Annotated in this window: 105 protein-coding genes, 4 tRNA genes and 3 pseudogenes (2 of these 112 running past the window's edge); 72 read left to right on the top strand and 40 right to left on the bottom strand. The window is 67.7% G+C overall.

The annotated features are described in order from the left end of the window. The 11 genes from LK996_RS10810 to LK996_RS10760 all read right to left on the bottom strand — a co-directional run. Positions 1-761, bottom strand: the 5' portion of a protein-coding gene (locus LK996_RS10810) for a quinone-dependent dihydroorotate dehydrogenase (protein ID WP_230527183.1). It extends 295 nt beyond the left edge of the window; only the first 761 of its 1,056 coding nucleotides appear in the window; its start codon is at positions 759-761; its stop codon lies beyond the left edge, outside the window. Between the two features lie 19 nt (positions 762-780). After that, complete coding sequence (amaB, locus tag LK996_RS10805; RefSeq protein ID WP_230527182.1) at positions 781-2,313, bottom strand: L-piperidine-6-carboxylate dehydrogenase; 1,533 nt, start codon at positions 2,311-2,313, stop codon at positions 781-783. 27 nt (positions 2,314-2,340) lie between these two features. Further along, a tRNA-Arg gene (locus LK996_RS10800) sits at positions 2,341-2,414 on the bottom strand. 21 nt (positions 2,415-2,435) lie between these two features. Further along, positions 2,436-3,212: an anti-sigma factor gene (locus LK996_RS10795; protein ID WP_230527181.1), complete on the bottom strand. Its 777-nt coding sequence runs from the start codon at positions 3,210-3,212 to the stop codon at positions 2,436-2,438. Next, positions 3,209-3,754 (bottom strand): sigma-70 family RNA polymerase sigma factor, encoded by a 546-nt coding sequence (locus tag LK996_RS10790; protein ID WP_230527555.1) that lies wholly within the window; start codon positions 3,752-3,754, stop codon positions 3,209-3,211. Before LK996_RS10790 ends, LK996_RS10795 begins: the two co-directional genes overlap by 4 nt. Before the next feature lie 156 nt (positions 3,755-3,910). Next, entirely contained in the window at positions 3,911-4,768 is an 858-nt protein-coding gene (locus LK996_RS10785; RefSeq protein ID WP_230527180.1) for an alpha/beta hydrolase family protein, read from the bottom strand. Then, positions 4,765-5,556, bottom strand: a complete 792-nt coding sequence (gene thiD, locus LK996_RS10780; protein WP_230527179.1) for a bifunctional hydroxymethylpyrimidine kinase/phosphomethylpyrimidine kinase — start codon at positions 5,554-5,556, stop codon at positions 4,765-4,767. Before thiD ends, LK996_RS10785 begins: the two co-directional genes overlap by 4 nt. After that, a complete protein-coding gene (locus tag LK996_RS10775) occupies positions 5,553-6,224 on the bottom strand; it encodes a YoaK family protein (protein ID WP_230527178.1) in 672 nt (223 codons plus the stop codon). The genes thiD and LK996_RS10775 overlap by 4 nt, the downstream gene beginning before the upstream one ends. A gap of 12 nt (positions 6,225-6,236) precedes the next feature. Next, positions 6,237-7,634: a PhoH family protein gene (locus LK996_RS10770; protein ID WP_230527176.1), complete on the bottom strand. Its 1,398-nt coding sequence runs from the start codon at positions 7,632-7,634 to the stop codon at positions 6,237-6,239. Continuing rightward, a complete protein-coding gene (locus LK996_RS10765; RefSeq protein WP_425493765.1) occupies positions 7,631-8,128 on the bottom strand; it encodes a peroxiredoxin in 498 nt (165 codons plus the stop codon). Before LK996_RS10765 ends, LK996_RS10770 begins: the two co-directional genes overlap by 4 nt. Further along, on the bottom strand, positions 8,125-8,688 hold the full coding sequence (locus LK996_RS10760) for a glycine cleavage system transcriptional repressor (RefSeq protein ID WP_230527174.1): 564 nt from the start codon (positions 8,686-8,688) through the stop codon (positions 8,125-8,127). The genes LK996_RS10765 and LK996_RS10760 overlap by 4 nt, the downstream gene beginning before the upstream one ends. A 171-nt stretch (positions 8,689-8,859) precedes the next feature. Between LK996_RS10760 and dapA the strand changes: the two genes are divergently transcribed. Beyond that, positions 8,860-9,765: a 4-hydroxy-tetrahydrodipicolinate synthase gene (gene dapA, locus LK996_RS10755; protein ID WP_230527173.1), complete on the top strand. Its 906-nt coding sequence runs from the start codon at positions 8,860-8,862 to the stop codon at positions 9,763-9,765. An 11-nt stretch (positions 9,766-9,776) separates the two neighbouring features. Further along, the gene (locus tag LK996_RS10750; RefSeq protein WP_230527172.1) at positions 9,777-10,295 is read left to right on the top strand and encodes a hypothetical protein; all 519 of its coding nucleotides are present in this window, start codon (positions 9,777-9,779) and stop codon (positions 10,293-10,295) included. Positions 10,296-10,481: 186 nt separating this feature from the next. On the opposite strand, the gene fdxA is transcribed toward LK996_RS10750, so the two are convergent. After that, a complete protein-coding gene (gene fdxA, locus LK996_RS10745; RefSeq protein ID WP_230527171.1) occupies positions 10,482-10,805 on the bottom strand; it encodes a ferredoxin FdxA in 324 nt (107 codons plus the stop codon). 151 nt (positions 10,806-10,956) lie between these two features. Here fdxA and LK996_RS10740 point away from each other — a divergent pair, with 151 nt between their 5' ends. The 3 genes from LK996_RS10740 to LK996_RS10730 all read left to right on the top strand — a co-directional run bounded on the left by LK996_RS10740 (position 10,957) and on the right by LK996_RS10730 (position 11,881). Then, a complete protein-coding gene (locus LK996_RS10740; protein WP_230527170.1) occupies positions 10,957-11,124 on the top strand; it encodes a hypothetical protein in 168 nt (55 codons plus the stop codon). A gap of 165 nt (positions 11,125-11,289) precedes the next feature. Beyond that, entirely contained in the window at positions 11,290-11,571 is a 282-nt protein-coding gene (locus LK996_RS10735) for a type II toxin-antitoxin system RelE/ParE family toxin (protein WP_230527169.1), read from the top strand. Between the two features lie 10 nt (positions 11,572-11,581). Beyond that, entirely contained in the window at positions 11,582-11,881 is a 300-nt protein-coding gene (locus tag LK996_RS10730) for a HigA family addiction module antitoxin (RefSeq protein WP_230527168.1), read from the top strand. Positions 11,882-11,925: 44 nt separating this feature from the next. Here the strand turns inward: LK996_RS10730 and LK996_RS10725 are convergent. Then, positions 11,926-12,001 (bottom strand) — tRNA-Glu (locus LK996_RS10725). Between the two features lie 189 nt (positions 12,002-12,190). Here LK996_RS10725 and pcnB point away from each other — a divergent pair. From pcnB to pgi, 6 genes and pseudogenes are all read left to right on the top strand, one after another. Next, positions 12,191-13,492 (top strand): annotated as a pseudogene (pcnB, locus tag LK996_RS10720) (polynucleotide adenylyltransferase PcnB); the annotation flags it as partial. Next, a complete protein-coding gene (gene folK / locus LK996_RS10715; RefSeq protein ID WP_230527166.1) occupies positions 13,489-13,983 on the top strand; it encodes a 2-amino-4-hydroxy-6-hydroxymethyldihydropteridine diphosphokinase in 495 nt (164 codons plus the stop codon). The pseudogene pcnB and the gene folK, both read left to right, overlap by 4 nt. A gap of 34 nt (positions 13,984-14,017) precedes the next feature. Further along, positions 14,018-14,833 (top strand): 3-methyl-2-oxobutanoate hydroxymethyltransferase, encoded by an 816-nt coding sequence (gene panB, locus LK996_RS10710; protein ID WP_230527165.1) that lies wholly within the window; start codon positions 14,018-14,020, stop codon positions 14,831-14,833. A gap of 10 nt (positions 14,834-14,843) precedes the next feature. After that, entirely contained in the window at positions 14,844-15,710 is an 867-nt protein-coding gene (gene panC, locus LK996_RS10705; RefSeq protein ID WP_230527164.1) for a pantoate--beta-alanine ligase, read from the top strand. 114 nt (positions 15,711-15,824) lie between these two features. Then, positions 15,825-16,205, top strand: coding sequence for an aspartate 1-decarboxylase (gene panD, locus LK996_RS10700; protein WP_230527163.1), 381 nt, complete (start codon positions 15,825-15,827; stop codon positions 16,203-16,205). An 11-nt stretch (positions 16,206-16,216) separates the two neighbouring features. Continuing rightward, positions 16,217-17,740: a glucose-6-phosphate isomerase gene (gene pgi, locus LK996_RS10695; protein WP_230527162.1), complete on the top strand. Its 1,524-nt coding sequence runs from the start codon at positions 16,217-16,219 to the stop codon at positions 17,738-17,740. A gap of 129 nt (positions 17,741-17,869) precedes the next feature. Here the strand turns inward: pgi and queG are convergent, their stop codons facing one another. Further along, positions 17,870-18,907: a tRNA epoxyqueuosine(34) reductase QueG gene (gene queG, locus LK996_RS10690; RefSeq protein WP_230527554.1), complete on the bottom strand. Its 1,038-nt coding sequence runs from the start codon at positions 18,905-18,907 to the stop codon at positions 17,870-17,872. 112 nt (positions 18,908-19,019) lie between these two features. On the opposite strand from queG, the gene LK996_RS10685 reads away from it, so the two are divergent. From LK996_RS10685 to LK996_RS10650, 9 genes and pseudogenes are all read left to right on the top strand, one after another. Beyond that, positions 19,020-20,513: an NAD(P)H-hydrate dehydratase gene (locus LK996_RS10685; RefSeq protein ID WP_230527161.1), complete on the top strand. Its 1,494-nt coding sequence runs from the start codon at positions 19,020-19,022 to the stop codon at positions 20,511-20,513. Further along, positions 20,513-20,995: a tRNA (adenosine(37)-N6)-threonylcarbamoyltransferase complex ATPase subunit type 1 TsaE gene (gene tsaE, locus LK996_RS10680; RefSeq protein ID WP_230527160.1), complete on the top strand. Its 483-nt coding sequence runs from the start codon at positions 20,513-20,515 to the stop codon at positions 20,993-20,995. The genes LK996_RS10685 and tsaE overlap by 1 nt, the downstream gene beginning before the upstream one ends. Before the next feature lie 78 nt (positions 20,996-21,073). Then, the gene (locus LK996_RS10675) at positions 21,074-22,666 is read left to right on the top strand and encodes an N-acetylmuramoyl-L-alanine amidase (RefSeq protein WP_230527159.1); all 1,593 of its coding nucleotides are present in this window, start codon (positions 21,074-21,076) and stop codon (positions 22,664-22,666) included. Between the two features lie 204 nt (positions 22,667-22,870). Next, a pseudogene (gene mutL, locus LK996_RS16775) lies at positions 22,871-23,891 on the top strand (DNA mismatch repair endonuclease MutL); the annotation flags it as partial. Positions 23,892-24,109: 218 nt separating this feature from the next. Next, positions 24,110-24,703 (top strand): annotated as a pseudogene (locus tag LK996_RS16770) (DNA mismatch repair MutL family protein); the annotation flags it as partial. Between the two features lie 2 nt (positions 24,704-24,705). Continuing rightward, positions 24,706-25,653 carry a DUF1684 domain-containing protein gene (locus LK996_RS10665; protein ID WP_230527157.1) on the top strand — a complete coding sequence of 316 codons (948 nt, stop codon included), beginning with the start codon at positions 24,706-24,708 and terminating at the stop codon, positions 25,651-25,653. 14 nt (positions 25,654-25,667) lie between these two features. Then, positions 25,668-26,642, top strand: coding sequence for a TraB/GumN family protein (locus LK996_RS10660; protein ID WP_230527156.1), 975 nt, complete (start codon positions 25,668-25,670; stop codon positions 26,640-26,642). A 38-nt stretch (positions 26,643-26,680) separates the two neighbouring features. Beyond that, positions 26,681-27,064, top strand: a complete 384-nt coding sequence (locus tag LK996_RS10655; RefSeq protein WP_230527155.1) for a VOC family protein — start codon at positions 26,681-26,683, stop codon at positions 27,062-27,064. Continuing rightward, the gene (locus tag LK996_RS10650) at positions 27,065-27,922 is read left to right on the top strand and encodes a DUF2071 domain-containing protein (protein ID WP_230527154.1); all 858 of its coding nucleotides are present in this window, start codon (positions 27,065-27,067) and stop codon (positions 27,920-27,922) included. On the opposite strand, the gene rnfB is transcribed toward LK996_RS10650, so the two are convergent. The 3 genes from rnfB to LK996_RS10635 form a co-directional block, all read right to left on the bottom strand. Continuing rightward, on the bottom strand, positions 27,919-28,344 hold the full coding sequence (gene rnfB / locus LK996_RS10645; protein ID WP_230527153.1) for an Rnf electron transport complex subunit RnfB: 426 nt from the start codon (positions 28,342-28,344) through the stop codon (positions 27,919-27,921). The genes LK996_RS10650 and rnfB overlap by 4 nt on opposite strands. Positions 28,345-28,353: 9 nt before the next feature. After that, the gene (metG, locus tag LK996_RS10640; RefSeq protein WP_230527152.1) at positions 28,354-30,390 is read right to left on the bottom strand and encodes a methionine--tRNA ligase; all 2,037 of its coding nucleotides are present in this window, start codon (positions 30,388-30,390) and stop codon (positions 28,354-28,356) included. Positions 30,391-30,532: 142 nt separating this feature from the next. After that, positions 30,533-30,976, bottom strand: coding sequence for a DUF2147 domain-containing protein (locus LK996_RS10635; protein ID WP_230527151.1), 444 nt, complete (start codon positions 30,974-30,976; stop codon positions 30,533-30,535). A 138-nt stretch (positions 30,977-31,114) separates the two neighbouring features. Between LK996_RS10635 and apbC the strand changes: the two genes are divergently transcribed. After that, a complete protein-coding gene (apbC, locus tag LK996_RS10630) occupies positions 31,115-32,185 on the top strand; it encodes an iron-sulfur cluster carrier protein ApbC (protein WP_230527150.1) in 1,071 nt (356 codons plus the stop codon). 166 nt (positions 32,186-32,351) lie between these two features. Continuing rightward, complete coding sequence (gene dcd / locus LK996_RS10625; protein ID WP_230527149.1) at positions 32,352-32,921, top strand: dCTP deaminase; 570 nt, start codon at positions 32,352-32,354, stop codon at positions 32,919-32,921. Positions 32,922-33,088: 167 nt separating this feature from the next. On the opposite strand, the gene LK996_RS10620 is transcribed toward dcd, so the two are convergent. The 3 genes from LK996_RS10620 to LK996_RS10610 are packed head-to-tail and all read right to left on the bottom strand — an operon-like array spanning position 33,089 to position 34,508. Next, the gene (locus LK996_RS10620) at positions 33,089-33,388 is read right to left on the bottom strand and encodes a hypothetical protein (RefSeq protein WP_230527148.1); all 300 of its coding nucleotides are present in this window, start codon (positions 33,386-33,388) and stop codon (positions 33,089-33,091) included. Positions 33,389-33,411: 23 nt separating this feature from the next. Further along, complete coding sequence (locus tag LK996_RS10615; protein ID WP_230527147.1) at positions 33,412-33,843, bottom strand: HIT domain-containing protein; 432 nt, start codon at positions 33,841-33,843, stop codon at positions 33,412-33,414. Beyond that, positions 33,840-34,508, bottom strand: a complete 669-nt coding sequence (locus LK996_RS10610) for a dienelactone hydrolase family protein (protein ID WP_230527146.1) — start codon at positions 34,506-34,508, stop codon at positions 33,840-33,842. Before LK996_RS10610 ends, LK996_RS10615 begins: the two co-directional genes overlap by 4 nt. A 137-nt stretch (positions 34,509-34,645) precedes the next feature. On the opposite strand from LK996_RS10610, the gene rimO reads away from it, so the two are divergent. Then, the gene (gene rimO / locus LK996_RS10605; protein ID WP_230527145.1) at positions 34,646-35,995 is read left to right on the top strand and encodes a 30S ribosomal protein S12 methylthiotransferase RimO; all 1,350 of its coding nucleotides are present in this window, start codon (positions 34,646-34,648) and stop codon (positions 35,993-35,995) included. A gap of 128 nt (positions 35,996-36,123) precedes the next feature. On the opposite strand, the gene greB is transcribed toward rimO, so the two are convergent. After that, the gene (gene greB, locus LK996_RS10600) at positions 36,124-36,621 is read right to left on the bottom strand and encodes a transcription elongation factor GreB (protein WP_230527144.1); all 498 of its coding nucleotides are present in this window, start codon (positions 36,619-36,621) and stop codon (positions 36,124-36,126) included. A gap of 75 nt (positions 36,622-36,696) precedes the next feature. On the opposite strand from greB, the gene LK996_RS10595 reads away from it, so the two are divergent. Next, positions 36,697-38,172 (top strand): rhomboid family intramembrane serine protease, encoded by a 1,476-nt coding sequence (locus LK996_RS10595; RefSeq protein WP_230527143.1) that lies wholly within the window; start codon positions 36,697-36,699, stop codon positions 38,170-38,172. A gap of 172 nt (positions 38,173-38,344) precedes the next feature. Here the strand turns inward: LK996_RS10595 and LK996_RS10590 are convergent, their stop codons facing one another. From LK996_RS10590 to LK996_RS10580, 3 genes are all read right to left on the bottom strand, one after another. Then, positions 38,345-39,601 carry a hypothetical protein gene (locus LK996_RS10590; protein WP_230527142.1) on the bottom strand — a complete coding sequence of 419 codons (1,257 nt, stop codon included), beginning with the start codon at positions 39,599-39,601 and terminating at the stop codon, positions 38,345-38,347. Further along, on the bottom strand, positions 39,598-40,068 hold the full coding sequence (locus tag LK996_RS10585; protein ID WP_230527141.1) for a hypothetical protein: 471 nt from the start codon (positions 40,066-40,068) through the stop codon (positions 39,598-39,600). The genes LK996_RS10590 and LK996_RS10585 overlap by 4 nt, the downstream gene beginning before the upstream one ends. 92 nt (positions 40,069-40,160) lie before the next feature. After that, on the bottom strand, positions 40,161-41,687 hold the full coding sequence (locus LK996_RS10580; protein WP_230527140.1) for a helicase HerA-like domain-containing protein: 1,527 nt from the start codon (positions 41,685-41,687) through the stop codon (positions 40,161-40,163). A gap of 152 nt (positions 41,688-41,839) precedes the next feature. Here LK996_RS10580 and LK996_RS10575 point away from each other — a divergent pair, with 152 nt between their 5' ends. Both LK996_RS10575 and LK996_RS10570 read left to right on the top strand, forming a co-directional pair. Beyond that, entirely contained in the window at positions 41,840-43,384 is a 1,545-nt protein-coding gene (locus LK996_RS10575) for a transglycosylase SLT domain-containing protein (RefSeq protein WP_230527139.1), read from the top strand. A 107-nt stretch (positions 43,385-43,491) separates the two neighbouring features. Further along, positions 43,492-44,205: a transposase gene (locus LK996_RS10570; protein WP_230527138.1), complete on the top strand. Its 714-nt coding sequence runs from the start codon at positions 43,492-43,494 to the stop codon at positions 44,203-44,205. Between the two features lie 36 nt (positions 44,206-44,241). Here the strand turns inward: LK996_RS10570 and asd are convergent, their stop codons facing one another. Together asd and LK996_RS10560 are read right to left on the bottom strand one after the other, a co-directional pair. Continuing rightward, the gene (asd, locus tag LK996_RS10565; RefSeq protein WP_230527137.1) at positions 44,242-45,111 is read right to left on the bottom strand and encodes an archaetidylserine decarboxylase; all 870 of its coding nucleotides are present in this window, start codon (positions 45,109-45,111) and stop codon (positions 44,242-44,244) included. 4 nt (positions 45,112-45,115) lie between these two features. Then, positions 45,116-45,760, bottom strand: a complete 645-nt coding sequence (locus LK996_RS10560; RefSeq protein WP_230527136.1) for an SCO family protein — start codon at positions 45,758-45,760, stop codon at positions 45,116-45,118. 61 nt (positions 45,761-45,821) lie between these two features. Between LK996_RS10560 and prmB the strand changes: the two genes are divergently transcribed. The 12 genes from prmB to LK996_RS10500 all read left to right on the top strand — a co-directional run bounded on the left by prmB (position 45,822) and on the right by LK996_RS10500 (position 58,100). Beyond that, the gene (gene prmB / locus LK996_RS10555) at positions 45,822-46,820 is read left to right on the top strand and encodes a 50S ribosomal protein L3 N(5)-glutamine methyltransferase (protein ID WP_425493764.1); all 999 of its coding nucleotides are present in this window, start codon (positions 45,822-45,824) and stop codon (positions 46,818-46,820) included. Then, entirely contained in the window at positions 46,817-47,917 is a 1,101-nt protein-coding gene (gene aroC, locus LK996_RS10550) for a chorismate synthase (protein WP_230527134.1), read from the top strand. The genes prmB and aroC overlap by 4 nt, the downstream gene beginning before the upstream one ends. A gap of 66 nt (positions 47,918-47,983) precedes the next feature. Next, positions 47,984-49,003, top strand: a complete 1,020-nt coding sequence (locus LK996_RS10545) for an aspartate-semialdehyde dehydrogenase (RefSeq protein ID WP_230527133.1) — start codon at positions 47,984-47,986, stop codon at positions 49,001-49,003. Positions 49,004-49,095: 92 nt separating this feature from the next. Continuing rightward, complete coding sequence (locus LK996_RS10540; RefSeq protein WP_230527132.1) at positions 49,096-50,910, top strand: type IV pilus assembly protein FimV; 1,815 nt, start codon at positions 49,096-49,098, stop codon at positions 50,908-50,910. Between the two features lie 43 nt (positions 50,911-50,953). Continuing rightward, positions 50,954-51,736 carry a tRNA pseudouridine(38-40) synthase TruA gene (gene truA / locus LK996_RS10535; protein WP_230527553.1) on the top strand — a complete coding sequence of 261 codons (783 nt, stop codon included), beginning with the start codon at positions 50,954-50,956 and terminating at the stop codon, positions 51,734-51,736. Then, positions 51,733-52,398, top strand: coding sequence for a phosphoribosylanthranilate isomerase (locus LK996_RS10530; protein ID WP_230527131.1), 666 nt, complete (start codon positions 51,733-51,735; stop codon positions 52,396-52,398). Before truA ends, LK996_RS10530 begins: the two co-directional genes overlap by 4 nt. 7 nt (positions 52,399-52,405) lie before the next feature. Then, the gene (gene trpB, locus LK996_RS10525) at positions 52,406-53,623 is read left to right on the top strand and encodes a tryptophan synthase subunit beta (RefSeq protein WP_230527552.1); all 1,218 of its coding nucleotides are present in this window, start codon (positions 52,406-52,408) and stop codon (positions 53,621-53,623) included. A 22-nt stretch (positions 53,624-53,645) separates the two neighbouring features. Further along, on the top strand, positions 53,646-54,020 hold the full coding sequence (locus LK996_RS10520; RefSeq protein WP_230527130.1) for a DUF3144 domain-containing protein: 375 nt from the start codon (positions 53,646-53,648) through the stop codon (positions 54,018-54,020). Then, complete coding sequence (gene trpA, locus LK996_RS10515) at positions 54,017-54,814, top strand: tryptophan synthase subunit alpha (RefSeq protein WP_230527129.1); 798 nt, start codon at positions 54,017-54,019, stop codon at positions 54,812-54,814. The genes LK996_RS10520 and trpA overlap by 4 nt, the downstream gene beginning before the upstream one ends. 56 nt (positions 54,815-54,870) lie before the next feature. Then, a complete protein-coding gene (gene accD, locus LK996_RS10510; protein ID WP_230527128.1) occupies positions 54,871-55,773 on the top strand; it encodes an acetyl-CoA carboxylase, carboxyltransferase subunit beta in 903 nt (300 codons plus the stop codon). Further along, positions 55,770-57,131, top strand: coding sequence for a phosphoglucosamine mutase (gene glmM, locus LK996_RS10505; RefSeq protein WP_230527127.1), 1,362 nt, complete (start codon positions 55,770-55,772; stop codon positions 57,129-57,131). Before accD ends, glmM begins: the two co-directional genes overlap by 4 nt. A 15-nt stretch (positions 57,132-57,146) precedes the next feature. Next, complete coding sequence (locus LK996_RS10500; protein ID WP_230527126.1) at positions 57,147-58,100, top strand: isopenicillin N synthase family dioxygenase; 954 nt, start codon at positions 57,147-57,149, stop codon at positions 58,098-58,100. A gap of 3 nt (positions 58,101-58,103) precedes the next feature. Here the strand turns inward: LK996_RS10500 and LK996_RS10495 are convergent, their stop codons facing one another. Beyond that, positions 58,104-58,967 (bottom strand): class I SAM-dependent methyltransferase, encoded by an 864-nt coding sequence (locus LK996_RS10495; RefSeq protein ID WP_230527125.1) that lies wholly within the window; start codon positions 58,965-58,967, stop codon positions 58,104-58,106. A 110-nt stretch (positions 58,968-59,077) separates the two neighbouring features. Between LK996_RS10495 and tpiA the strand changes: the two genes are divergently transcribed. The 20 genes from tpiA (at position 59,078) to LK996_RS10395 (ending at position 76,432) form a co-directional block, all read left to right on the top strand. After that, on the top strand, positions 59,078-59,830 hold the full coding sequence (tpiA, locus tag LK996_RS10490; protein ID WP_230527124.1) for a triose-phosphate isomerase: 753 nt from the start codon (positions 59,078-59,080) through the stop codon (positions 59,828-59,830). A gap of 23 nt (positions 59,831-59,853) precedes the next feature. After that, positions 59,854-60,327, top strand: coding sequence for a preprotein translocase subunit SecG (gene secG, locus LK996_RS10485; protein ID WP_230527123.1), 474 nt, complete (start codon positions 59,854-59,856; stop codon positions 60,325-60,327). A 55-nt stretch (positions 60,328-60,382) separates the two neighbouring features. Next, a tRNA-Leu gene (locus LK996_RS10480) sits at positions 60,383-60,467 on the top strand. A 61-nt stretch (positions 60,468-60,528) separates the two neighbouring features. After that, the gene (locus tag LK996_RS10475; RefSeq protein WP_230527122.1) at positions 60,529-60,885 is read left to right on the top strand and encodes an NADH-quinone oxidoreductase subunit A; all 357 of its coding nucleotides are present in this window, start codon (positions 60,529-60,531) and stop codon (positions 60,883-60,885) included. Then, positions 60,876-61,481 (top strand): NuoB/complex I 20 kDa subunit family protein, encoded by a 606-nt coding sequence (locus LK996_RS10470; protein ID WP_230527121.1) that lies wholly within the window; start codon positions 60,876-60,878, stop codon positions 61,479-61,481. Before LK996_RS10475 ends, LK996_RS10470 begins: the two co-directional genes overlap by 10 nt. Continuing rightward, complete coding sequence (locus LK996_RS10465; protein WP_230527120.1) at positions 61,478-62,203, top strand: NADH-quinone oxidoreductase subunit C; 726 nt, start codon at positions 61,478-61,480, stop codon at positions 62,201-62,203. Before LK996_RS10470 ends, LK996_RS10465 begins: the two co-directional genes overlap by 4 nt. Beyond that, positions 62,200-63,501 carry an NADH-quinone oxidoreductase subunit D gene (locus LK996_RS10460; protein ID WP_230527119.1) on the top strand — a complete coding sequence of 434 codons (1,302 nt, stop codon included), beginning with the start codon at positions 62,200-62,202 and terminating at the stop codon, positions 63,499-63,501. Before LK996_RS10465 ends, LK996_RS10460 begins: the two co-directional genes overlap by 4 nt. Positions 63,502-63,544: 43 nt before the next feature. Continuing rightward, complete coding sequence (gene nuoE, locus LK996_RS10455) at positions 63,545-64,072, top strand: NADH-quinone oxidoreductase subunit NuoE (RefSeq protein ID WP_230527118.1); 528 nt, start codon at positions 63,545-63,547, stop codon at positions 64,070-64,072. A 3-nt stretch (positions 64,073-64,075) separates the two neighbouring features. Continuing rightward, on the top strand, positions 64,076-65,443 hold the full coding sequence (nuoF, locus tag LK996_RS10450; RefSeq protein ID WP_230527117.1) for an NADH-quinone oxidoreductase subunit NuoF: 1,368 nt from the start codon (positions 64,076-64,078) through the stop codon (positions 65,441-65,443). Further along, positions 65,440-67,677, top strand: a complete 2,238-nt coding sequence (gene nuoG, locus LK996_RS10445) for an NADH-quinone oxidoreductase subunit NuoG (RefSeq protein WP_230527116.1) — start codon at positions 65,440-65,442, stop codon at positions 67,675-67,677. The genes nuoF and nuoG overlap by 4 nt, the downstream gene beginning before the upstream one ends. Next, the gene (nuoH, locus tag LK996_RS10440) at positions 67,674-68,729 is read left to right on the top strand and encodes an NADH-quinone oxidoreductase subunit NuoH (protein ID WP_425493749.1); all 1,056 of its coding nucleotides are present in this window, start codon (positions 67,674-67,676) and stop codon (positions 68,727-68,729) included. Before nuoG ends, nuoH begins: the two co-directional genes overlap by 4 nt. Positions 68,730-68,734: 5 nt before the next feature. Further along, on the top strand, positions 68,735-69,223 hold the full coding sequence (gene nuoI, locus LK996_RS10435; RefSeq protein WP_230527115.1) for an NADH-quinone oxidoreductase subunit NuoI: 489 nt from the start codon (positions 68,735-68,737) through the stop codon (positions 69,221-69,223). Positions 69,224-69,244: 21 nt separating this feature from the next. Then, positions 69,245-69,880: an NADH-quinone oxidoreductase subunit J gene (locus LK996_RS10430; protein ID WP_230527114.1), complete on the top strand. Its 636-nt coding sequence runs from the start codon at positions 69,245-69,247 to the stop codon at positions 69,878-69,880. Continuing rightward, a complete protein-coding gene (gene nuoK, locus LK996_RS10425) occupies positions 69,880-70,191 on the top strand; it encodes an NADH-quinone oxidoreductase subunit NuoK (RefSeq protein ID WP_230527550.1) in 312 nt (103 codons plus the stop codon). The genes LK996_RS10430 and nuoK overlap by 1 nt, the downstream gene beginning before the upstream one ends. Positions 70,192-70,195: 4 nt before the next feature. Continuing rightward, the gene (nuoL, locus tag LK996_RS10420; RefSeq protein ID WP_230527113.1) at positions 70,196-72,355 is read left to right on the top strand and encodes an NADH-quinone oxidoreductase subunit L; all 2,160 of its coding nucleotides are present in this window, start codon (positions 70,196-70,198) and stop codon (positions 72,353-72,355) included. A gap of 34 nt (positions 72,356-72,389) precedes the next feature. Then, complete coding sequence (locus LK996_RS10415) at positions 72,390-73,901, top strand: NADH-quinone oxidoreductase subunit M (protein WP_230527112.1); 1,512 nt, start codon at positions 72,390-72,392, stop codon at positions 73,899-73,901. Between the two features lie 14 nt (positions 73,902-73,915). Continuing rightward, entirely contained in the window at positions 73,916-75,355 is a 1,440-nt protein-coding gene (nuoN, locus tag LK996_RS10410; RefSeq protein WP_230527111.1) for an NADH-quinone oxidoreductase subunit NuoN, read from the top strand. A gap of 68 nt (positions 75,356-75,423) precedes the next feature. Then, positions 75,424-75,500 (top strand) — tRNA-Met (locus LK996_RS10405). 174 nt (positions 75,501-75,674) lie between these two features. Continuing rightward, a complete protein-coding gene (locus LK996_RS10400; protein WP_230527110.1) occupies positions 75,675-76,124 on the top strand; it encodes a hypothetical protein in 450 nt (149 codons plus the stop codon). Further along, a complete protein-coding gene (locus LK996_RS10395; protein WP_230527109.1) occupies positions 76,124-76,432 on the top strand; it encodes a hypothetical protein in 309 nt (102 codons plus the stop codon). The genes LK996_RS10400 and LK996_RS10395 overlap by 1 nt, the downstream gene beginning before the upstream one ends. Positions 76,433-76,722: 290 nt before the next feature. On the opposite strand, the gene LK996_RS10390 is transcribed toward LK996_RS10395, so the two are convergent. Beyond that, the gene (locus LK996_RS10390; protein ID WP_230527108.1) at positions 76,723-77,367 is read right to left on the bottom strand and encodes a hypothetical protein; all 645 of its coding nucleotides are present in this window, start codon (positions 77,365-77,367) and stop codon (positions 76,723-76,725) included. A gap of 319 nt (positions 77,368-77,686) precedes the next feature. On the opposite strand from LK996_RS10390, the gene LK996_RS10385 reads away from it, so the two are divergent. From LK996_RS10385 to pnp, 9 genes are all read left to right on the top strand, one after another. After that, positions 77,687-79,159 (top strand): PQQ-dependent sugar dehydrogenase, encoded by a 1,473-nt coding sequence (locus LK996_RS10385; RefSeq protein WP_230527107.1) that lies wholly within the window; start codon positions 77,687-77,689, stop codon positions 79,157-79,159. Between the two features lie 108 nt (positions 79,160-79,267). After that, a complete protein-coding gene (locus tag LK996_RS10380; RefSeq protein WP_230527106.1) occupies positions 79,268-79,672 on the top strand; it encodes a hypothetical protein in 405 nt (134 codons plus the stop codon). A gap of 259 nt (positions 79,673-79,931) precedes the next feature. Continuing rightward, positions 79,932-80,444: a ribosome maturation factor RimP gene (gene rimP / locus LK996_RS10375; protein ID WP_230527105.1), complete on the top strand. Its 513-nt coding sequence runs from the start codon at positions 79,932-79,934 to the stop codon at positions 80,442-80,444. Between the two features lie 52 nt (positions 80,445-80,496). Continuing rightward, positions 80,497-81,984, top strand: coding sequence for a transcription termination factor NusA (gene nusA, locus LK996_RS10370; RefSeq protein ID WP_230527104.1), 1,488 nt, complete (start codon positions 80,497-80,499; stop codon positions 81,982-81,984). A gap of 86 nt (positions 81,985-82,070) precedes the next feature. Beyond that, positions 82,071-84,701 (top strand): translation initiation factor IF-2, encoded by a 2,631-nt coding sequence (gene infB, locus LK996_RS10365; RefSeq protein ID WP_230527103.1) that lies wholly within the window; start codon positions 82,071-82,073, stop codon positions 84,699-84,701. A gap of 6 nt (positions 84,702-84,707) precedes the next feature. After that, positions 84,708-85,073 carry a 30S ribosome-binding factor RbfA gene (gene rbfA, locus LK996_RS10360; RefSeq protein WP_230527102.1) on the top strand — a complete coding sequence of 122 codons (366 nt, stop codon included), beginning with the start codon at positions 84,708-84,710 and terminating at the stop codon, positions 85,071-85,073. Between the two features lie 5 nt (positions 85,074-85,078). Then, entirely contained in the window at positions 85,079-86,050 is a 972-nt protein-coding gene (gene truB / locus LK996_RS10355) for a tRNA pseudouridine(55) synthase TruB (RefSeq protein WP_230527101.1), read from the top strand. A gap of 141 nt (positions 86,051-86,191) precedes the next feature. Further along, positions 86,192-86,452 (top strand): 30S ribosomal protein S15, encoded by a 261-nt coding sequence (gene rpsO / locus LK996_RS10350; protein ID WP_230527100.1) that lies wholly within the window; start codon positions 86,192-86,194, stop codon positions 86,450-86,452. Between the two features lie 145 nt (positions 86,453-86,597). Then, entirely contained in the window at positions 86,598-88,706 is a 2,109-nt protein-coding gene (gene pnp / locus LK996_RS10345; RefSeq protein ID WP_230527099.1) for a polyribonucleotide nucleotidyltransferase, read from the top strand. Positions 88,707-88,940: 234 nt separating this feature from the next. On the opposite strand, the gene LK996_RS10340 is transcribed toward pnp, so the two are convergent. From LK996_RS10340 to LK996_RS10300, 9 genes are all read right to left on the bottom strand, one after another. Next, the gene (locus LK996_RS10340) at positions 88,941-92,921 is read right to left on the bottom strand and encodes a PAS domain S-box protein (protein WP_230527098.1); all 3,981 of its coding nucleotides are present in this window, start codon (positions 92,919-92,921) and stop codon (positions 88,941-88,943) included. Between the two features lie 39 nt (positions 92,922-92,960). After that, the gene (locus LK996_RS10335; RefSeq protein ID WP_230527097.1) at positions 92,961-93,935 is read right to left on the bottom strand and encodes a lysylphosphatidylglycerol synthase transmembrane domain-containing protein; all 975 of its coding nucleotides are present in this window, start codon (positions 93,933-93,935) and stop codon (positions 92,961-92,963) included. Further along, entirely contained in the window at positions 93,932-95,158 is a 1,227-nt protein-coding gene (gene clsB / locus LK996_RS10330) for a cardiolipin synthase ClsB (RefSeq protein WP_230527096.1), read from the bottom strand. The genes LK996_RS10335 and clsB overlap by 4 nt, the downstream gene beginning before the upstream one ends. Beyond that, positions 95,155-95,898, bottom strand: coding sequence for an endonuclease/exonuclease/phosphatase family protein (locus tag LK996_RS10325; RefSeq protein ID WP_343225876.1), 744 nt, complete (start codon positions 95,896-95,898; stop codon positions 95,155-95,157). The genes clsB and LK996_RS10325 overlap by 4 nt, the downstream gene beginning before the upstream one ends. A gap of 35 nt (positions 95,899-95,933) precedes the next feature. Next, on the bottom strand, positions 95,934-97,022 hold the full coding sequence (gene dinB / locus LK996_RS10320) for a DNA polymerase IV (protein WP_343225875.1): 1,089 nt from the start codon (positions 97,020-97,022) through the stop codon (positions 95,934-95,936). Beyond that, positions 97,019-98,296 (bottom strand): hypothetical protein, encoded by a 1,278-nt coding sequence (locus LK996_RS10315; RefSeq protein WP_230527095.1) that lies wholly within the window; start codon positions 98,294-98,296, stop codon positions 97,019-97,021. The genes dinB and LK996_RS10315 overlap by 4 nt, the downstream gene beginning before the upstream one ends. A 91-nt stretch (positions 98,297-98,387) precedes the next feature. Continuing rightward, positions 98,388-99,749, bottom strand: a complete 1,362-nt coding sequence (locus tag LK996_RS10310) for a hypothetical protein (RefSeq protein WP_230527094.1) — start codon at positions 99,747-99,749, stop codon at positions 98,388-98,390. Between the two features lie 202 nt (positions 99,750-99,951). After that, positions 99,952-100,821, bottom strand: a complete 870-nt coding sequence (locus tag LK996_RS10305) for a ribonuclease H-like domain-containing protein (RefSeq protein WP_230527093.1) — start codon at positions 100,819-100,821, stop codon at positions 99,952-99,954. After that, a complete protein-coding gene (locus tag LK996_RS10300) occupies positions 100,818-103,226 on the bottom strand; it encodes a DEAD/DEAH box helicase (RefSeq protein ID WP_230527092.1) in 2,409 nt (802 codons plus the stop codon). Before LK996_RS10300 ends, LK996_RS10305 begins: the two co-directional genes overlap by 4 nt. A gap of 302 nt (positions 103,227-103,528) precedes the next feature. Between LK996_RS10300 and LK996_RS10295 the strand changes: the two genes are divergently transcribed. Then, entirely contained in the window at positions 103,529-105,763 is a 2,235-nt protein-coding gene (locus LK996_RS10295) for a S8 family serine peptidase (protein WP_230527091.1), read from the top strand. 68 nt (positions 105,764-105,831) lie between these two features. On the opposite strand, the gene LK996_RS10290 is transcribed toward LK996_RS10295, so the two are convergent. Then, positions 105,832-107,235, bottom strand: coding sequence for a GntP family permease (locus LK996_RS10290; protein ID WP_230527090.1), 1,404 nt, complete (start codon positions 107,233-107,235; stop codon positions 105,832-105,834). A gap of 169 nt (positions 107,236-107,404) precedes the next feature. On the opposite strand from LK996_RS10290, the gene LK996_RS10285 reads away from it, so the two are divergent. The 4 genes from LK996_RS10285 to LK996_RS10270 all read left to right on the top strand — a co-directional run bounded on the left by LK996_RS10285 (position 107,405) and on the right by LK996_RS10270 (position 114,001). After that, positions 107,405-109,684: a TonB-dependent receptor gene (locus tag LK996_RS10285; protein ID WP_230527089.1), complete on the top strand. Its 2,280-nt coding sequence runs from the start codon at positions 107,405-107,407 to the stop codon at positions 109,682-109,684. A 196-nt stretch (positions 109,685-109,880) separates the two neighbouring features. Continuing rightward, positions 109,881-113,213: a hybrid sensor histidine kinase/response regulator gene (locus tag LK996_RS10280; protein WP_230527088.1), complete on the top strand. Its 3,333-nt coding sequence runs from the start codon at positions 109,881-109,883 to the stop codon at positions 113,211-113,213. 12 nt (positions 113,214-113,225) lie between these two features. Continuing rightward, positions 113,226-113,606, top strand: coding sequence for an SseB family protein (locus tag LK996_RS10275; protein WP_230527087.1), 381 nt, complete (start codon positions 113,226-113,228; stop codon positions 113,604-113,606). Positions 113,607-113,614: 8 nt separating this feature from the next. After that, on the top strand, positions 113,615-114,001 hold the full coding sequence (locus tag LK996_RS10270) for an SseB family protein (RefSeq protein WP_230527086.1): 387 nt from the start codon (positions 113,615-113,617) through the stop codon (positions 113,999-114,001). A gap of 6 nt (positions 114,002-114,007) precedes the next feature. On the opposite strand, the gene LK996_RS10265 is transcribed toward LK996_RS10270, so the two are convergent. Further along, positions 114,008-114,673 (bottom strand): response regulator transcription factor, encoded by a 666-nt coding sequence (locus LK996_RS10265; RefSeq protein ID WP_230527085.1) that lies wholly within the window; start codon positions 114,671-114,673, stop codon positions 114,008-114,010. Positions 114,674-114,683: 10 nt separating this feature from the next. After that, positions 114,684-115,343, bottom strand: partial view of a 3-hydroxybutyrate dehydrogenase gene (locus LK996_RS10260; RefSeq protein ID WP_230527084.1) — the 3' portion only. The gene runs 105 nt beyond the window's last position; 660 of the gene's 765 nt are visible here — the last part of the coding sequence; its start codon lies off the right edge, out of view; its stop codon occupies positions 114,684-114,686.

Raw genomic sequence — 115,343 nt, 5'->3', positions numbered from 1 at the left:
TCCAGGCCGAAGCGGCCGATCGTCGTGTTGGTCGCGATCACGCCGTCGACTTCGAGGTCGCTGAGCACGCGGCCCGCGGCGTCGATGTCGTCGTCGGTGAGGTCCGGCGCGATCTTCACCAGCATCGGCACGCGCCGGCCGTGCTGCGCGGCCAGGCGTTCCTGCGCTTCGCGCAACGCAGCGACGAGGCGGCGCAGTTGCTGCTCTTCCTGCAACTCGCGCAGGCCCGCGGTGTTGGGCGAAGAGATGTTGACGGTGATGTAGTCGGCGAGCGCGTACACGCGCTCCATGCAATACAGGTAATCGGACTCGGCCGATTCGTTCGGCGTGTCCTTGTTCTTGCCGATGTTGATGCCGAGCACGCCGCGCCGCTTGGCCTTCTCGACGTTGCGCACCAGCGCATCGACGCCGAGGTTGTTGAACCCCAGGCGATTGATCACCGCGCGCTGGTCCGGCAGGCGGAACATGCGCGGCTTCGGGTTGCCTTCCTGCGGCCGCGGCGTGGTCGTGCCGATCTCGATGAAGCCGAACCCGAGCGCGAGCAGCGCATCGATGTGCTCGCCGTTCTTGTCCAGCCCCGCGGCGAGGCCGACGGGGTTGGGGAACTGCAGGCCGAAGGCCCGGGTCGCGAGCGGCTTCGGCGTGCCGGCGATCAGCGGATTGATGCCGCTGCGATACGCCGCTTCGAGCGCGCTCAACGTGACGTCGTGCGCGCGCTCTGCGTCGAGCCCGAAGAGGAAGGGGCGGGCGAGTCCGTACATCCTTGTCAGTGGCCCGTCGTCACAGGTCGAACTTGATGCCCTGCGCCAGCGGCAGCGCGTCGGAGTAGTTGATCGTGTTCGTCTGGCGGCGCATGTACGCGCGCCACGCATCGGAACCCGACTCGCGTCCGCCGCCCGTTTCCTTCTCGCCGCCGAACGCACCGCCGATCTCGGCGCCGGAGGTGCCGATGTTGACGTTGGCGATGCCGCAGTCAGAACCGGACGCGGCGAGGAAGGCTTCGGCGGCCTTGAGGTCCTGGGTGAAGATCGAGGACGACAGGCCCTGCGGCACCGCGTTCTGCATCTCGATGGCTTCCTCCAGCGTGCGGAACTTCATGACGTAGAGGATCGGCGCGAAGGTCTCGTGCTGGACGATGGCCGCGTCGTTGGTCAGACCGGTCACGATGGTCGGCAGCACGAAGTTCCCCTTGCCCTCGATCGCCGCGCCGCCCGTCTCCACCTTGCCGCCCGCGGCCTTCGCCTGCGACACCGCGTCGAGGTAGGCCTCGACCGCATCGCGGCTGTTGAGCGGGCCCATCAGGTTGGACGGATCGGTCGGGTCGCCGATCTTCTTCTCCACTTGCTTGTACGCAGCGACGAGCTTCGACAGGACATCGTCGTAAATCGATTCCTGCACGATCAACCGGCGCGTCGTCGTGCAGCGCTGGCCCGCGGTGCCGACCGCGCCGAACGCGATGGCGGGGATGGCGAGCTTCAGGTCCGCCGACTTGTCGACGATGATCGCGTTGTTGCCGCCCAGCTCGAGCAGCGAACGGCCCATGCGGCGCGAGACGCGCTCGCCGACGATGCGGCCCACCTTGGTCGAACCGGTGAACGAGATCAGCGGCACGCGCTTGTCGTCGACGAACTGCTGCGCGAGTTCGTTCCCACCGTCGTTGAACAGGAAGAAGATGTCGGGGAAGCCGCCCTTCTTGAGCGCTTCGTTGCAGATCTTCATCGCCGCGATCGCCGACAGCGGCGTCTTCGGCGAGGGCTTCCAGATCGCGACGTCGCCGCACACCGCGGCGATGAACGAGTTCCACGCCCACACCGCGACGGGGAAGTTGAACGCGCTGATGATGCCGACCAGGCCGATCGGGTGCCACTGCTCGTACATGCGGTGGCCCGGGCGCTCGGAATGCATCGTCAGGCCGTACAGCTGGCGCGACAGACCGACGGCGAACTCGCCGATGTCGATCATCTCCTGCACTTCGCCGTCGCCTTCCGGCTTCGACTTGCCCATCTCCAGCGCTACCAGCGAACCGAGCGCGTCCTTGTGCGTGCGCAGCGCTTCGGCGCACAGGCGGATCGCTTCGCCGCGACGCGGCGCCGGCGTGGCGCGCCACACCTTGAACGTGGCCTGCGCGCGCTCGACGATCGTGTCGTAGTCCGACTGCGACGACGCATGCACCTTGGCGAGCACGACGCCGTCGGTGGGATTGACCGGCTCGATCACGCCGGCGTCGGTGGTCTTCGACCACTCGCCGTTGCCGAGATACGTACCGGATTCGATGTCGCCGAGGCCGAGGGCCTTCAGAACGGGATGAGTCACAGCGAACTCCAGATGGGGGGATTCATGCGGCCCCGACACGATTCGAACGTGCGACCTGTCCCTTAGGAGGGGACCGCTCTATCCAACTGAGCTACGGGGCCAAAGGCCGGCCGATTATCGCATCACAGATGCGTGAGGTCGCCCCGGCCGATGACGAAGCCGGTGGGCCTCCCGGTCGGCGAGCCGCCCGGCGGCTCCATCGAGACGGCCAGCGATCCTTCGGCCAACAGCTGCGGGCGCATTGCGGCAGGCACGGACATCGCCTGCATCGGCGTGTCGCTGCCGAGGCCGAGCGAATGCGGCGTGCCGTCGTCGGCGACCACCCACAGTTGCGGGACCTGGCCCGGTGCGGGGTCGCGCACCAACGGCATGAGGACGAGCGTGCAGGCATCGTCGTCGACCGCGGCCATGTAGGTGTTGCGGCCCTTGCCGTCGTGCATCGTCGCGACCAGGCGCAGCGGATGCGGGAGCGCAGAGCGCGCGACCGGCGGGACCGAGGGCGCTTGCGTGCGGGGCAGGGCGATGAGGGCGATGACGCAGGCGGCCGTGGCGGCGAGGCCGGCCATCGTCAGGCCGCGCCACACGGCGATGCGATCCCACCACGGCGGCGATTCGCGCGAGGCGACGCCGTCATCGAGCATGCCGTCGTCGAGCGGGATGCCGGCGCGCGCGCGAACGCGATGCCACAGGTACATCGGCGGCACGACCGGCGGGATCTCGTCGGTCATCGGCCCCAGGCGTTCGCGCCATGCGTCGATCGCGCGCGCCAGCATCGGGTCGCGTTCGATGCGCGCGGCGAAGGCTTCGCGCGCGTCAGCATCCATCGTGCCGAGCACGTATTCGGCGGCGCCGATGTCGTCGCCGTCCGGAGGGATCGTCTTGTCGTCGAGCTCGCTCATGATTCCAGGCACGTGCGCAGTTGCATCAGGCCGCGGCGGATCCAGCTTTTCACCGTGCCGATGGGGGTGTCGGTGCGGCGCGCGAGTTCCTCGTACGTCGCGCCCTCATAGAAGGCGGTGCGAATCAGCGCGCGACGGCGCGCTTCGAGTTGCTGCAGGCAGCGATCGAGCTGGCGCGTTTCGCCGGCGTGTTCGGCGAGCGCGGGCGCGGTGGGGGCGTGGTCGCTGACGTCGAACGCGAATTCGATCGGCAACGTGTTGTGCGCCGGTCCGTCGCGACGCAAGCGGTCGATCGACTTGTTGTGCGCGATCATCGCCAGCCACGAGATCGGGCTCGCGATCGTCGGATCGTATTGCGCGGCCTTGCGCCAGATCGCGGCGTAGGCCTCCTGCACTGCGTCTTCCGCGTCGGTGCGGTCGGACAGCAGGCGCAGGCAGACACCGAACAACTTCGCCGACGTCGCGTGGTACAGCCGCTCGAAGGCCTGCGCATCGCCGCGCGCGACGGCGGCGAGCAGGCGCTCGAGCCCGTGCCGGTCCATCGGCGTTTCGGGCAGGGTGTCGACGCGATCTTCGAACGGGGCCGATTCCGGCATGCGTCGCTCCGGGCGCAAGGCAGGGTGGGTCGAGGACGGACTCAACGGGTTCGATCCTACGCCCATCCCGGAGCTACGTCGGATCGGGCCGCGCGGATGCGGTTACTCCAGCAACGCGTCGACGGTCGCGACCGGATGCTTCATCCAGTGGTAGTGGTCGGCGCGCACGTGCGGCGCCGCCGCGTCGAGCGCCGCGATCTCCGCGCGCGCCTCGGGCATCTTCGCGAGCAGCGCCTGCAGCGAGGACAACGGCGCGAGCCAGTCGTGGGTCATGCGCACCGCGCGGATCGGAATCGCGACGCGCTGCAGCGCGAGTTCGAGATCGACCGCGAGGTCGGCGGCCGCGTAACGCCCGGTCAGGCCGCTGCGCGACCAATCGCGGATCACGCCGCGCGATTCCTCGCCGCCGAAACCGATGCGCCGCCCCGGCAGCTTCCCGGACGTTCGCGCGATCGCGTCGAGCAGGTGATACGCACCCGGCAGCCACCAGCGATTGCGCCAGGGAAACGCGCGAAACGACGGTGTGCCGCTCGCGACGAGCCACATCCCATGCGCGCTTCCGGGCGCGAGCCCCGCGCGCACGCTCGCCAATTGGCCGCCGAGGCTGTGGCCGCCGACGATGCGCGGCAGTTCGGGCAACGCGTGTGCGACCACGGCTTCGCTCGCCGGCATGTCGGCCATCAGCAGTTCGCGATAGCCCCAGTCGCTCGCGCGCGAGGCGCGTGCGCTGCTGCTGCCGACCCCGCGCCAATCGGGCACGAACACGGCGATGCCGCGCGCGGCGAGCGCGTCGGCGAAGGGCAGGTAATGGCGCGCGGCGATGCCCATGCCCCCGTGCCACAACAGCGTCGCGCGCGGGTTCGACGGCACGCGCGCCTGCAGGGTGAAGCGATGCCCGTCGGAGGCGATCGCCGGCAACTCGTGCGCATGCACGGGCAAGCCCTGGATCGAAGCGTTCATCGCGCCGCGCCGAAATGATCGAGGACGACGACCTCGCTGCGACCCGGTCGATATGCGCCGACGAGTGCGCGATGCACGTAATCCGACGCCGCGACGCACGCGTCGAGCAGTCCGTCGCCGAGCGCGATGCGCGCAGCGATCGCCGACGCGAGCGTGCAGCCGGTGCCGTGCGCTTCGAGCGCGAGGCGCGGGTGCACGATCTCGTGCAGGCCCTGCGCATCGGCGAACACGTCGACGACGTCGCCTCCGCCGAGGAGGTGTCCGCCCTTCAGCAGCACCGCATTCGCACCGCGCTCGCGCAGCGCCTGCGCCGCCGCCTGCATGGCCTCGACGCTGTCGATGCGCGTGCCGAGCAGCAATTCGGCTTCGGGCAGGTTGGGCGTCGCGATCGCGGCGCGCGTCAGCAGGCGCGTGCGCATCGCGTCGAGCGCGTCGTCGGCGAGCAGCTTCGCGCCGCTGGTGGCGACCATTACCGGATCGAGCACGACCGGTGCGCCCGGATTCGCATCGAACAACTGCGCGACGGTGTCGATCACTTCCGCCGTCGCCAGCATCCCGAGCTTCACCGCGCGGATGTCGAAATCGTCGAAGCACGCCTCGACCTGCGCGCGCAGGAACGCGACATCGGGCACATGCACCGCGGTGACGCCGCGCGTGTGTTGCGCGGTCAGCGCGGCGAGCGCGGACAACCCGTGCACGCGATGCGCGGCGAACGTCTTCAGGTCGGCCTGGATGCCGGCCCCGCCGCCCGAATCCGAGCCCGCGATCGTGAGCGCGCTGGTTTTCAAATCGTCGCTCCGAGCGTGCGTTGCCGATAGATCGCGTAGCCGACGCCGACAACGCCGGTGAGCGTGGCCGGCAGCAACAGCGCATCGGTGCCCACGCGCGCAAACAGCAGCGCGCCGAACACGCCCCCGACCAGGAACGCGCTGATGATCAACGCACACAACGACAAGCGCCGGCGCTGCAAGGGCAGTCCGCGCAACGCATGGCCGAGCCCGATGCCGAGATCGGTGAACATCCCGCTCAGGTGCGTCGTCCGCACGATCGCGCCGCTGTAGGTCGTGGCCATCGCGTTCTGCAGGCCGCAGGCCATCGCGGCGAGCCACGCGCCGGAAACCGAATTGCGATAGAACAGGTACGCCGACGCGAACAGCAACGCGGACTCCAGCGCGAGCGCGACGCCGTAGCGCCGGCCCAGGCGCAAGGTCGCGTCCTGCACGATCATCCCGCTCAACGCGCAGCCGACCATGAACGCCACCGCCACGCCGGCGAGGCTCGTCGCTGCGCGCATGTCGTCGCCCGCGAGCGCAGCGCCGAGCAACGTCGTCGTGCCGGTGAGATGCGTGACCGCCTGGTGTTCGAATCCCAGGTAGCCCACCGCGTTGACCATGCCGGCGACGCAGGCGAGGGCGCCCGCGCCGATCCAGACCCATCGCGGCAGTTGCACGCCCACGGTGCGCTCGCGTTACAACACTTCGGACGCGTAGTCGGCCAGGCGCGAACGCTCGCCGCGACGCAACGTCACGTGCGCGCTGTGCGTCCAGGCCTTGAAGCGATCCACCGCGTAGGTCAGGCCCGACGTCGTCTCGGTCAGGTACGGCGTATCGATCTGCTCGACGTTGCCGAGGCAAATGATCTTCGTGCCGGGGCCCGCGCGCGTGATCAGCGTCTTCATCTGCTTCGGCGTGAGGTTCTGCGCCTCGTCGAGGATGAGGTAACGCGAGAGGAACGTGCGCCCGCGCATGAAGTTCAGCGAGCGGATCTTGATGCGCGAAGCGAGCAGGTCGTTGGTCGCCGCGCGGCCCCAGCTGCCGCCTTCCTGGTTGTGCGTGAGCACTTCCAGGTTGTCGGTCAGCGCGCCCATCCACGGCGTCATCTTTTCTTCTTCCGTGCCGGGCAGGAAGCCGATGTCCTCGCCGACGCTCACCGTCGCGCGCGTCATGATGATTTCGCGATAACGCTGCGCATCCATCGTCTGCGCCAGGCCCGCGGCGAGCGCGAGCAGCGTCTTGCCGGTGCCCGCGGTGCCGAGCAGCGACACGAAGTCGATGTCCGGATCCATCAGCGCGTTGAGCGCGAAGTTCTGTTCGCGGTTGCGCGCGGTGATGCCCCACACCGCATGCTGGTTGTGGCGGTAGTCGTCGACGATCTGCAGCACGACCTTCGTTTCGGACACGCGCGCGACCTTCATCTCCGCTTCCTCGTCGCCGGGGAGATAGAGGAACTGGTTCGGATACCAGTCGTCTTCCTCGCGTCGCGCGATTTCATAGAAGGTGCGGCCCTTCTCGGTCCACGACTTGAGTTCCTTGCCGTGGATCGTCCAGAAGGCTTCCGGCAGTTCGGTGGCGCCGGTGTAGAGCAGCGCGAAATCGTCGAGCGCGCGATCGTTCTCGTAGTCCTCCGACACGATGCCCGCGATCGCGGCCTTGATGCGCAGGTTGATGTCCTTGGAGACGAACACCACCGGCGTTTCCGGTTCGTCCTCGCGCAGCGCGAGGATCGAGCCGAGGATGTGGTTGTCGGGGATCACCGCGCCGAAGCGCTTGCCCGCGTCGAAGTTGCCGGTCTGGAAACGCAGGCGACCGGCGCTCTCGACCCCGCGCAACTGCAGGCCCTGCGGTCGCACGAGCGGGATGCCGTTGTGGACGTCGGCCACGCCTTGCGCTTCGATCAGCTCGTTGAGAAAGCGGCTGACCTGGCGCGCGTTGCGACTGGGTTCGGACGTGCCCTTCTTCGCGTTGTCCAGTTCTTCCATCACCTGCATCGGCAGGTAGACGTCGTGTTCTTCGAACTTGAACAGCGCCGTCGGGTCGTGCATCAACACGTTGGTATCGAGGACGTAGATCCGCTTGCTGCGCGTCATGCGGTTTCCTTGGCATCGGACTGCAAAGTTTCGAGCACGGCCTGTGCGTGGCCGGGCACTTTCACGCCACGCCATTCGTGGGCGATGCGGGATTCCGGGTCGATCAGGAAGGTGCTCCTGTCCACGCCGATGTATTTACGGCCATACAACTGTTTCTCGCGGATGACATCGAACGCCTGGCACAGCGTTTCGTCGGCGTCGCTGACGAGCTCGAAGCCGAAATCCTGCTTGGTGCAGAAGTTCTGGTGCGAGCGCGCCGAGTCGCGCGACACGCCGAGCACGTCGGCGCCGGCGCGGCGGAACTTCGGCAGCAGCGCTGCGAAGTCGCGGCCTTCGGTCGTGCAACCGGGCGTGTTGTCTTTCGGATAGAAGTAGAGGACGAGCCAGCGGCCGGCGAAATCCGACAACCTGGCCTCTCGCGTGCCGTCCTTGCCCGCGACTGCCAGCGGGGCGTCGAGGATCTTGCGGGGCAGCGGCTTTTTCGCGGGCATCAGAACTTCATCGGGTCCATGATGGCGTCGAGGTTCAGATGGTCGCAGAACTCGAGGAAGTCGTCGCGCAAGGCGGCGATATGCATGTCGGAGGGGATCCCGATGGTGACCTGCGCGGAGAACATGTCGGCGCCGGTCTGCATCGCGCGGTAGCGCGAGCAGTGCAGGCTTTCGATGGTGATGCCCTGGCGGTCGAAGAAATCCGCCAGCTGGAAGAGGATGCCGGGCTTGTCGGCGGCGACGACTTCGACGATGTACGGCAGCAGGTTCGACTGCACCTGCTTCGGGCCGGTGCGATAGAAGACGAGCTTCAGGCCTTCCTCGCGTTCGAGGCGGCCGAGCATCGTTTCGAGTTTCGCCACCGCATCCCACGATCCGGTCGCGAGCGCAGTCACCGAGACGTCGCGCCCCACGGTGCTCAGGCGTGCGTCGACGAGGTTGCAGCCGCTGTCGGAAATGCGGCGGGTCACCGCGAGCAGGGGGGACTGCGGGTGCGTCGTGTACGCGTTGATGAGCAGGTGGTTCTCGTTCGGCGCAGGAGGACGGGCGGGGGTATCGGTCAAGGCAGCCTTCCGAGGTCTGAACGAGGACCCCGGAATCCGCCCGGGGCCGCGGCCAGCATACTTGCCGCTGGTTTCACGCCGCAAGTAAGATCGCGACAGGCGGCGATGCCGCTCATCCGTGGATGCGCTTTCTCGCGCACAATATTCTTTTCCCGCACGAGAGCCACCGTCTTGCGACTGACCGGCAGCATCACCGCGCTCGCCACGCCGTTCACGGCGAGCGGCGAACTCGACCTCGACGCCTGGCTGCGCCTGCTCGACGATCAACTCGCGTGCGGCACGCAGGCCGTGGTCGTCGCCGGTTCGACCGGCGAAGCGGCGGCCTTGTTCGACATCGAATACAGCGCGTTGCTGCGCTCGGCGGTGGAACACGTCGCCGGCCGCATCCCGGTGCTCGCAGGCACCGGCCAATCGAATACCGCGAAGACCATCGAAGCCACGCGCATCGCGAAAGCGCTCGGCGCCGACGCCGCGCTCGTCGTCACGCCGCCGTACGTGCGACCGACGCAGGAAGGCCTGCTCGCGCATTACACCGCCGTCGCCGACGACGGCGCGCTGCCGATCGTGCTGTACAACGTGCCCGGCCGCACCGGTTGCGACATGCTGCCGGAAACCGTCGCGCGCCTGTCTTCGCACCGGCGCATCGTCGCGCTGAAGGAAGCGCGCAGCGAAGCCGAACGCATGGACGCGCTGCTGCCGCTGCGCAACGCGGGCTTCACGGTGCTCAGCGGCGACGATCCCACCGCGTGCCGTTCGATGCTCGCCGGCGCCGACGGCGTCGTCTCCGTCGCTTCCAACGTCCTGCCGTGCGCGTTCCGCCAGTTGTGCGACCTCGCGCGCGGCGGCGATCGCGCCGGCGCCGAAGCGCTCGACGCGCGCATGCACGCGATCAAGGATTTCCTCGGCGTGGAGCCGAACCCGATCCCGGTGAAGGCGCTGCTCGCGCACGCCGGCATCGGCCATGGCCTGCGCCTTCCGTTGTTGCCCCTTTCCGCGAAGCACGCTGCGCGCGTGCCCTCCATCGCCGCGGACATCCTCGCCATCGAAACCCAGCTCCGCGATTCCGTCGCGGCCTGACAGGAGCCCCTATGCGCCACCACGTTTCCCTGAAGTTCGTTCGCACCGCCGTCGGCGCGGCGCTCGTTGTCGGCCTGCTTGCGGGCTGCAGCTGGTTCGGCAAGGAAGACAAGCTGTACAAGGACGACATCGCTTCGCGTCCGCTCGAAGTGCCGCCGGACCTCGACCGCCCGGCCACCGACGCGGCAATGAAGATGCCGCCGGTCGCGCCGACCGCGTCCTCCGTCTCGGGCACGCCGGCCGGTGCCGGCAGCACGCCGCTCGGCTTCACCGTGCCGGGCGAGCGCGACGCGATCTTCGCCAAGGTCGGCGATGCGCTCGGCACCGTGCAGGGCGTCAACGTCGCCAGCCGCGCGCAGTTGCTCGGCACCTACGACGTCGACTACGAAGGCGCGAAGTTCCTGGTCCGCGTGACCAAGACCGACGCCGGCGTGTACGTCAGCGCAGTCGATCCGCGCGGCCTGCCGGCCAGCGGCGAGGCGCCGGTGAAGTTGATGACGCAGTTGAAGGCGGCGCTCGGCGGCGGTTGAAGCACGAGCGGGAAACGGGAAACCAAAGGCGGGAAACGGGAGGGGCAGGTTGTCCCTTCCCGAAAACACAGCGAGCCGAAGATTGGCTTTCGATACGTCGAAAGCGGGTCTTCGGCTCGCGTCGTTTCAGGCGCGGTGAACGTCGAACTCCCGTTTCCCGCCTTCGGTTTCCCGTTTCCCGCTTCCTCAGCGCTCCAGCAACTTCAACTTGTCCGGCTTGCCTTCCCACTCCTTCGCATCCGCCGGCGCGTCCTTCCGCACGGTGATCGCCGGCCATCCCTTCGACAGCTCCGCGTTGAGTTGCACGAAATGCTCCTGGCCCGCGGGCACGTCGTCTTCCGGGTAGATCGCGTTGACCGGGCATTCGGGCTCGCACAGCGTGCAGTCGATGCACTCGTCCGGATCGATCACCAGGAAGTTGGGGCCTTCGCGGAAGCAATCGACCGGGCACACCTCGACGCAGTCGGTGTATTTGCACTTGATGCAGTTTTCGGTGACGACGAAGGGCATGGGGGTCGGGCCGCGTGAAGGCGAATGCGCGCAGTGTAAACGTTCCCCGTGAGCGTCGAGCCGACCAACGGTCGTAAAACACCTAGAGACGGCACGGTATGCGCGATAGGCTGAGGTCGGCCTGGGGAGGCCGCTTTCAAGGGGAAGTGCCATGCAATACGAACAAGGTTCGCCGGATGCGTTCGCGCAGGCGATGCTGGAACGTGCGCAGGATCCGACCATCGCCGCGAAGCCGCCGAAGGGCATGCCCGTCGAGATGATGGCGGGCGCACTGGTCGCCGTCGTGCTCGCCGCGATCGCCTACGCGATCGTCGCCTGACGCCCGACATCGAAGCGCGAGGCAAAGGACCGCCTCGCGCGACGAAAAACGACAACGCGTGCGATGCATGACGCGCGTAGCCGAAGGCATCTTCATTGTCCTGACTTCAGGCGCGTCATAGGTGCCGGTTGACGGTAGTATCGTGCGGCGGTAGTATCGCGCCGCATGGCGATCCAATCCTTCCGCTGCCGTGCGACCCAATCGCTCTACGAAGGCGAGTCGGCGGCGGGCTTTGGAGCGATCGCGAGTGTTGCGATGCGAAAGCTGGCAATGCTCAACGCCGCGGCCGTGCTGGACGATCTTCGGGTTCCTCCCGGCAATCGCCTTGAAGCGTTGCGCGGTAATCGCGCGGGCCAGCACAGCATTCGGATCAACGATCAATTCCGGATCTGTTTCGCCTGGACCGACGCGGGCCCGACCAGCGTCGAAATCGTCGACTACCACTGAGGAAGCCGCCATGCGCCGCATTCCGTATCCCCATCCCGGCGAGATCCTCGACCAGGAGTTCCTGGCACCCCTGAATATCACGCGCTACAGGCTCTCGAAGGCCATCGGCGTGCCGCAGACCGCCATCGGCGAGATCATCAACGGCACGCGCTCGATCACGACGGAAACAGGGCTGCTGCTGTCTCGCTACTTCGGTACGAGTGACGAGTTCTGGATCAAGCTGCAGGTCGATTACGACGCGGCGAACGCGCGCGATCGCATCGCTCCGCGGCTCGCGAAGATCGTGCCGTTCACCGAGATGCACGTCTGACCGAAAAACAAAGGGCCCCGCCGAAGCGGGGCCCTCTGACTTGTTGGTACACCCTACGGGATTCGAACCCGTGTTGATGCCTTGAGAGGGCACCGTCCTAGGCCTCTAGACGAAGGGTGCGTAGGCTCGATCGGCGCGGCCGAGGCGTTCCTGGCCCGTTTCGCCCCGAGAATCGTTCGATAATCAGAGCGTTGCGCGAAGCTTGCTACTATACGGGGCGCCGTGGCCCCAGGCAACGGAACGTCCTTTCCCCGGCCCTCGATGTCCACCATCACCGCTTCCCATCCCAACGCCATCCAGGTGCACCCGCGTTCGATTCCGCGCGACGCGCACCCGATCTCGCGCAAGGACATCAGCCCGAACGCATTGCGCGTGCTCTATCGCCTGCGCGAAGGCGGCTTCGGCGCGTACCTCGTCGGTGGCGCGGTGCGCGACCTGCTCGTGGGCGGTCACCCGAAGGATTTCGACGTCGCGACCGACGCCACGCCCGAACAGGTGAAGGCGCTGTTCCGCAATTGCCGATTGATCGGCCGCCGCTTCCGCCTCGCGCACGTCGTCTACGGCCGCGAGATCATCGAAGTCGCGACCTTCCGCGCCAACGTCGACGACGGCAGCGGCGATCGCGAGACGCACGAAGGCGGCCGCCTGCTGCGCGACAACGTTTACGGCACGATCGAGGAAGACGCGATCCGCCGCGACTTCACCGCCAACGCCCTGTATTACGCGATCGAAGACTTCTCGGTGCGCGATTACGTCGGCGGCTTCGAGGACGTGCAGGCGCGCGTGCTGCGCCTGATCGGCGATCCCGAGACGCGCTATCGCGAAGACCCGGTGCGCATGCTGCGCGCGGTGCGCCTGGCCGCGAAACTGAACTTCACCATCGAGCCGGCGACCGCCGCGCCGATGGCCTCGCTCGCCCCGCTGCTGCGCGAATCCGCGCCGGCGCGCCTGTTCGAGGAATCGCTGAAGCTGTTCCTCTCCGGCCACGCGGTCGCGAGTTTCGAGGGTCTCGAACACCACGGCCTGCTGCCGGTGTTCCTGCCTGAAACCGAGAAGGCGCTCGCCTCCAACCGCAGCGGCGCGTTGCGTCGCATGCTGCTCGAAGGCCTGCGCAACACCGACCTGCGCGTCGCCAACGACGAGCCGGTGTCGCCCGCGTTCCTGTTCGCCGTGCTGCTGTGGCCAGCGTATTGCCGCGACCTGATGCAGTTGCAGGCGCAGGGCGTGCACGCGGCCGAAGCGCAGCGTCGCGCGGCCGACCGCGTCACCGTGCACCAGCTCAACACGATCGCGCTGCCGCGCCGCTTCTCGCTGCCGATGCAGGAGATCTGGCTGCTGCAGTCGCGTCTCTCGCAGCGCCAGCGCAAGCGCGTGTTCCGCCTGCTGTCGCATCCGCGCTTCCGTGCCGCGTTCGATTTCCTGCAACTGCGCCAGTTCGCTTCGCCGGAACACGCCGACGACGTGACCTTCTGGAAGGACGTGCAGTCGCAGCCGGGCGAAGTGGTCGCCGCGCAACTCGAAGCGCAGGCCATCGAAGCGGGCGAGGGCGATGCGCCGCGCAAGCGCCGTCGTCGCCGTCGTCGCAGCAACGGCGGCGGCGCGTCCGAGTGAGGCGCGCCGTGCGCGCGTGCATCGGCCTCGGCGCCAACCTCGGCGATGCGATCGCCGCGGTGCAGGGCGCGTTGCAGGCGCTCGACACGATTCCCGGCACGCGGTTGTTGCAGACCTCGCGCCTGTACCGCACACCGGCCTGGGGCAAGACCGACCAGCCCGCGTTCGTGAACGCCGCGGCGTTGGTCGACACCACGCTCGACGCGCGCGAATTGCTCGACCACATGCTGTCGATCGAACGCGACTTCGGCCGCGACCGCGCCGGCGGCGAGCGCTGGAGCGCACGCACGCTCGACCTCGACCTGTTGCTCTACGGTAACGAGGTCATCGACGAACCCGGCCTGCACGTCCCGCACCCGCATCTTCACGAGCGCGCGTTCGCGCTGGTACCGATGGTCGAAGTGGCGCCCGATGCGATCATCCCGGGGCGCGGCCGCGCGTCGGACCTCGTCGCCGCGATGGTCACCGGCGACATCCATCCCCTCGGCTAGCGCGCCGGCTGGGCCGACGCGCTACGCTACGCACATGTACGCGAACACCGACGGCAAGCCCTGGACCGTGCCCATGCTGGCCGACGCGAAACGCGAAGGCCGCAAGCTCGTCATGCTCACCGCCTACGATTCGGGTTTCGCGCGCGTCATGGACGACAACGGCGTCGATCTCGTGCTCGTCGGCGATTCGCTCGGCATGGTGGTGCAGGGACACGACAGCACGCTGCCCGTGACGGTCGACGATGTCGCCTACCACGTGCAGTGCGTGAAGCGCGGCCTGCGACGCGCGCTGCTGATCGCCGACCTGCCGTTCGGCGCCGACGCCACGCCCGAACGCGCGCTCGATGCCTCGCTGAAGCTGCTGCAGGCGGGCGCTGCGATGGTCAAGCTCGAGGGCGCCGACCACAAGCTCGACGTCATCCGTTTCCTCGTGTCGCGCGAGATCCCCGTGTGCGCGCACCTCGGCCTCACGCCGCAGTCGGTGCTGCGCCTGGGCGGCTACAAGGTGCAGGGTCGCGAAGACGCGGCCGCGAAGAAGATCCGCGAAGACGCGTTCGAAGTCGCGGAAGCCGGCGCGACGCTGCTCGTGCTCGAGTGCGTCCCGTCGGTGCTCGCCGCGGCGATCACCGTCGCCGGCACGATCCCGACCATCGGCATCGGCGCAGGCGCGGCCTGCGACGGCCAGGTGCTCGTGCTGCACGACCTGCTCGGCGCGAACACCGGCCATCGCCGTCCGAAGTTCGTGAAGGATTTCCTCGCCGAAGGCGGTTCGATCGCCGGCGCGGTCAAGGCCTACGCCGATGCGGTGCGCAGCGGGGCTTTCCCCGACGCCGCGCACGCTTACGAATAACGCACGCCCCATGTCCATCGCCGTCGCCACCACGCTCGACGAACTGCGCGCGCACGTCTCCGATTGGCGGCGCGCGGGATTGCGCATCGGCTTCGTGCCGACGATGGGCAACCTGCATGCCGGCCATCATTCGCTGGTCGAACTGCTGCGCAAGCATTGCGATCGCGTGATCGCGAGCGTGTTCGTCAACCCGACGCAGTTCGGGCCGAACGAAGATTTCGCGCGCTATCCGCGCACGCCCGACGCCGACGCCGCGGGGCTGTCCGCCGCGGGTTGCCACCTGGTGTGGATGCCCGACGTGGCGACGATGTATCCCTTCGGCCCCGACGGCGCGGTGCGCATCCGCGTGCCGGGCGTGACCGACGTGCTGGAAGGCGCGCATCGCCCCGGCCACTTCGACGGCGTGGCGACCGTGGTCGCGCGCCTGTTCCTGCAGGTGCAGCCCGACGCCGCCGCGTTCGGGCGCAAGGATTACCAGCAGCTCGCGGTGATCCGTTACCTCGTGCGCGACCTCGCGTTCCCGATCGAGCTGCTCGCCGGCGAAACGCTGCGCGAAGCCGACGGCCTGGCGATGAGCTCGCGCAACCAGTACCTGTCGGCGGAAGAGCGGCCGGTCGCGGCGACCATTCACCGGACGTTGCGGCGCATGGCGGAGGCGACGCAGTCGGGCGGGGCGCTCACGGACGTTGAAGCGGAAGCTCGCAAGTCGTTGACGGACGCCGGTTTCGACGTCGATTACGCGGTCGTTCGAACGCCTGAACTCGCGGAACCCGGCGGGATCGCGCAGGCCCCCGGCCCGCGCGTGGCCTTGATCGCCGCCCGCCTGGGCCGCACCCGGCTGATCGACAACCTCGAGTTCACGACCGCTGCCGGCTGAATGCACGGAAAGGGCAACACCGTGTTGCCGCCCCCTTTGTTGCAGCGCGCAAAACCCCCACCTAGACTGCGCACCTTCACCGGACCCCACGCCGGCCTTCCGCGGAGCCGTTCCATGCAGCTCAACCTGCTCAAAGCCAAGATCCACCGCGCCACGGTCACGCACGCCGAGCTGCATTACGAAGGCTCGTGCGCGATCGACGGCCGCCTGCTCGATATCGCCGGCATCCGCGAGTACGAACAGATCCATATCTACAACGTCAACAACGGCGCGCGCTTCGTGACCTATGCCATCCGTGGCGAAGAGGGTTCGGGCGTGATCTCGGTGAACGGTGCGGCCGCGCACTGCGCCTCGCCGGGCGACCTCGTCATCATCTGCGCCTACGCGGCGATGGATGAAGCGGAGGCTGCGAAGTACAAGCCGACGTGCGTGTACGTGGATCGGCAGAACGCGCTGACCCACACCAATCACTCGATGCCGAAGCAGGCCGCGTGATACTGGGGCGCATGGACGCCAGCCCTTTCACCGTACATTTCGAGGCCCTGCGCGCGCACGCCGCGCGCCTGGCCGACACGCCGCTGCGCAAGCTCGCGGCGACGCCCGACCGCGCGACGAAGCTCGCGCTCCGCGTCGGTCCCCTCTATGCGAACTTCGCCCGCCAGCGTTACGACGACGCGGCGATCGACACGCTGTTCGCGCTCGCCGACACCGCGCAATTCCCCGAACGGGTCATCGATCTGTTCGAAGGCAAGCGCGTGAACCCGACCGAAGACCGCGCCGCGTTGCACGTCGCGCTGCGCTCCGCGTTGTCCGACACGCCCGTCGCCGTCGAAGCGCGCAAGGAAGCTGAAGCCGCGCTCGTGCGCATGCGCCGCCTCGTCGGCGCGCTGCAGGACACGCCGATCACCGACATCGTCAGCATCGGCATCGGCGGTTCCGACCTCGGTCCGCGGCTGGTCGTCGATGCGCTGTCGCCGCCGACGCCGGGCCGCTTCCGCGTGCACTTCCTGTCGAACGTCGACGGCGCCGCCGCGCAGCGCGTGCTCGCCGGGCTCGACCCGAAGCGCACCGCCGCGATCATGGTGTCGAAGACGTTCACCACGCAGGAAACGCTGCTCAACGGCGAGATCGTGCGCGAGTGGCTCGGCAACGACACGCACCTGCTCGCGGTGACCGCGAACGTCGCGCGTGCCGCCGAATTCGGCATTCCCGCCGACCGCATCCTGCCGATGTGGGACTGGGTCGGCGGACGTTATTCGTTGTGGTCGGCGGTCGGTTTCCCGATCGCACTCGCACTCGGCATGCAGGCGTTCGAACAATTGCTCGCGGGCGCGGGCGAAATGGACGAACACGTGTTGCGCACCGCGCCGCGCGAGAACCTCGCGTACTGGCATGCGCTGACCGCGGTGTGGAATCACAACGCACTGGGTTATGCATCGCAGGGCGTGTTCCCGTACGACGATCGCCTCAAGCTGCTGCCGAATCATTTGCAGCAGCTGGTGATGGAGAGCCTCGGCAAATCCGTGCGCCTCGACGGCACGCCGGTCGGCGAACGCACCGTGCCGGTGTGGTGGGGCGGGGCGGGCACCGACGTGCAGCACAGCTTCTTCCAGGCCCTGCACCAGGGCACGGACATCGTGCCCGGCGATTTCGTCGGCGTGGTCGAAGCCGACCACCCGCATCGCGAAAACCACCGCGCGCTGTTCGCCAACCTGCTCGCGCAGACCGAAGCCTTCGCCAACGGCGCGGGCAACGACGACCCGCACCGCCGCTACGCCGGCAATCGCCCGAGCACGGTGTTCCTGCTCGACGCGCTCACGCCGCGCTCGCTCGGCGCGTTGATCGCGCTGTACGAACACAGCGTGTACCTGCAGTCGGTCGCGTGGGGCATCAATGCGTTCGACCAGTTCGGCGTCGAACTCGGCAAGCAGGTCGCGAACAAGTTGCTGCCGGCGATGCGCGGGCAGGCGGCGGAGATCGCGGATCCGGTGACGCAGGCGTTGCTGCGGGAGATTCTGCGGGAGCGGTGAGGCGTTGAAGCGCTGAAGCGGGAAACGGGAAACTCGGGAAACGGGAAACGCGCCCCCACTTCGGCCGACACGCCGTCGGCCGAAGCGTAGGCCGACTTTCCCGTTTCCCGGGTTTCCCGTTTCCCCTTCTTAACGCCCGTGCCGGGCCAACGCCCATTCGACGTGTTCGCGCACGACCGGATCTTCGATGTCGCGCCTCGATTCGAGCGCTTCGATCACTTCCGCCGTCCCCGGCGCATTCCCGAGCGCGATCGCGATATTCCGCAACCACCGCGCATGTCCGCTGCGGCGGATCGCCGAGCCCTCGGTGCGGCGCAGGAATTCCTCTTCGCTCCACGCGAACAACTCAGGCAGCGTCGCTTCGTCGAGACGATTGCGCGCGCGGAAGTCGGGCTCGTCGGTGCGTTTGGCGAACTTGTTCCAGGGGCAGACGAGCTGGCAGTCGTCGCACCCGAAGATGCGGTTGCCCATCAGCGGGCGCAGTTCGGGATCGATGCTGCCTTCGTGTTCGATGGTGAGATAGGAAATGCAGCGGCGCGCGTCGAGCCGGTTGGGCGCGACGATCGCCTGCGTCGGGCAGATGTCGATGCAGCGGCGGCACGTGCCGCAATGTGCGCCCGCGGGTTCGTCGATCGGCAACGGCACGTCGACGAACACTTCGCCGAGGAAGAACCACGAGCCGCCGTCCTTGTCGATCAGGCAGGTGTTCTTGCCGATCCAGCCCAGGCCCGCGTTGCGCGCGATCGCGCGTTCGAGCACGGGCGCGGAGTCGACGAACACGCGATGGCCGAACGGTCCGATCGTCTCACCGATGCGATCGGCCAGCACCTGCAGGCGGTTGCGCATCAGCTTGTGGTAGTCGCGGCCCAATGCGTAGCGCGCGACGTACGCGCGTTCGCCGTCGACCAGCGTGTCCCACGCGGCTTTGTCGTCCTGCGCGTAATCCAGGCCCACCGAGATCACGCGAATGGTGCCGGGCACGAGATCGCCGGGGCGCGAGCGCTTGTCGCCGTGGCGCGCCATCCATTCCATCGATCCGTACAGGCCGTTGGCGAGCCAGTCGCGCAGGTGGCCTTCGTCGTCCGCCAGGTCCACGCCCGCGATGCCCACGCGCTGGAAGCCCAGCTCGCGGGCGAGGGTGCGGATGCGCGCGGCGAGGGCGAGCAAATCCGGCCCGTTGGCACCAGGCCCGGTGGAACCGGGACCGCTGGCACCTTCGGGCGCGGGTTGCGACGGAATCGGCGAAAGCGTGGCCACGGGCCAAGTATAGAATCCGCCGATGACTGCAACCCTCGCGCTGTACGACACGAAGGCCGCGCGCGCCCTGGACGTGCGCGCCACCGAGGAACTCGGCGGCGACGCCTTCGAGCTGATGCGGCGCGCGGGTCGCGCCGCCTGGCACTGCGTGCTGCGGCATTGGCCGAACGCGCAGCAGATCGTGGTCGTGTGCGGACCGGGCAACAACGGGGGCGACGGATACGTGTTCGCGCGCCTGGCGCTCGAAGCCGGCCGTGCGGTGCGCGTCGTGCGCCTGCCCGAGCATTCGCCGACCAGCGAAGCCGCGCTGCGCGCCCGCGACGAATTCCGCCAGCGCAACGGCCGCATCGAAGCCTTCGTCGATCATCTGCCGCCGTCCGACCTGATCGTCGACGCGCTGTTCGGCATCGGCCTGACGCGCGCACCCGACGCGAACGCGAAGGTGTTGATCGACGCGATCAACGCGATGCCCGTGCCGCGCCTGTCGCTCGACGTGCCGAGCGGCATCGACGCCGATCGCGGCGCGGTGCCCGGCGTTGCGGTCGCGGCGTCGCGCACGCTCGAATTCATCGTGCCGAAACCGGGGCTGCGCACGGGTCCTGCGCTCGCGCTCGCGGGGCGACTGGAACTCGCGGAATTGCAGGTGTCCGCGCGCGCGTTCGAGGGCATCGAAGCGCATTCGGCGTTGCTGGCGCCGGAAGCGCTGCGCAACGTGCTGCGTCCGCGCCATCGCGATGCGCACAAGGGCGACGCGGGTCGCGTGCTGTGCATGGGCGGCGACCACGGCAGCGGCGGTGCGATCGTGTTGTGCGCCGAAGCCGCGTTGCGCGCAGGCGCAGGACTGGTCGACGTCGCGACGCGCGAGGAACATGTCGCGGCCTTGTTGTCGCGCCGTCCCGAAGCGATGGCGCGCGCGGTCGAACGCAGCGAAGACCTCGCGGTGCAGATCGAACGCGCGGACGTGATCGCGGTGGGACCCGGTCTCGGGCAGGGCGTGTGGGGGCGCGTGTTGTTCGGCGCCGCGCTCGGCGCGAACAAGTCGCTCGTGCTCGACGCCGATGCGCTGAACCTGCTCGCGGTGCGCGAACCGCACGCATTGCCGGCGGAGACCGTGCTCACGCCGCATCCGGGCGAAGCCGCGCGCCTGCTCGGTTCCACCTCGCAGGACGTGCAGCGCGATCGCTTCGGCGCCGCGCAGGCGATCGCCGAACGCTACAACGCCGTCGTGGTGTTGAAGGGCGCGGGCACGATCGTCGTGCAGCCCGGTCGGCGTCCGGGAATCATCGGCGCGGGCAATCCCGGCATGGCGGTCGGCGGCATGGGCGATCTGCTGACCGGCGTCATCGCATCGCTGCGCGCGCAAGCATTGCCTGCGTTCGATGCGGCGTGCATCGGTGCGTTGCTGCATGCGGCCGCGGGCGACGATGCCGCGCGCGACGGTGGCGAACGCGGCTTGTTGCCGTCGGATCTGCTGCCGCGTTTGCGACGTCATGCGAATCCGGAAGCGATGCGCTGATGCGCCTGCACCTGCCCACTGCCGAACACACCGATCGCATCGCCGCGTTGTTCGCGAGCGTGCGGCCGGCGCGCGCGATCGTGCACCTGCGCGGCGATCTCGGCGCGGGCAAGTCGACGTTCGCGCGTGCGATGTTGCGCGCGCTCGGCGTGCAGGGCGCGATCCGCAGCCCGACGTACACGCTCGTCGAACGCTATCCGCTGCACGACGGCAGCGATGCGTTGCACCTGGACCTGTATCGCATCGGCGATCCGGGCGAACTCGAATTCCTGGGCATCGATGCCGGCGAAGGCGCCCTGTGGCTGGTCGAATGGCCGGAGCGGGGCGGGGCCCACCTGCCGCCGGCCGATCTCGACGTCGCGATGGCGATCGACGGCGCCGGCCGGTCGCTGGACGCGGTCGCCGGGAGCCCGGTCGGCGACGAGTGGCTGGCCCTGGTGGCCGGTTCCACGGACTTGGCTGCGTTTGTTCCACCGCGCTGAGAGCAACCTGCGGCAGGTCCCGGATTCAAAAGGAAAAAGTGGTTGCAAAACCGTGCGCTCGGTGCTTAACTCCGGCCCATGCGTATCAAGGGGGCTACCGTCCAGCAGTGGGCACTCGGCGCAGCGCTGATCTTCGCGCTGTGCTGGAACATTGCGCGCGGCAGTGAAATCAAGGACTTGGCCCTCACGGAAGGCGCCACGGGCACCCGCGCCGAACTTCTCCTCGACGGTCCCGTCGACTTCAACACCCTGACCCTCGCCGGCCCCGATCGCCTGGTGGTCGACCTGCCGGCGTCGAAGCTCGGGCGCTTCGCGCTGCCCAACGGTGCCGGCGTGGTCAAGGCCGTGCGCACCGGGCAGCCGGTGCCGGGCACGGTCCGCGTCGTGTTCGACCTCGCCGCGCCCGTCGTCGCGCTCAAGCCGCGCATGGAATCCACGCCCGGCGGCACGCGCCTGGTGCTCGAATGGCCGGGCGATGGTGCGAAGACGCCGATGGCTGCCGCGTCGAATGGTGCGAAGCCCGCGACTGCGGCGTCGAACAACGTCGCGTCGAACAACGCCTCGTCGAACAACGTGCCCGCGTCCGATCCGATCGCCGCGTTCGCGAACAAGCCCGACACGACGAGCGCGCAGGAAATGGCCGCGCGTTCCGCCGACGCGACTTCGCGCCTCGTCGCGTCGCTGCCTTCCACGCAGAACGCCGCGAAGCCTGCGCAAACGACGCCGGTCGCGCCGCCTGCAGCCTCGACCGCCGCATCGTCGACGGCAGCATCGTCGACGGCAGCATCGTCGCCTGCCGCCGCGCAGGCCACGACGCAAATCCCGACGATGACCGCGATCGCCGAGCCCGCGCCCGCGGTCGCAGCGCCGCCCGGCGCGACCAAGTCGATGCAGCAACTGCGGCGCGGCGGCATGCGTCCGCTCGTCATCGCGATCGACGCCGGCCACGGCGGCCAGGATCCCGGTGCGCGCGGCGGCAAGGGCACGCGCGAAAAGGACATCACGCTCGCGATCGCGCGCGAACTCGCGCGCCAGGTCAACGCGACGCCGGGCCTGAAGGCCTACCTCACGCGCGACACCGACATGTTCATCCCGCTCGCGCAGCGCTACCAGAAGGCGCGCGGCGCGAAGGCGGACCTGTTCGTGTCGATCCACGCCGACGCGTTCACCAACCCCGACGCCAACGGGTCGTCGGTGTTCGTGCTCTCGCAGCGCGGCGCGTCGTCGCAGGCCGCGCGCTGGCTCGCGAACCAGGAAAACGCGGCCGACCTCGTCGGCGGCGTGCGCCTGCAGGACAAGGACAACACGCTCGCCTCGGTGCTGCTCGACCTGTCGCAGAGCGCGACGATGAAGGCCTCCGAGGACATCGCGGGCCACGTGCTTTCCGGCCTGAAGAAACTCGGCAAGACCCACAAGCCGCACGTCGAGCGCGCGAACTTCGTCGTGCTGCGTTCGCCCGACGTGCCGTCGATGCTGGTCGAGACCGCGTTCATCACGAACCCCGACGAAGAGCGCCGCCTCAACGACCCGCGCCATCGCACCGACCTGGCGCGCGCGATCCTCGATGGGGTCAACACGTACTTCACCCGCCAGCCGCCGCCGGGGACGCTGTATGCGGCGCGCGCCGAGGCGGTGGAGACGGCGACGGCTTCGGCGGCGGGCAGTCGCTGAAAGAAGAGCGGGAAACGGGAAACCCGGGAAACGGGAGTCAAGCGTCACTTCGGCTGGCAGGACTGCGAGCCGAAGCGGAGCCCACCTTCCCGTTTCCCGGGTTTCCCGTTTCCCGCTTCTTGCTTCTTGCTTCTTGCTTCTTGCTTCAGCTTCCCCTGTCCGCTTCTCGTATCATCGCGACAGCCTGATCGCCGCGACTTCGAAGTGCCCATCCGCCAACTCCCCGACACCCTGATCAACCAGATTGCTGCAGGCGAGGTCGTCGAGCGGCCGGCGTCGGTGGTGAAGGAACTGGTCGAGAACGCGCTCGACGCGGGCGCGCGCCGGATCGAGATCGATCTCGAGGAAGGCGGCATCCGCCTGGTGCGCGTGCGCGACGACGGCGGGGGCATTCCGCCGGAGGAGTTGCCGCTCGCGGTGTCGCGCCACGCGACGTCGAAGATCGCGTCGCTCGACGATCTCGAAGCGGTGGCGACGCTCGGTTTCCGCGGTGAAGCCCTGCCTTCGATCGCGTCCGTGAGCCGCTTCGTGCTCGCATCGCGCCGCTTCGACGGCGACCACGGCGCGGCGTTGCACGTCGACGGCGGGCGCATCGGCGAGGTCGCGCCGAAGGCGCATCCGCAGGGCACCACCGTCGAAGTGCGCGACCTGTTCTACAACGTGCCCGCGCGCCGCAAGTTCCTGCGCGCCGAGCGCACCGAGCTCGGCCACATCGAGGAATGGCTGCGTTCGCTCGCGCTCGCGCGGCCGGATGTCGAATTGCGCGTCTCGCACAACGGTCGCCCCGCGCGCCGTTACCGCGGCGATCTCGTGTCGGAAGGCGGCGGGCCCGCTTCGACCGATCGCCTGCTCGAAACGCTCGGCGAGGAATTCGCGAAGCACGCGATGCGCGTCGAACATGCCGGCGCGGGCCTGCGCCTGCACGGCTGGATCGCGCAACCGGTCTACAACCGCGCGAGCGCCGATCAACAGTATCTCTACGTCAACGGTCGCGCGGTGCGCGATCGCAACGTCGCGCACGCGGTGAAGCAGGCCTTCGCCGACGTGCTGTTCCATGGGCGGCAGCCGGCGTACGTGCTCTTCCTCGAACTCGATCCGCGCACGGTCGACGTCAACGTGCATCCGGCCAAGCACGAGGTGCGCTTCCGCGAACAACGCCTGGTGCACGACTTCGTGTATCGCACGCTGCACGCGGCGCTCGCGGAAACGCGCGCGGGTGCGGCGGTCGAAGCGCAGCCCGTTGCCGAAACAACGTCGCGCACGTGGGTCGGCCCGTCCTGGGGCGGGCCTGCGTTCACCGGCGCCGACCAATCCGGCCTCTCGCTGCGCATGGCCGACGCACCGGCCGCCTACGCCGCGCTGTACGCGAACAACGACAGCGACGTCGCACTCGCAGACGCGCCGATGCGTTTCGCGCAACCGATGCCCATGCCGGAAGCGCGCGACGACGCCGCGCCGCCGCTCGGCTTCGCGATCGCGCAGTTGCACGGCATCTACATCCTCGCCGAGAACGCGGAGGGCCTGGTCGTCGTCGACATGCACGCCGCGCACGAACGCATCGGCTACGAGAAACTCAAGCACGCGCACGACGGCGCAGGCCTGCGCACGCAGCCACTGCTGGTGCCGATGACGGTCGCGGTGTCCGAGCGCGAAGCCGACGTCGCCGAGCGCGAAACGACGACGCTCGCGGCGCTCGGTTTCGAACTCACGCGTGGCGGCCCCGGTGCGCTGATCCTGCGCAGCGTGCCCGCGCTGCTCGCCGACGGCGACGTCGAAGCGCTGCTGCGCGACGTGCTCGCCGACCTGCGCGAACACGGCGAAACGCGCCGCATCGGCGCCGCGCGCGACGAACTGCTCGCGACGATGGCCTGCCACGGCGCGGTGCGCGCCAACCGGCGGCTCACCCTCGCCGAAATGAACGCGTTGCTGCGCGAGATGGAAGCGACCGAACGCTCCGGCCAATGCAACCACGGTCGGCCGACGTGGACGCGCTTCGCGCTGGGCGACATCGACAAATGGTTCCTGCGAGGACGTTGAGCATGGGGAAGCTGGGCGCCGTTGCACTGTTGGCGATCGCGGGTACGCTCGCGTTGGGTGCATGCAATCGCGAAGACGAGGAAGCCGCCGCGCGTCGCGCCGCCGAAGCGCGCGCACGCGCGTTCGCCGCGCAGGAAAAACCTTGGCGCGATGCGCGCGCCGCCAAACTCACCGCGCCGGAAGGCTGGACGAGCGTGATCGGCCTGCATTGGATCGACCGCGGCGCGCATTACGCGGGCAGCGCGCCGGGGAACGGGTTCGTGATCGGGAAGGGCCCCGCGCAACTGGGCATGTTCGATCTCGACAAGGCGGGCAAGGTGCGCTTCGTGCCCGCATCGGGCGTCGCGCTCACCCTCGACGGTGCACCGCTCACCGGTGCAACCGTGCTGAAGACCGATGCCGACGACGGCGGCCCGGACAAGCTCGGCTTCGACGACGGCAAGGGCGTGGCGACGATCATCAAGCGCGGCGATCGCGTCGCGTTGCGCGTCAAGCACGCCGACGCCGATGCGCGCGCCCGGTTCAAGGGCATCGACTACTGGGCCGGCGGCCCGGAATGGAAGGTCGACGCGCGTTACGTGCCGCATCCGGCGGGCACGACGTTGCCGATCGTCAACATCGTCAACATGGTCGAACAGGTATCGAACCCCGGCGCCGTGGAGTTCACGCGCGACGGCAAGACGCATCGCCTGGAAGTGCTCGACCAGGGCGAACCGACGCTGTTCCTCGTCTACGCCGATCGCACCAGCGGCCACGGCAGTTATCCCGCCGGCCGTTACCTCGACATCGCGCGCCCCGGCGCCGACGGCAAGGTCGTCATCGATTTCAATCGCGGCGAAAACCCGCCGTGCGCGTTCACCGCGTTCGCCACCTGTCCGTTGCCGCCGACCGCGAACCGACTCGACCTCGCGGTCGAAGCGGGCGAGCGCGTCTACGTCGCCAAACACTGATCGAGGATCGCTTCATGCGCCGCACCTGGCTCGCTGCCGCCACGTTCGCTGTCCTGCTGCCGCTGATCGGCGCGAGTTCGTTCGCTGCCGACTCCGCGAAATCCGCGAAATCCGCGCAGCCCGCCGCGAAGACCACGCCCGTGCCGCTGTTGTGGAAGGTGTCCGACAAGGACAACAGCGTGTACCTGCTCGGCTCCTTCCACATGCTGCGCGCCGACGACTATCCGCTGTCGAAGGATGTCGACGCCGCGTACGCGGATGCGGAAGAAGTGGTGTTCGAAATGCCGCCCGAAGAGATCATGTCGAAGGAGCTCAGCGCGCAGATGGCGATGGCCGCGTTGCGCACCGACGGCACGACGCTCAGCGACGACCTCACGCCGGACCTCGCGCGGCAGTTGTCCGCATGGACCGACAAGAATGCGTCGGCGCTCGCCACCAACGGCATGTCGCCCAAGATGCTGCAGATGCTCGACCCGTGGTTCGTGGGCCTCGCGATCACGATCGTCGAAGCGCAGGGGGCGGGCTTCGAATCGGAACTCGGCCTCGACAACCACTTCGGCAAGCGCGCGAAGGACGACGGCAAGCGCACGGCCGGCATGGAAACCGGCGCGCAGCAACTGGAGATGCTCGACGGCATGAGCCGCGAGGAACAACTGCAGATGCTCGCCGAATCGCTGGACCCCGACGACGGCGGCCGCGCGGGCCTGCGCAAGCTGCACGACATGTGGCGTCGCGGCGACGCGAAGCTGCTCTGGTCGAACATGGGCGCCGACTTCCTGGCCGAATACCCCGCGCTCTACAAGCGCATCAACGTCGAACGCAACGACGCGTGGGTGCCGAAGATCGCCTCGCGCCTCGACGCGCCCGGCACCGACGACACGCTGGTCGTCGTCGGCACGCTGCACCTGCTCGGCAAGGACGGCGTGACCGAAAAGCTGAAGGCGAAGGGCTACAAGGTCGAGCGCATCTGCTCGGCCTGCAAGCCGTAGAGCAAAACAGGGGTCAGAGCACCATTTCCGGAGCGACCGTGGCCACGCTGATGCCGATGCTCAATGTCCCCGATATCCGCGCCAGTGTCGCGTGGTACACGGGCATCGCCTTTACCGTGGTCGACACCGCGGACGACGACGGCGAGATGACGTGGGCGATGCTCGCGTACGGCGACGACGCGCGGGTGATGTTCAACTGCGGCGGCCGCGCGAGCGATGCGCCGCGGCGCGACGCGGACCTGTACCTCGAAGTCGAAGGCGTCGACGCGCTGTTCGCGAAGTTGCCGCCGGGCGTGGTCCTGTTCGAAGGCCCGCACGACACCTTCTACGGCATGCGCGAGTTCATCATTCGCGACAACAACGGCTTCTGGCTGACGTTCGGCGAGCAGATCGCCCGGGCCATCGACCGCAAAAGGGGCTGAATGCGATTCCGTCATCCCGGGTGGGGCCCGGTCGCGCGGTTGTTCGATTGGCTCGCGAACCAGCGCGCGCTCGCGAGGTTGCGACGCGCGGTCTTCGCCCGCCTTCCGTTCCTACGCCAGGAAAGCGACGTGCACGACGTGGTGTATCTCAATTGGGTCGTGCTTCTCGAACGCGTGCGGCCGCTCGTGCCCGACGGCGTGCGCATCGCCGAACGCGGTGGCCACGCGATCCTGACGGTGCTGACCTACGCGCACAAGCATTTCGGTCCCGCCTTCCTCGGGCAGTGGCGCGGTATCTGCCCGTCGCCGCTGCAGAGCAATTGGCGGCTGTATGTCGAAACGATCGACGGGGTCGCGCCCGCGCAGCCGACCGTGCTGTTCCTCGCCAACGTGTTCGACAGCACGGCGTATGCGGTCGGGACGCGGTGTTTCAGTGATGCGTTGCCCTCGCATGTCGCCGAGCGTTTCAGGCACGACGTCGAACGCGATCGCATCGTGACGCGCATCGAGGGCGGCGCGGGAAGTGCGCCGTCGTTGTCGAGCGTCGTCGCACGCAGCGACGAACGTGGCTTGCCGGCGGCGTACCAGGCGTGGTTCGACACGTGGGAGCAGGCCATCGCCGCGCTGAGCCTGCAGGACGCCGCGATTGCTGCGGTGCCCGGCCTGCAACGCAATGCGATCGCGGGCATCGATCTGCCGATCGACCTGGCCCAGGTGCAACCCTTGCGCGTCGTCGAGTTCGCGCCAGGCGAGTGGCTCCAGTCGCTCGGCGCGACGTCGGCGCCGTTCGCATTCGGCGTGCCGTGGGTGCACTTTCGCGTGCTGTGGGAGCGCGTGCTCCAGCCAGGCGGGACTTAGGCGCCGACCATCACGATGCAATCCACCGGGCACGCGGGCACGCACAGCTCGCAGCCGGTGCACAGCGGTTCGATGACGGTGTGCATGCGCTTGCTGCCGCCGACGATCGCATCGACGGGGCAGGCCTGGATGCACTTGGTGCAGCCGATGCAGTCTTCCTCGATGACGAGCGCGACGATCGGCGGCTTGTGTTCGCCGCGGGTGCGGTCGAAGGGTTGCGGCGCGACGTCGAGGATCTTCGCCAGCGCGCGTGCGCCGGCATCGCCGCCGGGCGGACAACGATCGATGCCGGCCTCGCCGCGCGCCATCGCTTCGGCGTAGGGACGGCAACCCGCGAATCCGCATTGGCCGCACTGCGTCTGCGGCAGCACGCGGTCGAGGCGTTCGACGAGGTCGATGCCGATGTCGGCCGCGCGACTCACGTGCGTCGCTTACTTGACGGGCGCACCCGCGGGTGCGTCCTGCGCGTCGAGCAGGTGCAGCGCACCGCCGTCGACGCCGGCCGAGAGGATCATCCCTTCGCTCGTGCCGAAGCGCATCTTGCGCGGCGCGAGGTTGGCGATGAACACGACATTGCGACCGACCAGCGACGCAGGGTCGCCGTAGGACGCACGGATGCCCGAGAAGATCTGGCGCTTGCCGAGTTCGCCCGCGTCGAGTTCGAAGCGCAGCAGCTTGTCGGAGCCTTCGACGAATTCGCACGCGAGCACTTTCGCGACGCGCAGGTCGAGCTTCGCGAAGTCGTCGATGCCGATCGTCGCGGCGGCGACGGGCTGTGCGGCGACGGGCTGCGCGGCGACGGGCTGCGCGGCGGGGGCGAGGGTGTCCTTGCTGGCTTCGGTCATCTGGTCGATTTGTTTCGGATCGATGCGGGTGAACAACGGCACGTAGGCGTCGATGCGGTGCGCGAGCAGCGGCTGCGCGACGTCTTCCCAGCGCGACACGGGCGCGCGCAGGAAACCTTCGGCGCGCTGCGCGAGCAGCGGCAGCACCGGCTTGAGCATCGTGACGAGCACGCGGAAGAGATTGATGCCCTGCGTGCACGCGGCCTGCAGCTGCGCATCGCTGCCTTCCTGCTTGGCGAGCACCCACGGCTTGGTTTCGTCGATGTAACGATTGGCCTCGTCGGCGAGCGCCATCACCTGGCGCAGCACGCTGGCGGGCTGGTTCGCTTCGTAGGCATCGCGTATGTGCGGGATCGCGTCGACGAAGCGCGCGTACATCGCCGGCTCCGGCAACGCATCGGCGAGCTGGCCGCCGAAGCGCTTGTCGATGAAGCCCGCGCAGCGGCTCGCGAGGTTCACGAACTTGCCGACGAGATCGCTGTTCACGCGCGCGACGAAGTCGTGCAGGTTGAGGTCGAGGTCGTCGACGCCGCCGCCGGATTTCGCGGCGAAGTAGTAGCGCAGCGCTTCGGGATCCAGGCCCGAGTCGAGGTACGTGCGCGCCATGACGAACGTGCCGCGCGACTTCGACATCTTCGCGCCGTCGACGGTGAGGTACCCGTTGACGTGCAGCTTCGTCGGCGCGCGGAAACCCGCGCCGTGCAGCACCGCCGGCCAGAACAGGCCGTGGAAGTTCACGATGTCCTTGCCGATGAAGTGGTGCAGCTCGGCTTCGCTGTCGTGCGCGAGGTAGCGCATGAAGTTGTCGCCGTCGCGTTCGCACAACACCTGCAACGCGGAGAGGTAACCGATCGGCGCGTCGAGCCAGACGTAGAAATACTTGCCCGGGTGGCCCGGGATCTCGAAGCCGAAGTAGGGCGAGTCGCGCGAGATGTCCCACGCGCGCAGGCCGCCTTCGGCGTCGAGCCATTCGAGCAGCTTGGCCTTCACGCCCGGGATCGCGACGTCGCCGGCGAGCCACTGGCGCAGGAAGTCGCTGAAGGTGCCGACTTCGAAGAAGAAATGCTCGGAGTCGCGCACCTCGGGCGTGGCGCCGCTGAGTACCGAGCGCGGTTCCTTGAGGTCGGTCGGCGCGTAGGTCGCGCCGCAGTTCTCGCAGTTGTCGCCGTACTGGTCGGGCGTTCCGCAATTCGGGCAGATGCCCTTGATGTAGCGGTCGGGAAGGAACATGCCCTTCGCCGGATCGTAGAACTGCGCGACCGAGCGGCGCGCGATGTGGCCCGTCGCGTCAAGGCGCGCGTAGATCGCTTCGGTGAGCGCGCGGTTGGCCTGCGAGTTCGTCGAGTCGTAGTGGTCGAAGGCGACGTGGAAGTCGGCGAAGTCGCGTTCGTGCTGCGCCTGAATGCCCGCGATGTAGGTCTCCGGCGTCATGCCCGCCTTTTCGGCGGCGAGCATGATCGGCGTGCCGTGGGTGTCGTCGGCGCAGACGAAGCGCACGGCGTCGCCGGCCATGCGCCGCGCGCGCACCCAGATGTCACCCTGGACGTAGCCCACCAGGTGGCCGAGGTGCAGGGGACCGTTGGCGTAGGGCAGGGCGCAGGAAACGGCGACGTGACGTGGCATGGCGCGTGCGTTCGAAGGGGCCGGCGATTATGGCACGGCCACGAAAAAGCCCGGCTTTCGCCGGGCTTTCGCGTGGGGTCGGAGCATGTTTCCCGGCGTTGCCGGAAAATGTGCTCTGACCCCTGTTCTTGCTCTTCGCGCTTTACTCGACGCGTTCCCACTTGCCCGTGCGGCAGAACATCAGCTTGCAGCCGGTGATCTCGAGGTGCTTGCCGTCGGCGCTGGCCTTGACGCTCTTGACCTTGAAGCTGTCGCCGGTCGAGGGCTTGAAGCCCTTGCCGCCGCCCCACGTGCCTTCGTCCTGCTTCACGTCCCAGAACACGAGCATGCCCTGGATCGGCTTGCCCTTGTCCTTGCCGTCGCACTTGTCGCAGGTGGCGTTCGGGGTGTTCAGCGTCTCGACGACCTTGGCGGCGATCCCGCCGTTCTTGGTGCGGTAGACCTCGGTGATCGACATCGCCTTGCCGGTCTCGTCGTCGAAGGTCTTCCACTTGCCGATGACCGGATCCGGCGACTGGGCCGAGGCCGCGAACACGGCGGCGAGCAGCGGCAACGCCAGCAGGGTGGCGAAGAAATTGGTGCGCATGGTCCCCTCCCAGGGATCTGTGGTCGTCCTCGTTCGCGGGACGAACGCCGCTCTTATACCGCATCCGGCGGCGTACGGAATGCGCAGCGCGACTACAATATCGCGCTTCCTTTACCTGTCCGACATGTAGTTGACGACATGACGCCGCTCGAATCCCGCATCGCCGCCCTCCGCGACCCCGCGGCGGGCCTCTCGCTCGCCGAAACCGGCGCACGAATCCGCGCCGCAGCGGCCGACGGCCATGCCGCGGTCGCGATCACGCTGGGGTATCCGGCGGCGAGTTGGCGCGACGCGCTGCAGGCGCAGGTCGTGCAGGCGGTCGCCGACGAAGGCCTGCAACTGGCGAGCCTGGAGCTGCAGCACCGCATCGACGCGCATGCGCCGCAGGGCGAACTCGTGCCGCTGCCGCGCATCCGCAACGTCATCGCGGTGGGCTCGGGCAAGGGCGGCGTCGGCAAGTCGACCACCGCGGTGAACCTCGCGCTCGCATTGGCGGGCGAGGGCGCGCGCGTGGGCGTGCTCGACGCCGACGTCTACGGCCCGAGCATCCCGACCATGCTCGGCCTCGCGGGCCGGCCCGACAGCCCCGACGGCAAGGCGATCGAACCGATGCGCGCGCACGGCATCGACGCGATGTCGATCGGCCTGATGGTCGAGCAGGACACGCCGATGATCTGGCGCGGCCCGATGGCGACCTCCGCGCTCACGCAGTTGCTCGAACAGACGCTGTGGGGCAGCGACGGACAACTCGATTACCTGATCGTCGACCTGCCGCCGGGCACCGGCGACATCCAGCTCACGCTCGCACAGAAGATCCCCGTCGCCGGCGCCGTGGTGGTGACGACGCCGCAGGACGTGGCCACGCTCGATGCGCGCAAGGCGCTGCGCATGTTCGAAAAGGTCAACGTGCCCGTGCTGGGCCTGGTCGAGAACATGGCCGTGCACGTGTGCAGCAACTGCGGGCACGTCGAACACCTGTTCGGCCACGGCGGCGGCGAACGCATCGCCGCGCAATACCACGTGCCGCTGCTCGGCTCGCTGCCGCTGGACATCGGCATCCGCGAACAGGGCGATGCCGGCACGCCGTTCGTGGTCTCGGCCCCGGAGTCGGCGGTCGCCGTTGCCTACCGCGCGACCGCGCGCCGCATGGCCGCGGAACTGGCCCGCCGGCCGAAGGCGCGGGTGAGTTTGGGGGCGCAGCTGCTCTAGCGCGACAGGGAAACGGGAAACTCGGGAAACGGGAGTTCGACCGGCGCTTCGGCTCGCAAGCCCGTCGGCCGAAGGGGCCATAACCTCCCGTTTCCCGTGTTTCCCGTTTCCCGCTTCTTCCCCCACAATCCCGACTCTTCAATCCCCGCAGGCGACGCCCCATCCGATGAGCATCAAGAGCGACCGCTGGATCCGCCGCATGGCCGAACAGCACGGCATGATCGAGCCGTTCGAACCGGGCCAGGTGAAGCACGCGGCCGACGGCCACCGCATCGTCAGCTACGGCACGTCGTCGTACGGCTACGACGTGCGCTGCTCGCGCGAGTTCAAGGTGTTCACCAACATCAACTCGACGATCGTCGACCCGAAGCACTTCGACTCCGGCAGCTTCGTCGACATCGAATCCGACGTCTGCATCATCCCGCCGAATTCCTTCGCGCTCGCGCGCACCGTCGAATTCTTCCGCATCCCGCGCGACACGCTCGTCGTGTGCCTGGGCAAGAGCACGTACGCGCGCTGCGGCATCATCGTCAACGTCACGCCGCTCGAGCCGGAATGGGAAGGCCACGTGACGCTCGAGTTCAGCAACACCACGCCGCTGCCGGCGCGCATCTACGCGAACGAAGGCGTCGCGCAGATGCTGTTCTTCCAGTCCGACGAAGTGTGCGAGACCTCGTACAAGGATCGCGGCGGCAAGTACCAGGGCCAGACGGGCGTGACGCTGCCGCGCACGTAGTGCGGGGAAACGGGAAACGAAGAGCGGGAAACGAAGAGCGGGAAACGGGAGGGAGGCGTTCGCCGTCAATTCGCTGTCGATGCGTCGAAGATCGACCTTCGACTCGTCGAAAACGATGTCCCGTCGACCTGTCCCTCCCGTTTCCCGCTTCTCGTTTCCCGTTTCCCTCAGGGCTTCTGGTACGTCACGAAGAAGCCCTGCAAATCGCCGTTTTCGATATACGGCTCGACGCTGACCACTTTGTAGCCGCGCACGGCGAATGCCTGGTGCGCCTTGCTCAGCGAGTTCGCCGCGCCCTGGTTGCGGAAGCCCCAGCTCGCGTCGACCCAGATCGTGGTCGCGAGCAGGTTGTTCTTCACCGCTTCCTGCGCGGCGGATTCGGGATTCTTGTCGAACAGGCCGGCCTGCGCGGGCAGGGCGGACACGGCGGCGACTGCCAGGGCAGCGGCCAGGAACAGCTTGCGCATCGATGGACTCCGGGAACGTTGGGCTAGGAACGTTCGCCAATTGTGTCGCGCAACAGCTGAATCCGCTCGATCAGCGCTTCGGGCGCATAGGGTTGCGCCGCGGCCATCCCCCACACCGGGCGCGGCCACGCGATGTCCTCCTGGTAGCGCGCGATCACGTGCACGTGCAGTTGCGGCACCAGGTTGCCGAGCGCGGCGACGTTGAGCTTGTGCGGGCGGAACACCTGCAACGCGCGGCCCGCGCGATCGATTTCCTGCATCAGCGCACGTTGCTGCCCCTCATCGAGGTCGGTGACTTCCACCGCTTCGGCCACGCGCGGCACGAGGATCAGCCACGGATGGTTGGCATCGTCCATCAGGCGCACATCGCACAACGGCCACGACGCAACCGGATGCGTGTCGTCGGCGAGTTGCGGATGCAGGTGCCAGGGTTGCTGCTGCGCTTGCGCGTTCATCGCAATTGGTCTTCGAGGAATTCGGTCGTGCGCTGCCAGGCGAGGGTCGCTGCGGCTTCGTTGTAGACCTTCGGATCGACGTCGCGGTTGAACGCGTGGCCCGCGCCTTCGTACACGAACACGCGCGCCTGCGGCTGCTTCTCGCGATGCGTTTCGATGTCGGCCTGCGGAATGCTCGGATCGTCGGCGCCGAAGTGGAACATGAGCCCCGCGTTCGCCGATTCGTCGATGAAGGGCATCGAGCGCGCGCCGTAATAACCGACCGCAGGCAACGAGAGCCGCGTCGCGCACAGGAAGGCGAGGCTGCCGCCCCAGCAGAAGCCGACCGCGCCCACGCGCAGGCCTTCCATCTGCAGCTTCTCGGCGGCGGCGTTGAGGATATCCATCGCACGGTCGGTGCCCAATGCGCTCACCAGCGCTCGCGCGCGCTGGATGCCCGCATCGTCATAGCCGAGTTCGACGCCGTGCTCGACCGGATCGAACAGCGAGGGCGCGAGCGCGACGAACCCCGCGTCGGCCAGGCGTTCGGCGACGCTGCGGATGTGCGCGTTCACGCCGAAGATCTCCTGGATCACCAGCACCGCGCCCTTCGACGGCCCCGGCGGTTCCGCGCGCCACGCGCGCACCGGCCCGTGCGGGGTCTCGATCTCGGTCCATCCCTGCATGGCGGGGGCCTCCTGGCGCGGCGGGTTCCTGAATCCTACTCCTCGGCGGCCGGTGCGGCGGTCGTGCGAAGCGGCCGTAGCGCACGCTTCAGCACCTATAATCCGCGGCCTTCCGCACGTCCTCGGTCCGCAGCTCCATGTCCACCGCCACCAAGCCCAAGTCCGCCAGCCAGGGAGGCAAGGTCGGGTTCGTCAGCCTCGGGTGCCCGAAGGCGCTCGTCGACTCCGAACGCATCCTCACCCAGCTCAAGGTCGAGGGTTACGACATCGTGCAGTCGTACGACGACGCCGACGTCGTCGTGGTGAACACGTGCGGCTTCATCGACTCGGCGGTGACCGAATCGCTCGACGCGATCGGCGAAGCGATGGCGGAGAACGGCAAGGTGATCGTCACCGGGTGTCTCGGCAAGAAGCCCGAGCAGATCCGCGAAGCGCACCCGGACGTGCTGTCGATCAGCGGTCCGCAGGACTACCAGTCGGTGATGGAAGCGGTGCACGCGGTGCGCCCGCCGTCGCACGATCCGTTCCTCGACCTCGTGCCGGATTACGGCCTCAAACTGACGCCGAAGCATTACGCGTACCTCAAGATCTCAGAAGGCTGCAATCACCGTTGCAGCTTCTGCATCATCCCGTCGATGCGCGGCGACCTCGTGTCGCGCCCGGTCGACGACGTGCTGCGCGAAGCCGAAAAGCTCGCGATGGGCGGCGTGCGCGAGTTGCTCGTCATCTCGCAGGACACGTCGGCCTACGGCGTCGACGTGAAGTACGCCGAGCGCACCTGGCGCAACAAGCAGTACCAGACGCGCATGAAGGCGCTGTGCGAAGGCCTGTCGGAACTCGGCCTATGGACGCGCCTGCATTACGTGTACCCGTATCCGCACGTCGACGACATCATTCCGCTGATGGCCGACGGCAAGTTGCTGCCGTACCTCGACATCCCGTTCCAGCACGCGAGCCCGCGCATCCTCAAGCTCATGAAGCGTCCGGGTGCGGTGGAGAAGACCCTCGAGCGCGTGCAGCGCTGGCGCGAAATCGCGCCGGAACTGGCGATCCGTTCGACCTTCATCGTCGGCTTCCCCGGCGAGACGGAAGAAGAATTCGAAACGCTGCTCGACTTCCTCGACGAAGCGCAGCTCGACCGCGTCGGCGCGTTCGCGTACTCGCCCGTCGACGGCGCGACGGCGAATGCGTTGCCCGATCCGGTGCCGGAAGCAGTGAAGCAGGAGCGCCTGGCGCGCTTCATGGAACGGCAGGCGACGATTTCCGCCGCGCGCCTGGAAGCGAAGGTCGGCACCGTGCAGAAGTGCCTGGTCGATGCGATCGATGGCGAGCTCGCGATCGCGCGTTCGCGTTTCGACGCGCCGGAGATCGATGGCCTGGTGCAGATCCAGGATGGGCGCGAGGCGGGGCTGAAGCCCGGCGAGTTCGTGGATGTCGAGATTCTTGGCAGCGACGAGCACGATCTGTATGGGGAAGTGGTCTACTGACGAAGCAGGGGAAACGGGAAACGAAAAGCGGGAAACGGGAAATCGGCACCCACTTCGGCTGACGGTCCCGTCGCCCGAAGCAGAGGTCGATTTCCCGTTTCCCGCTTTTTGTTTCCCGTTTCCCGCTCTCAGTACTGCACATCCACGATGAAGTAACGCGCAGCCCCGCCCGGCAGCATCGCCTCGAACTCATCATCGATGCGCTTCTTCAGCATCGCGCGCGCCAGCGGGGAGTCGACGCTGATCCAGCCGAGTTTCGCGTCGGTCTCGTCGGGGCCGACGATGCGGTAGCGCTGCGTCTCGCCGCTGACCGAGTGTTCGATCTCGACGGTCGCGCCGAAGAACACGGCCTCGCGATCCGATGGCGGCGCTTCGACGACGCGCAACGCTTCCAGGCGCTTCGACAGATAGCGCACGCGCCGATCGATCTCGCCGAGCTGCTTCTTGCGATAGGTGTACTCGGCGTTCTCCGAGCGATCGCCCTCGGCGGCCGCGGCCGCGAGCGCGCGCACGACCTCGGGTCGGCGCCCGCGCCAGAGGTCGTCGAGCTCGGCCTTCAGGCGCGCGTGGCCCTCGCGCGTGATCAGCGCGGTCGCTTTCTCGGCAGGGGGGCGCCAGCGGCCCATGTGCGTCCTCGTCCCAATCGTCCGACGCTTATGCCAAGCTCGCGCCCATCGATCAAGGCCGACGGACCGACCTGCATGCTCCTGCTGCCGCTGCACCGCCCGCTGATGCGCGCCACCTTTCCCGTCGTCACCGCGCTGCTCGTGGTGGTCAACGTGTTCGTCTACTTCGGCTGGCAGTCGGGGGACAACGCGCGGATCGCGGAGGTGGTCGAGGATTACGCGCACTCGCGCCTGGGCGAGATCGAAGCGCCCGCGTACGAGCGCTGGCTCATCGATCGCGGCGGTCGCGGCGATGCGGTCGAGGAATACCGCGACGCGGAAGACGACGAGGCGCGCCGCGCCCTCGTGGCGACCAACGCCTTGTTCGACCCCGAGTTCGTGCCCGCGATGGAAACCGGCCGCTGGTTCCCCGATGGCGCGACGTTCGCCGAATGGCGCACGCTGCGGCCGGCGTACGACGAGACGCTCGGCGACATCTTCACCCTGCGCCACCTGCTGCGCGCGTCGGAGGTCTCGCCCGCGCGCATGGTGACGTCCGCGTTCCTGCACGGCGACGCGATGCACCTGTTCGGCAACATGGTGTTCCTCGTCGTGATCGGCCTGCTGGTCGAAGGCGCGCTCGGGCCGTGGCGTTTCGGCGTCGTGTACCTGCTCGGTGCGATCGGCGCGAGCGCGGCGTCGCTCGTGTTCCATTGGGGCGATGCGGCCGGCGGGCTCGGCGCTTCGGGTGCGATCGCGGCGCTGATGGGCTGCTTCTGCCTGGTGTGGGGCCTGCAGCCGGTGCGGTTCTTCTACTGGATCGGCGTGTGGTTCGACTACGTGCGCGCGCCGGCGGTGTGGTTGTTCCCGGCGTGGCTGGGGTGGGAAGTGTTCAACCTCGTGTCGCGCGACGCGTCGTCGAACGTGGCGTTCGAAGCGCACGCCGGTGGCCTGGTGTGCGGCGCCGCCATGGGCTGGATGCTGTCCGCGATGGGGCAGGTGCGCCACGAGTTCATCCGCGAGGACGCGAGCAACGATGCTGCGCCCGCGGGCGACGATCGCTGGGAACGCGCGCAGCGCCACATGGGCCGCATGCAATTGTCGGAAGCGGACCAGTTGCTCGATCAGCTCGCGACTCAAGCGCCGTGGCGCGTCGACGTGCAGGTCGCGCGCTACCGCGTCGCGTACAACGGCGCGCGCGCGGAGCAGGCGAACACACGCGCGGTGCAGGCGCTGTCGATCGACGCGCACGATGCGCAGGCCGTGCGCCTGCAGGCGGACCTGTTCGTGGAACTCGCGCGTCGCAACGCGACGGTGCCACCGACGGTGCGCCTGGCGCTCGCGCGCCGCTGCATCAACTTCGACCTGCTCGACGACGCCGAACGCGCGTTGCAGGACATCCCCGCCGACGTCGCGCCCGACGTCCAGTCGCAACTGTGGTTCGAACTCGCGCTGCGCCATCGCGACGCGGGCGCGCAGGCGGCGCACGTGCGCTGTTTACGGCATTTGTCGGAGCGACATCCGATGCAGCCGCAGGCGGTGAAGGCGCGGTTCTTGTTGGAGAATGCGTGAGGCGAAGGACGGGGAAACGGGAAACAAAGAGCGGGAAACGGGAAGGATAAGGCGTACCGATTTGCTTTCGACGAGCCGAAGGTCGGTCTTCGGGTAGTCGAAAAACTCACCTCTTCGAACTCTCTTTCCCGTTTCCCGCTGTTCGTTTCCCGTTTCCCGATTTAATCCACCATCACACGAGCGCCATCGCCGCATCGATCTTCTGCAACATCGCTTCATCCTCCGTCCGCGCCCGCGTGCGCTCGAGCAACACCTTCGCCTCGCTGCCGCGGTCGAAGCGTTCGAGCAGCAACATCGCGGCCTGCAGGCCCCAGCGCGCGGAGTCCGGGTGGCGCGGGTGCGCGTTGAACAACGCGTGCAGCGTGTCGACCGCCAGCTGCGCCTGGCCGCCGAAGCGCGCCTGTTCGGCGAGGCGTTCGCCGTGCGCGATCTCGAGCGGAACGAAGGTGGCGTCGGCGTCGAGACACTCGCGTAGCAACCCGAGCGCGCGGCGTTCCTGCTTGTCGAGCATCAGGCGATGCAGGTACTGGCGCGCGTGTTCGTTCACCGCCTCCGCGTTGCCGGCCTGCTGCAGCAGGCGGCGATACAGGTCGTGCACTTCCGGCCCCACCGCGCGCGTGTTGATTTCGCCGCGCAGCAGCGAACGCGCTTCGTCGATGCGTCCATCGCGCACGCGCGCTTCGGCTTCTGCCACCACGTCGTCCACGGACGCCGGCGTGTATTGCGATCGCAGTGCGGCCAACTGCGCGACGCCCGGGTCGAACCCGAGGGCTTCGTGCGATTGGTAAAGCAGGTAGCCCATCAGGTGGAAGGCCGAGAACAGCCCCCAGAACCCGAGCACCGTCGCCAGCCATCCCGCGACCGGCCCCGGCATGAACGCCGCGAGCCACGCGCCGGCGGTCATCGCGCTGGCCTGGATCACGAACAGCAAGCCGACCACCGCGAGGTACGGCCAGCCGATGCGCGCGACGATCGAGAACGCATTCGACGGACTCAGCGCATCGCCCAGGCTTTCGGTCATCGCGAGCGTCATCGTCAGCGCCGGCTGAAGGAACACCAGCAACGCGAGTCCGCCGAAGAAAACCACCTCGCTGCCGGTGAGCAGGCACACGCCGAGCAGGAGTCCGAGGATCAGTTGCAGGCCGAGGAAGCGCCACACGACGCCGTTGTCGACCGAGATCGCGACTTCCGGCGAATCCATGTGGCCGTCCGCGGTGCGGCGCAGCACTTCGAACGCGAACTTGTACGCGCCGACCCACATCGCGATCGACACGACCAGGCCGAGCAGCGGAATGCCGCGGAAGATCGCCGCGACCGCGAGCATCACCAGCATCACCAGCGCCGCACCGCGCACCGGGTACAGGATGATCGACGGGATGCGCTGCCAGAACGGTTCGGGCGTCGCCAGCGTGGAAGCGGGCGCGCTCATCGCGGACCGCCCGCGCGACGCAGCACCTGCGTGCCGTTGGCGGCCTGCAGCGCGTCGTTGTCGACCAGCGTGTAGACGCGGTCGGCTTCGTCCTTCGCGTCCGGATCCAGGCGCAGGCTGTGGCCGTCGGGTTCCAGCGTCCACGTGCCGGTGCTGTTGTTCGCGGCGTGCGAGCTGAGCGAGTAGGTGCCGTCGGCGGCGAACGCGACGGTCATGTTGTCGTCGGAGAACGTGCCGGCGAACGCCTTCGCATCGAACGTCGTGTGTTCGCCCGGCGCGGCGGCGTCGGACACGCCGACCGGATCGGCTGCGGTCGCGGCGACTGCAGGCGCGGCGATCGTCGCGGCCGGCGCGAGCGTGGCGGCCGCCGGTGCGACGGGCGCGGCCTCTTCGCGCTTGCACGCGGACAAGGCGAGGAGCGTGGTGATCGAAGCGGCGAGCGATAGCGTGGACAACGTGGTGCGCATGGCTTTCCCCCGAATGAAAAGTGGTGGTGCTTCAACAACTGGGGTCAGAGCACCTTTTCGCGCGCGAAAAGGTGCTCTGACCCCTGTTTTGCTCAGCGGCCCTTGCCGCCGAAGATGCTGCCGAGCACGCCGCGCAGGATCTGCCGTCCGATCTGGCTGCCCACGGTGCGTGCGGTCTGCTTGGCCATCGTTTCCACGACGCCTTGCCGGCGCTTGGTGCCGAATACGACGTCGCGGACCTTCTGGCCCATGCCGGGCTCGTCGCGTTCGTCGTCCTCGCGCGTGCGGGCCTTCGGTGCGTCGGCGCGTTCGCTTGCGACTTCGGCTTTTTTCGCGAGCATTTCCGCGGCCGAGTCGCGGTCGATCGCGTTGTCGTACTTCGCGCCGACCGGGCTGCTTGCGCGTACCTGCGCGCGTTCGGCGTCGGTGATCGCGCCCATGCGGCAACGCGGCGGCGCGATCAGCGTGCGCTCGACCGGCATCGGCACCGCGCGCGCGCCCTGCGCGTCGTGCAGCGTGGACACCAGCGCTTCGCCGACGCCGAGCGCGGAGATCGCCTTGGCGACATCCAGGTGCGGGTTTTCGACGAAGGTTTCCGCCGCCGTGCGCACCGCCTTCTGGTCGCGCGGGGTGAATGCGCGCAGCGCGTGCTGCACGCGGTTGCCGAGCTGGCCGAGGATGTCGTCCGGCACGTCGTCGGGGAATTGCGAGCAGAAGTACACGCCGACGCCCTTCGAGCGGATCAGGCGCACGACCTGTTCGACGCGCTGCTGCAATGCGGGCGGCGCGTCGTCGAACAGCAGGTGCGCTTCGTCGAAGACGAACACGAGCTTCGGTTTGTCGAGGTCGCCCACCTCAGGCAGCGTCTCGAACAATTCCGACATCAGCCACAACAGGAAACTCGAATACAGTCGCGGCTTGAGCACGAGTTGCGACGCGGCGAGCACGCCGATGACGCCGCGGCCGTCGGGCGTGGTGCGCATGAGGTCGGCGAGTTCGAGTGCGGGTTCGCCGAAGAATTGTTCGGCGCCATCCTGCTCAAGGCGCAGCAGCGCGCGCTGGATCGCACCGATCGATTGCGCGCTGACCAGGCCGTACGACGTGGAGATGTCCTTGCGCTCGTCGGCGACGATGCCGAGCAGCGCGCGCAGGTCTTCGAGGTCGAGCAGCAGCAGGCCGCGGTCGTCGGCGAGCTTGAACACGATGTCGAGCACGCCCGACTGCGTGTCGTTGAGTTCGAGGATGCGCGCGAGCAGGGTGGGGCCCATCTCGCTGACGGTCGTGCGCACCGGATGGCCGAGTTTTCCGTACAGGTCCCAGAAGATCACCGGGTTCGCGGCCGGTGCGTAATCGGCGACGCCGATCCGCGCGGCGCGATCGAGCACCTTCGCATCCGGCGTGCCCGCGACCGCGAGACCGGCGACGTCGCCCTTCACGTCGGCGAGGAAGACCGGGACGCCGAGCCGCGAGAAGCCTTCGGCCAGCGTCATCAGCGTCACCGTCTTGCCGGTGCCCGTGGCGCCGGCGACGAGGCCGTGGCGATTTCCGTACTTCGGTTCGAGCGTGACCGGGCCCCCTTCGGGGGTGGTGACCGACTTTCCGACGAGGATGGGGTCCATGCGCGCGCCTGTTCAGTGTCGGGCGATTCTAGCCGTGCGTCGGCGCGCTTCGGGCAAACCTCGAACGGGTCCGCAATTTCGCGCGCACGAAAGGTTGTCAGCCCGCGTACGCATCGGTACCTTCGACCGGCCTTTCGTCACGTCGTATTCGCATGTCCGATCAAGTTTTCCCGCGTATCGCCTCGCTGTGCGTCGCCATGTCCATGGCGCTCGCCGCTTTCGTTCCCGCCGCCCACGCCGCTTCCAAGCGCGACCAGGCGGCCGTCGAGGCGCTCGATGCGCGCATGGCCACGGCCGAGCAGCGTTACCGCGCGGCACTCGTGAAGATCGGTAACGCCGATCCGTCGGGCGGCGCGGAAAGCGACGCCGCGCTCGAGGACATGGAAGACGTCATGGCCGACTGCATGAAGCAGAAGGGTTGCTCCATGCCGACGATGCTCGCCACCTACAAGCGGCTGCTGAAGTCGCAGGCCGACGCCGAGGCGCAGGTCGCCGACGACGACGCGATGGAAGAGGAGGGAGACGACGACCACGCGACCGCGGCCATCGCCGCCGACGTGCCGGAAGCCGCGCGCGCCGCGCAGTTGCTCGCCGACGACCATCGCTTCGACAAGATGGTGCAGTACAACCCGGCCGTGCAGGCCGGCATCCGCCGCTGGCTCACCGACATGCGTCCGGCGTTGATGAGCAGCTACGAAAACTATTCGTACATGCGTTCCATGATGTGGCCGCAGTTCGAACGCGCGGGCCTGCCCGAGGCGCTGCTGTTCGGCATCATGGCGAAGGAATCCAACGGCAAGGTGCACGTGAGCTCGCGCGCCGGCGCCGCCGGCCCGATGCAGTTCATGTACGGCACCGGCAAGCGCTTCGGCCTGGGGCCCGACGGCACCGGCTTCGACACGCGCTTCGATCCGCGCGCTTCCGCCGAGGCGAGCGCGGCGTATCTCAACGAGCGCATGGGCGAACTCAATCGCAGCATCGAACTCGCGCTGGCCGCCTACAACGGCGGCGAAGGCCGCGCGTTGCGCGTGTACAACGGCGCGAACGGGCAGGGCTTCTGGGACGCGCCGGTCTACAACCAGTTCCCCGCGGAAACGCGCGACTACGTGCCGATGGTGATCGCCGCGGCGTGGCTGTTCCTGCACCCGAAGCAATACGGCCTGAGCTTCCCGAAAGTCGACGCCAAGCCCGCCACGCTGCGCCTGGCGCGCCCGGCCTCGATCTACGAACTGACGATCTGCCTCGGCAACGGCGGCACGCGCGACGGCTTCATGCGCGCGCTGCGCAATCTCAACCCGCGTTACGAAGCCGACAGCTGGCTGCCCGCCGGCGCGACGCTCAACGCGACGACGAAGATCGTCGGCCTCTACGGCCGCCATTGCGCGCAGGGTGCGCGCGCGGAACTCGCGCGCCAGCTGGTGATGAGCGATCCGACGTCGGCCGTCGTGCGCGGTACCGCCGTGGCGAGTTCCGAAGCGACAGTGCCGACCCCGGTCGCTTCCGCGGCGACGCCGAAGCCGGCCAAGCCCGCGAAAGTCACGAAGCACAAGGTCGCCCGTGGCGAAACCCTGACCGCCATCTCGAAGAAGTTCCAGTGCGACATGCGCGAACTCGCGGAAGCCAACCGCATCAAGGCGCCGCGCTACAGCATCAAGCCGGGCCAGACGTTGAAGCTGGAAGGCTGCACCGCGAACTGAAGGAGCGAAACAGGGGTCAGAGCACTTTTTCTGACCCCGCGCGAAGCCGATCCCGGACATCGCGCATCGCAGTCCTCTGATCGTTAGCTCGTCGTCACCGAACCAACATGACGCCTCCGCAACCGGAGGCCGCCATGCCACGCGCAAAACGACTCGACCTGCACGGCGTCGCGCAGCACGTCATCCAGCGGGGCAACGATCGCCAGCCCTGCTTCCACCGCGATATCGACTACATTCGGTATTTGCAGGATCTTCGCGATGCAACGTTGAAGCACGACTGTCACGTGCACGCGTATGTATTGATGACGAACCACGTGCATTTGCTGGTCACGCCCAGCGCATCAGGTGCGGTCAGTCGCTTGATGCAAGACGTCGGGCGTTCCTACGTCGGCTTTTTCAATCGCGCGACCGGGCGTACGGGCACTTTGTGGGAAGGACGGTACAAGGCAAGCCTCGTCGACAATGAGCGATACCTCATGGCCTGCTACCGCTACATCGAGCTGAACCCGGTGCGCGCAGGCCTGGTGACGAGCGCCGCGGATTATCGATGGTCGAGTTCCCGTGCCAACGCACACGGGCTGCCTGATCTGCTGGTGACGCCACATGAGGTGTTCAACCGGCTTGCATCCGACACGGATGAGCGCCGAAAGGCTTATCGCGCATTCGTGGCCGAAGCCATCCCGGACGAGGAGATGGCTGCGATTCGGTTGTACGCCCAACGCCAGCGCGCGCTTGGGTCTTCAAAATTCCAGGCGCTGGTCGAAGAACGCCTTCGGCAGCGTGCAGGGCTGGGCCGCCTCGGTCGGCCGAGAAAAAAATAGTGCTCTGACCCCTGTTTTTGCTTTTTCGCGCGGGCGTCAAACGAGCGAAGCGAGCCGCTCGCCAAGCCGCACCGGCGCCTGCGCACGCAACTTCGGTGCGAGTTCCGCCACGCCCTTCGGCAGCAGCACGATCACCGTCGACCCGTAATTGAAGCGCGCCATTTCGGCGAAGCGTTCCAGGCGGACGCCGCGTCCACGGTAGTCCTTCACCGTGATCGGGCCGCCGTACGGCGGGATCTCGATGCCGCCCCACACGGTTTCGACGCCGGAGACGAGCAGCGCGCCGACCATCACGCAGGCCATCGGTCCGAACTCGGTGTCGAAGTGGCAGACGACGCGCTCGTTGCGCGCGAACAGGCGCGACACGGTGCCGACCGCATCCACGCCGACGCTGAAGAGTCGGCCGGGGATGTGCACCGTTTCGCGCAACGTGCCGGCGAACGGCATGTGCACGCGGTGGTAATCGCGCGGCGAAAGATACACGGTGGCGAACGTGCCGCCGACGAAGGCTTGCGCCGCTTCTTCGTCGCCCAGTAGCTGCGCCGTCGAGAACCCGTGTCCTTTCGCCTGGAAGATGTGGCCCGGATCTTCGTGTTCGGCATCGCCCGCGAAGCCGATGCGGCCGCACTCGCTGATGCGCCCGTCGGCGGGCATCGCGATCGCGCGCGGATCGGGGTCGACCGTGCGTGCGCCCGGGCGCAGCGCGCGGGTGAAGAACGCATTGAAGGTGGGGTAGCGCGTCGTGTCCGGTTCGGCCGCTTCGGTCATGTCGACGTCGAACTTGTCGACGACGGTGTCGATCAGCCACTGCTTCACGCGCGGATCCGCGGAATATGCGAGCCGCCGCGCGAGCGACGACAGGAAGCGATGGGGCAGGACGTAGGTGAGGGCGGTGACGAGTTGCATCGGCTCAGCGTGCCATGGTCGAGGTGAGGGCCGTCAGGTCGGCGGCGATCGCCTGCGGATCGAGCGGCGGCGAGATGATGCCGGTCATGCGGCCCTTCGGATCGAGCACCGCGAGCGTGGCCGTGTGGTCGACGTTGTAGCGGTCGGCCGGCGCGCCGTCGGCGGGCGGCACTTTCATGAAGACCATCGACAGGTTGCGCGCGAAGGCTTCGAGCGCGGGCACATCGCCGGTGGCGGCGAGGGTGTCGCGGTGGAAGGCGTGCGCGTATTCGCCGGCGAGGATCGCGGTGTCGCGATCGGGATCGACCGACACGAACAACACGCGCGGCCGCGTCGAATCGGGCAGGCCCTCCCACTGCTTCTGCGCCTGCGCGAGTTCGGCGAGCGTCGTCGGGCAGACGTCGGGGCAATGGGTGAAGCCGAGGAAGACGATCGTCCAGTGCCCCTGCAGTTCGCCGGGCACCAGGCGCGTGCCGTCGGACTGCTGCAGCGAGAAGGCGGGCAGTTCGCGCGGCGCCGGGAACAGGCGCACGGCCTGGGTCTGCGGCAGCGACGGCGCCTTCGGCGTGAACCAGCGATGCCCGGCCAACAGGCCGATGCCCGCGGCGAGCGCGATCACGAGGATCCAGAGCGTGGTGCGATTGAACATGCGGAACCGGTCCTTGGAGGGGGCGCCTTGGGGGGCGGGGAATGATACCGGTCGCGCTATGATGCACGGCCCCCACGAAAGCGGCCGCCGCCGCGCCGCCGCGCCCATGACCGACGAGCTGGCCACGATCATCGACCTGATCCGCTACGGCGCGAGCCGTTTCAACGCGGCCGGCCTGACCTTCGGGCATTCCTACGACAACGCGCTGGACGAAGCGACGCAGCTCACCCTGCACGCGCTGCACCTGCCGCACGACCTCAGCCCCGTGTACGGCAACGCGCGCGTGACAGAGGCCGAGAAGGAAGAAGTGCTCGGCCTGTTCCTGCGCCGCATCGAGGAGCGCATCCCCGCCGCGTACCTGACCGGCGAGGCGTGGTTCGCGGGCCTGAGCTTCAAGACCGACGGTCGCGCACTCGTGCCGCGCTCGCCGATCGCCGAATTGATCGAACACGGTTTCCAGCCCTGGCTCGGCGACCGTGAAGTCCTGCGCGCGCTCGACCTGTGCACCGGTTCGGGCTGCATCGCCATCGCGATGGCGCACTACAACCCCGACTGGCACGTCGACGGCGTCGACATCTCCGACGACGCGCTCGCGCTCGCCGAAGAGAACAAGCAGCGCCTGCACGCCAGCAACGTCCACTTCCACAAGTCGGACCTGTTCGCGGGCCTCACGGGCGAGCACTACCAGCTCATCGTCACCAATCCGCCGTACGTCACCAACGACGAGACCGATGCGTTGCCGAAGGAATACGCGTACGAGCCCGAGCTCGGGTTGCGCGCCGGCGACGACGGCCTGGATCTTGCGCTGCAGATCCTGCGCGACGCGCCGTTGCACCTGGCGCGCGACGGCCTGCTGATCTGCGAAGTGGGCGAAGCGGAGAAGGCGCTGTCCGATCTGCTGCCCGAACTTCCGCTCGCGTGGGTCGAGTTCAAGGTCGGGCAGATGGGCATCTTCGTCGCCGAGTGCGCGGACCTCGTCCAACACAACGCGCGCATCCGCGAACTCGCCGACGCACGCGAGCAAGCCGCACGCAATCGCGGCGCACGCGTCGCGGGATGAACACCTTCGGCCAGCTCTTCCGCGTCACGACCTTCGGGGAGTCGCACGGGCCGGCCATCGGCTGCGTGATCGACGGCTGCCCGCCGGGCGTGTCCGTCGCGCCGGAAGATTTCGTCGACGACCTCGCGCGCCGCGCCACCGGGCGCAGCCGCCATGCCTCGCAGCGCCACGAAGCCGACCTCGTCGAAATCCTCAGCGGCGTCTACGAAGGCCGCACGACCGGCACGCCGATCGCGCTGCTGGTCCGCAACACCGATGCGAAGTCGAAGGACTACGACAACATCGCGCAGACCTTCCGCCCCGGCCACGCCGATTACACGTATTGGCAGAAGTACGGCCATCGCGATCCGCGCGGCGGCGGGCGTTCGTCGGCGCGCGAGACCACGATGCGCGTCGCCGCCGCGGTGATCGCCAAGCGCTGGTTGCTGGAGAAGTTCGGCGTGCGCGTGCGCGGGTATCTCGCGCAGATCGGCGACGTCGTGCCGCGCGGATTCGCGTGGGGCGACGTGGAAGGCAATCCGTTCTTCTGGCCCGACGCGGCGCAGGCCGCCGAGCTCGAGGGCTACATGGATGCGCTGCGCAAGTCCGGCGATTCGGTCGGCGCGCGCATCAACGTCGTCGCCGACGGCGTGCCGCCCGGCTGGGGCGAGCCGATCTACGGCAAGCTCGACGGCGAACTCGCCGCGGCGCTGATGTCGATCAACGCGGTGAAGGGCGTGGAAGTCGGCGACGGCTTCGCGTCGGTCGCGCAGCACGGCAGCCAGCATCGCGACGAGATCACCCAGGACGGATTCCTGTCGAACCATGCCGGCGGCATCCTCGGCGGCATTTCCACCGGGCAACAGGTGATCGTGTCGGCCGCGTTCAAGCCGACCTCCAGCCTGCGACTGCCCGCGCGCAGCCTCGACCTCGAAGGCCAGCCCGTCGAAGTCGTCACCCACGGTCGCCACGATCCCTGCGTCGGCGTGCGCGCAACGCCGATCTGCGAAGCGATGGTCGCGCTCGTGCTCATGGACCAGGCGCTGCGTCATCGCGCCCAGTGCGGCGACGTCGGCGACGTCGCGCCGCGCATCAAACCCGGCAAATCGAAACGCTGACACGCGCGTCGCGGGTTGCCGCTCACTGCTGTTCCGAACCACCCTTCACTCGACACCAAGACTCAAATGACGAACAAGACTTTCAAGGTCGCGGTCGTCGGCGCCACCGGCGCCGTCGGCGAAACCATGCTCTCGATCCTGTCCGAGCGGAACTTCCCGGTCGGCGAACTCGTCGCGCTCGCCAGCGCGAAATCGGCGGGCACGAAAGTCAAATACGGCCACAAGGACATCGTGGTGCAGGACCTGGCGACGTTCGATCCGAGCGGCGTCGACATCGCGCTGTTCTCCGCCGGCGGTTCGACGTCGAAGGAATACGCGCCGAAGTTCGCCGCCGCGGGCGCGGTGGTGATCGACAACTCCTCGGCGTTCCGTTACGACGACGACGTCCCGCTGGTCGTGTCGGAAGTGAACCCCGACCAGGTCCGCAACCGCCCGCGCGGCATCATCGCGAACCCGAACTGCTCGACGATGCAGATGCTCGTCGCGCTCGCGCCGATCCATCGCAAGGCCGGCATCGAACGCATCAACGTCGCGACCTACCAGTCGGTGTCCGGCGGCGGGCGTTCGGCGCTGGAGGAACTCGGCCGCCAGACCGCGGGCATCCTCAACTTCCAGTCGCCCGATCCGCAGCGCTTCCCGGTGCAGATCGCGTTCAACCTGATCCCCCACATCGACGACTTCCAGGACAACGGCTACACCAAGGAAGAGATGAAGCTGGTGTGGGAGACGCAGAAGATCCTCGGCGACGCCGCCATCAAGGTGAACCCGACCGCCGTGCGCGTGCCGGTGTTCTATGGCCACTCCGAGGCCGTGAACGTGGAGACCCGCGAGAAGATCACCGCCGACGAAGTGCGCGCGATGCTGCAGCAGGCGCCGGGCGTGGAGGTGGTCGACGACCGCAAGCCCGGCGGCTACCCGACGCCGGTGACCCATGCTTCCGGCAACGACGCGGTGTACGTGGGCCGCATCCGCGACGACGCCTCGCATCCGCGCGCGGTGAACCTGTGGATCGTGTCCGACAACATCCGCAAGGGCGCGGCGCTGAACGCGGTGCAGATCGCAGAATTGATCGCGGCCGAAAGCTGATCCGCAAAACGTTGGAGAGGGCAGGGGATATTCGATTGCCAGCCGCGCGCATGCGCGGCTAGAGTTTCGACGGGGCCTGAGGGGAGAAGGCAATGACACTTCGACGCATCGCGTTGGCGATCGCTCTGGCCGTTGCGGCCGGGCCGGTCGCTGCGCTAGGCCTTGGCCAGATCCAGGTGAAATCGCGGGTCGACCAGCCGTTGCTGGCCGAAATCCCGATCGTTTCCAGCGATCCGGCCGAACTGGAGCAGCTGCAGGCGCGGCTCGCTTCGCCGGAAACCTTCGCCCGCATCGGGCTGGAGCCGCCGACCGGGGCCGCGGCCGACCTGCAGTTCATGGTCGCGCTCGACGATCGCGGGCGCCCGGTGATTCGCGTCACCAGCAGCGCGCCGGTGAGCCAGCCGCTCGTGACCTTCCTGGTCGAAGTCGACTGGGGCAGCGGCCGACTGGTGCGCGAGTACTCGGCGCTGCTCGACACGCCGCGCACCGTCGCCGCGCCGGCGCAGCCGCCGATCGATGCGCCGACCGTCGCGCCGTCGAACGTGATCGAACGTCCGGTCGCCGCCGCGCCCGTCGAGGCCGAACCGATCGGACAGCCCGCACCGCCGGCCGACGATGCAACGCCGGAAGCCGCGCCCGATTCCGACAAGATCTCCCCCGACGCGATTGCGGCCGACGCACCGCCCGCACCGGAACCCGAACCCGCGCCGGTCACCGCCGCGCCCGCGGCGCCGACGCCCGCCGATCGCATGATCGTGCGCGACGGCCAGACGCTGTCGGAAATCGCGGCGGGCGTGGGCCAGCGCGGCTACACGCTCGACCAGACCATGCTCGCGCTGCTGCGCGCGAATCCCGATGCCTTCATCAAGGGCAACGTGAACCTGCTGAAGTCGGGCGCGGTGTTGCGCGTGCCGCCGGCGCAGGACGCGGCCGACCTCGCGCCTCGCGAAGCGGCCGCGGTCGTGCGAGATCATCTCGAACAATGGCGTGCGCTCACCGCGCCCGCGCCGCAGCCGGCGAGCGTCGCCAGCGATGCGGCCGCCGCGCCCGCGAACAGCGCGAAGCCCGCGTCGTCGACCGCGACCGCAAGCGACGCAACCCCGCGCACCGCCGGTGCGCGCCTCGAAATCGTGCCGCCGTCCGATCGCGCGGCGAACACCCCAGGGTCAAGATCCGGCGCGAGCGCCGGTGGCGAGGGCGACATGCTCCGACAGCAGGAATTGCAACAGACGAAGGAAGACCTGGCCGCGCGCAACGCGGAGGTCGAGGATCTCAAGTCGCGCGTCGCCGAACTCGAGAAGCTGCAGCAAGACCAGGCCGCGCTGATCGCGATGAAGGACAGCAAGCTCGCCGCGGCGGAGCAGCGCCTCGCGCAGTCGAACGACGCGCAGGCCGCGACGACGCAGGCGACGCCGCCGCAGCAACAGGCTTCGACGCCCGCGTGGGTATGGGGCGGGGCGGGGCTGCTCGTGCTCGGCGTGGTCGCGTGGTTCTTCACGCGTCGTCGCAAGCCCGCGCCCGCGCCGCGTCGCGCGTACGACACCGAAGCGCTCGCCGCGGGGATCCCGATCGATGCGGGCCTGCGCGAAGCGCCGGCGCCGAAGTTCGTCGAAGACGAGAAGCCCGCCACGCAGGACCGCGCCGTGCAGGACCGCGCCGTGCAGGATTGGACCTCCGCGCCCGCGAAGTTCGGCGCCGCGCCGACGTGGCATGCAGGCGGCGGCGCTCCCGGCGCCGACACCGCGGTCGCCGAACCGCAGACTTCGACGCAGCAGATCGACCTCGCGCGCGCCTACCTCGACATGGGCGACGACGACGCGGCGCGCGTGATCCTGCGCGAAGTGCTCGCGACGAGCCGCGACCCGATGGCGCGCGACACCGCCGCGCGCATGCTGCGCGAGCTCTGATCGATGCGCGCATCGCTCCGGACGTGATGGTCGCCTGGTGACGATGCGCATCGCCCTCGGCGTCGAATACGACGGCGGCGGGTTCCTCGGCTGGCAGCGACTGAGCAAGCCCGGGGAACCCGGCGAAGAGACCGTGCAGCAGGCGCTGGAAACGGCGCTGTCGTTCGTCGCGAACACGCAGGTCGACACGATCTGCGCCGGTCGCACCGATGCCGGCGTGCACGCGGTCTGCCAGGTCGTGCATTTCGACACCGACGTGCATCGCGATCCGCGCGGCTGGGTGCTCGGCACGACGTCGCGCCTGCCTCCGGCGATCAGCATCCGCTGGTGCGTGCCGGTGGCCGACGACTTCCACGCGCGCTTCTCCGCGGTGGCGCGGCGTTATCGCTATCGCATCCTCAACCGCGCCGTGCGGCCCGCGTTGGCTCGGCAGTACCTCACCTGGGAACGCCTGCCGCTGGATGCCGACGCGATGCACGCCGCCGCGCAGGCGCTGGTCGGCGAGCACGATTTCAGCGCCTTTCGCACGGTCCACTGCCAGGCCCCGCACGCGCGGCGCGACCTGCAGGAGATCACGGTGGTGCGAAGGGAAGATGAGGTCATCGTCGAGGTGCAGGCGAATGCATTCCTGCATCACATGGTCCGCAATATCGTCGGATCGCTGCTCCTGGTCGGCCGCGGCGAACGCCCCGGGGCCTGGATCGCGGAGCTGCTGGCCGGACTCGACCGCACCGTCGCAGGGCCGACCGCGCCGCCCACCGGACTGGGCTTCCTCGGTCCGCGTTATCCCGCCAGGTTCGGCTTGCCGTCGGAGGTGACCGCATGAGCAAGACCCTGTTCCGCACCCGCATCAAGTTCTGCGGGATGACCCGCGCCGGCGACGTCCGGCTCGCGAGCGAGCTCGGCGTCGACGCGGTGGGCTTCGTGTTCGCCGACGGCAGCCCGCGCCGACTTCAGCCGGAAGAAGCGCGCGTGCTGCGCAACGCGATGGAACCGCTGGTCGATGCGGTGGCGTTGTTCAAGGACAACCAGGTCGAGGAAGTGCGCGCGGTGGTCAAGCAGGTGCGCCCGAGCCTGCTGCAGTTCCACGGCAGCGAGGACGACGCGTTCTGCCGCGGGTTCGGCATCCCGTACATCAAGGGCATCCCGATGCGCGGCCTCGACCCCGAACAACGGGCCGGGCAGGCCATGCAGCTCCAGATGCGCTACCCGGGTGCGGCCGCCTTCCTGTTCGATGGCCATGCGCAGGGCCAGCAGGGCGGGACCGGGCAGATCTTCGACTGGTCCACCATCCCCACGGGGCTGGGCAAGCCCTTCGTGCTGGCAGGCGGGCTGCGGCCGGACAACGTCTTCGACGCGGTGATGGCGACCCTCCCGTGGGGGGTCGACGTGGCCTCGGGCATCGAAACCGCCCCCGGGATCAAGGACGGCGATAAGATGCACCGTTTCGTCGAAGAAGTGCGTCGTGCCGATTGCCACCCAGACTGAGCCTGTCATCCCCGGCTCCGAGCTGATCGATTTCAGCCACACCCCCGATTCGGACGGCCACTTCGGCCGGTTCGGCGGCCGGTTCGTGGCCGAAACCCTGATCGGCCCGCTGGAAGAGCTCGCCGCGGCGTACGACGCCGCGCGCGTCGATCCGGACTTCGTCGCAGCGTTCGAGCACGACCTCGCGCATTACGTCGGCCGCCCGAGCCCGATCTACGAGGCCACTCGCCTGTCGGAGGAAGTCGGCGGCGCGCGCATCCTGCTCAAGCGCGAAGACCTGAACCACACCGGCGCGCACAAGATCAACAACACGATCGGCCAGGCGCTGCTCGCCCAGCGCATGGGCAAGCGCCGCATCATCGCCGAGACCGGCGCGGGGCAGCATGGCGTCGCGTCGGCGACGGTGGCCGCGCGACTCGGGCTCGAATGCGTCGTGTACATGGGCGCGACCGACATCGAGCGCCAGAAGATCAACGTGTATCGCATGCGCCTGCTCGGTGCGACCGTCGTGCCCGTGACGAGCGGTTCGCAGACGCTGAAGGACGCGCTCAACGAAGCGATGCGCGACTGGGTGACGAATGTCGCCGACACGTTCTACATCATCGGCACGGTTGCGGGTCCCGATCCGTATCCGCGCATGGTGCGCGACTTCAACGCCGTCGTCGGGCGCGAAGCGCGTGCGCAGATGCTCGCCGAACATGGACTCCTGCCCGACGTCGTCACCGCGTGCGTCGGCGGCGGAAGCAACGCGATCGGCATCTTCCACGCCTTCCTCAACGACCGCGACGTGCGCCTGGTCGGCGCCGAAGCGGCGGGCGAGGGCATCCAGACCGGCCACCATGCCGCGTCGCTCGCCGCCGGACGCCCCGGCGTGCTGCACGGCAACCGCACCTACGTGCTGTGCGACGACGACGGCCAGATCGTCGAAACGCATTCGGTGTCCGCGGGCCTCGACTATCCAGGCGTCGGCCCCGAACACGCTTTCCTGAAGGACACCGGACGCGCGTCGTATGTCGGCATCACCGACGACGAAGCGCTCGCCGCCTTCCACCAGCTCGCGCGCACCGAGGGCATCCTCGCCGCGCTCGAATCCAGCCACGCCGTCGCGCAGGCCATGAAGCTCGCGCGGGAGATGCCGCGCGACGCGATCGTGTTGTGCAACCTTTCCGGCCGCGGCGACAAGGACGTGCACACCATCGCCGCGCGCGACGGACTTTCTTTCTGACTGACGCAACAGGAGCACCACCATGACCGACAACACCGACAAGCAGGCCGTCGCCGATCCCCGCCTCGACCCGAAGTTCTTCGCCGTGGTCAACGAGTATCTCGAACTGACCAACAAGCACGCCAAGGAACACGGCCTGAAGCGCATCAGCATGGCCTCGATGTACGCGGCCTCGCGCTTCAACGCGCATGCCTTCATGGCGCAGACCAATGACATCGCGGGTGAGCGCACCCAGTTCCTCGACTACATGACCAACCTCTACCGCCAGATGCTCAACGAGCACATCGATGGCCTGGGCCACGAGCGCGGCGTCGACGTCGGCGAGTCGGAACTGAAGAACTACATCGAGAAGATGAACGCCGAACGCGAAGCGCAGGGCCTGCCGCGCGTCGGATGAGTCGCCTCGAAGCAACGTTCGAGAGCCTGCGCGCGCGCGGGCGCAAGGCACTGGTGCCGTTCGTCACCGCGGGCGATCCCGCGCTCGACGCGACGGCGCCTGTGCTGCATGCGCTCGTCGCCGCGGGCGCCGACGTGCTCGAACTCGGCGTGCCGTTCTCCGACCCGATGGCGGACGGCCCCGTGATCCAGCGCAGCTCGGAACGCGCGCTCGCGCGCGGCGCCGGGCTGGCGTACGTGCTCGACACGGTGCGGACCTTCCGCACGGTGGACGCGCACACGCCCGTGGTCCTGATGGGATACCTGAATCCGATCGAGATCCGCGGCGCGCAACGCTTCGCGGCGGATGCGGCGGAGGCGGGCGTCGATGGCGTGCTGCTCGTCGACCTCCCGCCGGAAGAAGCGGGCGAACTGCGCGCGGCGCTCGCCGCGCACGGCCTCGCCCTGATCCTGCTCGCCTCGCCGACGACGAAGGAGGCGCGCCTGCGCCGCCTGTGCGAGGACGCGCAGGGCTACCTGTATTTCGTGAGCTTCGCCGGCGTCACCGGCGCGGACCGGCTCGACGCCGGCGCTGCATCGTCGCGCCTGCGGGCCCTGCGGCAAGCCGCGACCGTCCCCGTGCTCGCGGGGTTCGGCATCAAGGACGCCGCATCGGCCGAGGCGATGGCCGAACACGCCGACGGCGTGGTGGTCGGCAGCGCCCTGGTCGCCGCGCTCGCACAAGCCGACGATCCGGTGGCCGAAGCCGCGCGCTTCCTCGCCCCGTTGCGGGCCGCGCTCGACCCGCTGCGCTAGACTTCCGCGTCTCGGGATCGCATCCCGACCCTTATCCAGAACGGAAGACCTGCCACGTGTCCTGGCTGAAGAAATTGATGCCCTCGCGCATCCGCACCGAAGGCGGCAACAAGCGCAGCGTGCCGGAAGGCCTGTGGGAGAAGTGCGACAAGTGCGGCTCGGTGCTCTATCGCCCGGAGCTCGAGGAAAACCTCGAGGTCTGCCCGAAGTGCGGCCACCACATGCCGATCCGCGCGCGCGCCCGCCTGGCCGCGCTGTTCGACCCCGGCCTGCCGACGCGCGAGATCGCGTCCGAACTCGGCCCGACCGACGTCCTGAAGTTCAAGGACCAGAAGAAGTATTCCGATCGCATCAAGGCCGCGCAGAAGTCGACGGGCGAGCGCGACGCGATGATCACGATGGTCGGCAAGCTCAAGGGTCGCGACCTGGTCGCGTCCTCGTTCGACTTCGCCTACATGGGCGGCTCGATGGGCTCGGTCGTCGGTGAACGCTTCACCCGCGGCGCGGAAACCGCGCTGGAGATGCGCTGCCCGTTCGTGTGCTTCTCCGCCAGCGGCGGCGCGCGCATGCAGGAAAGCCTGTTCTCGCTGATGCAGATGGCGAAGACCTCGGCCGCGCTCGCGCGCCTGCGCGAAGCGGGCCTGCCGTACATCTCGGTGCTCACGCATCCGACCACCGGCGGCGTGTCGGCCTCGTTCGCGATGCTGGGCGACATCAACATCGCCGAGCCCGCCGCGCTGATCGGCTTCGCCGGCCCGCGCGTGATCGAACAGACCGTGCGCGAAAAGTTGCCGGAAGGGTTCCAGCGTTCCGAATTCCTGCTCGACCACGGCGCGATCGACCAGATCTGCGACCGCCGCGAGCTGCGTGACCGACTCGCTCACCTGCTCGCGATGATGATGCAACAGTCGGCACCGGCCGACGACGAACCGAACGAAGGCAGGGAGAGCGCCGCTTGAGTCGCAAGTATTTCGGAACCGACGGCATCCGCGGCCGCGTGGGCGAGGGTGCGATCTCCGCCGACTTCGTGCTGCGCCTGGGCAATGCCTACGGCCATGCGCTGCGCGACGCGCAGCTGCATGCGCAGCGCGAATGGCGCAAGCCGGTCGTCATCATCGGCAAGGACACGCGCATCTCGAACTACATGTTCGAAGCCGCGCTGGAAGCGGGCCTCGTCGCCGCGGGCGTCGACGTACAGCTGATGGGCCCGATGCCCACGCCGGCCGTCGCGCACCTCACGCGTTCGCTGCGCGCCGATGGCGGCATCGTGATTTCCGCTTCGCACAATCCGCACCACGACAACGGCATCAAGTTCTTCTCGGCCGAAGGCGAGAAGCTCGACGACGCGACCGAACTCGCGATCGAAGCCGCGCTCGACAAGCCCTTCCGCACCGTCGCCTCCGACAGCCTCGGCAAGGCGCTGCGCACGCGCGGCGCGGTCGAGCGTTACGTCGAAGCGTGCAAGAACTCCGTGCCGCGCGGCTTCGACCTCACCGGCATGAGCATCGCGATGGACTGCGCGAACGGCGCGACCTACCAGGTCGGCCCGCTCGTGCTGCGCGAACTCGGCGCGCGCGTGGACGCGATCGGCATCGAGCCGAACGGCCTGAACATCAACGACGGCGTGGGTTCGACGCATCCGGAAACGCTCGCCGCGCACGTGCGCGCGACCAAGGCCGACATCGGCATCGCGTTCGACGGCGACGGCGATCGCGTGCTGTTCGTCGCCGACGACGGCACCGTGTGCGACGGCGACGACCTGCTGTACGTGCTCGCCTCCGACTGGCAGCAGACCGGCCGCCTGCGCGGCCCGATGGTCGGCACGCTGATGACCAACTTCGGCCTCGAGCGCGCGCTCGGCGAGAAGGGCATCGACTTCGCACGCGCGAAGGTCGGCGATCGCTACGTGCACCAGATGCTGGTCGAACGCGAAGGCGTGCTCGGCGGCGAAGCCTCCGGCCATCTCCTGTGCCTGGACCGCACCAGCACGGGCGACGGCATCGTCAGCGCGCTGCAGGTGCTGGAAGTGTTGCGTCGCCGCGGCCTGTCGTTGCGCGAAGCGATCGCGGGCATGCGCAAGGTGCCGCAGAAGACCATCAACGTGAAGCTCGCGCCCGGCGCGAAGCCCGCCGACCATCCGTCCGTGCAGGCCGCGCTCGCCGATGCGCAGTCGGCCGTGAAGGGGCGCGGGCGCGCGTTCCTGCGTCCGTCGGGCACCGAGCCGGTCGTGCGCGTCACGGTCGAGGCCGACGACGATGCATTGATGGCATCCACGCTCGAGAAACTCGCCGACGCCGTGCGCGCGGCTGCGCAGTAACGCTCCGGATTTGAAATGACCGCTCGTATCCCGACGCTCGACATCGCGCGTTTCACCCATCCCGTGAGCGCGGAAGACCGCGCCGCGTTCGTCGCCGAACTCGGGCAGGCCTATCGCGAGTGGGGTTTCGCGGGCATCCGCAACCACGGCATCGCGCAGGAACAGATCGACCGCGCGTACGACGTGTTCCAGCGTTACTTCGCATTGCCGGAAGACACCAAGCGCCAGTACCACGTCGCCGGTGGCGGCGGTGCGCGCGGCTACACGCCGTTCGGCGTGGAAACCGCGAAGGGCGCGCAGTACTCCGACCTCAAGGAGTTCTGGCACATCGGCCGCGAGATCCCGCGCGACCACAAGTGCGCCGACGTGATGGCTGCGAACCTGTGGCCGGACGAAGTGCCGGAATTCCGCGACGTCGGCTACGGCCTGTACGACGCGCTCGACAAGCTCGGATCGCAGGTGCTCGCGGCGCTCGCGCTGCACATCGGCCTGCCGGAAGACTGGTTCGTCGACAAGACGAACTACGGCAATTCGATCCTGCGCCCGATCCACTATCCGCCGATCACCACGCCCGACATTCCCAACGTGCGCGCCGGCGCGCACGAGGACATCAACCTGATCACGCTGCTGGTCGGCGCGAGCGCGGCGGGCCTGGAAGTGTTGTCGCGCAAGGGCGAGTGGGTGCCGTTCACCGCCGACGCCGACACCATCGTCGTCAACATCGGCGACATGCTGCAGCGCCTGACCAACCACGTGTATCCCTCGACCACGCATCGCGTGGTCAATCCGCCGGGCGAACTCGCGCGCCAGCCGCGTTATTCCACGCCGTTCTTCCTGCACCCGAACCCGGATTTCCTGATCGACGTGCTGGACTCGTGCGTGACGCCCGGCAATCCCTCGCGCTATCCCGAGGCGATCACGGCGCAGGGCTATCTCGAAGAACGCCTGCGCGAAATCAAGCTGAAGTAAGCGTCATTGCCCGCGATGTCGGCGTTCGCTGATCGAACGCAGCAGCGCGTGGAAGAGTTTCACCTGCAGCCGCTGCTTCCACGATCGCACGCCGTGCGGATGCGGGATCGGCGCCGTGCGTTCGACTTCCACCCGCAGGTTGGCGTCGAGCAGCGCCGACGGCGGAAGCGTGGAGGGCGCGGCGCGCAGCACGTACTGGAAGGCGTGGCGCGATTCGTCGGCGTCGAGCAATTCGATCGCGGTGACGTATTCGCGGCGCAGTCGCATGTGGTATTCGCGGTCGACGTCGCCGATCGGCACGCCGACGGCGTAGAGGCGCTCGATCGCCAGGCCCGTGTCGGCGCACAGTTTCGCGATCCCTTCGCGCGTGAAGAACCGCAGGTGCGTGCGATCGAGGATGCCGCGTTCCTCGTAATCGAAGCGGCCTTCCAGCAGCATCGCGCGCACGCTGCCGTGCGCGACGTTCGGCAGGCTCACGACGATGCGGCCGCCGTCGCGCAGGTGCGGCAGGGCATGGCGCAACGCGTCCGTCGGATCGACCATGTGTTCGAGCACGTCGCCGAACAGCAGCACGTCGAAGCGCGCCTGCGGATGCGTGGCGAGGTAATCGTGCAGGCCGCCGTTCCACACGTCGGTGAGCACGCGCGCCGCGGCGTGCGCCGACGCAGGGTCGGGTTCGACGCCGGTGACGCGATGGCCGCGTGCGACCAGCGACGCACCGAGGTAGCCCGACGCGCACCCGACTTCCAGGATCGACAGCGGCGCCTGCCGCTCGCCGACCGCGAGTTCGTGCAGCAGCGTGTGCGAATTGTTGCGCTGGCCCAGGTCGACGGTGGCCTGGTACTTGAGTGCGCCGGGCTCGGCCATTGCGTGCGTGCCTCACCTGTCCGGATGACGGAATCATAGCGGGGCGGGCCGGCGTGCGGCCGCTGCGCTAGACTGCCGCGCTTCGGAAGCGTTCTACGGAAGGTGTGTCGATGCGTCGCAGGATCGTGGCGGGCAACTGGAAACTGCATGGCGACCGTGCGTTCGCCTGTGCGCTCGTGGAAGAGATCGCCGCCGTCGCGCCGCCGCCGGGCGTGGAGCGCGTCGTGCTGCCGCCGCTGCCGTACCTGGGCGAGCTGGTCGAACATTTCGCCGAGCGCGGCGTGGGCTTCGGCGCGCAGGACGTGAGCGTGAACGAACAGGGCGCCTACACGGGCGAGGTCTCGGCCGCGATGCTGCTGGATGTCGGCGCGCGCTTCGGCCTGGTCGGCCATTCAGAGCGCCGGCAGTACCACGGCGAGTCCAGCGAGCTGGTCGCGAAGAAGTTCTTCGCGACGAAGCGGGCGGGCCTCACCCCGATCCTGTGCGTCGGCGAATCCCTGCGCGAGCGCGAGTCCGGCCAGACCGAATGGCGCATCGAGCAGCAGCTGGAGCCGATCTTCGACCTCGGCGGCCCCGAGGCCCTGGACGGCGCGATCATCGCCTACGAGCCGGTCTGGGCCATCGGCACCGGCCGGACCGCCTCCCCGGAGCAGGCCCAGGCCGTGCACGCGTTCATCCGTGGCGAGGTCGCGTCGCGCTCTGCTAAGATCGCCGGCTTGCTGCCGATCCTCTATGGCGGCAGCGTGAAGCCCGACAATGCGAAGGCGCTGTTCTCCCAGCCCGACGTCGACGGCGGGCTGGTGGGCGGCGCGTCCCTCGTCGCCCGGGATTTCCTGGCCATCGCCGATGCGGCGACGGCCTGAGCCAAAGGCAGAGTTCTCCCCCGATGTTGATGACGATCCTCAACGTGCTGTACGTGCTCATCGCGATCGCGATGATCGTGCTCATCCTGATGCAGCGCGGCGCTGGTGCGCAGGCGGGTTCGGGCTTCGGCGCCGGTGCTTCGGCGACGGTGTTCGGCTCGCGCGGCGCGGGCAACTTCCTGTCGAAGTCGACCAAGTGGCTCGCGATCAGCTTCTTCGCGATCAGCTTGTTCATGGGTTGGAACGCGACGCATAACCTGCGTCCGAAGGCCCAGCAGGCGCAGCAGGACCTCGGCCTGATGTCCGATATCCCCGCGGCCCCGGCCGCGCAGGCGCCGGCCGCCACGGCTCCGACGGGTGCGGCCGCTCCTGCAGGTTCGGTTCCGGCCGCGCCGGCAGCGAACAACGCCGTCCCGGCTGCGCCGGCCGCGAACACCGCGGTGCCGACGGCGCCTGCAGCGTCGACGACGTCGGCTGCGCCTTCGCAGAACGATTGATTCGACATACAATGTCGAACTCCGCAGCGCGCAATGCGCGATGCGGGACCTGATTGCCCAGGTGGCGGAATTGGTAGACGCACTACCTTGAGGTGGTAGCGACGCAAGTCGTGGGGGTTCGAGTCCCCCCTTGGGCACCATACGCAGCAAACCAGACGACGCCGGCAACGCCGGCTGTCGGACTGAACGAGAGGTCCGAGCGTGCTGGCCGAATATCTGCCGACCCTGCTGTTCCTGATCGTCGCCCTGGGCATCGGTATCGCCCTCATCATCGTGGGCAACGTGCTCGGGCCCAAGCGCCCCAGTTCCGAAAAGCTTTCGCCCTACGAATGCGGCTTCAACGCATTCGAGGACGCGCGCATGCAGTTCGACGTGCGCTATTACCTGATCGCGATCCTGTTCATCGTCTTCGACCTGGAAATCGCGTTCGTCTTCCCCTGGGCACTCGTGTTCCGCGATCTCGGCGTGTTCGGCCTGGTGGAGATGGGCGTGTTCCTCGCGCTGCTGGTGATCGGCTTCGTTTACGTCTGGAAGAAGGGTGCACTGGAATGGGAGTGATCCAGACCGTTTCGGGTTTGATGCACAACCCGCTGCCGGATGATCGCGTGGGCGACATCCTGCGGCCGGAAGGCGAGAACCCGCTGGTCGAGCAGGGCTTCGTCACGACGAGCTTCGACGCGCTGTGGAACTGGGCGCGCACGGGTTCGATGTGGCCGATGACCTTCGGTCTCGCGTGCTGCGCGGTCGAGATGATGCATGCCGGCGCCGCGCGCCTGGACCTCGACCGTTACGGCGTGGTGTTCCGTCCGTCGCCGCGCCAGAGCGACGTGATGATCGTGGCCGGCACGCTGGTCAACAAGATGGCCCCGGCGTTGCGCAAGGTCTACGACCAGATGCCCGACCCGAAGTGGGTCATCTCGATGGGCAGCTGCGCCAACGGCGGCGGTTACTACCACTATTCGTACGCAGTCGTGCGCGGTTGCGACCGCATCGTGCCGGTCGACGTGTACGTGCCGGGTTGCCCGCCGACGGCCGAAGCGCTCGTCTACGGCATCCTGCAGTTGCAGAAGAAGATCCGCCGCAACGAAACGCATCCGTTTCGAAGCAAGGAACCTCGGAGCAAGGAACCGGCTGCGCGAGGCGCGACCGCATGAGCACCGATTTCGTCGAGCGCCTGCGCGCGCATTTCGCCGGGATCGACGGCGCGACGGTCGACGTCGCGATGCCGCGCGGTGAAGTCACGCTCGAAGTTCCGCCGTCCAGCTGGCACGACGCGTGCCGCGACCTGCGCAACGACTTCGGTTTCGAGTTGTGCATGGACGTCAGCGGCGTCGATTACCTCGGTTACGGCAGCGACGAATGGGATACCTCCGACGTGTCGTCGGAAGGTTTCAGCCGTGGCGTCGAAGGCCGTGGCCCGGGTCGCTTCAAGTGGGGCGAGGAACCGAGCGGTGAGGGCGCGACTTCTGGTCGCCGCTTTGCCGTCGTCGCGCACCTGTTGTCGATGCAGCACAACCAGCGCCTGCGCGTGCGTTGCTTCGCCGCCGATGACACGCTGCCCGTCGTCGCGTCCGTCGTCGACCTGTGGCCGGGCGTGAACTGGTTCGAGCGCGAAGCGTTCGACATGTACGGGATCCTGTTCCAGGGCCACCCGGACCTGCGCCGCATCCTCACCGACTACGGTTTCGTCGGTCATCCGTTCCGCAAGGACTTCCCGCTGATCGGCAACGTCGAAGTGCGTTACGACAACGAGAAGCAGCGCGTGGTGTACGAGCCGGTCACGTCGGTCGAGCCGCGCGTCGGCGTGCCGCGCGTGATCCGCGATGACGCGCGCTACAAGACCGCCGCCGGCGAAGAGAAGGAGGCGGGCAAGTGAGCGCACAGATCGATCGCTTTCCCTCGAATACTTCCGGTTTGAACAACCCGGAGATTCGCAACTACACGTTGAACTTCGGCCCGCAGCATCCGGCCGCGCACGGCGTGCTGCGCCTGATCCTCGAGATGGACGGCGAAATCGTCCAGCGCGCCGATCCGCACATCGGCCTGCTACATCGCGGCACCGAGAAGCTCGCCGAATCCAAGCCCTTCAACCAGTCGATCGGCTACATGGATCGCCTGGATTACGTTTCGATGATGTGCAACGAGCACGCCTACGTGCGCGCCATCGAACAGTTGATGGGCATCGAGGCACCGGAACGCGCGCAGTGGATCCGGACGATGTTCGACGAGATCACGCGCATCCTGAACCACCTGATGTGGGTCGGATCCAACGCGCTCGATCTCGGCGCGATGGCGGTGTTCCTCTACGCGTTCCGCGAACGCGAAGAGCTGATGGACGTCTACGAAGCGGTGTCGGGCGCGCGCATGCACGCCACGTACTACCGTCCGGGCGGCGTGTATCGCGACCTGCCGGAGCAGATGTCGAAGTACCGCGAGTCGCCGTGGCGCAAGGGCGCCAAGCTCAAGCGCTTCAACGAATGGCGCGAGGGTTCGCTGCTCGATTACCTCGAGCGCTTCACGCAGGACTTCCCGAAGCGCGTCGACGAATACGAAACGCTGCTCACCGAGAACCGCATCTGGAAGCAGCGCACCGTCGGCATCGGCGTCGTGTCGCCCGAAGATGCGCTCGCGTGGGGCATGAGCGGCCCGATGGTGCGTGGCTCCGGCCTCGCGTGGGACCTGCGCAAGAAGCAGCCCTACGCGAAGTACGCCGAAGTCGACTTCGACATTCCGCTCGGCACCAACGGCGACTGCTACGACCGTTACCTCGTGCGCGTCGCGGAAATGCGCCAGTCCAATCGCATCATCGCCCAGTGCATCCAGTGGCTGAAGGCCAACCCGGGCCCGGTGATGCTGGACAACTACAAGGTCGCGCCTCCCTCCCGCGAGGAGATGAAGGACGACATGGAAGCCCTGATCCACCACTTCAAGCTGTTCACCGAAGGCTACTGCGTCCCGGCAGGGGAAACGTACGCCGCGGTGGAAGCCCCGAAGGGCGAGTTCGGCGTGTACCTGGTCAGCGACGGCGCGAACAAGCCGTTCCGCTGCAAGTTGCGCGCGCCGGGCTTCGCGCACCTGTCGTCGATGGACGCGATCGTCACCGGCCACATGCTGGCCGACGTCGTCGCGATGATCGGCACGTACGACGTGGTGTTCGGCGAAATCGACCGCTGACCGCGTCGCGGTCAGACGCACAAGATTCGAGCAAGGCATAACGATGAGAGCGACCGGCAACTTCGAGAACGCGCGCAACGTCGATCCGCAGCAGGTGCTGTCGGATGCGACGCGTGCGCACATCGACCACTGGCTGACGAAGTTCCCGGCCGACCGCAAGCGTTCGGCCGTGCTGCAGGGCCTGCACGCCGCGCAGGAACAGAACAGCGGCTGGCTCACCGACGAGCTCATCGCCGCGGTTGCGAAGTACCTCGACATCCCGCCGGTGTGGGCGTACGAAGTCGCGACGTTCTACTCGATGTTCGAGACCGAGAAGGTCGGCCGCCACAACGTCGCGTTCTGCACCAACATCAGCTGCTGGCTCAACGGCGCCGAGGATCTCGTCGCGCACGCGGAGAAGAAGCTCGGCTGCAAGCTCGGCGAATCGACCGCCGACGGCCGCATCTTCCTCAAGCGCGAAGAAGAGTGCCTCGCCGCATGCTGCGGCGCGCCGATGATGGTCATCGACGGTCATTACCACGAGAAGCTCACGGTCGCGAAGGTCGACGAGCTGCTGGACGGGTTGGAGTAACGCATGGCCGGTCATAGCCACTACAGCGAGCCCACCGGTCCGGTCGGTCCTGCGCCGCAGGAGCACAACGTCGTCTACACGACGCTGCATTTCGACAAGCCCTGGTCGTACGAAAATTATTTGAAGACCGGCGGTTACGCCGCGCTGCGCAAGATCCTCGAAGAGAAGATCGAGCCGGCCGCGGTGATCGAGATGGTCAAGCAGTCGAGCCTGCGCGGCCGCGGCGGCGCGGGCTTCCCGACCGGCCTGAAGTGGTCCTTCATGCCGAAGGGCCCCGGCATCAAGTACATCCTGTGCAACTCGGACGAATCCGAACCGGGCACGGCGAAGGATCGCGACATCCTGCGCTACAACCCGCACTCGGTGATCGAGGGCATGGCGATCGCGTGCTACGCCACCGGTTCGACGGCCGCGTACAACTACCTGCGCGGCGAGTTCCACCACGAGCCCTTCGAACATCTCGAGGAAGCCACGCGCGAGGCCTACGCGAACGGCTGGCTCGGCAAGAACGTGCTCGGCAGCGGCGTCGACATCGATCTGTACAACGTGCTCGGCGCGGGCGCCTACATCTGCGGCGAAGAAACCGCGCTGATGGAATCGCTCGAAGGCAAGAAGGGCCAGCCGCGTTACAAGCCGCCGTTCCCGGCCAACTTCGGCCTGTACGGCAAGCCGACCACGATCAACAACACCGAGACGTACGCGTCGGTGCCGGCGATCGTGCGCAACGGCGCGGAGTGGTTCCTCAACCTCGGCAAGCCGAACAACGGCGGCCCGAAGGTGTTCTCGGTGTCGGGCCACGTCGCCAACCCGGGCAATTTCGAGATCCGCCTCGGCACGCCCTTCAGCGAACTCCTGCGACTGGCCGGCGGCATGCGCAACGGCCACAAACTCAAGGCCGTGATCCCCGGCGGTACGTCGATGAAGGTGCTGCCGGCCGACACGATGATGGCCTGCACGATGGACTACGACTCGATCCAGAAGGCCGGTTCGGGCCTCGGTTCTGGCGCGGTCATCGTGATGGACGAGACGACCTGCATGGTGCGCGCGTGCCAGCGCATCGCGCGCTTCTACTTCAAGGAAAGCTGCGGCCAGTGCACGCCGTGCCGCGAAGGCACCGGCTGGATGTACCGCATGCTGACGCGCATCGTCGAGAAGAAGGCGACGATGGACGACCTGCAGATGCTGCGCGCCGCCGCGGGCCAGATCGAAGGCCACACCATCTGCGCGTTCGGCGAAGCCGCCGCGTGGCCGGTGCAGGGCTTCCTGCATCACTACTGGCGCGAATTCGAATACGCGATCGTCAACGGGCGTTTCCTGGTCGACGACCAGCGCGCCGGCACGGTGATCGAAAAGCAGGTGGTTGCCGCATGAGCGCCGTTGAGTCCGACGTCACCAAGCCCGTCGTGCCGGAAGGCCACGTCGCCATCGAGATCGATGGCGTCGCGATGACCGCGCCCAAGGGTTCGATGATCATCCAGGCCGCCGACAAGGCCGGCATCCCGATCCCGCGTTTCTGCTACCACGACAAGCTGAGCATCGCGGCCAACTGCCGCATGTGCCTGGTCGACGTCGAAAAGATGCCGAAGCCCGCGCCCGCGTGCGCGACGCCGGTGATGGACGGCATGAAGATCGTCACGCGCAGCGACAAGGCGTTGAAGTCGCAGCGCAACGTGATGGAGTTCCTGCTGATCAACCATCCGCTCGACTGCCCGATCTGCGACCAGGGCGGCGAGTGCGAACTGCAGGATCTCTCGCTCGGCTACGGCCGTTCGGTTTCGCGCTTCTCCGAGCGCAAGCGCGTGGTCGCCGACGAGGACTTCGGTCCGCTCGTCGCCAGCGACATGACGCGTTGCATCCAGTGCACGCGCTGCGTGCGCTTCACCGCGGAAGTCGCCGGCACGTACGAGCTCGGCGGCATGATGCGCGGCGAGAACCTGCAGATCGGCACGTACGACGGCAAGCCGCTGACGACCGAACTCTCCGGCAACGTCATCGACGTGTGCCCGGTCGGCGCGCTGACCAACAAGGTGTTCCGTTTCCGCGCGCGTCCGTGGGAACTCGTCGCGCGCGAATCGCTCGGCTGGCACGACGCGCTGGGCAGCAACCTGTTCCTGCACGTGCGTCGCGGCGAAGTGCTGCGCACCGTGCCGCGCGACAACGAAGCGGTCAACGAATGCTGGCTGTCGGACCGCGACCGCTATTCGCACCAGGGCCTGTACGCCGACGATCGCGCGACGCAGCCGATGGTCCGGGACGGCGACGACTGGCGCACCACGACGTGGGAAGAAGCGCTGGCCAAGGCCGCGAAGATCCTCCGCGACAACGGCGGCGACCAGCTCGGCATGCTCGTGCATCCGGCGACGTCGAACGAAGAGGGCGCGTTGCTCGCGCGCCTCGCCGAAGGCCTGGGCACCGGCAACCTCGATCACCGCATCGCGCAGCGCGACCTGTCCGACGCCGCCGTCGCCGAGCAGTTCGGCATGCCGGTCGCCGAGATCGACAACGCCGATGTCATCGTCGTCGTCGGCGCGCACCTGCGCCACGAAGTGCCGCTGCTGCACCAGCGCATCCGCAAGGCGCAGCGCAAGGGCGCGCGCGTGCACATGGTCAACCCGGTCGACTTCGACGTCGCGTTCGAGGTGGCGTCGTCCGCCGTCGTCGCCCCGTCCGAAATCGCCGAGGCGCTCGCCGGCGTCGACATCAAGGGCGCGCAGCGCGCCGTGGTGATCGTCGGCGCCGTCGCCGAACTCTCCGAGCACGCCAGCGCGATCCGCGCCGCCGCGCGTGGGTTCGCTGCCGCGAACAACGCGAAGCTGTGCCGCATCCCGCAGGGCGCCAACGCGCTGGGCCTCGCGCAGCACGGCGTGTTGCCGGCTTCGCGCGACGCGCAGGCGATGCTTGCCGATGCGCGCAGCGCGTACGTCCTCTACGGCATCGAACCGGGCCTGGACTTCGCCGATCAATCGCTCGCGATGAACACGCTGGCGCGCGCGCAGGTCGTGGCCTTCAGCCACTACGCGTGCGAATCCACGCGCGCCGTCGCCGACGTGATCCTGCCGATCGGCGCGCTGCCGGAAATCGAAGGCTCGCTGACCAACCTCGACGGCTTCGTGCAGCACGCGACCGCGGGCGGCAAGTCGCCGGGCGAAGTGCGCGCCGGCTGGCGCGTGCTGCGTGCGCTGGGCGCCGACCTCGGCGTCGCGGGCTTCGACTTCACCGACTACGCGGGCATGCGCAAAGGCTTGTCGCTGCGCAATGTCACCGTTGCGAAGGGCGCGGCGCCGAAGCACGCGCTGCCGCACGGCGCCGGCCTGTCGATCGTCGCCTCGCAGGCGATCTACCGCTCCGACGCCACCGTGCGCCGCGCGGCCGCGCTGCAGGCGCATCCGCTCACGCTCGGCGCGCGCATCGTGCTGCATCCGATGGATGCGGGCGCGGCCGGCGTGCATGCCGACGGCGTGGCGAAGGTGAAGAACGCCACGGGCACGGCGACGCTGCCGGTCGCGGTGAGCGACAAGGTCGCGCGCGGTTGCGCGTGGGTGGAATCGGGTTACGGCGCGACCGCTGCGCTGCTCTCGGGCAACGTGGAGATCGGTCGCGCATGATGTACGTCGATGCTTTCCGCGATTGGATGATCGCGTTCGGGCCCGTGGGCCTGGTCGCCTGGATCGTGCTCAAGGTGCTGCTGATCGCCGTGCCGGTGATCCTCGCCGTCGCGTTCTACGTGGTGTGGGAACGCAAGCTGATCGGCTGGATGCACGTGCGCCACGGGCCGATGTACGTGGGCAAGGGCATCCTCCAGGCCTTCGCCGACGTGTTCAAGCTGCTGTTCAAGGAAGTGGTGCAGCCCACCGTGGCGCAGCCGTTCCTGTATCGCATCGCGCCGCTGATCGCGCTGGTGCCGGCGTTCGCCGCGTGGGCCGTGGTGCCGTTCGATGCGCAGGTCGTGCTGTCGAACGCGAACGCAGGCCTGCTGTACCTGCTCGCGATGACGTCGCTGGGCGTGTACGGCATCGTGCTCGCCGGCTGGGCGTCGAACTCGAAGTACGCCTTCCTCGGCGCGATGCGCGCCGCGGCGCAGGTCGTGTCGTACGAGATCGCGATGGGCTTCGCGCTGGTCGGTGTGCTGATCGCCGCCGGCAGCCTCAACCTCACCGAGATCGTGCTGGCGCAGTCCGGCAACGCCGGCTTCCTCGAATGGTTCATGTGGCCGCTGCTGCCGCTGTTCGTGGTGTTCTTCGTGTCCGGCGTGGCCGAGACCAACCGCGCGCCGTTCGACGTCGTCGAAGGCGAATCCGAGATCGTCGCCGGCCACATGGTCGAGTACTCCGGTTCGCAGTTCGCGCTGTTCTTCCTCGCCGAGTACGCGAACATGCTGCTCGTCAGCTTCCTGACGTCGATCTTCTTCGTCGGCGGCTGGCTGAGCCCGTTCCATGGCTGGGGCATTCCGCTGCTGTCGGTCGACGGCTGGTGGTGGCTGCTGGCGAAGGTGTTCTTCTTCGCGAGCTGCTTCATCTGGTTCCGCGCTTCGTTCCCGCGCTACCGCTACGACCAGATCATGCGCCTGGGCTGGAAGGTGTTCATTCCGATCACCATCGCGTGGATCTGCGTGACGGCGCTGATGGCTTACTACAACGTGTTCACGCCGGGGCAGTGACGGGCATGACTCGCATCGTTTCCTACTTCAAGAGCCTGCTGCTCATCGAGCTTGCCCAGGGGCTGATGCTCACCGGCAGGTACCTGTTCCGTCCGAAGTACACGCTGATGTACCCGATGGAAAAGACGCCGCAGTCGCCGCGCTTCCGCGGCCTGCACGCGCTGCGCCGCTACGCCAACGGCGAAGAGCGTTGCATCGCGTGCAAGCTGTGCGAGGCCGTGTGCCCCGCGTTGGCGATCACGATCGATTCCGAGCAACGCAGCGATGGCACGCGCCGCACGACGCGTTACGACATCGATCTGTTCAAGTGCATCTTCTGCGGCTTCTGCGAGGAGTCGTGCCCGGTGGACTCGATCGTCGAGACGCACCTGCACGAATACCACTTCGACAAGCGCGGCCAGAACATCGTGACCAAGCCGCAGCTGCTGGCCATCGGCGACCGCCTCGAGGCGGAAATCGCCGCGCGCCGCGCCGCCGACGCACCTTATCGATGAGCACGGGACGCTGAGGCCTCAATGGATTTCACCACTCTAGCTTTCTACGCCTTCGCCACCATGGCCCTCGCCGCGGCCGTGGGCGTCATCAGCGTGCGGAACCCGGTGCAGGCAGCGCTGCTGCTCGTGCTGACGTTCTTCTCCGTCGCCTGCACGTGGATCCTGGCCGGCGCCGAATTCCTCGGCATCGCGCTGATCCTCGTCTACGTCGGCGCGGTGATGGTGCTGTTCCTGTTCGTCGTGATGATGCTCGACATCGACGTCGCGCCGTTGCGCGAAGGCTTCGTGCGCTACCTGCCGATCGGCCTCGCGGTCGCGATCGCGATGCTCATCGAGATCTGCCTGTTGATCGGCGTGCACGTGCTGATGCAGGCGCCGCTCGCGGCGGACCCTGCGGCCGCGGCGAACATCCCGAACACCAAGTGGCTCGCGCAGGCGCTGTTCACCGATTTCCTGCTGCCGTTCGAAGTGGCGGCGGTGATCCTGACCATCGCGGTCGTCGCCGCGACCATGCTGACCCTGCGTCGCCGCGGCGGCGTGAAGCACCAGGATCCTGCGGCCCAGGCGCGCGTGCGTTCGGCCGACCGCCTGCGCATGGTGAAGATGGAAGCGACCAAGCCCGCGGCCCCGGCCGTGCAAGAGGAGAAAACCCCGTGATCGGTCATCTCTCCCTCGGGCACTTCCTCGTGCTCGGCGCGGCGCTGTTCTGCATCAGCCTCGCCGGCATCGTGATCAACCGGAAGAACATCATCATCCTGCTGATGTCGATCGAGCTGATGCTGCTCTCGGTCAACATCAACTTCGTCGCGTTCTCGCGCGAGCTGGGCGACGCCGCCGGCCAGGTATTCGTGTTCTTCATCCTGACCGTGGCCGCGGCCGAGGCCGCGATCGGCCTGGCCATCCTCGTCACGCTGTTCCGCAACCGGCGCTCGATCAACGTCGCCGAGATCGACTCCTTGAAGGGCTGACCCGATGCCTGGCGTTGAATTCACGCTGTCCAAGTCCGTCCTGCTGGCGGTGGTGCTTGCGCCGCTGCTCGGCGCGATCCTCGCAGGCCTGTTCGGTCGCAGGATCGGCCGCGCCGGCGCGCACACGGTCACCATCGCGGGCGTCGCGCTGAGCTGCGCGCTGTCGATGTACGTGCTGTGGCAGCTGCTGGGGCAGGGCGCCGCTCCGTTCAACCAGAACATCTACACCTGGTTCGAAGTGGGCGCCTACCAGGCGCACGTCGGCTTCATGGTCGACAAGCTCACCGCGATGATGATGGTCGTGGTCACCTTCGTGTCGCTGCTCGTGCACGTCTACACGATCGGCTACATGGAAGAAGACCCGGGTTACCAGCGCTTCTTCAGCTACATCTCGCTGTTCACCTTCTCGATGCTCATGCTGGTCATGAGCAACAACTTCCTGCAGCTGTTCTTCGGCTGGGAAGCGGTGGGCCTGGTGTCGTACCTGCTGATCGGCTTCTGGTTCAAGCGCCCGACGGCGATCTTCGCCAACCTCAAGGCGTTCCTGGTCAACCGTGTCGGCGACTTCGGCTTCCTGCTCGGCATCGCGGGCGTGCTGTTCTGGTTCGGCACGCTCGACTACGCGACCGTGTTCGCCAACGCGCCGTCGACGATCGGCGGCGGGCAGGCGTTCGAGTTCTGGCCGGGCCACGCGTGGTCGGTCGCGACCGTGATCTGCGTGCTGCTGTTCATCGGCGCGATGGGCAAGTCGGCGCAGGTGCCGCTGCACGTCTGGCTGCCGGATTCGATGGAAGGCCCGACCCCGATCTCCGCGCTGATCCACGCCGCGACGATGGTGACCGCGGGCATCTTCATGGTCGCGCGCATGTCGCCGCTGTTCGAGTTGTCGCAGGCGGCGCTGATGTTCGTGCTCTTCATCGGCGCGACCACCGCGTTCTGGACCGGCCTGATCGGCATCGTGCAGAACGACATCAAGCGCGTCGTCGCGTATTCGACGCTCTCGCAGCTGGGCTACATGACCGTCGCGCTCGGCGTGTCGGCGTACTCGGCCGGCGTGTACCACCTGATGACGCACGCGTTCTTCAAGGCGCTGCTGTTCCTCGGTGCGGGCTCGGTGATCATCGGCATGCACCACGAGCAGGACATGCGCCGCATGGGCGGCCTGAAGAAGTACATGCCCATCACCTACTGGACGATGGTCATCGGCACGCTGGCGCTGGTCGGCACGCCGTTCTTCAGCGGCTTCTACTCGAAGGACACCATCATCGAGGCCGCGGCCGAACACGCACACGAAGCGCACAACTGGGTCGCCACGTACGCCTACTGGGCCGTGCTGCTCGGCGCATTCGTGACCTCGTTCTACAGCTTCCGCCTGCTGTACCTGACCTTCCACGGGAAGGAACGCTTCCACGATCCGGTGCCCGACCACTACATCGCGCCGGAAGCAGACTCGACCGAGCACGAAGAAGCGCTCGCGCACGAACACGGCGAACACGTCGAAGACAACGGGCACGGCAACGGCCACGCGCACGACGACCATGGCCACGGCCATGCGCACAAGCCGCACGAATCGCCGTGGGTGGTGACGCTGCCGCTGATCCTGCTCGCGATCCCGTCGGTGATCATCGGCTTCTTCACCGCCGGCCCGATGCTGTTCGGCACCGACGTGATGGGCCACCACGAGCGCCTGCCGTTCTTCCTCGGCGCGATCCACGTCGAGCAGGCGCACGACGTCATCGGCAAGCTCGCCGAAGAGTGGCACGGTCCGATCGCGTTCGCGCTGCACGGCTTCAAGGCGCCGGCATTCTGGCTCGCCTTCGGCGGCTTCGCGCTCGCGACGTTCCTCTACCTGTTCCGCCCCGACCTGCCGGGCAAGATCGCGCACGCGCTGCGCTGGCCGGTCCGCGTGCTGGAACGCAAGTACTTCATGGACGACCTGTGGATCGATGGCTTCGCCGGTGGCGGCGTCGCGCTCGGCCAGGTTTCGCGCGCGATCGATTCGAAGCTGATCGACGGCGTCGCGGTGAACGGCAGCGCGCGCCTGGTCGGCCTCGTGTCGGGCATCGTGCGCCGCGTGCAGTCCGGTTACCTGTACCACTACGCCTTCGCGATGATCGTTGGTCTCATCGCATTGCTGATCGTGATCCACAAGCTCTGGGCTTGATCCCAGGGCCCACCCTTTGCATGGAATCGAAGACGTGGCGAACGCGCCCCTGCTGAGTCTGTTGATCTGGCTGCCGATCGTCGGTGGCGTGCTCGCGCTGATGCTCGGGCAGCACCGCGCGCAGGCCGCGCGCTGGCTTGCGCTCGGCGTCGCCGTCGTGGCGCTGTTGCTGTCGATCCCGCTGTTCAGCGGCTTCGAGATGGCCAACCCCGCGATGCAGTTCCTCGAATCGCACACGTGGATCGCGGCGTACGACATCCGCTACGCGCTCGGCGCCGACGGCATCTCGGTCGCGCTGATCGGCCTGACGACGCTGACGACCGTGCTGGTGCTGATCGGCGCGTGGACGGCGATCGACGAACGCGTGAACCAGTACGTCGCATCGTTCCTGATCCTCGAAGGCCTGATGATCGGCGTGTTCTGCGCGCTCGATGCGATGCTGTTCTACGTGTTCTTCGAAGCCATGCTCATCCCGATGTTCATCATCATCGGTGTGTGGGGCGGCCCGCGCCGCGTGTACGCGGCGATCAAGTTCTTCCTGTACACCTTCCTCGGGTCGGTGTTCATGCTGGTGGGCATCATCTACCTGTACCTGAAGGGTGGTAGCTGGCAGCTCGCGGACATGGCGGCGCTCCCGCTGACGATGCAGGAACAGACGTGGTTGTTCTTCGCCTTCCTCGCCGCGTTCTCGGTGAAGGTGCCGATGTTCCCGGTGCACACGTGGTTGCCGGACGCGCACGTGGAAGCGCCGACCGGCGGTTCGGTGATCCTGGCCGCGATCATGCTGAAGATCGGCGGATACGGCTTCCTGCGTTTCAGCCTGCCGATCGTGCCGGACGCCGGCCACGAGTTCGCGTGGGTCGTGATCGCGCTGTCGCTGATCGCCATCATCTACATCGGCCTGGTCGCCCTCGTGCAGGACGACATGAAGAAGCTGATCGCGTATTCGTCGATCTCGCACATGGGCTTCGTCACCCTCGGCACGTTCATCGCCTTCGCGCTGGTGCGCGAGCAGGGCAACGTCGACGCCGCGCGCCTGGGCCTGCAGGGCGGCATGGTGCAGATGATCTCGCACGGCTTCATCTCCGGCGCGATGTTCTCGTGCGTCGGCGTGCTGTACGACCGCATGCACACGCGCATGATCCGCGACTACGGCGGCGTGGCGAACACGATGCCGTGGTTCGCGATGTTCATGGTGCTGTTCGCCATGGCGAACTCGGGCCTGCCGGGCACGTCGGGTTTCATCGGCGAGTTCATGGTCATCCTCGCCAGCTTCCAGCAGCATCCGCTGCTCGCCTTCGGCGCGGCGACCACGCTGATCACCGGCGCGGCCTACACGCTTTGGCTGGTCAAGCGCGTGATCTTCGGTGAGGTCGCGAACGCCCACGTCGCCGAACTGGAAGACATCAACATGCGCGAGTGGATCGTGCTCGGCACCTTCGCGCTCGGCGTGCTCGTGCTCGGCGTGTACCCGAAGCCGCTCACCGACCTGATGGAGCCCTCCATCGCGCAGCTCGCCAGCCAGTTGGCGGCGACGAAGCTCTGATTTCGAGATAACGCATGAACCCGACGATGCCCACCGCCGCCGACCTGCTGCCCCTGCTGCCCGAGATGGTGCTCGTGGGCGCGGCCTTCGCGCTGCTCATGCTCGACCTGTTCCTCGACGAACGCCGCCGCTGGATCACGCACGTGGCGAGCATCATCACGCTGATCGCCGTCGCCGGCATGGTCGCCGCCGGCACGGGCGGGCAGGGCACGGTGCTCAACGGCATGTTCATCCGCGACGTCGCGGCCGACGTGCTGAAGATGTTCACCTGCGTGGTGTCCGCGCTGGCGCTCGTCTACGCGTGGCCGTTCCTGCGCGAGCGCGGCCTCTACAAGGGCGAAGTGCCGGTCCTGGTGATGTTCGCCACCGCCGGCATGATGCTGATGGTGTCCGCGGGCAGCCTGGTGATGGTGTACCTCGGCCTCGAAATGCTGGCGCTGTGCCAGTACGCGCTGGTCGCGATCGATCGCGACAGCCCGCTCGCCTCCGAAGCGGCGATGAAGTACTTCGTCCTCGGTTCGCTCGCCTCGGGCATGTTGCTCTACGGCCTGTCGCTGACCTACGGCGCGACCGGCACGCTCGACCTGCGCGAGATCCACCAGGCGATGGGGTCGGCGTCGCCGGGCCTGCTGCTGACGGGCCTGGTGTTCATCGTCGCGGGCATCGCCTTCAAGTTCGGCGCCGCGCCATTCCACATGTGGTTGCCCGACGTGTACCACGGTGCGCCCACGCCGATCACGCTGTTCATCGGCTCGGCGCCGAAGATCGCCGCGTTCGGCATGACCTACCGCCTGCTCGAAGTCGGCGCCGGTCCGCTCGACGAACAGTGGCGCCTGCTGCTCGCGGGCCTGGCCGTGGCGTCGCTGGTGATCGGCAACCTGATCGCGCTCGCGCAGCACAACCTCAAGCGCATGCTCGCTTATTCGACGATCTCGCACGTCGGCTTCCTGTTCCTCGGCCTCGCCGGCGGCGGCCCGCAGGGTTACGCGGCGGCGATGTTCTACGCGATCACGTACGCGATCATGTCGGCCGCGGCCTTCGGTTCGATCGTCGTGCTCTCGCGCAAGGGCTTCGAAGCCGACGAGATCGACGACTTCAAGGGCCTCAACGCACGCAATCCGTGGATGGCGCTGCTGGTGCTGTGCGTCATGGCCTCGCTCGCGGGCATCCCGCCGTTCCTCGGCTTCTGGTCGAAGGTCGTCGTGCTCCGCGCCGCGCTGCAGGGCGACATGCTGTGGCTGGCGATCGTCGGCATCGTGTTCGCCGTGATCGGCGCGTTCTACTACCTGCGCGTGATCAAGGTGATGTACTTCGACGAACCGGTGGGGGAGGGCGTGCGCGAGCGCAACGACCGTCCGCTGCGCGTGGCGTTCGGTGCGAATGCGTTGTTGCTGCTCGCGCTGGGCATCGCATGGAACCCGCTGATGGCGTGGTGCCTGGCGGCTTTCCGCTGAACCAATTGAAGAAATTGAATCGCACGGGTTGCATTCCGCGGGCGTATTCAACATAATGATCGGCCTGCTGCGGGGTGGAGCAGTCTGGCAGCTCGTCGGGCTCATAACCCGAAGGTCGCAGGTTCAAATCCTGCCCCCGCTACCAAAAAATGAAGGGCCGGCGCAAGCCGGCCCTTTGTTTTTCAGGCACTTAATGCGCAATCGGCCCGTCTATAAATCAAAGTGGGTCGAGATTGGTTGCAAGCTGCTACCAACCTCAGTCGCAGGGAAATGCTGCATCCTTCGTGTATTCGGACAGAAGCGGCGATGCGAATAGCAGATGATCGAGATTGAGTTCGAGCCCCCGGTAGTCGACCGCTGCGAATGTTGCGGTAAAGACACTGTCCGGTTGACGCGCTTTGTCTATAAGGACGGAGACGCGCATGCCGTTTATTACGCTCAGTTTTCTCGCAGCCACGACTCAGGTCGGATCAACGGATTGGTTGGCCTCGGCGAATGGGGCGAGTCGGACACTGCAACTCCCGAAAATCGTGTCGCCTTTCCATTTGAACTCTGGGCGTCAGACGCGAGCTACAACGTCGCTCTGGTCGACGCGGCCGAATCTCCTTGGAGTCATGTGACCTTCCTTGGCCGAATCCTTGATCGAGCCGAGGCACTTGCGCATCCGTTATGCAGGGAAGTCTTTCACCTGACGGACCACATGGTCACTGACGATGCAGAGGTCAAAGCATTCCTCGATGGTGCGTCTCCAACCGGCGACCTGCATTGATGGCCGCCTATATCCCTGTAGCAGTCGTTGCCTTCGCGCTTGCCTTCTATTGGCAGGGCGCGTGCTGGGCGCTGCTCAAGGACGTCGAACGACGATATCCGGACCTCCATGCGGAGATGGGGCGCCCCAAGTACGGCGTGCCAGGCACCCCGTTCCTCTCGGCGCTGACCCTCCTGCTTTTTACGGATCGCGCAAAGAGTCTTGGCGACGACTTCTATGCCCGGATCGTGCGTCTAAGGGCTGTTGCTGTCGTGATGGTCGGCGCATTCCTGATGCTGACGTACCTAACGACCCCGGCCGCGACCTAGCTGGCGGCCGCGGGTGGCCGCCCGCGCACCCGGCAACGGCTCACGAGGGGTGACAGAAAGTCACCTCGAATACTTCGTCGGCCACCCAAACCTTTGCGAAAGCCACGGCTTCCGCGGGACGCGGGAATCGGGCGCCGCGGTTTGACGTCCGTAGGGTCATCGAAAAGCGACGCACCGCTATGCGGGTTTCCGATCTATAAATCCGGTTGCCTGCCCCCGCTACCAAACAACGACGGCGATCCGGAAACGGGTCGCCGTTTTTGTTTTCGCGTTGCGGCGCAGTGCTTCGCTCAACCCCCGTACTGGCTCCGCGCCGCTTCCCTGTATCGACGATTGCGGCGTCGGTCTTGCCTGGCTTCCTCGTCGATCTCCTCCATCAGTTTCTGGCGCAATTCCGCTTCTTCGGCGGAGAGTCGCTGCTTCCAGGCATCGCAGGCTTCCTTTGCGGCTTCGCACAGGACGCTGCGCTGGAGCGTGATTCCGCCGGCTTCCTTGCGCAGGCGACGGCGGACGACGGCGGGGTATGCGGGATCGGTCGCCGGAACGAAATCCCAGAGTTCCAGCACCTCGCTGTCCAGGGCCGTCAGGACGGTCAGGAAACCGTCGGCGCGTTCCACCACGCGCGCGTTCGACAGGCCCGTGACCTGCGCGCGCGCGGTCGCGACGTCGGGGTAAGGGATGTCGAAGGGCGAGGGCGCGGCCTCGTCGTTCGGCGCAGCTTCCTGCGCAAGCGCAAGCGGCGCGCACAGCGCAACGGCGCAAGCGATCGCGAATCGGATCATGTGGCCTCCCAGGGCCGCGTGTGCGAGTCGATGGTCGAGGGAGCGCAGCGCAGGGTCAAGTCGCGGCGCATTCGCATTCACTGAGAACGACGCTCCCCATCCTCCCGCGCATTCGAACGGGGAGGGCATGGCGATGTCGAAGGACTGCTTCACTGCATGTGTTCACTGCGCGACGCGACGCGAACGCATCAGGTCGATCGCGCATCTCGGCCATTCGCTGGTCACGCTCTGGCTGCGCTAATGGCCGTTCGCACCGCGTGCACGCGGCATGCACGCTGCGCGCACAAACCCTGCTCGTTCCTACGCATGGGATGAACTCTCTGCATGACGCAACCCATTGACGGGCGCGTCGGGCACAGACGCGTCCATTGAAAGGAGCACTCCCATGCCAAGTCATTCGATCAAAGCGCTTGCCTGGTCCGTTTGCGCCGGACTCTGCGGGCTGGCGACATCCGCGAATGCGCAAACCGGCATGCCGCAGGTGATGGATCCCGAACTCGCGGTGCGGGTCGCCGCGAGTGGTCTCGAGTTGCCCATCGGTATCGCGTTCCTCGGTGCGAACGACTGGCTGGTGATCGAGAAGAACACCGGTCGCGTGCAGCATGTCGTGAATGGCGCGGTGACCGCGACAGCGCTCGACCTCGCGGTGAACAACGCGTCCGAACGCGGTCTGCTCGGCATTGCCAAGCATCCGAACTTCGCACGGAACGGCTACGTGTATCTCTTCTGGAGTTGCCGCGCCGCCGCGCCGCCGGCGGGCATGCCGTTCGTGCCGACGAGCGTGAATTGCCCGACGCAACCTGCGATCGGCGCCGACAGTGAAGAGATCCTCGAATCGCCATTGCTCGGCAATCGCGTCGATCGCTTCAAGTGGGACGGCGCGCGCCTGGTGTTCGACAAACACATCATTTCGCTGCGTTCGTTCCAGCACGACGCCGCGCCGATCCCGCCGAACCAGGGCGACGAGGAACAACCCGAACGCGCCAACCACAACGGCGGCGTGATCCGGTTCGGCCCCGACGGCAAGCTCTACATCCTGTTCGGCGACCAGGGACGTCGCGGGCGCATGCAGAACCTACCTTCCGGTCCGACGCTCACCGGGCTCGGCCCCGTCGTCGCCGACGATCAGTTCGGTGGACCGCGCGCGGACAACGCGCACTTCAGCGGCGTGATCCTCCGCCTCAACGACGACGGCACGACGCCGACCACCAACCCGTTCTACCAGTACGGTCGCTACACCGTCGGCGGCGACGTCGGCCACAACATCGCGCGCACCTGGGCCTACGGCATCCGCAATTCCTTCGGCATGGCGTTCGATCCTTACACCGGCTACCTGTGGGACCAGGAGAACGGCGAGGATGCGTACGACGAGATCAACCGCATCGAGCGCGGCATGAATTCGGGCTGGATCCAGTTGATGGGTCCGGCGAGCCGCATCGATGGCTACAAGCGCATCGAGACGACGTCGCTGTTCGGCGAAGACTTCCCGAACCTGCAGCAGTTCCGCTGGGGTCCGGAGCGCATCGCCAACGGGCCGATCTCCGCGTTCAATCGCATGTACAAGCTGCCGGGTTCGATCTACCGGGATCCCAAGTTCTCGTTCCGCTACGTGCTCGCGCCCGCGGGCATCGGCTTCCTGCAATCGAGCAATCTCGGCGCGCGTTATCGCGGCGATCTGTTCGTCGGCTTCTCGACGCTCGATCCGCTCGGCGGCCCGATCTTCCGCTTCAACCCGTCGCAGGACCGCAGGTCGTTGTCGTTCCTCGATCCGCGATTGCAGGACAGGGTGATGGACAACCTGACGTTCCATTCGACGGAAGAAAGCGACGAACTGGTGTTCGGTTCGAACTTCGGCATCGTCACCGACATCCGCACCGGGCCGAACGGCAACCTGTACGTGATCTCGCTTTCGGGCGGCACCATCTACGAGGTTTACCACCGCTGATCGAGCCGCCGCCGATAGCACCAACGGGCATTTGCCCCTCGGAACAATGTTCGCGCGTCGCCGCGCCCGCTACACCTGCCGCAACAGCAGCAATGACGGGCCGGCGACATGCGCATCGATGCGGTCGAACCCATCCGGGTGGAAGCGTTCGGCGGAGAAAGGCCGTTTGGGTTTTACGCGCCCGGGTGGGCGCAATTCATCGCCGCCGACCACGACGGCAGCGTGTGGGCGTTCCAGCAATGCCCGATCCCCGATCGCATCCGGCTGAAGTGGATCCGCGCCACGCCCGGCGCGCGCTACGGCATGCTCGGCGCGTGCCAGCAGGAGATCGTGAACTGGGAAGACGCGATCTTCCGCCGACGCGGTGGCCTGTGGGTGTCGTATCGCGAAGAGGAGGACGACGAAACGCTGGAGCGACTGCGCGGCGCCACGGCCGGTACGTTGTGGGCGATCTTCGTGATGTCGCTGCTCGTCGGGGTCGTCATCGCGGTGGAGATCGGCCTGATCGAATAGCAGCTGACCGGGCCAGCTTGCCGTTCCAGCCGGGCGGGCCTACACTACGCGCCGTTCCAGGCGGTGGGCCTTGCCCCCGCACCAGCATCTCCGCTGGCGATCAAGGGCTCCACTGGAGCCTTTTTTCATTCAGGGAGACCGCCGGGCTCGCTGGCCGCTTCCGTCTGCGGGAAGCGCCGCGCCGACATCCAGTGGGGGCTCGCTCCTCCGCTGCTGACAAGGGGCCCGACGGGCCCCTTGTTGCTTTCCGAGGATCCGAATGGACAAGGCACAAGAGATCTCGGCGCTGCTCGCCCCGACGGTTGCGTCGATGGGCCTGGAGTTGCTGGGCGCCGAATACCTGCCGTCGCCCGGCGGCGCGGTGCTGCGCCTGTATATCGACGTGCCGCAGGCCGAGGCCGCCGAACGCAACGTCGGCATCGAGGATTGCGAAGCCGTGAGCCGCGAGGTTTCCGGCCAGCTCGACGTCGAAGACCCGATCAGCGGCAACTACACCCTCGAAGTGTCGTCGCCCGGCATCGACCGCCCGTTGTTCGCGCCCGCGCAGTTCGCGCGCTTCGTCGGCGAGTCGGCGAAGGTCGGGCTGAAGCTCCCGCAGGACGGCCGTCGCCGCCTGCAGGGCCGCATCGACAAGGTCGATGGCGAAGCGATCACGTTCGACGTCGACGGCCAGCCGTTCGAGGTCGCGTTCGACAACATCGACAAGGCCAGGCTCGTTCCCGACTGGGAAGCGCTCGGCATGGCGCCCAAGAAACCAGGGAAGAAGAAGTAACGCTTCTCTTCGCACACACATTCAACGCATCAACGCATAGAGAAACACCACCATGTCGAAAGAACTCCTGCTTGTCGTCGACGCTGTCGCCAACGAAAAGGGCGTGCCGGAAACGGTGATCTTCGAGGCCATCGAGGCCGCGCTCGCGTCCGCCGCGAAGAAGCGCTACCCCGACCAGGACGTGCTCGTGCGCGTGCAGATAGACCAGAAGGACGGCAACTACGAAACCTACCGTCGCTGGGAAGTCGTCGCCGACGACGTCGTCATGGAATCGCCCGATCGCCAGATCCGCCTGATGGACGCGGTCGACGAGAGCGAAGGCGCCGAGATCGGCGACTACATCGAAGAGCAGATCGAAAACCCCGACTTCGGCCGCATCGCCGCCCAGGCCGCGAAGCAGGTGATCGTGCAGCGCGTGCGCGAAGCCGAGCGCGCGCAGGTCGTCGACGCGTGGAAGGATCGCGTGGGCGAACTCGTCACCGGCATCGTGAAGCGCGCCGAGCGCGGCAACATCTACGTCGACCTCGGCGGCAACGCCGAAGCCTTCATCCCGAAGGACAAGGGCATCCCGCGCGACGTGCTGCGCGCCGGCGACCGCGTGCGCGGTTACCTGTACGACGTGCGCACCGAACCGCGCGGCCCGCAGCTGTTCATCAGTCGCGCGGCGCCGGAATTCATGATCGAGCTGTTCAAGCTCGAAGTGCCGGAAGTGGGCCAGGGCCTGGTCGAGATCAAGGCCTGCGCACGCGACCCCGGCGACCGCGCCAAGATCGCCGTGCTCGCGCACGACCACCGCACCGATCCGATCGGCGCGTGCATCGGCATGCGCGGTTCGCGCGTGCAGGCGGTGTCGAACGAACTCAACGGCGAGCGCGTCGACATCATCCTGTGGAGCGACAACCACGCGCAGTTCGTGATCAACGCGATGGCGCCGGCCGAAGTGCAGTCGATCATCGTCGACGAAGAAAAGCATTCGATGGACCTCGCGGTGGCCGAAGACCGCCTCGCGCAGGCGATCGGCAAGGGCGGCCAGAACGTGCGCCTCGCCAGCCGCCTCACCGGCTGGCAGCTCAACGTGATGACCGCCGACCAGGTGCAGGCGAAGAGCGAAGCCGAACAGGCCGGTGCGCGCCAGCTGTTCATGGAGAAGCTCGAGGTCGACGAAGAAATCGCCGGCATCCTCGTCTCCGAAGGCTTCACCACGGTCGAGGAAATCGCGTACGTGCCGGTCGGCGAACTGCTGGCGGTGGAAGGCTTCGACGAGGACATCGTCGAGGAACTCCGCGCCCGTGCCCGCGATGCGCTGCTCAACGAAGCGCTCGCCGTCGAGGAAGAGCTCGACGAGCACCAGCCGGCGCAGGACCTGCTCACGCTCGCGGGCATGGACGAAGCGACCGCGTACGTGCTCGCTTCGCGCGGCATCCGCACGCGCGACGACCTCGCCGACCTGGCCACCGACGAGATCACCGACATCGAGGACATGGACGCCGAGCGCGCCGCCGCCCTGATCATGGAAGCGCGCAAGCACTGGTTCGAGTGACGGCTGCGGGGCCTTGCCGGGCCTCGCGCTAGAATCGCCCCCTTTCCAGCCCGGGGCTCAACCCCCGGGCCACCAACGGACACCGAATGTCGCAGCAAACCACCATCCGCAAGCTGGCCGAACTGGTGAACACGCCGGTCGAGAAACTGCTGGAACAACTGTCCGAAGCGGGCATGGCGTTCAGCGGTCCCGACCAGGTCGTGACCAGCACCGAGAAGATGAAGCTCCTCGGTTTCCTCCGGCGCACGCACGGCAAGGCGGACCAGCCTGCCGACGCGGCCGAGGAGGCGCCGAAGAAGATCACGCTCAACCGCCGCAAGGTGCAGGAAGTGACGGTCGCACAGGGCCGCACCAAGAGCACGGTGGCCGTCGAGGTTCGCCAGAAGCGCACCTACACCAAGCCGACCGACACGCAGGTCGTCGACAGCTCGCCGGCCGCGCAGGCCGCGATCGCCGACGCCGATCCCGAGCGCGCGGAAATCCTGCGCAAGCTCGAGGAATCGCGCCAGCGCAACCTGAGCGAGCAGCAGCGCCTGGCCGAGGGCGACGCCAAGCGCAAGGCCGAGATCGAAGAGCGTCGCCGCGCCGAGGAAGAAGCCGCCGAGCGCGAACGCGAAACCGCGGCCGCCGCTGCGGCCGCCGCCGCCGAAGCCGCCGTCGCCGAGGAAACCGCGAAGCCGAAGGTCGGCCACCACGGCCACCCGAAGCCCGCCGCGCCGCGCGTCGACGACAAGTCCGCCGCGCACAAGGGCAAGGCCGGCGCCGCGCCGAACCGCGGTTCGCACGCGATGGTCACGTCGATCGAAGACGACGACAACGCCGCGCGCTTCGCCGGCCAGCTGCACCTCAGCGCGCAGGAACGTGCGCGCCGTGGCGCCGCGCGTGGCCGTCCGAAGCAGCGTCGTTCGCTCGACCAGTCGCGCACCGGCACCGGCTTCACCCGTCCGACCGCGCCGATGGTGCGCGAGATCGCGATCGGTGACGCGATCACCGTCGGCGACCTGGCGCAGAAGCTCGCGCTCAAGGGCGGCGAAGTCGTCAAGCAGCTCTTCAAGATGGGCGTGATGGCGACGATCACGCAGACGATCGACCACGACACCGCGGTGCTCGTCACCGAAGAGCTCGGCCACAAGGCCGTGCACGTCGATGCGGGGGACGTCGAAGACGTGTTGCTCGCGCATTCGGAAGAACAGCAGGGCGAGCTGGAAACGCGCGCGCCGGTGGTCACGATCATGGGCCACGTCGACCACGGCAAGACCTCGCTGCTCGACTACATCCGCCGCACCAAGGTCGCCTCGGGCGAAGCGGGCGGCATCACCCAGCACATCGGCGCGTACCACGTGGAAACGCCGAAGGGCACGATCAGCTTCCTCGACACCCCGGGCCACTCGGCGTTCTCGCAGATGCGTGCGCGCGGCGCGAAGCTCACCGACATCGTGGTGCTCGTGGTCGCGGCCGACGACGGCGTCATGCCGCAGACGATCGAAGCCGTGCAGCACGCGAAGGCGGCGAACGTGCCGCTGATCGTCGCGGTGAACAAGATGGACAAGTCCGACGCCGATCCGCTGCGCGTGAAGAACGACCTGCTCGCGCAGGGCATCGTCGCCGAAGAGTTCGGTGGCGACACGCAGATGGTCGAACTGTCGGCGAAGACCGGCCAGGGCGTGGACAACCTGCTCGACGCGATTTCGCTGCAGGCCGAAGTGCTCGAACTGAAGGCCGTGCGCGAAGGCCGCGCCAGCGGCGTGGTCATCGAGTCCTCGCTCGACAAGGGCCGCGGCCCGGTCGCGACGGTCCTCGTGCAGCAGGGCACGCTCCGCAAGGGCGATTACCTGGTGTGCGGCATCCAGTACGGCCGCGTGCGCGCGCTGTTCGACGAAACGGGCAAGCAGGTGCCGGAAGCGGCGCCGTCGATCCCGGTGCAGGTGCTCGGCCTGTCGGGCGTGCCCGATGCCGGCGACGACTTCGTCGTCGTCGAGGACGAACGCCTGGCGAAGGACGTCGCGCAGCAGCGCGACGCCAAGCGCCGCGAAACGCGCCTCGTCAGCCAGGCGGGCAACCGCATGGAAGACATCATGGCGCAGATGGGCGAGGGCGCCGCGCAGCAGCAGCTCAACCTGCTGGTCAAGGCCGACGTGCAGGGTTCGGTGCAGGCGTTGCGCGAAGCGCTCACCGGCCTGTCGAACCCGCAGATCCGCATCAGCGTGATCGGCGGCGGCGTGGGCGGCATCACCGAGTCCGACGCGACGCTCGCCGCCACGTCGAAGGCCACGGTCATCGGCTTCAACGTCCGTGCCGATGCCTCGGCGCGCAAGGTGATCGAGTCCAACGGCGTCGACCTGCGTTACTTCTCGATCATCTACGACGTCATCGACCAGGTGAAGCAGATCGCCTCGGGCGTGCTCGGCAAGGAGATCCGCGAAGAGATCATCGGTATCGCGGAGGTGCGCGACGTGTTCCGTTCGTCGAAGTTCGGCGCGGTCGCGGGCTGCATGGTCGTCGAAGGCGTGGTCAAGCGCTCCAAGCCGATCCGCGTGCTGCGCGACAACACGGTCGTGTTCGAAGGCGAACTCGAATCGCTGCGCCGCTTCAAGGAGAACGTCGACGAAGTGCGCAACGGCACCGAGTGCGGCATCGGCGTCAAGGCGTACAACGACGTCAAGCCGGGCGACCAGATCGAGTGCTTCGAGCGCATCGAAGTGCAGCGCACGCTGTAATCGCACATGGCGCAGAAGAGTTTCCATCGCACCGATCGCGTTTCCGCCCAGCTCCGCCGTGAGCTGGGCACGCTGGTCCACGCGGCCGTGCGCGAGCACGGCCTCGGGTCCACCAGCGTGTCGGACGTGGAAGTCACGCGCGACATGGCGCACGCCAAGGTGTTCGTCACCGTGCTCCAGCCCGAGCGCGCGAAGGAAACGGTGAAGGCGCTGAAGGCGCTCGCGCCGGAGATCCGCTACCAGCTCGCGCGCGCGGTGAAGTTGCGCCACGTGCCCGAGCTGCATTTCCACTACGACGACTCGGTCGACAAGGGCGAACGCATCGACCAGCTGCTGCGCGACGATCCGCAGCAACCCGGCAGCGGGGCCTGAACCGCTTGAAGCGCAGGTTCCGCAAGCTCGACGGAATCCTGCTGCTCGACAAGCCGCAGGGCGCCAGTTCGAACCAGGCGCTGCAACGCGTTCGCCACCTGTTCGGCGCGGAGAAGGCGGGCCACACCGGGAGCCTCGATCCGCTCGCCACCGGCCTGCTGCCGGTTTGCTTCGGTGAAGCAACCAAGATCGCCGGCGGCCTGCTCGGCGCGCGCAAGGCGTACGAGACGGTCGCGCGACTGGGCGTCGTCACCGACACCGACGACGCCGACGGCCAGCCGTTGCGCGAACGGCCGGTGCCGCATCTCACCATTTCGCAGATCGACGCGGCCCTGCGCCAGCTCACCGGCGCGCAGCAGATGCAGCGTCCCCCGATCTTCTCGGCGCTCAAGCGCGGCGGCGAGCCGCTGTATGCGAAGGCGCGTCGCGGCGAAGTGGTCGAAGTCGACCCGCGCCCGATCGACGTCCACGCGTTCGACCTGATTTCCGCCGCCGACCTGCTGCACGGCGATGAGCCGCTGCTCCGCCTGCACGTCGAATGCGGCTCGGGCACCTACGTGCGCAGCCTGGTGCGCGATCTCGGCGAACTGCTCGGTTGCGGCGCGCACGTCGCGCAACTGCGGCGCCTGTGGGTCGATCCCTTCCGCGAGCCGCGCCTGTGGACGCTGGAAGCGTTGCAGGAGCTCGCCGATCGCGGCGAACGCATGCTCGACGCCTGCCTGTTGCCGATCGAAGCGGGCATGGCCTCCTGGCCCGGCCTGCGGGTTTCGGAGGCGCAGGCGCAGCGCCTCGCGCGCGGGCAATCGGTGGCCGGCGCGGCCTCCACGCCCGGCAACGTCGCGCTGTACGACGAAGCGGGGCGCGCATTGGGCCTGGGCGCGGTCGACGAGGCCGGCATCCTGCGTCCGCAGCGCCTCTTCACATGGGCCGCAGCCCTCGGCCAACCCGCATCCATCGCAGCTAAACCCTTGTCCTGAAAGGTGCGCGCGGCTTACAATCCCGCGGCTTTTCGCAGCACACGCAGCACCACCACCCATCCGCAAGCGGCGGGCACGCGGTGCGCCCCGGTCGAGACAGCCGGCGCGTTCCTGCAAACCTCGCATCCAGAGAGAGAGTCCATGTCCATCGATTCCGCAAAAGTCATTTCCGAACACAAGCGCGGCGACAACGACACCGGTTCGCCGGAAGTCCAGGTCGCCCTGCTGACCGCCCGCATCGAACTGCTGACGGGCCACTTCAAGACGCACAAGCAGGACCACCACAGCCGTCGTGGCTTGCTGATGATGGTCAACCGTCGTCGCAGCCTCCTCGACTACCTCAAGCGCAAGGACATCGAGCGCTACAAGGCCCTGATCGAGAAGCTCGGCCTGCGCCGATAAGCGAAACCCCGGACCGCGGCGCAGCGATGCGCCGCGGTCTTGTTTTTAGCGTCGCTCAGTTCCAACCGCCGCCGACTCTGGCGGCAGCCGCCCGCGGCAAGGGTCGCGGCGCGGTCCATCCGAAAGTTTCCAAGGAATTACACCCGTGGCGAAAATCACCAAGACCTTCCAGTACGGCAAGCACGAGATCACCCTCGAAACCGGCGAGATCGCGCGCCAGGCCTCCGGCGCCGTCGTCGTGAAGTGCGAAGGCACCGTGCTGCTGGTCACCGCCGTCGCCGCCAAGTCGGCGCGCGAAGGACAGGACTTCTTCCCGCTCACCGTCGACTACCAGGAAAAGTTCTACGCCGGTGGCCGTATCCCCGGTGGCTTCTTCAAGCGCGAAGGCCGCCAGACGGAGAAGGAGACGCTGATCTCCCGCCTGATCGATCGTCCGATCCGCCCGCTGTTCCCCGAGGAATACAAGAACGAAGTCCAGATCATCGCGACCGTGATGTCGCTGAATCCGGAAGTCGACGGCGACATCCTCGCGCTCATCGGCGCCTCGGCTGCGCTTTCGCTGGGCGGCACGCCGTTCCAGGGCCCGATCGGCGCCGCGAAGGTCGGTTACAAGAACGGCCAGTACCTGCTCAACCCGACGACGAGCGAGCTCGTCGATTCCGAACTCGAACTCGTCGTCGCCGGCACGTCCAACGCCGTGCTGATGGTCGAATCCGAAGCGAAGGAACTGTCGGAAGACGTGATGCTCGGCGCCGTGATGTTCGGTCACCGCGAGATGCAGATCGTCATCAACACGATCAATGAACTCACCGTCGAAGCCGGCACCAAGCCGTCGACGTGGACCGCGCCGGTGAAGAACAACGCGCTGATCGCCGCCATCACCGAAGCCTGCGGCACGCAGCTCGGCCAGGCGTACCAGATTCGCAACAAGGCCGAGCGCCGCGATGCGATCCAGCAGATCAAGAAGGAAACGTGGACCGCGCTGACCGGTCGCGCCGAAGCCGAAGGCTGGGCGCAGGGCGAATACGCGAAGGAGTTCGGCGACCTCGAATACAGCACGATGCGCAACTCGGTGCTGTCGACGAAGGTCCGCATCGACGGCCGCGCGCTCGACACGGTGCGCCCGATCGCTTCGAAGGTCGGCGTGCTCCCGCGCACGCACGGCTCCTCGCTGTTCACCCGCGGCGAAACGCAGGCGATCGTGGTCGCCACGCTCGGCACCGCGCGCGATGGCCAGATCATCGACCAGCCGGCCGGCGAGTACAAAGAACACTTCCTGTTCCACTACAACTTCCCGCCTTACTCGGTCGGTGAAGCCGGCCGCATGATGGGCCCGAAGCGTCGCGAAATCGGCCACGGCCGCCTCGCCAAGCGCGGCGTGCTCGCCGTGATGCCGACGATGGAAGAGTTCCCGTACACGATCCGCATCGTGTCGGAAATCACCGAGTCGAACGGCTCCTCGTCGATGGCCTCGGTGTGCGGCTCCTCGCTGGCGCTGATGGACGCGGGCGTGCCGATCAAGGCGCCGGTCGCGGGCATCGCGATGGGCCTGGTGAAGGAAGACGCGAACTACGTCGTGCTGTCCGACATCCTCGGCGACGAAGACCACCTCGGCGACATGGACTTCAAGGTCGCCGGTACCGAGAAGGGCGTGTCGGCGCTGCAGATGGACATCAAGATCCAGGGCATCACCGAAGAGATCATGAAGGTCGCGCTGGCGCAGGCGAAGGCCGGCCGCCTGCACATCCTCGGCGAGATGGCCAACGCCATCACCACGCCGCGCGGTGAGTTGTCGGAATTCGCGCCGCGCCTGCTCACGATGAAGATCCACCCGGACAAGATCCGCGAAGTGATCGGCAAGGGCGGCTCGACCATCCAGGCGATCACCAAGGAAACCGGCACGCAGATCGACATCCAGGACGACGGCACGATCGTCATCGCTTCGGTCAACGCCGCCGCCGCGCAGGCCGCGAAGGCGCGCATCGAGCAGATCACCAGCGACGTCGAACCGGGCCGCATCTACGAAGGCAAGGTCGTGAAGCTGATGGACTTCGGTGCGTTCGTGACCATCCTGCCGGGCAAGGACGGCCTGGTGCACGTCTCGCAGATCTCCAACGAGCGCGTCGAGAAGGTCAGCGACAAGCTCAAGGAAGGCGACGTGGTGAAGGTCAAGGTCCTCGAAGTCGACAAGCAGGGCCGCATCCGCCTGTCGATGAAGGCGGTGGAAGAAGGCGAGGGCGTGTCGGCGGAGTAACGCTGCACGGTTGCGCAGGTTTTGAAGGGAACGGGCTCCGCGAGGGGCCCGTTTTCTTTTGGGGCATGCAGAGGCGGGAAACGGGAAACCAGGAGCGGGAAACGGGAGGGAAGGTTTCGCGACTGGTGGTTTCTCGACGAGCCGAATGACGATCTTCGGCTCATCGAAACGCTCGGGGCGACGTATGCGTCGCTCCCGTTTCCCGCTCTTCGTTTCCCGTTTCCCGCCACTTCTTCAGTGCAACGCATCCAACCGAGCCAGCAACATCCCCGGATCCACCGGCTTCACCAAATGCGCATCGAAGCCGCACTGCGCCGAGCGCTGGCGGTCCGCTTCCGAGCCCCAGCCGGTCGTCGCCATCACCGCGATCTTGTCGCCGCCGGGCATCGCGCGGATCTGCTGGCACGTTTCGTAACCATCGAGCGTCGGCATGCCGAGGTCGAGCAGCACGACGTCGGGCAGGCGTTCGGCGATCGCATCGAGCGCCGCGCGACCGTCGTATACCGTGCGCACATCGTGGCCGCGCATCTGCAGGAACAGGGCCATCGAATCGGCGCTCTCGTGGTTGTCGTCGGCGACGACGATCGACATCGCGTTGCGCTGGCGCACCACCGGCCAGTCGCCGCCTTCCTCCACGTGCACGACGTCGGCGAGCGGCAGGCGCACGACGAACTCGCTGCCCTGGCCGAGGCCCCCGCTGCGCGCTTCCACCGTGCCGCCGTGTTGTTCGACGAGGCTTCTCACCAGCGTCAGTCCGATGCCGAGCCCGCCCTGCGAATGCGCGCGCCCGTGTTCGCTCTGGGTGAACATGTCGAACACTTCGGTGAGCATCTCCGCGGTCAGGCCGATGCCGTCGTCGCGCACGCGCACTTCCACGACGTCGCCGTCGCGATGCGTCTGCAGCGTGATGTTGCCGCCGCCGGGCGTGTACTTCGCCGCGTTGTTGAGCAGGTTGGTGAACACCTGCGCCAGGCGCATCGGGTCGGCGTCGAGCTGCATCGCTTCGTGCGCTACGTCGAGCTGGAAATGATGGTTGGCCTGTTCGAGCAGCGGGCGGCTGGTTTCGATCGCGGTCTCGAGCACGTCGCGCAACGACACACGCTGCTTGCGCAGTTCGATCTCGCCGCGGGTGATGCGCGAGACCTCCATCAGGTCGTCGACCAGCCGCACCATGTGCGACACCTGCCGTTCCATCATCCCGTGCAGCTTGTGCAGTTGCGCGTCGTCGCCCTCGCGCGCGCGCAGGATGTGCAGGCAGTTGCGCAGCGGGGCGAGCGGGTTGCGCAGCTCGTGGGCGAGGGTGGCGAGGAATTCGTCCTTGCGCCGGTCGGCCGAACGCAGGTCTTCGAGCGCCTGGCGACGTTCGATCAGGTCCGCGGCCTGGCGCGCGAGGATGTCGATCAGGCGCAGGTCGCGGTCGGCCGGCATGTGCGGGCGCGTCCAGTGCGTCGACAGCATGCCGACGACTGCGCCGTCGCGCGCGAACAGCGGCGTGCTCTGGACGGCGGCGACGCCCGCGTGGCGATACCGGTCGAGGTCGGCCGTGCCCGCCAACGCGGGCTCCTTTTCGACATCGACGATGGTGATGCGCTTGCCTGCGCGCAACGACTGCGCGCTGCAATTGCGCGACGCGGGGCCGGCGTCGATCCAGGTCCAGTCCGTGGTGTGCTGCGCGCTGAAGCCGCGCGAGGCGAGCAGTTCGAGTTGGCCACCGTTGCCGCGCTCCGGGTGCAGACGCTGCAGGACCGCGAACTGCGAGCGCATGATCGCCGTCGCGGCGGCGACGAGCTTGTCGTACAACGTGTCCTCGCTCTGCTCGTGCACGAGTTCGGCGCTGATGCTCTGCAGCAGCGTGGCGTCGGCGAGTTCCTCTTCCAGGCGCGCTTCGCTCTCGCGCACGGCGCCCTCCGCGCGGGCACGCGCGATCGCCGCCCACGTGCGTTCCGCCGTTTCCTCGATCAACGCGATCTCGTCCCCCGCCCACAGGCGCGGCGACGCCTGCTGCACGCTGAGCAGCGCGCACAGGCGGCCTTCCTTCACCAACGGCACGCTGACGTGCGCGCGCACGTGCACCTGTTCGTAGGCATCGCGTTCGTGCTGGCCGAGCGTGCTGGAGGCGTGCGCATCGTCGAGCACGACGGTGCGCCCCGCGCGCAGGCGATGGCCGATCTCGTCGCCGAAGGACGTGAGCTCGTGTCGACCGCTCGCCGAGGGCACGCCTTCGCGGCAGTGGTCGGTGTGCACGCGTACCGTGTTGCCGTTCTCGTCGACCTCGGCGTACAGCGTGCGGTCGGCGCCGAGGTGCTCGCACAGCGCGGTCGCCGCGGCGCACTGGATCTCGACCGTGTCCTGCAGCGGCCGCAGCAGGTCGCTGAGCGACACGCGGAACGCCGCACGCGCGGCCGAACGCCGCATGAGCGCTTCGGCGCGCTTGCGCTCGGTGATGTCCAGCGCCATTGCGACGACATAACGGCGTCCGTCCCGCAGCCTGCCCGGCGATGACGCGTTGAGACTCCACGTGCGCGGCTGGCCGTTGCGCGTGACGATCTCGATGTCGGTCTGCACCATCGCGTGGTCGCCGCCGAAGATCTGCTCGATCGCATCGCGGAAGCCGCCGTTGCGGATGCCGTAGGCGCGACGCAGCCACTCCTGCAGCACCGGCGCGTCTTCCTTGGTGTAGCCGGTGAGTTCGGTCCAGTGGCGGCTGAGGTTGAGGATTTCGCCGTCGTCGGCATGCAGCGCGAGCGCGAGCGGCGCGTCCTCGATCGTGCGGCGCAGCTGCGCTTCGTTCTCGCGCAACTGCTCCACCGCGGCGCGGCGATCGGTGTCGTCGAAGTTCACGCCCGTCATCGCGATCGCGCGTCCGTCGGCGTCGTACACGGCGCGACCGCGCGAGACGATCCAGTGCACCGAACCGTCCGGCCACAGCACGCGGAATTCGGCGTCGTAATGACCGTGCGCGGCGATGGTCTGCGCGAGCGCCTTGCGCATCGTGTCGCGGTCCTCGGGGTGGATCAGTTCCTCGAACGCGCGATGGAAGTCGAGGCGTTCGTCCGGCGCGAGGCCGAAGTTCGCCTTGCATTGGTCGGAGGCCAGCGTCTCCAGCGTGAGCAGGTCGAGATGCCAGGTGCCGAGGCGTCCGGTCTGCAACGCGAGTTCGAGCCGTTCGGCCTGTTCGCGCAGCGAGACTTCCAGGCGCTTGTGCTCGCCGATGTCGATGATGACCGCGATGAAGCCTTCGTAATTGCCATCGGGGCCGCGGAGCGAGGTGACGCTCGCGCTGCTCCAGATCGAATGGCCGTCCTTGCGCAGGAAGCGTTCGTCCATCGTCAGGCTCGGCATGCCGGCTTCGAGCCGGCGCACGCCATCGAGCGTGGGTTCGACGGAGACCGGATCGGTGATCGCCGCGATGTGCTTGCCGATCAACTCGTCTTCGCGATAGCCGAGCATGCGGCACATGCAACGATTGACGTAGCTCAGGCAACCGTCGGCGTCGGCGACGATGATGCCGGCGACGGTCTGGTGCAGGATCGTGCGAAGGCGGCGTTCGCTGTCTTCCAGTTGTTCGGTCGCATGGGCGCGTTCGATCCAGTCGGCGGCCTGGCGGATCAGCAGGTCGAGCAGCAGCAGGTCGCGTTCGCCCGGCACGCCGTCGCGATGGTGCGTGCTGAGCACGCCCAGCACGCGGCCGTCGCGCGCGAGCAGCGGCGTCGACTGCAGCGATCGGATGCCGCAGTCCGCGAGCGCCGCGCGCGTGGTGTCGTCGAACCACGGGGTGTCGCCGATGTCCTCGACCATCAGGCGTCGCGCGGTGGACGCGGCTTCATCGGCTACCTGGGTGGCGTCCACCGCGCGGTGGAAGTCGTTGAAGCTGCGCTCGAATCCCTGGCTCGCGATCAGCCCGAGGCTGCCGTCGTCGTGCACCAGCCGCAGATCGCCGCTCTGCGCACCGGTGATGGCGACCGCCGCCGCCACGACTTCCTGCAGCAACGCGTCCTCGTCCTGGTCGTCGCGCACGAAGCGCGTGCTCAGCCCCTGCAGGCGGCGCAGGTGGTCGATCTCGTTTTCGTGGAGTTGCAGGGCCGTGCGCAGGTAATGCGGCCAGCTCGTGAGGGGTCCGAGCGGGGTCGATGCCCAATCGAAGGCACGCACTCGCCGTAGCCAGTCGCCTTCACCGGCGAGTCGTCGCTCGGCCTCGTGTCCGTGCGTATCCATGCGCGTTTCGAGAGAACTGCTTTCGTCTCCGCAGACACCCTACTGCTTCGCAACGGAGGGGGATGTCGAAGACGGCCGCGACGCGAGTTCGAGCCACGCGTAGCCCGCGGCCGCGATCAGCAGCGGCAGCAGGTAGTAGCACGCTCGGAATGCAAGGAGCGCGCCGACGAGGTGCGCGGGCGGCACGCGATGGCCCAGCATCGCGATGAATACGGCTTCCAGCACGCCGATGCCCGCCGGCACGTGCGCGAGCGCGGTCGCGACGGACGCGAGCAACACCGTCGCGATGACTTGCGCATCCCCCACCTGGGGGAGGAATTGCGCGCAGACGAGGCCGATCAGGGTCCAGTTCGTCGCGGCCATCGCGAACTGCAGCAGCGCCAGGCGCGGCGTCGGGAACCGGAAGTGATGGCCGCGCACGTGGTACACGCGGCCGTGCGTGACGTGGCAGGCGACGAAATAGGCGAACGCGCAAGCCAGCAACACCACGCCGATCGCGCGCAGCGCCGCGCCGCTGCCGAGGCCGAACGCGCGCAACGGAAAGTCGGGCGGCGGCACGACGGTGCCGATCGCGAACAATACGCCCGCGATCAGCATGTAGCCCACCCAGTTGGTCGCGACGCAGAACCCGATCACGCGCGTGATGCGTCCGAGCGTCACGCCTTCGCGCGCATACATGCGCAGGCGGAATCCTGCGCCGCCCACCGCCGCGCCGATGTTGAGCGCGAACGCATACGCGATCGCGCTGATCGCCATCACGCGCGGCGTCGGCACGTGGTGGCCGGCGTAGGTGCGCGCGGCGACGTCGTAGCCCGTGTACAGCAGGTAGCTCAGCGCGGTCAGGCCGAGGGCGATCGCGATCGTCGACGCACTGAGGTCGGCCAGGACCTTGCGCACTTCCTGCCAATCGATCGACAGCGCCGCGCGCACGATCAGGTACGCGGCGATGCACAGGAAGACCGCGAACGCAGCGCGCTTCGCCCGTCGCCACCAGCGATGGCGCGGGTGCGTCACGTGGCCTGCTCGACGTCGACGGGCGAAGTCACGCGCAACAGCCGCGGCGTATGCGCGGGCAGCAGGCCGGCCCAGCGCGGAAAGCGGCGCAACACATGGAACAGCAACGGCCGCGTGAGCGTGAACCAGAACCCGCGACGTCCCAGCTGCTTCGCATCGACCTGGCGGCATTGCCGCTGGCGCAATGCCGTGAGGCTTTCGCGCAACATGGCGGCGAACGCCTTGTCGCGCACGAACACGTTCGCTTCCAGGTTGAGCGACAGGCTCAGCGGATCCAGGTTGCTCGACCCGATCGTCGCCCAGTCCTCGTCGATCAGCGCGACCTTGCCGTGGAAGGGACGCTCGCAGTATTCGACGATGTCCACGTGCGCGCGCAACAGGTGCCGATACAGCGTGCGCGTGGCCGGATGCGCGATCGGCGTGTCGGATTCGGCGGCGACGAGCAACGTCACCTTCACGCCGCGCCGCGCGGCGCGCCGCAGTTCCCGCAACAGGCCCCAGCCGGGGAAGAAGTAGGCGTTGGCGATCACGATCTCGCGTTTCGCTTCGCGGATCGCGCGACGATACTCGCGTTCGATCGACGTGCGGCGGTCGCGGTTGTCGCGCAGTTCGAACAGCACCTCCGCATCGCCCGCGCGTTCGCGCTCCGGCTCGGCCGCCGGATGCCGCCAACGTTCGCCCGTGCCGTCGCCCGCGAGCGCGGCGCGCGCGAAGCTCAGCAGGTCGCCGACGACCGGCCCTTCGATCTCGACGCTGTAGTCCTGCTTGCCCTGCGGATCGGACTCGGCGCAGTGATCGACCGAATAGTTGATGCCGCCGATGAACGCGCGCGTGCCGTCGACGATCAGCAGCTTGCGATGCAGGCGACGGAACACGTTGACGCGCACGCCGAGCACGCCGCGATGCGGGTCGAAAACGTGCACGCGCACGCCGGCGCCGACGAGCTCGGATAGGAACTCGGGCGAGAAGGTCGGCGAGCCGTATCCGTCGACCGTGAGTTCGACGCGCACGCCGCGGTTCGCCGCCTGGATCAGCGCGCGCTGCAGGTCGCGGCCGACGCGATCCTCGAACAGGATGAAGGTTTCGATGATCACTTCGCTCCGTGCGCCCGCGATCGCGGCGAACGCACGCGGGAAGAACTGCTCGCCGTTCTCCAGCAGCTGCAGGCGATTGCCGGGACGCCACGGCCCCGGTGGTCGCGGACGGCGCCAGCGCAGGCTCACCACGCCACCTGCGCGACGAGCGGCGCGTGGTCCGACAGGTGCGTCCAAGGCTTCGCATTCAACACGCGCGGTTCCGTGACCTGCACGTTGCGCACGTAGATGCGATCGACGGGCAACACGGGCCAGCGCACGGGGAAGGTGCGCGCAAGGCGGCCGTGCGCTTCGACGAAGACTTCGCGCAATCCGAAACCCGCGACGATCGCGTGGCCGCGGCTGCGCCAGTCGTTGAAGTCGCCGGCCACGATCAGCGGCGCATCGCGCGGGACCGTTTCCTCCAGCACTTCGCCCAGCAGGCGCAGTTGTTCGCGCCGATGCGATTCGCGCAAGCCGAGATGGACGCAGATCGCGTGCAGCGGATGCGGTCCGTCGCCGGCGACGAGCTGGCAATGCAGCAGCCCGCGTTCTTCATGGCCGTGGATCGACACGTCGCAGTTGCGATGCGACTTGATCGCGAACTTCGACAGCAGCGCATTGCCGTGGTGTCCGTGCGGATACACCGCGTTGCGTCCGTAGGCCGCATGCGACCACAGCGAATCGGCGAGGAACTCGTACTGCGGCACGTCGGGCCACTGCGCGTGTTTTTGCTTGTGCAATGCGTTCTCGCCCATCACTTCCTGAAGAAAGACCACGTCGGCCGACACGCTGCGCACCGCCTCGCGCAACTCGTGCAGCACGAGGCGGCGCTTGAGCAAGTCGAAGCCCATGTGGCAGTTGAGGGTGAGGACGGTGGCGGCCGGCACCTTCGGATCGGACCGTGGCGGGCGTGAAGGGGGCGTCAGCCGAACAGATCGCTCTGCGCGGCGAGGCGATCGGCGTCGACGAATCCCGACAGGCCCACGCCGACGAGGCGATAGCGCGTGCGCGACGGGAGTTCGACGCGCTCGCGCAACGCACAGGCGATGTCGGCCAGGGCCTCGAGCGACGCCGGGGGTTCGGGCGGCGTGAGGCTGCGGGTGAGGATGCGGAAGTCGTCGGTCTTCAGCTTCAGCACGACGGTGCGCGCGATGCGGCCGTGCGGCGCCGCGCGTTCGCGTTCGTAGCCTTGCCACGCCTTCTCGGCGAGGCGACGGATGTGCGGCTCGATCTCCGCGAGGAACAGGTCGTGTTCGAACGTGTCCTCCGCGCTGATCTGCATCGTCGGACGCTCGGAGACCACGGGATGCTCGTCGATGCCGTGCGCGAGTTCGTGCAGGCGACGGCCCCAGCGACCGAAGCGTTGTTCGAGCGCCGAAAGGCCCAGCGTGCGCAGGTCGCCGACGGTCGACACGCCGAGTTCTGCAAGCTTCGCCTCCATCACCTTGCCCACGCCGGGCAGGCGACCGACGGGGAGTGGGGCGAGGAAGGCTTCGACCTGGTGCGGCCGGATGACGAAGATCCCGTCGGGCTTGCGCCAGTCGGACGCGATCTTCGCGAGGAACTTGTTGGGCGCGACGCCGGCGGACGCGGTGAGGTCGGTTTCTTCGCGGATTGCCGCGCGGATCGCTTCCGCGGTCGCCGTCGCGGTCGGCAGGTGCGTGAACGTGCGCGTGACGTCGAGGTAGGCCTCGTCGAGCGAGAGCGGTTCGATCAGGTCGGTGTGCCGCGCGAAGATTTCGCGCACCTGTTTCGACACCGCCTTGTAACGCACGAAGTCGGGCGGCACGAACACCGCGTGCGGGCACAGGCGTTCGGCGCGCAATGCGGGCATCGCCGAGCGCACGCCGAACTTGCGCGCTTCGTAACTCGCCGCGCACACCACCGATCGCGCGCCGCGCCATGCGACCACCACCGGGCGGCCGCGCAACGCCGGGTCGTCGCGTTGCTCGACCGATGCGTAGAACGCATCCATGTCGACGTGCAGGATCTTGCGCGGACTCTCGCTCACCGCCAGAAGGGGATGTAGTCCGCGGGAGGGTCCTCTTCCCCGTCGTCGTCCTTGCGTGGGGCGGGCACTTGCGGCGGCAGCGTCACGCCGAGGATGTGGCGGCCGCGCGCGAGTTCGCGCACGTCGATCATCGCCACGAGCGCGGGGCGGTTGGTGCGCGCGTCGTCGCCGATGTCGAACACCGCGGCGATCGGCTTGCCGTCGAGCGTCACGGGGCGCACGTGCTCGGCGTAGCAGCCGAGCTGCTCGTTCGCCGGCAACATCCCGCAGCGTGCGTCCATCGCGGGGCCGTCGCGGTCGGGCGTCCAGGGGATGACGAGTTGCGCGAATGGCCCGATGATCACCGCCGATTGCACGTAGGGCGCGACGCGGCTGCGGACCGGGTCGCGGCGATCGTCGTAGTTCGCCGGATCGATCGAGCGCGAGGGCAGATCGTCGCTGTCGGGGAAGCTGTCGTAGCTTCCGTAGGCGTCGGGCTGCTGCGCGATGTAGTACGTCATCGCCGCGGTGAACGAAGCCACGGTGAACACCGCCGACAGCAGGAACACCGTCCACTTCTGCCCGCGATGACTGGACAGCAGCGCCAGCGCCGGATTGTTCGCCATGCCGAAGCCGATGCGCGAGTAGAACCAGAGCACGCCGCGCACGATGCGCGTGCCGATGGCGCCGGGCGTCATGCGCGCACCGAAGCGGCGATCGATGGCGTAGGCGGCGAGGTAGGGAACGGTGGCCACGATCAACACCCAGCCGACCCAGCGCGTGTCGGGCGCCAGCCCCATGCGCGATTCGAGGAACCACGCCAGCACGATGTACGTGCCCGCCACCAGCGTCACCGCCATCAGGATCGACGCCATCACCACGCCGAGCGCGAACACCATCGTCGCCCGGTTGTCGGCGCGGTCGATCGCATCCTCCATCCGGCCCAGGCGTTTCGACTCGACGTCGCGTGCGAGCGGCCCGAGGCGCAGCGAATCCCAGTCCACGCCCTTCGGATAGATCGACAGCATGCCGACCAGCGCGATCCACCGCGCGCGCAACAGCAGGTGGATGACGAACGTGCCCGCAAGGATCAGCGCGGCGCTCTTGGCGTAGATGTAGACGACCCACAGCAGGTCCGACCAGCGTTCGACCAGGCGCGGCTGCCATTCGAGGATCGTGCGGTCGAGCAGTTCCGGCAACTGCAGCATCGCGAACACCGCGACACCGGAAATGAGCAGTTCGACCTCCCAGGTGGGCGTCGTGTGGCGCGGCAACTGCGAGGTGTCGTCGGTCATCCGCGGAGGATGCCGCATAACGTCGCCAGCCGAAACAGGACGGCCCCGGAATCCGGGGCCGTCCATGCGGAGCACGCTGCGTGGTGGCCGATCAACCCGGCGGCGGCAGGTAGAACGCGAACTTGCACGGCTTCGGCATGATCACCATGACCGTGTTGTTGTTGATCTCGTCGATCCACGTGCGCAGCTGTTCCTGCGTCGCGCGGTTCGGCTCGTCGCCCAGGGGCGTGCTGCCGTCTGCGCCCAGGGTCGTGTTGGCCGCGGACAGCAGCGCGCTGATCGTCATGCCCGACCCGTGGTGCAGGTTGGTGCCGACCACGTATCCGGCGTCGATGTTGAGGCGCAGGATGGCGGCGCTGCGCGACAACGCGTAGGCCATGTTGTTCGTGCTGGTGTTGTTGACCCAGGTCAGGAACAGGTTCCAGTTGGTCGCCTGCGAAGTGGTCGTCGTGTTGAGGTTCCACCCGCTGCCACTCGACGAACGCAGGTTCAACTGGTTGAGCGCGTTGAACTCGGGGTTCATCGTGCTGCCGTCGTTGACCTTGGTCTGGCCGCTCGCGGTGACCCACCAGGACTTCGGCTTGCCGCCGGCCTTGCACTCGCAGTAGTTGCCGAAGATCACCTCGGTGGTTTCGCCCGCGACGAGGTTGATGCCGGTGGCCGGGTTGGCCACGGCCTGCGGCGCGCCGTCGATGATCAACGCGGACTGGTGCCACGTGCCGCCCGCCGTGCCTTCCTGCACCGCGTACGGGTTCTCGAGCGAGGACAGGTTGTCGAAGCGGGTCAGGCCGTCGGGCGACTGCGTGAGTTGCTGCGCCGCGAAGCCGAAGCCGTTGGCCGCGGTCATCAGCCAGCCGAACAACGGCACTTCGTCGGCATCCCATTCGCCGTTGGCGTTGGCGTCGTAGAACTTGTAGACGTTCAACGCGGAGAGTTCCGGCGCGGTCGGCACCAGGACGTGGAAGTTGTCGGTCTTGGTGTCGCTGTTGCGGAACGTGTTGCCGTTGGCGATGTAATCGGACTTGCGCGTGATCCAGGCCTTGTAGACGCCGCCGTTGTTGGGCGTGTCGGCGAAGGGGATCATCTGCACGCGCACGCCGCCGCAATCGGCGGGCGTCACCGCGTGGTTGTTCGCGGAGACGATCACGCCGCCGCTGACGGTGAACTCGCGCTGGCTGATGTCGTCTTCGCTGAGCAGCACGGTGCCCGACGGGTTGGTGATCTGGAACACGTACACACCGTCGTCGACGGCCGCGGCATCGCAGTTGTCGTTGGTCGGCCCGCCATTGAGGTAGACGTCGGCCTTGGCGGCGTAGTGGTTGACGTTGACGGTGCCGTCGATGTCGGAGGTGAAGATCGCGCCGCTGATGGGCGCGGCGAAGGCGACGCCGCCCAGGCAGAGGGTGAGCAGCAGGGCTGACGCGCCGCTGCGGAGACGCGGGAGAGGTTTCATGTGGTGCCCCTAGAGTGATCGTCCGTGAACGTTGGTCGTTGTTGCGACCTCCGCCTCGTCCATCACCCCATGGACTACCGCATCGATTTGAAGCCGCAGCCAATCGAACGCCGCCGCGGAAACTCGCAGGACACCCGTTGGAGTGACACCGAACGTGAATGCGCGAATCCGGGGAAAGATTTTCCGCGGCGCGCATCCAGGCTCATCCGTATGCGCCGGCGACGCTCAGATGACGCAGCAAGCGTGAAAGCGAAATCACGTCCTGGTGGTTGTGCGCGAGCACGCGGCGCAATGTCTGCGCGCTGCCTCCGCGCAGGTACGACAACCACGCGGCGGGCGCTTCGGAACCGGGCAGGTCGTCTTCGCGCACGATGCGCAACACCTGGCGTTCGATCGTGGCGAGCCTGCAGTTCTCGTACACGCCGCGATACCGGCGACGCGTGGGGTAGAGCAGGTCGACGTGCGCGAGGCCCGCGAGCGGATTGACCTTGCGCGCGAGGCGATAGCGCGTGGCGAGCAACGGCGCGTCGTAACACTTGCCGTTGTAGCTCACGAGCACCGTGTCGGGCGCGACCCACGTGCGGAAAACGTCGAGCATCGCGTGCTCGGCCGCCATCGTGCGCATCGTGAGTTGGCGGATGCGCAGCGCGCCGTCGTGCCAGTCGGCCGCGCCGATCATGAAGGCGCGCGTGCCGGTGCCGCCGGCGAGGCCCGTGGTTTCGGTGTCGAAGAACAGCATGCGCGACGGGTCGAGCCCGTCCTTGCGGTCGAAGGCGCCGCAGAACGTTTCGGGGATGGCGTCGTCGGGGAGCGTGGCTTCGCGGAGGTGTAGTCCGTCGGCGATTTCGATGCCGGGGAGTGATCTGTCGACGTCGGGGCGCACGGTCGGCGGTGTCGGTGCGCGGACGCGCAGGAGTTGGCGCAACTGTTCGATCGACGCGAGCGCTCCCCTCCCCGGATCGCGGGGTGGGGCCGGGGGAGGGGAGACGCGCGTTAGTGCCGGCTCGCGTGCTGCGATATCGCCACCGGCTTGGCGCTTGAGTTTCTGCAACTTGTCGAGCGTGAGGCTCATGCCGACGTCTCCAGCGCTGCGAGCACGCGCAGCGCGAGCGCGCGCGGCGCGTCGACGGTGTCCTCCTGCATTTCGAGCACCGGCCCGACGCACGCGGGGCAGCCGGCCTTGCAGTCGCAGCGTTCGATCAGTTCACGCGCGCGCAACACGAGCTCGTGCTGCCGGCGCCACAACGGCTCGCTCTGGCCGACGCCGCCCGGATAGTTGTCGTAGAGATAGACCGTCGGCACGAAGCGGTCGTGCACGTCGGGATCGCTTGCGCTGCCGTCCGTCGAACGCAACTGCCCACGACCGCGCCCGTCGGCAGTGGCGAACCACGCGCCGTCGCCGCTGCCGACCGCCTTCTGCAGGTCCGCCGCGTCCGCCATCACCGCGACCTTCGCGACGACGTGCAGCGCATACGCCGCGCCGAGGAAGCCATCGAGCGCGTCCTGCCGCGACGCGAAGCGCGCATCCAGCGTCTCCTGCGGCAGCTGCCACCACAGTGCGCTGGTGTGCATCTCCTGGTCGGGCAGGGTGACCGGCCCGTAGCCGATGTTCTCGTGCGTGTAGTAACGGATCTTCTTGTAGCCGGCGACGCGGCGCACGACGTGGACTTCGCCGTGGTGCGACGTGCCCGCGCCCGCGATGCAGCCGTCGAAGCGCTCGAGCACCTTGAGCTTCGTGTAGTCGATCGCGTCGGTGTAGTAATCCACGTGCGTGCGCGTGACGTAAGCCTTGCGACCTTCCCAGTCGAGGCGTTCGACCTGGTAGGGCGTGGACTGCACCATGTGGATCGCGCCCTCGTAGAGCATCAGCGGCGCGGACGAGTAGTCGACCTCGGCGATGATCACCTGGCGTCCGTCGGTGCGATCGACGACAACGAAGTTGCCGTCGGCCACCGAGCGCAGGCTCACCGCATTCGCGGGATAACTGTCGGCGATCCATTCCCAGCGGCCGCCTTCGGCGTGCACGACGCCGTCCTGCGCGAGCAGTTCGAGATAGACCGTCGGATCGACGGGGCCGAAGCGTTCGCCTTCGAGGAACGGCAACTCGAATGCCGCGCAGCGGATGTGATCGAGCAGGATGACCGGCTGATCCGGCGCGATGCGCGCCTGCTCGGGCGTGGCGTTGGAAAAGAACTCGGGATGGCGCACGACGTACTGGTCGAGCGGATCGGAACTCGCGACCATCACGCCGACCGACGCCTGCTGGCGCCTTCCCGCGCGCCCGAACCGCTGCCACGTCGCCGCGACCGATCCCGGATAGCCGTTGAGCACCACCACGTCGAGGCTGCCGATGTCGACGCCGAGTTCCAGCGCGGAGGTCGACACGATGCCGTCGATGCGGCCTTCGCGCATCGCCTTCTCGGCGTCGCGGCGTTCGGTCGGCAGGTAACCGCCGCGATACGCGCGGATGCGGGCGGGCTTGCGGGGGTCGTGGTCGAACACATCCTTGAGATACTTCGTCAGCACCTCGACCATCGTGCGCGATTGCGCGAACACCAGCGTCTTGAGCCCCGCGCGGATCGCCGTGCGCGCGATCTTGTTGCTCTGCGAACGCGCCGACGCGCGCAGGCCGAGGTCGGGATTGACCACCGGCGGATTCCACAGCAGCACATGCTTGTCGCCGGTCGGCGCGCCGGAATCGGTGATCGCGGTGACGTCGCCTTCGAGCAGCGCCTCGGCGTGGTCTTTCGGATTGCCGATGGTCGCCGAGCACAGGATGAACTGTGGGTTCGCGCCGTAGAACGCGCACACGCGGCGCAGGCGGCGCAACACGTTGGCCAGGTGCGAACCGAACACGCCGCGATAGCTGTGGATCTCGTCGATCACCACGAACTGCAGGCCTTCGAAGAACTGCGCCCACTTCGTGTGGTGCGGCAGGATCCCCTGGTGGAGCATGTCGGGATTGCTGACGACGATGTCGCCGTTGAGCCGGATCGCCTGGCGCTGGTCGCCCGGCGTGTCGCCGTCGAAGGTCGCGGTGCGCAGCCCGAGATCGCCCGCGCGATTGAGTTCGATCAACTCGGCGACCTGGTCCTGCGCGAGCGCCTTGGTCGGGAACAGGTAGAGCGCCTTGGCCTGCTTCGTCATCGCCGCGGCGACGACCGGCAGCGTGTAGCACAGCGACTTGCCGGACGCCGTGGGCGTGGCGACGACGAGGTGTTCGCCGCGCTGCGCCGCGTCCCACGCTTCGCGCTGGTGCGCATACAACTGCGTGACGCCGCGGGTCTGCAAGGCCTTCGCGAGTGCCGGCGGCAGCGTGTCGGGCAACTCGGCGTAACGCCCCTCGCGCCCGGGCAACACGAAGTGCCCCGTGATCAGCGCCGCGTGCTTCCCCGCGAGTCGCGTGGCGAGCAACCCGCCATCGCGCAATTGCGGCGCAGGCGGCGCCGGGTGTTCGAACAACGTGAGTGCGGACATCGCGGCGTCTCCCTGTGACGGGCGATGTTGTAGGTGCGCGACGTCTCAGGAGTTGAGAAGCAAAACAGGGGTCAGAGCACTATTTCGTTCGAAATAGTGCTCTGACCCCTGTTTAGATCGCGCGGAAACCGGTTGCGCGATGTCGAGAGCGATCTGTGCGGAAAACAGGCGTCGCGGCGATGTCGATCCACGATCCTCGATCGACAGTGCGCGCTCCTTTCCGATGAGCGAGATGCACGCAGATGACGATAGACACACGCGGCCGTTGGAAGCCGCTTCGCACGCTGGCCGGCGCGTGCGCAATGTTGGCCGGCGGCACTTACGCACAGACGCCCGTCGTCCACACCAGCGGCCTGGAATCGGCGCCGACCCACCAGCGTTTCATCGTGCAATACAAGGACGGAGCCGGGGTCACGACGCCCGCCGTCGCGCAGCAACGCCTGGCCGCGGCGCTCGCGAGCGCGCCCGCCACGCTCCAGTCGGATGTCATCGTCCCCGGCAATCCATCGACCGCCGCGCCGACCGTGCTGCGCGAGATGGCGCCCGGTGGCTACGTGGTCACCAGCAGCACAGCGCTGACCCCGTTCGCCGCGGAGCAATGGATGCAGAAGATCGCGGCCGATCCGCAGGTCAGGTTCGTGCAGGTCGACGTCGTCGCGTACCCGAAAGCGCAACCGAACGATCGGTACTACCCGCAGCAGGAGCACCTGTTCGGCGCGCAAGGCATGCGCGGCGATCGCGCATGGTCCATGACGCGCGGGGCAGGCGTCGTCGTGGCGATCATCGATTCGGGGATCACGCCGCATCCGGACCTCGACGCCGCGTTGTTGCCGGGCTACGACTTCGTCAACCTCGATGCGGATCCGACCGTCAAGGAATGCGCCGGCACCCATGCCACCTACGTCGCGGGCACGATCGCGGCAGTGACCAACAACGCACGCGGCGTCGCAAGCGTGGCGCCGGACACGAGAATCGTGCCGATCCAGGTGGCGCCGGGGTGCGCCCATGGGAGTTACGCATCGGACAAGGTCAGTGCGATCCGGTGGGCCGTCGGCCAAGAGATCGGCAATGCACCGATCAACGCCAATCCCGCCGAAGTCATCAACATCAGCCGGGGCGGCGAGTACGAGTGTCCCGTCGCCGTGCAGGAGGCCATCGACCACGCGAACACGAAGGGCGCCGTCGTCGTGATCTCCGCGGGCAACGAATCGATCTCCGCGGACCGCATCGGCCCCGGGAACTGCAGGAACGTGCTCTCGGTGGGCGCGGTCGACGCGCAGGGGCGGCGCAGTTACTTTTCCAACTTCGGCCCGACGGTCGATCTCGCCGCGCCGGGCCAGATCGTCTGGCCGTCCGCCGACGACAGAACCTATGAAGATCTCCAGGGCACATCGTTCTCGGCCCCGATGGTGTCGGCGGTGGCGGCGATGATGCAGTCCGCCGCATCGAAGACGCTGACGCCGGCGCGCATCGAAACGCTGCTGAAGGAAAGCGCCCGGCCGTTTCCATCGACGCCCGACAAGCCCATCGGGGCCGGCATCCTCGACGCGACGGCCGCGGTCTCGTATGCGATGCACGAAACGTACGAGACCTTGAACGGGGCGTACGTCATCCATTCGGTCGACAAAAAGTGCCTGATGGTCGGCAACGAGGGCAACGACACGGTCCCCAGCTTCGACCGTTGGTGGAACACGACCTACGCGGCGAACAACTGCGGCCTGGGCGATGCGGCCACGCTCATGGCGAACAAACAGGCCGTCTGGCATTTCACGCCGATCGAGACCGGCGTCGGGATGACGGCCTACGTCATCCGCAGCGCGGTGAACCAGAAGTGCCTGATCCGAGGGAGCAACGGCTACGCCGAACAGGCCGAGTTGTTCTCATGGCCCGTCCATGCCGACAAGACGTGGTGCGGATTCCCGACCAGGGAGGCCCTGGTGGCGAATGGCCAGGCGCTCTGGTTCCTCGACAAGCCGAGCAAGCAAACGAGCTTCGGGCTGACGCACACGCATACGGGGCTCAAGACCGTGCGGCCATCGTTCGCCTACCTGCTGAAGCCCGGCGGATGGGAGCAGCGGTTCGGCGACGCGCGCGGTACCTGGGATTACTTCGAGCTGCACGAGGTTTCGGCCGTCGACGCCAACGGCATTCCCCGCCAGGGCATGCAGGTCCCCATCGTGATGGGGACGCGCTGCATGGGGCTCGATGCCATCGGCGATCTCTCCATTCCCCTTCGCGAACAGGAATGCACCACGCCCGTCGGGCAACGCTTCGTCTACAAGGAAGATCGCCTGCACGTCGCCGACGACCAGCGACTCTGCCTCGGTCCATGGAACAGCCAGACCGCGGCGGGCACGTTGATCCTGACGGCGTGGTGCACCCTCGACGCGACGCAGCGCTGGTCGATCGACGCTGAAGGCCGGATCCGCAATCGCCACGTCCCTTCGCTGTGCATGTCGACCGACAACGACGGTTACGCGTACAACCTCGTTTGCGACCAGGCGCCGAGACAGCGCTTCAAGTTCAAGCTGCCGTAACAAGCGCCGGCGCGGGGTCGGAGCACTATTTCGAAACGAAATAGTGCTCTGACCCCTGTTTCTGTTTTTCACACGACGCCGAAGAGGTAGAACGCCCCGATCACCACGAACACCGCCAACGTCTTGATCACCGTGATCGCAAAGATGTCCTTGTACGACTGACGGTGCGTCAGGCCGGTCACCGCGAGCAGCGTGATGACGGCGCCGTTGTGGGGCAGGGTGTCCATGCCGCCGGAGGCCATCGCGGCGACGCGGTGCAACACTTCCATCGGGATGTTGGCGGCCTGCGCGTTGGCGATGAAGGTGTCGGCCATCGCCGCGAGGGCGATGCTCATGCCGCCCGACGCCGAGCCGGTGATGCCGGCAAGCGCCGTCACCGTCACCGCCTGGTTGACCAGCGGGTCGGGGATCGCGCGCAACGCATCGGCGACGACGAGGAACCCCGGCAGCGCCGCGATCACCGCGCCGAAGCCATACTCCGACGCCGTGTTCATCGATGCGAGCAACGCCCCGCCGATCGCGGTCTTCGTGCCTTCCGCGAACTGCGTGATCACCGGTCGCCACGCCAGCACCATCACAGCGAGGATGCCCGCGAGCAGCGCGCCCTGGACCGCCCAGATCGCGGTGACCTTCGCCACTTCCTGCACGACGGGCGCGGGGTCGCCGATCACGCCGGGCACGAACGAATGCGACTCGCCGTACCAGCGGGGAATCGCGCTGGTCAGCAACTTGTTGACGACGCCCACCAGCACCAGCGGCAACAACGCGACCACCGGATTGGCCAGCTTGTCGCCGGTGAACGCCGCGGGCTCGTTCACCAACTTCGAAGGATCGCCATAGCCTTCACCCGCACGTGCGGCCGCGCGCCGGCGCCATTCGAGATACGCCAGCCCCGCCGTGAGGATCGCCACCGCCCCGATCGTCCCGAGCCACGGCGCCGCCCATCCGTTGGTGCCGAAGAACGCCGACGGAATGATGTTCTGGATCTGCGGCGTGCCCGGCAGCGCGTCCATCGTGAAGGTGAACGCACCGAGCGCGATCGTGCCGGGGATCAGGCGCTTGGGAATGTCGGCCTGGCGGAACAACTCCGCGGCGAACGGGTACACCGCGAACACGACGACGAACAGCGACACGCCGCCATACGTGAGCAACGCACACACCAGCACGATCGACAGGATCGCGCGCTTCGCACCGACGACCCGGATCGCCGCCGACACGATCGCGCGCGAAAACCCGGAGAGTTCGATCAGCTTCCCGAACACCGCGCCCAGCAGGAACACCGGGAAGTAAAGCTTGAGGAACCCCACCATCTTGTCCATGAACAAGCCGGTGAACATCGGCGCGACCAACGACGGATCGGTGAGCAGCACCGCGCCGAGCGCGGCGATCGGCGCGAACAGGATCACGCTGTGCCCGCGATAAGCGACCACCATCAGGAACACCAGCGCGGCCAGCACGATCAGGAACGCCATGCGATTTCCCCGGCCGCGAAGGACGGCCCATCGGCGCGCAGTGTTCTCCGTCGCGGGTGGGCCGGCCCACTGTCCGAAGGTACGATGCCGCCGGTTCGCGCACCGCAATAGCCTTGGTCCCCGATCCGCGGCGACCTGCCGCGCCTGCTTCGATGGGGAGAGGGGAACGATGAAGCGCAAGACACTGAGCCTGGCCATTGCGTGCGCGATGCTGCCGACGATCGCCTGGGCGCAGGATGCACAGCCTGCCGCGGAGCCGGCGCAAGCAACGACGCCGGCCGCAAGGAAGGCGACGCTGGACACGGTCACCGTCACCGCGCGCAAGCGCGAGGAAACGCTGCAGGAAGTGCCGGTCGCCGTGACCGCCTTCACCGCCGAGTCGCTCGACAAGCTGCAGATCGAAGACCTCGGCGACCTCGACGCGCAGGTTCCGAACCTCACCGTCTACGCCGCGCGCGGTTCCAGCAGCACGATCACCGCCTACATCCGCGGCGTCGGCCAGTCCGATCCGCTGTGGGGCGTGGACCCGGGCGTGGGCATCTACATGGACGACGTGTACATCGCACGTCCGCAGGGCGGGTTGCTCGACGTGTTCGACGTCGACCGCATCGAAGTGCTGCGCGGCCCGCAGGGCACGCTGTACGGCAAGAACACCATCGGCGGCGCGATCAAGTACGTCAGCCGTGCGCTGACGCCGGACGTGCAGGGCTTCGGCTCGGTCGCCATCGGCAACTACGGGCAGCGCGACTTCAAGGCCGGCATCGGCGGCGGGCTCGGCGGCAACGATGCGCTGCGCGCGCGCGTGGCCGTGGCCGACATGCACCGCGACGGCTTCGGCGAGAACCTGGTGACGGGCGAGGACGTCAGCGACAAGGACATCACCGCGTTCCGTTTCTCGCTCGGCGCCTACGTCACCGACGAATTCGACCTGCAGTTCAACCTCGACCACGTCGACGACACCTCCGGCGTGCGCGCCGCGCAGATGCTCGCGCCGAACCCGTTCGCGCCCAGCCTCTTCGCGCCGAACCCGCTCGCGCCGGAGAACGCCCCGCTGGTCGACAACCGCTTCGACGTGCGCAACGGCATGCCGAACATCAACGACACCGAGATGCTCGGCGTGTCGGCGACGGCCAACTATCGTTTCAGCGAAGACCTGACCTTCAAGTACGTCTGGGCCAAGCGCGAGTCGGACACCGAGACCAACATCGACTTCGACACGCTGCAGGCCAAGGTCGCGGACGTGAAGGCGTTCTACAGCGACGAGCAGACGACCAACGAACTGCAGGCGAACTACGACGCGGGCGGTCGCGCGCGCGGCGTGATGGGCATCTATGCGTTCGACGGCTCCGCCGGCGGCCAGGTGCTCAACAACTTCTTCAACCTTTCGTTCGGCGACACGCAGGGCACGGTCTACACGCAGAGCACCGCGGTGTACGCCGACTGGACGTTCGACCTGACCTCGCAGTTGAAGCTCGACATCGGCGCGCGCTACACCGACGAAACCAAGCACGCCGTGGTCGCGAACCGCTGCTACTCGAACGACACCTTCACCACGATCGCCAACTGCGCGGGCCTCACCACGCCGGTCGCGGCGGGCTTCGACAAGTCGATCCGATTCAAGAACACCTCGCCGAAGATCTCGCTGGACTACCAGGTCAACGATGACCTGATGGTCTATGCGCTGGCCACGCGCGGCTTCAAGTCGGGCGGCTACAACATCCGCGCGCAGTCGACCGCGGTGCCGCGTTCGGCCGAGCCGTTCCAGGACGAGCAGGTCGATTCGTACGAAATCGGCAGCAAGATGGGCCTGCTCGACCAGACGCTGTTCCTCAACGCCGCGTACTTCTACAACGACTACAAGGACATCCAGTTGTCGGTGTTCACCGGCTACACGCTGCCCAACGGCCAGCCGGCGTTCTTCGGCGACTTCACGAACGCCGGCGCCGGCACGGTGCAGGGCCTGGAGTTCGAGTACCAGTGGCTGGCGAGCGACCACTTCACGCTGTCGGGCAACCTGGCGTGGCTGGACGCGCAGTTCGACGAGTACATGTTCAAGGGCTTCAACATCGCCGACCAGCAGGAGTTCACCAACGCGCCGGACTTCAGCGGCGCGGTGAACCTGGAATACCGCACGCCGGTCGGCGACATGGGCGAGCTGTCGGCGCGCATGACCTACTCGTACCAGTCGGAAGTCACCGCCACGACCGAAGTGACGCGCGATCCGGTCACCGGCGTGGTCACCAACCCGATCACGCAGGACGGCTACGGCCTGCTGAACGCGGGCGTGGCCTGGCGCTTCGACGATCACTGGTCGCTGTCGCTGCAGGGCACGAACCTGACGGACAAGGAGTTCCTGACGACGGGGTACGTGATTCCGGCGCTAGGCGTGAGGACGGGGTTCTATGGGAATCCGAGGCAGTACCAGCTGACGCTGAAGTACGATTTTTAAGTCGTAAGCGAGAGCGGGAAACGGGAAACAAAAGGCGGGAAACGGGAGGGAGGGGCGCGTCGCGCTTCCTGGGCGATGCGCCGAAGGTCGGTCTTCGGCTCGTCGGGAATGCACTGAGGGCGACCTCCATCTCCCGTTTCCCGTTTCCCGTTTCCCACCGTTATTCTCCCGTCATGCCCGCCCGACCGCCCCTCCCATGCTGAGCATCGGCGTCGTCGTCTGCGCCGGCCTGGCGTGGCTCGGCCTGCTGTTCCTCGCGGGCCTCTATGGCGAACGCCATCCGCGCGCGTTCGCCTCGCGCTGGAAATACATCTACGCGCTGTCGCTCGCGGTGCACTGCACGTCGTGGACGTTCTACGGGACGGTGACGCAGGCCGCGCGCAACGGGTGGCCGCTGCCGCCGACGTTCGTCGGCGCGATCCTGCTGTACCTGCTCGGCGGCGCGTTCATGTTGCGCCTGGTCAAGCTCGCGCGCGAAACCAACGCGACCTCGATCGCCGACCTGATCGCCACGCGCCTGGGCAAGGATGCGTGGCTCGCCGCGACCGTCACGCTGGTCGCGGCGCTCGGCCTGATTCCCTACATCGCGCTGCAGCTCAAGGCGATGGCGATGTCGTTCGGCATGCTGACCTCGCACGCGGCGGGCGCGGGGGCGGCGTGGCAGGACAGCGCGTTGTACGTCGCGCTGGCGATGGCGTTGTTCGCGATGTTGTTCGGCACGCGACGGGTGAGTGCGGCGGAACACAACCGCGGGCTCGTGCTCGCGATGGCGTTCGAGTCGGTGCTGAAGCTTGCGGCGATGCTCGCGCTTGGCGCGTACGTTTGGTTCGGGCTCGATCTCGATGATGCGGTGGCGCGCGTCGCGTCGACGCCTGCGCCGGTCGCGCCCGCGGGCGGATTCGCGCCGCTCGTGCTGCTCGGTGCGTTCGCGATGTTCATCCTGCCGCACCAGTTCCACATCGCGGTGGTCGAATGCCGCGAACAGGAGGACGTGCGCACCGCGCGATGGCAGTTCCCGCTGTACCTGCTGCTGATCGCGCTGCCGGTGTTGCCGCTTGCGCAGGCAGGGCAGGCGTTGCTGGGCGACAGCGTGCCGTCGGACTTGTACGTGCTCGCGCTGCCGTTGTCGCAGGGGCACGAAGGGCTCGCGTTGTTCGCGTTCCTCGGCGGATTGAGCGCGGCGACCGGCATGGTCGTCGTGAGCACGCTGACGCTGAGCCTGATGATCGGCAACCACTGGTTCGCGCCCGGGTTGTTGCGCGGTGCGTGGGCGCGCGGCGACGGCGGCGATCTGCGCGGGCACGTGCTCGCGCTGCGCCGCATCGGCATCGTCGCGATCATGTTGCTCGCGTGGGGGTACAGCCGGCTCGTCGCGGGCAGCGAAGCGTTGGCGGACGTGGGCGCGGTGTCGTTCTCCGCGCTCGGCACGCTGGTGCCCGCGCTCGCGTTCGCGGTGTGGCGTCCGCAGACGCCTGCGCGCGCGGTGGTGATCGGGATCCTCGCGGCGTTCGCGACTTGGTGCTGGGTGCAACTCGTGCCGACGGCGTTCGCGTTGCGTGGCGTGTCGCCGGCATGGCTTGTCGAAGGTCCGCTCGGCATCGAATGGTTGTCGCCGAACGGGTTGTTCGGATTGACCGGCTGGAGCCGCATCGGACGCGCGGTGGGCGCGAGCCTGTTCGTCGGCGCGTTCGCCACGTGGCTCGCACTGGCGTGGAAGCGCGAGACGCCGCGTCGCAAACGGCTTGGCCTCGATGCGCGCACGTTGCGCGACGCCGGCATGCGTTTCCTCCCGCCGGATCGCGTCGAAGAACTCTTGCGCGACGCGCCCGCCGACGGCGCCGTGCCCGCGCAGACCGAAGCGCACATCGAACGCGAACTCGCCGCCGTGCTCGGCTCGGCATCGGCGCGCGTGCTGCTCGACGCCGCGCGACGCGAAGCCGGCCACCTCGACACCGTCGCCGCGATCGTCGGCGAAGCCTCGCGCGACCTGCGCTTCAACCAGCGCGTGCTCGAGACGTCGCTGGAGAACATGGACCAGGGCATCAGCGTCGTCGACGCGCAGCTGCGCCTGGTCGCGTGGAATCGCCGCTACGCCGAGTTGTTCGGCTTCCCCGAATCGCTGCTGCAAGTCGGCAAGCCCATCGCCGAACTCGCGCGCCACGCGTTGCAGCAGATGCCGCCGCCGGGCGATGCCGAACGTGCGCTGCAACGGCGCCTCGCCCACATGCGCGCCGGCACGCCGCACCTCACCGAACGCGTCTTCCCCGACGGCAGCATCGTCGAAATCCGCGGCAACCCGATGCCGGGCGGCGGCTTCGTCGCGACCTTCACCGACGTCACCGCGTTCCGCCGCACCGAGGCCGCGCTGCTGCAGTCGAACGAAACCCTCGAACAACGCGTCGTCGAACGCACGGCGGCGCTGGAATCCGCGCGCCGCGAAGCCGAGCGCGCGAACGACGCGAAGGGCCGCTTCCTCGCCGCGATCGGCCACGACCTGCTGCAACCGTTGCATGCCGCGCACCTGTTCACCGACGCGCTCGCACAACAGGTGCCGGCCACGGGGCAGGAGAGCGTGAAGCAGATCCGCGGCGCGCTCGATTCGACGACCGATCTGTTGACCGCGTTGCTCGACATGTCGCGCCTGGAAGCCGGCGGCCTCGATCCGCAACCGCGCGACGTCGCACTCGCCGACGTGCTCGAACCGCTCGCCAGTGAATTCCGCGTCCTCGCCGCCGAACGCGGGCTGCAGTTCCACCACCTGCCGACGCGCGCGTGGGTGCGCACCGACCCGCAATTGCTGCGCCGCGTGCTGCAGAACTTCCTCGCCAACGCGGTGCGCTACACGCATGAAGGCCGCGTCGTGCTCGGCGTGCGCCGCGCGGGCGATGCGCTGCGCATCGAAGTGCACGACACCGGCCCAGGCATCGCGCTTGATGCGCAGTCGCACATCTTCGACGAGTTCCGCCGCGGCGCCGATGCAGCGGGGCAGGGCCTCGGCCTCGGCCTTGCGATCGCCGACCGCATCGCGAAGCTGCTCGACGCACCGCTCACGCTGCGCAGCGCGCCGGGCGAAGGCACGGTGTTCGCGGTGACGATCCCGCGCGTCGCCACCCCGCACCGCGCCGCCGCCATCGCGACCAAGGGCGGCAACCTTGCCGGCACCCGCGTGCTCGTGCTCGACAACGAAGCGCTCGCCCGCAACGCGCTGCGACAGCTGCTGGAGGGCATGGGCTGCTCGGTCGTCGACGCCGCCGACGCCCGCACCGCGCATGCGGCTTTGGCCGCAACGCCTGCCGACCTGTGGCTGTTCGACTACCATCTCGACGACGGCGCGACCGGCGTCGGCGCCCACGAACACCTCTCCGCGACGCACGGCGCGCGGCCGACGGTGATCCTCAGTGCCGACGCAGGCGCGGACGTGCGGGCCGCCGTGCACGAAGCGGGCCTGCCGTTGCTGATGAAGCCCCTGAAACCCCTGGCATTGAAGAGCGTGCTCGACCGCCTGCTGGCGGCGCGCGCGGTGACCTGAAGGAGCGACACCATGGAAACCCCCATCACCCCGCTGGAAACCGCGATCGCGCAAGCGCGCGCAGGCAAGGTCCCCGTCGTCGACATGCTGCGCCTGTTCGCGCGCAGCGACGTGCTGATTCCGTCGAACACGCTGGTGCATCCCGACGGCCGCGGCCTGACCCCGCTGCAACTCGAACGCGACGGCCACCCGCTGACCGTGTGCTTCACCGACCAGGTGCGCATGGACGAAGACGTCCGCGCGGCCGCGCCGTACCAGCTGCGCGTGCGCGGCGACTGGGTGCTGCGCTGGCTGCCGACCGACCGCGGCCTCGCGGTGAACCCGGGCACGACGCTGGGGTTCGACATCCCGGCGGAAGGCTTGCGCAAGTTCCTGGTCGAAGCCGGTCTCTGATCGGCGGCATGCAAGCGATGAACGCGAAAACACCCCTCGAACAAGCCATCGAAAAAGCCCGCGCCGGCCAGATGCCGATCGCCGACATGCTGCGCGTGTTCGCGAGCGGCCCCGTGCTCGTGCCTTCCGCATCGGAAGTGAAGTCCGACGGCGACGGCCTGATGCCGCTGTACCTCGACAAGGAAGGCACGCCGATGGTCGTGTGCTTCACCGACTTCGCGCGCATCGGCGAAGAGGCGCGCGCCGCGGCGCCGTTCTGCATGCAGATCGAAGGCGAAGGTTTCCTGCGCATGGTGCCGCCGGGGTGCGGACTCGTGGTCAACCCGGGGACGCAGATGGGGTTCGATATGTCGCCGGAAGGGTTGCAGCAGTTCCTGCGCGAAAACGATCGCTGACGCGGCCTAATTCGCGATCTGCTTCGACGGATCGCTGAGCTCCAGTTCACGCAAGATCACACTCGCCTGCGTGCGATTCCGCACACCAAGCCGCTCGAAGATCGACGTCAGATGCGCCTTGATCGTGCGTTCCTGGATGCCGAGGCGATCGGCGATCTGCTTGTTGAGCAATCCTTCGGCGACGAGCGCCAACACGCGGAACTGTTGCGGCGAAAGGCTCGCGAGTTTCGCGGCCAGCGCGGAGTCGCCGGGCGCGGAGGGCGCGCCGTCGACGGCGGCGCGCAGGTTCGCGGGCAGCCATTGTTCGAGGGCGAGGACGCTGCGGATCGCGTGGCGCAGGTCGTCGAGGCCGGTGCTCTTCGGCAGGTAGCCGGCGGCGCCGTGGTCGAGGGCGCGACGCACGACGCGCGGGTCGTCGTTCGCGGACACGACGACGACGGCAACTCCCGGATGTTGCGCGCGGATCGCGGCGAGGCCCGCGAGGCCGTGGTTGCCGGGCATGTGCAGGTCGAGCAGGACGAGATCGATGCCGGGTTCGGCGTCGAGGCGTGCGAGCACGCCGTCGAGCGAGTCGGCTTCGCGCACGTCGAGGTCGGCGACGGCGTCTTTCGCCGCGCTGCGCAGGGCGGCGCGGAACAGGGGGTGGTCGTCGGCGATCAGTAGCGAGGGCATGGCGACAGTCTTACTGCACCGTCCAGCCGCCGTCGACCTCGATCGTGTGCCCGGTGATGTTGCGCGCGTGCGGGCCGATCAGGAACGCGGCGATGCCCGCGAGTTCGTCGAAGCCGATGAACACGCCCTTCGGCATCGGCTTGAGCATCACTTCGCGCACGACCGCGTCCTCGGGGATGCCGCGCGTGCGCGCCTGGTCGGCGATCTGCTTGTCGACGAGCGGGGTCTTCACGTAGGTCGGGCAGATCGTGTTGATGGTGATGTCGGTGTCGGCGGTTTCCAGCGCGATCACTTTCGAGAAGCCGACGAGGCCGTGTTTCGCGGAGACGTACGCGCTCTTGTACGGGCTCGCGACGAGCGAGTGGATCGAGCCGATGTTGACGATGCGCCCGAAGCCGCGCGCGCGCATGCCCGGCAACACCGCGCGGGTGAGGCGCGCGACGCCGATCAGCATCACCTGCACGAGGAAGTCCCACTTTTCCATGGGGAATTCTTCGAGTGGCGCGACGTGTTGCAGGCCGGCGTTGTTCACCAGCACGTCGATCGGGCGCGAGACGTTGGCGAGCGCGGTGGCGACGCTTGTGTCGGAGGTGACGTCGAGCGCGAAGGCTTCGGCCGAACCGCCCGCTGCGCGGATGCCGTCGACCACCGACTGCGCCGGCGCGAGTGC

Origin of the sequence: Noviluteimonas lactosilytica (assembly GCF_020866925.1) — a bacterium.
Lineage (GTDB): Bacteria > Pseudomonadota > Gammaproteobacteria > Xanthomonadales > Xanthomonadaceae > Noviluteimonas > Noviluteimonas lactosilytica.
The sequence above is the reverse complement of the archived record's forward strand: the minus strand, read 5'-3'. Positions and strand labels throughout refer to the sequence as shown.

Bases quoted from the DNA above. Each gene is read 5' to 3' on its own strand.
- LK996_RS10795 (WP_230527181.1), bottom strand. From the start codon at position 3,212: ATGAGCGAGCTCGACGACAAGACGATCCCTCCGGACGGCGACGACATC.
- LK996_RS10790 (WP_230527555.1), bottom strand. From the start codon at position 3,754: ATGGACCGGCACGGGCTCGAGCGCCTGCTCGCCGCCGTCGCGCGCGGC.
- LK996_RS10785 (WP_230527180.1), bottom strand. From the start codon at position 4,768: ATGAACGCTTCGATCCAGGGCTTGCCCGTGCATGCGCACGAGTTGCCG.
- LK996_RS10770 (WP_230527176.1), bottom strand. From the start codon at position 7,634: ATGACGCGCAGCAAGCGGATCTACGTCCTCGATACCAACGTGTTGATG.
- LK996_RS10750 (WP_230527172.1), top strand. From the start codon at position 9,777: ATGCGCCACCACGTTTCCCTGAAGTTCGTTCGCACCGCCGTCGGCGCG.
- fdxA (WP_230527171.1), bottom strand. From the start codon at position 10,805: ATGCCCTTCGTCGTCACCGAAAACTGCATCAAGTGCAAATACACCGAC.
- LK996_RS10740 (WP_230527170.1), top strand. From the start codon at position 10,957: ATGCAATACGAACAAGGTTCGCCGGATGCGTTCGCGCAGGCGATGCTG.
- LK996_RS10735 (WP_230527169.1), top strand. From the start codon at position 11,290: ATGGCGATCCAATCCTTCCGCTGCCGTGCGACCCAATCGCTCTACGAA.
- LK996_RS10730 (WP_230527168.1), top strand. From the start codon at position 11,582: ATGCGCCGCATTCCGTATCCCCATCCCGGCGAGATCCTCGACCAGGAG.
- panB (WP_230527165.1), top strand. From the start codon at position 14,018: ATGTACGCGAACACCGACGGCAAGCCCTGGACCGTGCCCATGCTGGCC.
- panC (WP_230527164.1), top strand. From the start codon at position 14,844: ATGTCCATCGCCGTCGCCACCACGCTCGACGAACTGCGCGCGCACGTC.
- panD (WP_230527163.1), top strand. From the start codon at position 15,825: ATGCAGCTCAACCTGCTCAAAGCCAAGATCCACCGCGCCACGGTCACG.
- pgi (WP_230527162.1), top strand. From the start codon at position 16,217: ATGGACGCCAGCCCTTTCACCGTACATTTCGAGGCCCTGCGCGCGCAC.
- LK996_RS10685 (WP_230527161.1), top strand. From the start codon at position 19,020: ATGACTGCAACCCTCGCGCTGTACGACACGAAGGCCGCGCGCGCCCTG.
- tsaE (WP_230527160.1), top strand. From the start codon at position 20,513: ATGCGCCTGCACCTGCCCACTGCCGAACACACCGATCGCATCGCCGCG.
- LK996_RS10675 (WP_230527159.1), top strand. From the start codon at position 21,074: ATGCGTATCAAGGGGGCTACCGTCCAGCAGTGGGCACTCGGCGCAGCG.
- LK996_RS10665 (WP_230527157.1), top strand. From the start codon at position 24,706: ATGGGGAAGCTGGGCGCCGTTGCACTGTTGGCGATCGCGGGTACGCTC.
- LK996_RS10660 (WP_230527156.1), top strand. From the start codon at position 25,668: ATGCGCCGCACCTGGCTCGCTGCCGCCACGTTCGCTGTCCTGCTGCCG.
- LK996_RS10650 (WP_230527154.1), top strand. From the start codon at position 27,065: ATGCGATTCCGTCATCCCGGGTGGGGCCCGGTCGCGCGGTTGTTCGAT.
- metG (WP_230527152.1), bottom strand. From the start codon at position 30,390: ATGCCACGTCACGTCGCCGTTTCCTGCGCCCTGCCCTACGCCAACGGT.
- LK996_RS10635 (WP_230527151.1), bottom strand. From the start codon at position 30,976: ATGCGCACCAATTTCTTCGCCACCCTGCTGGCGTTGCCGCTGCTCGCC.
- apbC (WP_230527150.1), top strand. From the start codon at position 31,115: ATGACGCCGCTCGAATCCCGCATCGCCGCCCTCCGCGACCCCGCGGCG.
- dcd (WP_230527149.1), top strand. From the start codon at position 32,352: ATGAGCATCAAGAGCGACCGCTGGATCCGCCGCATGGCCGAACAGCAC.
- LK996_RS10620 (WP_230527148.1), bottom strand. From the start codon at position 33,388: ATGCGCAAGCTGTTCCTGGCCGCTGCCCTGGCAGTCGCCGCCGTGTCC.
- LK996_RS10615 (WP_230527147.1), bottom strand. From the start codon at position 33,843: ATGAACGCGCAAGCGCAGCAGCAACCCTGGCACCTGCATCCGCAACTC.
- LK996_RS10610 (WP_230527146.1), bottom strand. From the start codon at position 34,508: ATGCAGGGATGGACCGAGATCGAGACCCCGCACGGGCCGGTGCGCGCG.
- rimO (WP_230527145.1), top strand. From the start codon at position 34,646: ATGTCCACCGCCACCAAGCCCAAGTCCGCCAGCCAGGGAGGCAAGGTC.
- greB (WP_230527144.1), bottom strand. From the start codon at position 36,621: ATGGGCCGCTGGCGCCCCCCTGCCGAGAAAGCGACCGCGCTGATCACG.
- LK996_RS10595 (WP_230527143.1), top strand. From the start codon at position 36,697: ATGCTCCTGCTGCCGCTGCACCGCCCGCTGATGCGCGCCACCTTTCCC.
- LK996_RS10590 (WP_230527142.1), bottom strand. From the start codon at position 39,601: ATGAGCGCGCCCGCTTCCACGCTGGCGACGCCCGAACCGTTCTGGCAG.
- LK996_RS10585 (WP_230527141.1), bottom strand. From the start codon at position 40,068: ATGCGCACCACGTTGTCCACGCTATCGCTCGCCGCTTCGATCACCACG.
- LK996_RS10580 (WP_230527140.1), bottom strand. From the start codon at position 41,687: ATGGACCCCATCCTCGTCGGAAAGTCGGTCACCACCCCCGAAGGGGGC.
- LK996_RS10575 (WP_230527139.1), top strand. From the start codon at position 41,840: ATGTCCGATCAAGTTTTCCCGCGTATCGCCTCGCTGTGCGTCGCCATG.
- LK996_RS10570 (WP_230527138.1), top strand. From the start codon at position 43,492: ATGACGCCTCCGCAACCGGAGGCCGCCATGCCACGCGCAAAACGACTC.
- asd (WP_230527137.1), bottom strand. From the start codon at position 45,111: ATGCAACTCGTCACCGCCCTCACCTACGTCCTGCCCCATCGCTTCCTG.
- LK996_RS10560 (WP_230527136.1), bottom strand. From the start codon at position 45,760: ATGTTCAATCGCACCACGCTCTGGATCCTCGTGATCGCGCTCGCCGCG.
- prmB (WP_425493764.1), top strand. From the start codon at position 45,822: ATGCACGGCCCCCACGAAAGCGGCCGCCGCCGCGCCGCCGCGCCCATG.
- aroC (WP_230527134.1), top strand. From the start codon at position 46,817: ATGAACACCTTCGGCCAGCTCTTCCGCGTCACGACCTTCGGGGAGTCG.
- LK996_RS10545 (WP_230527133.1), top strand. From the start codon at position 47,984: ATGACGAACAAGACTTTCAAGGTCGCGGTCGTCGGCGCCACCGGCGCC.
- LK996_RS10540 (WP_230527132.1), top strand. From the start codon at position 49,096: ATGACACTTCGACGCATCGCGTTGGCGATCGCTCTGGCCGTTGCGGCC.
- truA (WP_230527553.1), top strand. From the start codon at position 50,954: ATGCGCATCGCCCTCGGCGTCGAATACGACGGCGGCGGGTTCCTCGGC.
- LK996_RS10530 (WP_230527131.1), top strand. From the start codon at position 51,733: ATGAGCAAGACCCTGTTCCGCACCCGCATCAAGTTCTGCGGGATGACC.
- LK996_RS10520 (WP_230527130.1), top strand. From the start codon at position 53,646: ATGACCGACAACACCGACAAGCAGGCCGTCGCCGATCCCCGCCTCGAC.
- trpA (WP_230527129.1), top strand. From the start codon at position 54,017: ATGAGTCGCCTCGAAGCAACGTTCGAGAGCCTGCGCGCGCGCGGGCGC.
- LK996_RS10500 (WP_230527126.1), top strand. From the start codon at position 57,147: ATGACCGCTCGTATCCCGACGCTCGACATCGCGCGTTTCACCCATCCC.
- LK996_RS10495 (WP_230527125.1), bottom strand. From the start codon at position 58,967: ATGGCCGAGCCCGGCGCACTCAAGTACCAGGCCACCGTCGACCTGGGC.
- tpiA (WP_230527124.1), top strand. From the start codon at position 59,078: ATGCGTCGCAGGATCGTGGCGGGCAACTGGAAACTGCATGGCGACCGT.
- secG (WP_230527123.1), top strand. From the start codon at position 59,854: ATGTTGATGACGATCCTCAACGTGCTGTACGTGCTCATCGCGATCGCG.
- LK996_RS10470 (WP_230527121.1), top strand. From the start codon at position 60,876: ATGGGAGTGATCCAGACCGTTTCGGGTTTGATGCACAACCCGCTGCCG.
- LK996_RS10465 (WP_230527120.1), top strand. From the start codon at position 61,478: ATGAGCACCGATTTCGTCGAGCGCCTGCGCGCGCATTTCGCCGGGATC.
- nuoE (WP_230527118.1), top strand. From the start codon at position 63,545: ATGAGAGCGACCGGCAACTTCGAGAACGCGCGCAACGTCGATCCGCAG.
- nuoF (WP_230527117.1), top strand. From the start codon at position 64,076: ATGGCCGGTCATAGCCACTACAGCGAGCCCACCGGTCCGGTCGGTCCT.
- nuoG (WP_230527116.1), top strand. From the start codon at position 65,440: ATGAGCGCCGTTGAGTCCGACGTCACCAAGCCCGTCGTGCCGGAAGGC.
- nuoH (WP_425493749.1), top strand. From the start codon at position 67,674: ATGATGTACGTCGATGCTTTCCGCGATTGGATGATCGCGTTCGGGCCC.
- nuoI (WP_230527115.1), top strand. From the start codon at position 68,735: ATGACTCGCATCGTTTCCTACTTCAAGAGCCTGCTGCTCATCGAGCTT.
- LK996_RS10430 (WP_230527114.1), top strand. From the start codon at position 69,245: ATGGATTTCACCACTCTAGCTTTCTACGCCTTCGCCACCATGGCCCTC.
- nuoL (WP_230527113.1), top strand. From the start codon at position 70,196: ATGCCTGGCGTTGAATTCACGCTGTCCAAGTCCGTCCTGCTGGCGGTG.
- nuoN (WP_230527111.1), top strand. From the start codon at position 73,916: ATGAACCCGACGATGCCCACCGCCGCCGACCTGCTGCCCCTGCTGCCC.
- LK996_RS10400 (WP_230527110.1), top strand. From the start codon at position 75,675: ATGATCGAGATTGAGTTCGAGCCCCCGGTAGTCGACCGCTGCGAATGT.
- LK996_RS10395 (WP_230527109.1), top strand. From the start codon at position 76,124: ATGGCCGCCTATATCCCTGTAGCAGTCGTTGCCTTCGCGCTTGCCTTC.
- LK996_RS10385 (WP_230527107.1), top strand. From the start codon at position 77,687: ATGCCGCAGGTGATGGATCCCGAACTCGCGGTGCGGGTCGCCGCGAGT.
- LK996_RS10380 (WP_230527106.1), top strand. From the start codon at position 79,268: ATGCGCATCGATGCGGTCGAACCCATCCGGGTGGAAGCGTTCGGCGGA.
- rimP (WP_230527105.1), top strand. From the start codon at position 79,932: ATGGACAAGGCACAAGAGATCTCGGCGCTGCTCGCCCCGACGGTTGCG.
- nusA (WP_230527104.1), top strand. From the start codon at position 80,497: ATGTCGAAAGAACTCCTGCTTGTCGTCGACGCTGTCGCCAACGAAAAG.
- infB (WP_230527103.1), top strand. From the start codon at position 82,071: ATGTCGCAGCAAACCACCATCCGCAAGCTGGCCGAACTGGTGAACACG.
- rbfA (WP_230527102.1), top strand. From the start codon at position 84,708: ATGGCGCAGAAGAGTTTCCATCGCACCGATCGCGTTTCCGCCCAGCTC.
- rpsO (WP_230527100.1), top strand. From the start codon at position 86,192: ATGTCCATCGATTCCGCAAAAGTCATTTCCGAACACAAGCGCGGCGAC.
- LK996_RS10340 (WP_230527098.1), bottom strand. From the start codon at position 92,921: ATGGATACGCACGGACACGAGGCCGAGCGACGACTCGCCGGTGAAGGC.
- LK996_RS10315 (WP_230527095.1), bottom strand. From the start codon at position 98,296: ATGACCGACGACACCTCGCAGTTGCCGCGCCACACGACGCCCACCTGG.
- LK996_RS10310 (WP_230527094.1), bottom strand. From the start codon at position 99,749: ATGAAACCTCTCCCGCGTCTCCGCAGCGGCGCGTCAGCCCTGCTGCTC.
- LK996_RS10305 (WP_230527093.1), bottom strand. From the start codon at position 100,821: ATGAGCCTCACGCTCGACAAGTTGCAGAAACTCAAGCGCCAAGCCGGT.
- LK996_RS10300 (WP_230527092.1), bottom strand. From the start codon at position 103,226: ATGTCCGCACTCACGTTGTTCGAACACCCGGCGCCGCCTGCGCCGCAA.
- LK996_RS10295 (WP_230527091.1), top strand. From the start codon at position 103,529: ATGTTGGCCGGCGGCACTTACGCACAGACGCCCGTCGTCCACACCAGC.
- LK996_RS10290 (WP_230527090.1), bottom strand. From the start codon at position 107,235: ATGGCGTTCCTGATCGTGCTGGCCGCGCTGGTGTTCCTGATGGTGGTC.
- LK996_RS10285 (WP_230527089.1), top strand. From the start codon at position 107,405: ATGAAGCGCAAGACACTGAGCCTGGCCATTGCGTGCGCGATGCTGCCG.
- LK996_RS10280 (WP_230527088.1), top strand. From the start codon at position 109,881: ATGCTGAGCATCGGCGTCGTCGTCTGCGCCGGCCTGGCGTGGCTCGGC.
- LK996_RS10275 (WP_230527087.1), top strand. From the start codon at position 113,226: ATGGAAACCCCCATCACCCCGCTGGAAACCGCGATCGCGCAAGCGCGC.
- LK996_RS10270 (WP_230527086.1), top strand. From the start codon at position 113,615: ATGCAAGCGATGAACGCGAAAACACCCCTCGAACAAGCCATCGAAAAA.
- LK996_RS10265 (WP_230527085.1), bottom strand. From the start codon at position 114,673: ATGCCCTCGCTACTGATCGCCGACGACCACCCCCTGTTCCGCGCCGCC.